This window comes from Halomonas beimenensis (genome assembly GCF_002549795.1).
GTDB lineage: Bacteria > Pseudomonadota > Gammaproteobacteria > Pseudomonadales > Halomonadaceae > Halomonas > Halomonas beimenensis.
In genome coordinates this window covers 2,352,505-2,465,358 of record NZ_CP021435.1, presented here as the reverse complement: position 1 = coordinate 2,465,358, position 112,854 = coordinate 2,352,505, and the positions used below count along the sequence as shown (strand labels likewise).

105 protein-coding genes, 1 tRNA gene and 1 other RNA gene (2 of these 107 cut by a window edge) are annotated in these 112,854 nt (G+C 68.6%); 47 read left to right on the top strand and 60 right to left on the bottom strand.

What is annotated here, in order from left to right; genetic code table 11:
* The 8 genes from BEI_RS11575 to BEI_RS11545 all read right to left on the bottom strand — a co-directional run.
* A protein-coding gene (locus BEI_RS11575; RefSeq protein WP_097789676.1) for a hypothetical protein crosses the window boundary here: on the bottom strand, positions 1-455 show its 5' portion. The gene continues 226 nt to the left of window position 1, outside the view; the window shows 455 of its 681 coding nt (coding positions 1-455); the start codon lies at positions 453-455; its stop codon lies beyond the left edge, outside the window.
* A gap of 801 nt (positions 456-1,256) precedes the next feature.
* Positions 1,257-1,484 carry a DUF2933 domain-containing protein gene (locus BEI_RS11570; protein ID WP_097789675.1) on the bottom strand — a complete coding sequence of 76 codons (228 nt, stop codon included), beginning with the start codon at positions 1,482-1,484 and terminating at the stop codon, positions 1,257-1,259.
* A gap of 91 nt (positions 1,485-1,575) precedes the next feature.
* Positions 1,576-1,914, bottom strand: a complete 339-nt coding sequence (locus BEI_RS11565) for a hypothetical protein (RefSeq protein WP_097789674.1) — start codon at positions 1,912-1,914, stop codon at positions 1,576-1,578.
* Positions 1,915-2,403: 489 nt separating this feature from the next.
* Complete coding sequence (locus BEI_RS11560) at positions 2,404-3,150, bottom strand: TVP38/TMEM64 family protein (RefSeq protein ID WP_227644700.1); 747 nt, start codon at positions 3,148-3,150, stop codon at positions 2,404-2,406.
* Positions 3,151-3,242: 92 nt separating this feature from the next.
* Positions 3,243-3,797 (bottom strand): heme ABC transporter permease, encoded by a 555-nt coding sequence (locus tag BEI_RS11555; RefSeq protein WP_097789673.1) that lies wholly within the window; start codon positions 3,795-3,797, stop codon positions 3,243-3,245.
* Positions 3,794-4,690 (bottom strand): ethylbenzene dehydrogenase-related protein, encoded by an 897-nt coding sequence (locus BEI_RS19505; protein ID WP_464388552.1) that lies wholly within the window; start codon positions 4,688-4,690, stop codon positions 3,794-3,796. Before BEI_RS19505 ends, BEI_RS11555 begins: the two co-directional genes overlap by 4 nt.
* A 24-nt stretch (positions 4,691-4,714) precedes the next feature.
* Positions 4,715-5,221, bottom strand: coding sequence for an ethylbenzene dehydrogenase-related protein (locus BEI_RS19500; protein ID WP_464388548.1), 507 nt, complete (start codon positions 5,219-5,221; stop codon positions 4,715-4,717).
* Positions 5,222-5,398: 177 nt separating this feature from the next.
* Positions 5,399-6,646: a cation:proton antiporter gene (locus tag BEI_RS11545; RefSeq protein ID WP_097789672.1), complete on the bottom strand. Its 1,248-nt coding sequence runs from the start codon at positions 6,644-6,646 to the stop codon at positions 5,399-5,401.
* 426 nt (positions 6,647-7,072) lie between these two features.
* Here BEI_RS11545 and BEI_RS19000 point away from each other — a divergent pair, with 426 nt between their 5' ends.
* Both BEI_RS19000 and BEI_RS11540 read left to right on the top strand, forming a co-directional pair.
* The gene (locus BEI_RS19000; protein ID WP_153045787.1) at positions 7,073-7,381 is read left to right on the top strand and encodes a hypothetical protein; all 309 of its coding nucleotides are present in this window, start codon (positions 7,073-7,075) and stop codon (positions 7,379-7,381) included.
* A gap of 220 nt (positions 7,382-7,601) precedes the next feature.
* The gene (locus tag BEI_RS11540) at positions 7,602-8,957 is read left to right on the top strand and encodes an MBL fold metallo-hydrolase (protein WP_097789671.1); all 1,356 of its coding nucleotides are present in this window, start codon (positions 7,602-7,604) and stop codon (positions 8,955-8,957) included.
* A 168-nt stretch (positions 8,958-9,125) separates the two neighbouring features.
* Here BEI_RS11540 and BEI_RS11535 read toward each other — a convergent pair whose 3' ends face one another.
* The 14 genes from BEI_RS11535 to BEI_RS11475 form a co-directional block, all read right to left on the bottom strand.
* Positions 9,126-9,542, bottom strand: a complete 417-nt coding sequence (locus BEI_RS11535) for a T9SS type A sorting domain-containing protein (protein WP_097789670.1) — start codon at positions 9,540-9,542, stop codon at positions 9,126-9,128.
* Positions 9,543-9,660: 118 nt separating this feature from the next.
* The gene (locus BEI_RS11530) at positions 9,661-10,431 is read right to left on the bottom strand and encodes a copper resistance protein B (RefSeq protein WP_097789669.1); all 771 of its coding nucleotides are present in this window, start codon (positions 10,429-10,431) and stop codon (positions 9,661-9,663) included.
* A 9-nt stretch (positions 10,432-10,440) separates the two neighbouring features.
* Positions 10,441-12,267, bottom strand: a complete 1,827-nt coding sequence (locus tag BEI_RS11525) for a copper resistance system multicopper oxidase (RefSeq protein WP_097789668.1) — start codon at positions 12,265-12,267, stop codon at positions 10,441-10,443.
* A 47-nt stretch (positions 12,268-12,314) separates the two neighbouring features.
* On the bottom strand, positions 12,315-13,658 hold the full coding sequence (locus BEI_RS11520; protein ID WP_227644456.1) for an ATP-binding protein: 1,344 nt from the start codon (positions 13,656-13,658) through the stop codon (positions 12,315-12,317).
* A complete protein-coding gene (locus tag BEI_RS11515) occupies positions 13,645-14,310 on the bottom strand; it encodes a response regulator (RefSeq protein ID WP_097789667.1) in 666 nt (221 codons plus the stop codon). Before BEI_RS11515 ends, BEI_RS11520 begins: the two co-directional genes overlap by 14 nt.
* Before the next feature lie 3 nt (positions 14,311-14,313).
* Positions 14,314-14,805: a cupredoxin domain-containing protein gene (locus tag BEI_RS11510; RefSeq protein ID WP_097789666.1), complete on the bottom strand. Its 492-nt coding sequence runs from the start codon at positions 14,803-14,805 to the stop codon at positions 14,314-14,316.
* Positions 14,806-15,047: 242 nt separating this feature from the next.
* On the bottom strand, positions 15,048-15,488 hold the full coding sequence (locus BEI_RS11505) for a DUF411 domain-containing protein (protein ID WP_097789665.1): 441 nt from the start codon (positions 15,486-15,488) through the stop codon (positions 15,048-15,050).
* Entirely contained in the window at positions 15,485-15,628 is a 144-nt protein-coding gene (locus tag BEI_RS19155; protein WP_193765103.1) for a hypothetical protein, read from the bottom strand. Before BEI_RS19155 ends, BEI_RS11505 begins: the two co-directional genes overlap by 4 nt.
* A 79-nt stretch (positions 15,629-15,707) precedes the next feature.
* Positions 15,708-16,013: a hypothetical protein gene (locus tag BEI_RS11500; RefSeq protein ID WP_097789664.1), complete on the bottom strand. Its 306-nt coding sequence runs from the start codon at positions 16,011-16,013 to the stop codon at positions 15,708-15,710.
* Positions 16,014-16,110: 97 nt separating this feature from the next.
* Positions 16,111-16,908, bottom strand: a complete 798-nt coding sequence (locus BEI_RS11495; protein WP_227644455.1) for a c-type cytochrome — start codon at positions 16,906-16,908, stop codon at positions 16,111-16,113.
* A 266-nt stretch (positions 16,909-17,174) separates the two neighbouring features.
* Complete coding sequence (locus BEI_RS11490; protein WP_193765102.1) at positions 17,175-18,470, bottom strand: aspartate kinase; 1,296 nt, start codon at positions 18,468-18,470, stop codon at positions 17,175-17,177.
* 181 nt (positions 18,471-18,651) lie between these two features.
* Entirely contained in the window at positions 18,652-18,876 is a 225-nt protein-coding gene (locus tag BEI_RS11485; protein ID WP_097789662.1) for a hypothetical protein, read from the bottom strand.
* Positions 18,877-19,222: 346 nt separating this feature from the next.
* Positions 19,223-19,447: a hypothetical protein gene (locus tag BEI_RS11480; RefSeq protein ID WP_097789661.1), complete on the bottom strand. Its 225-nt coding sequence runs from the start codon at positions 19,445-19,447 to the stop codon at positions 19,223-19,225.
* Between the two features lie 426 nt (positions 19,448-19,873).
* Positions 19,874-20,302: a SpoIIAA family protein gene (locus BEI_RS11475; protein ID WP_227644454.1), complete on the bottom strand. Its 429-nt coding sequence runs from the start codon at positions 20,300-20,302 to the stop codon at positions 19,874-19,876.
* 69 nt (positions 20,303-20,371) lie between these two features.
* Here BEI_RS11475 and BEI_RS11470 point away from each other — a divergent pair, with 69 nt between their 5' ends.
* The gene (locus tag BEI_RS11470; RefSeq protein WP_097789660.1) at positions 20,372-20,782 is read left to right on the top strand and encodes a VOC family protein; all 411 of its coding nucleotides are present in this window, start codon (positions 20,372-20,374) and stop codon (positions 20,780-20,782) included.
* A gap of 6 nt (positions 20,783-20,788) precedes the next feature.
* On the opposite strand, the gene BEI_RS11465 is transcribed toward BEI_RS11470, so the two are convergent.
* Positions 20,789-23,902 carry an efflux RND transporter permease subunit gene (locus BEI_RS11465; protein WP_097789659.1) on the bottom strand — a complete coding sequence of 1,038 codons (3,114 nt, stop codon included), beginning with the start codon at positions 23,900-23,902 and terminating at the stop codon, positions 20,789-20,791.
* Positions 23,902-24,999, bottom strand: coding sequence for an efflux RND transporter periplasmic adaptor subunit (locus BEI_RS11460; protein WP_097789658.1), 1,098 nt, complete (start codon positions 24,997-24,999; stop codon positions 23,902-23,904). Before BEI_RS11460 ends, BEI_RS11465 begins: the two co-directional genes overlap by 1 nt.
* A gap of 208 nt (positions 25,000-25,207) precedes the next feature.
* Between BEI_RS11460 and BEI_RS11455 the strand changes: the two genes are divergently transcribed.
* A complete protein-coding gene (locus tag BEI_RS11455; protein ID WP_097789657.1) occupies positions 25,208-26,383 on the top strand; it encodes a BaiN/RdsA family NAD(P)/FAD-dependent oxidoreductase in 1,176 nt (391 codons plus the stop codon).
* Between the two features lie 204 nt (positions 26,384-26,587).
* Positions 26,588-27,556 carry a CHAD domain-containing protein gene (locus tag BEI_RS11450; RefSeq protein ID WP_097789656.1) on the top strand — a complete coding sequence of 323 codons (969 nt, stop codon included), beginning with the start codon at positions 26,588-26,590 and terminating at the stop codon, positions 27,554-27,556.
* A gap of 1 nt (position 27,557) precedes the next feature.
* Here BEI_RS11450 and BEI_RS11445 read toward each other — a convergent pair whose 3' ends face one another.
* The 5 genes from BEI_RS11445 to BEI_RS11425 all read right to left on the bottom strand — a co-directional run bounded on the left by BEI_RS11445 (position 27,558) and on the right by BEI_RS11425 (position 30,518).
* Positions 27,558-28,292: a ParA family protein gene (locus BEI_RS11445; RefSeq protein ID WP_097789655.1), complete on the bottom strand. Its 735-nt coding sequence runs from the start codon at positions 28,290-28,292 to the stop codon at positions 27,558-27,560.
* 96 nt (positions 28,293-28,388) lie between these two features.
* Positions 28,389-28,682, bottom strand: coding sequence for a YqjK family protein (locus tag BEI_RS11440; protein WP_097789654.1), 294 nt, complete (start codon positions 28,680-28,682; stop codon positions 28,389-28,391).
* Positions 28,669-29,067 (bottom strand): phage holin family protein, encoded by a 399-nt coding sequence (locus BEI_RS11435; protein ID WP_097789653.1) that lies wholly within the window; start codon positions 29,065-29,067, stop codon positions 28,669-28,671. The genes BEI_RS11440 and BEI_RS11435 overlap by 14 nt, the downstream gene beginning before the upstream one ends.
* Positions 29,067-29,399: an ElaB/YgaM/YqjD family protein gene (locus BEI_RS11430; RefSeq protein WP_097789652.1), complete on the bottom strand. Its 333-nt coding sequence runs from the start codon at positions 29,397-29,399 to the stop codon at positions 29,067-29,069. The genes BEI_RS11435 and BEI_RS11430 overlap by 1 nt, the downstream gene beginning before the upstream one ends.
* An 87-nt stretch (positions 29,400-29,486) precedes the next feature.
* The gene (locus BEI_RS11425) at positions 29,487-30,518 is read right to left on the bottom strand and encodes a phospholipase A (RefSeq protein ID WP_097789651.1); all 1,032 of its coding nucleotides are present in this window, start codon (positions 30,516-30,518) and stop codon (positions 29,487-29,489) included.
* A gap of 155 nt (positions 30,519-30,673) precedes the next feature.
* Here BEI_RS11425 and mscK point away from each other — a divergent pair, with 155 nt between their 5' ends.
* On the top strand, positions 30,674-34,072 hold the full coding sequence (gene mscK / locus BEI_RS11420; RefSeq protein ID WP_097789650.1) for a mechanosensitive channel MscK: 3,399 nt from the start codon (positions 30,674-30,676) through the stop codon (positions 34,070-34,072).
* Positions 34,073-34,074: 2 nt separating this feature from the next.
* Here mscK and BEI_RS11415 read toward each other — a convergent pair whose 3' ends face one another.
* A complete protein-coding gene (locus BEI_RS11415) occupies positions 34,075-34,830 on the bottom strand; it encodes a TlyA family RNA methyltransferase (RefSeq protein WP_097789649.1) in 756 nt (251 codons plus the stop codon).
* Between the two features lie 76 nt (positions 34,831-34,906).
* Here BEI_RS11415 and BEI_RS11410 point away from each other — a divergent pair, with 76 nt between their 5' ends.
* Complete coding sequence (locus tag BEI_RS11410; RefSeq protein WP_097789648.1) at positions 34,907-35,974, top strand: AbrB family transcriptional regulator; 1,068 nt, start codon at positions 34,907-34,909, stop codon at positions 35,972-35,974.
* On the opposite strand, the gene BEI_RS11405 is transcribed toward BEI_RS11410, so the two are convergent.
* Together BEI_RS11405 and BEI_RS11400 are read right to left on the bottom strand one after the other, a co-directional pair.
* The gene (locus tag BEI_RS11405) at positions 35,951-37,981 is read right to left on the bottom strand and encodes a hypothetical protein (protein WP_097789647.1); all 2,031 of its coding nucleotides are present in this window, start codon (positions 37,979-37,981) and stop codon (positions 35,951-35,953) included. The genes BEI_RS11410 and BEI_RS11405 overlap by 24 nt on opposite strands.
* Before the next feature lie 46 nt (positions 37,982-38,027).
* Positions 38,028-39,251 (bottom strand): ATP-grasp domain-containing protein, encoded by a 1,224-nt coding sequence (locus BEI_RS11400; RefSeq protein ID WP_097789646.1) that lies wholly within the window; start codon positions 39,249-39,251, stop codon positions 38,028-38,030.
* Between the two features lie 241 nt (positions 39,252-39,492).
* Here BEI_RS11400 and ffs point away from each other — a divergent pair.
* Positions 39,493-39,589: signal recognition particle sRNA small type (gene ffs, locus BEI_RS11395), an RNA gene on the top strand.
* Positions 39,590-40,021: 432 nt separating this feature from the next.
* On the opposite strand, the gene nhaC is transcribed toward ffs, so the two are convergent.
* The 6 genes from nhaC to BEI_RS11365 form a co-directional block, all read right to left on the bottom strand.
* The gene (nhaC, locus tag BEI_RS11390) at positions 40,022-41,470 is read right to left on the bottom strand and encodes a Na+/H+ antiporter NhaC (protein WP_097789645.1); all 1,449 of its coding nucleotides are present in this window, start codon (positions 41,468-41,470) and stop codon (positions 40,022-40,024) included.
* Between the two features lie 258 nt (positions 41,471-41,728).
* Complete coding sequence (locus BEI_RS11385; RefSeq protein WP_097789644.1) at positions 41,729-42,907, bottom strand: acetyl-CoA C-acyltransferase; 1,179 nt, start codon at positions 42,905-42,907, stop codon at positions 41,729-41,731.
* Complete coding sequence (locus BEI_RS11380) at positions 42,904-44,187, bottom strand: ArgE/DapE family deacylase (RefSeq protein ID WP_097789643.1); 1,284 nt, start codon at positions 44,185-44,187, stop codon at positions 42,904-42,906. Before BEI_RS11380 ends, BEI_RS11385 begins: the two co-directional genes overlap by 4 nt.
* On the bottom strand, positions 44,187-44,840 hold the full coding sequence (locus BEI_RS11375; protein ID WP_097789642.1) for a 3-oxoacid CoA-transferase subunit B: 654 nt from the start codon (positions 44,838-44,840) through the stop codon (positions 44,187-44,189). The genes BEI_RS11380 and BEI_RS11375 overlap by 1 nt, the downstream gene beginning before the upstream one ends.
* Positions 44,830-45,531: a CoA transferase subunit A gene (locus tag BEI_RS11370; protein ID WP_097789641.1), complete on the bottom strand. Its 702-nt coding sequence runs from the start codon at positions 45,529-45,531 to the stop codon at positions 44,830-44,832. Before BEI_RS11370 ends, BEI_RS11375 begins: the two co-directional genes overlap by 11 nt.
* 6 nt (positions 45,532-45,537) lie before the next feature.
* Complete coding sequence (locus BEI_RS11365; protein WP_097789640.1) at positions 45,538-46,911, bottom strand: aminotransferase family protein; 1,374 nt, start codon at positions 46,909-46,911, stop codon at positions 45,538-45,540.
* Positions 46,912-47,017: 106 nt separating this feature from the next.
* Between BEI_RS11365 and BEI_RS11360 the strand changes: the two genes are divergently transcribed.
* The 10 genes from BEI_RS11360 to BEI_RS11315 all read left to right on the top strand — a co-directional run bounded on the left by BEI_RS11360 (position 47,018) and on the right by BEI_RS11315 (position 56,973).
* Entirely contained in the window at positions 47,018-47,929 is a 912-nt protein-coding gene (locus tag BEI_RS11360) for a LysR family transcriptional regulator (RefSeq protein ID WP_097789639.1), read from the top strand.
* 283 nt (positions 47,930-48,212) lie between these two features.
* On the top strand, positions 48,213-49,244 hold the full coding sequence (locus tag BEI_RS11355) for a histone deacetylase family protein (protein WP_097789638.1): 1,032 nt from the start codon (positions 48,213-48,215) through the stop codon (positions 49,242-49,244).
* Positions 49,245-49,275: 31 nt separating this feature from the next.
* The gene (gene cysK, locus BEI_RS11350) at positions 49,276-50,247 is read left to right on the top strand and encodes a cysteine synthase A (RefSeq protein ID WP_097789637.1); all 972 of its coding nucleotides are present in this window, start codon (positions 49,276-49,278) and stop codon (positions 50,245-50,247) included.
* Positions 50,248-50,419: 172 nt separating this feature from the next.
* Positions 50,420-51,472: an endonuclease/exonuclease/phosphatase family protein gene (locus tag BEI_RS11345; protein ID WP_227644453.1), complete on the top strand. Its 1,053-nt coding sequence runs from the start codon at positions 50,420-50,422 to the stop codon at positions 51,470-51,472.
* Between the two features lie 337 nt (positions 51,473-51,809).
* Positions 51,810-53,717 (top strand): DNA polymerase III subunit gamma/tau, encoded by a 1,908-nt coding sequence (gene dnaX / locus BEI_RS11340; RefSeq protein WP_097789635.1) that lies wholly within the window; start codon positions 51,810-51,812, stop codon positions 53,715-53,717.
* Positions 53,718-53,769: 52 nt separating this feature from the next.
* A complete protein-coding gene (locus tag BEI_RS11335; protein ID WP_097789634.1) occupies positions 53,770-54,096 on the top strand; it encodes a YbaB/EbfC family nucleoid-associated protein in 327 nt (108 codons plus the stop codon).
* Between the two features lie 152 nt (positions 54,097-54,248).
* Entirely contained in the window at positions 54,249-54,854 is a 606-nt protein-coding gene (recR, locus tag BEI_RS11330; RefSeq protein ID WP_097789633.1) for a recombination mediator RecR, read from the top strand.
* 33 nt (positions 54,855-54,887) lie between these two features.
* A complete protein-coding gene (gene rnd / locus BEI_RS11325; protein WP_097789632.1) occupies positions 54,888-56,021 on the top strand; it encodes a ribonuclease D in 1,134 nt (377 codons plus the stop codon).
* Positions 56,018-56,320: a YcgL domain-containing protein gene (locus BEI_RS11320; RefSeq protein ID WP_097789631.1), complete on the top strand. Its 303-nt coding sequence runs from the start codon at positions 56,018-56,020 to the stop codon at positions 56,318-56,320. Before rnd ends, BEI_RS11320 begins: the two co-directional genes overlap by 4 nt.
* A 206-nt stretch (positions 56,321-56,526) precedes the next feature.
* Entirely contained in the window at positions 56,527-56,973 is a 447-nt protein-coding gene (locus BEI_RS11315; protein ID WP_097789630.1) for a YcgN family cysteine cluster protein, read from the top strand.
* Between the two features lie 6 nt (positions 56,974-56,979).
* Here the strand turns inward: BEI_RS11315 and BEI_RS11310 are convergent, their stop codons facing one another.
* The 5 genes from BEI_RS11310 to BEI_RS11290 all read right to left on the bottom strand — a co-directional run bounded on the left by BEI_RS11310 (position 56,980) and on the right by BEI_RS11290 (position 63,433).
* Positions 56,980-57,546: a LuxR C-terminal-related transcriptional regulator gene (locus tag BEI_RS11310; RefSeq protein ID WP_097789629.1), complete on the bottom strand. Its 567-nt coding sequence runs from the start codon at positions 57,544-57,546 to the stop codon at positions 56,980-56,982.
* Between the two features lie 50 nt (positions 57,547-57,596).
* Positions 57,597-58,394: a 3-hydroxybutyrate dehydrogenase gene (locus BEI_RS11305; protein ID WP_097789628.1), complete on the bottom strand. Its 798-nt coding sequence runs from the start codon at positions 58,392-58,394 to the stop codon at positions 57,597-57,599.
* Between the two features lie 54 nt (positions 58,395-58,448).
* Positions 58,449-59,612, bottom strand: a complete 1,164-nt coding sequence (locus tag BEI_RS11300) for an acetyl-CoA acetyltransferase (RefSeq protein WP_097789627.1) — start codon at positions 59,610-59,612, stop codon at positions 58,449-58,451.
* Positions 59,609-61,135, bottom strand: a complete 1,527-nt coding sequence (locus BEI_RS11295) for an AMP-binding protein (RefSeq protein ID WP_097789626.1) — start codon at positions 61,133-61,135, stop codon at positions 59,609-59,611. Before BEI_RS11295 ends, BEI_RS11300 begins: the two co-directional genes overlap by 4 nt.
* Before the next feature lie 189 nt (positions 61,136-61,324).
* Complete coding sequence (locus BEI_RS11290) at positions 61,325-63,433, bottom strand: S9 family peptidase (RefSeq protein ID WP_097789625.1); 2,109 nt, start codon at positions 63,431-63,433, stop codon at positions 61,325-61,327.
* 72 nt (positions 63,434-63,505) lie between these two features.
* On the opposite strand from BEI_RS11290, the gene BEI_RS11285 reads away from it, so the two are divergent.
* The 8 genes from BEI_RS11285 to BEI_RS11250 all read left to right on the top strand — a co-directional run bounded on the left by BEI_RS11285 (position 63,506) and on the right by BEI_RS11250 (position 75,546).
* Positions 63,506-63,940: a hypothetical protein gene (locus BEI_RS11285; protein ID WP_097789624.1), complete on the top strand. Its 435-nt coding sequence runs from the start codon at positions 63,506-63,508 to the stop codon at positions 63,938-63,940.
* Between the two features lie 9 nt (positions 63,941-63,949).
* Positions 63,950-65,788, top strand: coding sequence for a VWA domain-containing protein (locus BEI_RS11280; RefSeq protein WP_097789623.1), 1,839 nt, complete (start codon positions 63,950-63,952; stop codon positions 65,786-65,788).
* On the top strand, positions 65,781-66,560 hold the full coding sequence (locus tag BEI_RS11275) for a class II glutamine amidotransferase (RefSeq protein ID WP_097789622.1): 780 nt from the start codon (positions 65,781-65,783) through the stop codon (positions 66,558-66,560). Before BEI_RS11280 ends, BEI_RS11275 begins: the two co-directional genes overlap by 8 nt.
* Before the next feature lie 237 nt (positions 66,561-66,797).
* On the top strand, positions 66,798-68,474 hold the full coding sequence (locus BEI_RS11270; RefSeq protein WP_097789621.1) for an AMP-binding protein: 1,677 nt from the start codon (positions 66,798-66,800) through the stop codon (positions 68,472-68,474).
* A 454-nt stretch (positions 68,475-68,928) separates the two neighbouring features.
* A complete protein-coding gene (gene hrpA, locus BEI_RS11265) occupies positions 68,929-72,945 on the top strand; it encodes an ATP-dependent RNA helicase HrpA (protein ID WP_097789620.1) in 4,017 nt (1,338 codons plus the stop codon).
* A gap of 122 nt (positions 72,946-73,067) precedes the next feature.
* Positions 73,068-73,841 (top strand): MlaA family lipoprotein, encoded by a 774-nt coding sequence (locus BEI_RS11260; protein ID WP_193765101.1) that lies wholly within the window; start codon positions 73,068-73,070, stop codon positions 73,839-73,841.
* A 12-nt stretch (positions 73,842-73,853) separates the two neighbouring features.
* On the top strand, positions 73,854-75,050 hold the full coding sequence (locus BEI_RS11255; protein WP_097789618.1) for a PP2C family protein-serine/threonine phosphatase: 1,197 nt from the start codon (positions 73,854-73,856) through the stop codon (positions 75,048-75,050).
* Entirely contained in the window at positions 75,037-75,546 is a 510-nt protein-coding gene (locus BEI_RS11250; protein ID WP_097789617.1) for an STAS domain-containing protein, read from the top strand. The genes BEI_RS11255 and BEI_RS11250 overlap by 14 nt, the downstream gene beginning before the upstream one ends.
* Before the next feature lie 33 nt (positions 75,547-75,579).
* On the opposite strand, the gene tal is transcribed toward BEI_RS11250, so the two are convergent.
* Positions 75,580-76,518 carry a transaldolase gene (gene tal / locus BEI_RS11245; protein WP_097789616.1) on the bottom strand — a complete coding sequence of 313 codons (939 nt, stop codon included), beginning with the start codon at positions 76,516-76,518 and terminating at the stop codon, positions 75,580-75,582.
* Positions 76,519-76,653: 135 nt separating this feature from the next.
* Here tal and BEI_RS11240 point away from each other — a divergent pair, with 135 nt between their 5' ends.
* The 8 genes from BEI_RS11240 to BEI_RS11205 all read left to right on the top strand — a co-directional run bounded on the left by BEI_RS11240 (position 76,654) and on the right by BEI_RS11205 (position 85,213).
* The gene (locus BEI_RS11240) at positions 76,654-77,856 is read left to right on the top strand and encodes a multidrug effflux MFS transporter (RefSeq protein WP_097789615.1); all 1,203 of its coding nucleotides are present in this window, start codon (positions 76,654-76,656) and stop codon (positions 77,854-77,856) included.
* 107 nt (positions 77,857-77,963) lie between these two features.
* Positions 77,964-78,977, top strand: a complete 1,014-nt coding sequence (locus tag BEI_RS11235) for a PstS family phosphate ABC transporter substrate-binding protein (protein ID WP_097789614.1) — start codon at positions 77,964-77,966, stop codon at positions 78,975-78,977.
* A gap of 117 nt (positions 78,978-79,094) precedes the next feature.
* Positions 79,095-80,351 carry a phosphate ABC transporter permease subunit PstC gene (gene pstC / locus BEI_RS11230; protein WP_097789613.1) on the top strand — a complete coding sequence of 419 codons (1,257 nt, stop codon included), beginning with the start codon at positions 79,095-79,097 and terminating at the stop codon, positions 80,349-80,351.
* Positions 80,352-80,369: 18 nt separating this feature from the next.
* Complete coding sequence (gene pstA, locus BEI_RS11225) at positions 80,370-81,536, top strand: phosphate ABC transporter permease PstA (protein WP_097789612.1); 1,167 nt, start codon at positions 80,370-80,372, stop codon at positions 81,534-81,536.
* A gap of 66 nt (positions 81,537-81,602) precedes the next feature.
* Positions 81,603-82,412, top strand: a complete 810-nt coding sequence (gene pstB, locus BEI_RS11220; RefSeq protein ID WP_379802350.1) for a phosphate ABC transporter ATP-binding protein PstB — start codon at positions 81,603-81,605, stop codon at positions 82,410-82,412.
* 164 nt (positions 82,413-82,576) lie between these two features.
* The gene (locus tag BEI_RS11215; protein WP_097789611.1) at positions 82,577-83,584 is read left to right on the top strand and encodes an ArsJ-associated glyceraldehyde-3-phosphate dehydrogenase; all 1,008 of its coding nucleotides are present in this window, start codon (positions 82,577-82,579) and stop codon (positions 83,582-83,584) included.
* Entirely contained in the window at positions 83,577-84,803 is a 1,227-nt protein-coding gene (arsJ, locus tag BEI_RS11210) for an organoarsenical effux MFS transporter ArsJ (RefSeq protein WP_097789610.1), read from the top strand. Before BEI_RS11215 ends, arsJ begins: the two co-directional genes overlap by 8 nt.
* Before the next feature lie 113 nt (positions 84,804-84,916).
* On the top strand, positions 84,917-85,213 hold the full coding sequence (locus BEI_RS11205) for a metalloregulator ArsR/SmtB family transcription factor (protein WP_379802349.1): 297 nt from the start codon (positions 84,917-84,919) through the stop codon (positions 85,211-85,213).
* A 16-nt stretch (positions 85,214-85,229) separates the two neighbouring features.
* Here BEI_RS11205 and BEI_RS11200 read toward each other — a convergent pair whose 3' ends face one another.
* Genes BEI_RS11200 through BEI_RS11190 form a run of 3 tightly spaced genes read right to left on the bottom strand, consistent with a single transcriptional unit; the run spans position 85,230 to position 87,692 of the window.
* Entirely contained in the window at positions 85,230-86,417 is a 1,188-nt protein-coding gene (locus BEI_RS11200; RefSeq protein WP_097789608.1) for an MFS transporter, read from the bottom strand.
* A complete protein-coding gene (gene arsB, locus BEI_RS11195; RefSeq protein WP_097789607.1) occupies positions 86,417-87,487 on the bottom strand; it encodes an ACR3 family arsenite efflux transporter in 1,071 nt (356 codons plus the stop codon). The genes BEI_RS11200 and arsB overlap by 1 nt, the downstream gene beginning before the upstream one ends.
* Before the next feature lie 13 nt (positions 87,488-87,500).
* Positions 87,501-87,692, bottom strand: coding sequence for a hypothetical protein (locus BEI_RS11190; RefSeq protein WP_097789606.1), 192 nt, complete (start codon positions 87,690-87,692; stop codon positions 87,501-87,503).
* 158 nt (positions 87,693-87,850) lie between these two features.
* Here BEI_RS11190 and BEI_RS11185 point away from each other — a divergent pair, with 158 nt between their 5' ends.
* Positions 87,851-88,471, top strand: coding sequence for an ABC transporter ATP-binding protein (locus BEI_RS11185; RefSeq protein WP_227644452.1), 621 nt, complete (start codon positions 87,851-87,853; stop codon positions 88,469-88,471).
* A complete protein-coding gene (locus BEI_RS11180; protein ID WP_097789605.1) occupies positions 88,462-89,265 on the top strand; it encodes an ABC transporter permease in 804 nt (267 codons plus the stop codon). The genes BEI_RS11185 and BEI_RS11180 overlap by 10 nt, the downstream gene beginning before the upstream one ends.
* Positions 89,266-89,268: 3 nt before the next feature.
* On the opposite strand, the gene BEI_RS11175 is transcribed toward BEI_RS11180, so the two are convergent.
* Positions 89,269-90,078 carry an alpha/beta fold hydrolase gene (locus BEI_RS11175; RefSeq protein ID WP_227644451.1) on the bottom strand — a complete coding sequence of 270 codons (810 nt, stop codon included), beginning with the start codon at positions 90,076-90,078 and terminating at the stop codon, positions 89,269-89,271.
* On the bottom strand, positions 90,075-91,262 hold the full coding sequence (locus tag BEI_RS11170; RefSeq protein ID WP_097789604.1) for an acetyl-CoA C-acyltransferase: 1,188 nt from the start codon (positions 91,260-91,262) through the stop codon (positions 90,075-90,077). Before BEI_RS11170 ends, BEI_RS11175 begins: the two co-directional genes overlap by 4 nt.
* Before the next feature lie 130 nt (positions 91,263-91,392).
* Between BEI_RS11170 and BEI_RS11165 the strand changes: the two genes are divergently transcribed.
* The 3 genes from BEI_RS11165 to BEI_RS11155 all read left to right on the top strand — a co-directional run bounded on the left by BEI_RS11165 (position 91,393) and on the right by BEI_RS11155 (position 94,657).
* Positions 91,393-91,959 (top strand): TetR/AcrR family transcriptional regulator, encoded by a 567-nt coding sequence (locus tag BEI_RS11165; RefSeq protein ID WP_097789603.1) that lies wholly within the window; start codon positions 91,393-91,395, stop codon positions 91,957-91,959.
* A 240-nt stretch (positions 91,960-92,199) separates the two neighbouring features.
* Positions 92,200-93,873 (top strand): AMP-binding protein, encoded by a 1,674-nt coding sequence (locus BEI_RS11160; RefSeq protein WP_097789602.1) that lies wholly within the window; start codon positions 92,200-92,202, stop codon positions 93,871-93,873.
* Positions 93,874-93,889: 16 nt separating this feature from the next.
* Positions 93,890-94,657 (top strand): SDR family NAD(P)-dependent oxidoreductase, encoded by a 768-nt coding sequence (locus BEI_RS11155; RefSeq protein WP_097789601.1) that lies wholly within the window; start codon positions 93,890-93,892, stop codon positions 94,655-94,657.
* A gap of 113 nt (positions 94,658-94,770) precedes the next feature.
* Here the strand turns inward: BEI_RS11155 and BEI_RS19280 are convergent, their stop codons facing one another.
* On the bottom strand, positions 94,771-95,106 hold the full coding sequence (locus BEI_RS19280; protein WP_227644450.1) for a hypothetical protein: 336 nt from the start codon (positions 95,104-95,106) through the stop codon (positions 94,771-94,773).
* A 30-nt stretch (positions 95,107-95,136) separates the two neighbouring features.
* Between BEI_RS19280 and BEI_RS11145 the strand changes: the two genes are divergently transcribed.
* On the top strand, positions 95,137-96,948 hold the full coding sequence (locus BEI_RS11145) for an acyl-CoA dehydrogenase C-terminal domain-containing protein (RefSeq protein ID WP_097789600.1): 1,812 nt from the start codon (positions 95,137-95,139) through the stop codon (positions 96,946-96,948).
* Positions 96,949-97,130: 182 nt separating this feature from the next.
* Positions 97,131-97,655: an OsmC family protein gene (locus BEI_RS11140; protein WP_097789599.1), complete on the top strand. Its 525-nt coding sequence runs from the start codon at positions 97,131-97,133 to the stop codon at positions 97,653-97,655.
* A gap of 67 nt (positions 97,656-97,722) precedes the next feature.
* Here BEI_RS11140 and BEI_RS11135 read toward each other — a convergent pair whose 3' ends face one another.
* Positions 97,723-98,271, bottom strand: coding sequence for a thioredoxin family protein (locus BEI_RS11135; protein ID WP_097789598.1), 549 nt, complete (start codon positions 98,269-98,271; stop codon positions 97,723-97,725).
* Positions 98,272-98,335: 64 nt separating this feature from the next.
* Positions 98,336-98,629 (bottom strand): winged helix-turn-helix domain-containing protein, encoded by a 294-nt coding sequence (locus BEI_RS11130; protein ID WP_097789597.1) that lies wholly within the window; start codon positions 98,627-98,629, stop codon positions 98,336-98,338.
* A 219-nt stretch (positions 98,630-98,848) separates the two neighbouring features.
* Here BEI_RS11130 and BEI_RS11125 point away from each other — a divergent pair, with 219 nt between their 5' ends.
* Positions 98,849-100,153, top strand: a complete 1,305-nt coding sequence (locus tag BEI_RS11125) for an ATP-grasp domain-containing protein (RefSeq protein WP_097789596.1) — start codon at positions 98,849-98,851, stop codon at positions 100,151-100,153.
* A gap of 43 nt (positions 100,154-100,196) precedes the next feature.
* Entirely contained in the window at positions 100,197-102,218 is a 2,022-nt protein-coding gene (locus tag BEI_RS11120; RefSeq protein WP_097789595.1) for a CocE/NonD family hydrolase, read from the top strand.
* Positions 102,219-102,223: 5 nt separating this feature from the next.
* Here the strand turns inward: BEI_RS11120 and bioA are convergent, their stop codons facing one another.
* Positions 102,224-103,495 (bottom strand): adenosylmethionine--8-amino-7-oxononanoate transaminase, encoded by a 1,272-nt coding sequence (gene bioA, locus BEI_RS11115; RefSeq protein ID WP_097789594.1) that lies wholly within the window; start codon positions 103,493-103,495, stop codon positions 102,224-102,226.
* Between the two features lie 205 nt (positions 103,496-103,700).
* Between bioA and BEI_RS11110 the strand changes: the two genes are divergently transcribed.
* Positions 103,701-104,360, top strand: a complete 660-nt coding sequence (locus BEI_RS11110; RefSeq protein WP_097789593.1) for an SOS response-associated peptidase — start codon at positions 103,701-103,703, stop codon at positions 104,358-104,360.
* 16 nt (positions 104,361-104,376) lie between these two features.
* Here the strand turns inward: BEI_RS11110 and BEI_RS11105 are convergent, their stop codons facing one another.
* A complete protein-coding gene (locus BEI_RS11105; RefSeq protein WP_097789592.1) occupies positions 104,377-105,654 on the bottom strand; it encodes a Y-family DNA polymerase in 1,278 nt (425 codons plus the stop codon).
* Positions 105,651-106,091: a LexA family protein gene (locus tag BEI_RS11100; RefSeq protein WP_097789591.1), complete on the bottom strand. Its 441-nt coding sequence runs from the start codon at positions 106,089-106,091 to the stop codon at positions 105,651-105,653. Before BEI_RS11100 ends, BEI_RS11105 begins: the two co-directional genes overlap by 4 nt.
* Positions 106,092-106,297: 206 nt before the next feature.
* Between BEI_RS11100 and BEI_RS11095 the strand changes: the two genes are divergently transcribed.
* Positions 106,298-106,382 (top strand) — tRNA-Leu (locus BEI_RS11095).
* Between the two features lie 222 nt (positions 106,383-106,604).
* Here the strand turns inward: BEI_RS11095 and bioD are convergent.
* Genes bioD through bioB form a run of 5 tightly spaced genes read right to left on the bottom strand, consistent with a single transcriptional unit; the run spans position 106,605 to position 111,149 of the window.
* The gene (gene bioD / locus BEI_RS11090; RefSeq protein ID WP_097789590.1) at positions 106,605-107,363 is read right to left on the bottom strand and encodes a dethiobiotin synthase; all 759 of its coding nucleotides are present in this window, start codon (positions 107,361-107,363) and stop codon (positions 106,605-106,607) included.
* 1 nt (position 107,364) lies between these two features.
* Positions 107,365-108,168 carry a methyltransferase domain-containing protein gene (locus tag BEI_RS11085; protein WP_097789589.1) on the bottom strand — a complete coding sequence of 268 codons (804 nt, stop codon included), beginning with the start codon at positions 108,166-108,168 and terminating at the stop codon, positions 107,365-107,367.
* The gene (locus tag BEI_RS11080; protein ID WP_097789588.1) at positions 108,165-108,899 is read right to left on the bottom strand and encodes an alpha/beta fold hydrolase; all 735 of its coding nucleotides are present in this window, start codon (positions 108,897-108,899) and stop codon (positions 108,165-108,167) included. The genes BEI_RS11085 and BEI_RS11080 overlap by 4 nt, the downstream gene beginning before the upstream one ends.
* Positions 108,896-110,047 carry an 8-amino-7-oxononanoate synthase gene (bioF, locus tag BEI_RS11075; RefSeq protein WP_097789587.1) on the bottom strand — a complete coding sequence of 384 codons (1,152 nt, stop codon included), beginning with the start codon at positions 110,045-110,047 and terminating at the stop codon, positions 108,896-108,898. The genes BEI_RS11080 and bioF overlap by 4 nt, the downstream gene beginning before the upstream one ends.
* Before the next feature lie 4 nt (positions 110,048-110,051).
* Entirely contained in the window at positions 110,052-111,149 is a 1,098-nt protein-coding gene (gene bioB, locus BEI_RS11070) for a biotin synthase BioB (RefSeq protein ID WP_193765099.1), read from the bottom strand.
* A gap of 70 nt (positions 111,150-111,219) precedes the next feature.
* Between bioB and BEI_RS11065 the strand changes: the two genes are divergently transcribed.
* Positions 111,220-111,930, top strand: a complete 711-nt coding sequence (locus tag BEI_RS11065) for a ComF family protein (protein ID WP_193765098.1) — start codon at positions 111,220-111,222, stop codon at positions 111,928-111,930.
* Between the two features lie 32 nt (positions 111,931-111,962).
* A protein-coding gene (locus tag BEI_RS11060) for a serine/threonine protein kinase (protein WP_097789586.1) crosses the window boundary here: on the top strand, positions 111,963-112,854 show its 5' portion. The gene runs 95 nt beyond the window's last position; the window shows 892 of its 987 coding nt (coding positions 1-892); it begins with the start codon at positions 111,963-111,965; the stop codon falls past the right edge of the window.

Below are 112,854 nucleotides of genomic sequence, written 5' to 3'. Positions count from 1 at the left end.
TGGGCGAACGCCTCCCGGTCACGATGTTCGATGAGTTCCGCGAGGTTGTTCAGCGGCCCTGACATGTAGTCGTCGAGCAGAGCACCGTTCTCGGGATCGAAGCGCCGCATCCGGGCGATGATCTGCTGCATCGTCAATAACTCGTGATTGGCCACGGCCCAGTCGCCGGCATCTCCGGCTCGGTGCATGACATGAAAGCGTTCGGCGAAATTCGGCATGATCATGGTCATGTCGGGCTGCAGAGCCTCCAGGCTCGCCTCGACCCTGGCCAGTTCCTCCTCGAGGGAGCCGACTCGGTGCTCCAGGGACTGTGGCTCTAAAGGCGCCGTCGAGGCTGTCTCACCCTCCGCCTGGGGGACGGAATCGTGATCGTCGTTCGCCACGGCAGTCGGTGGGACGACCAGCATCACCAGGAGCGTGGTCACCCCGAGCGGATGGCCCCGATCATTCGTCATCGTGCTGTCCTCTCCGGTTGCGTTGTCCGGGCACCGGCCCATCGGAGGGTCGGGCTTCAAGCGTCTGCAGGGAGCCCTGGCGTGCGGCCGTCAGGCCTACCATCTTTCGCTTCGCCGGTAGGGCTCGTTGAGCCGGAGACTCAGGGACGCAGGCGCTGTGTCAGCAGGAAGAGAGGAAGGGGGGTGGAACGGGCTGGAGGAGAGGGCTTGCCAATTACCGCCGTGAGCAGGTGGGGACAAGGGGTGGCCATGCCGATGGCGGGACCACCATCACCTTGGGGCTCCTGGCGCTTGCCATGGGCCAGTCCCCAGGCTGACGAGTCAGGGCCTTCATCGTGCTGGCAGTGATGGTCGTTTCGCTGCAGGACATCGGCCAGGGTCGTAGTGGAGACGCTGTTCCGGCTGGTGCTGGCTTGCCCCGTCTGCTCCATGGCAGCCAGGGAATGTCCGCTCAGCAACAGGGCAACCACCACTACCAGTCCCACCAGCGCGGACCTGACCCAAGCCAGGGGCAGGAGAGGTGGAACACAGAGCGATGACGGTCGCTGAAACATGTCGAGGCGGTTCCTGGAGAGGTAGCGAGGTTCCATCCCCAACCTTAGTCCATCGGCGAGGGCCCCCGCTTGATGCGAGTCAATTCAGAGGATTCGGCCCATCGCGTCGTTCCGGCGATGTTTGGTCGGGGTACGGCCTCCGGCGCCGATGTGAAGGAAGTGAGCATAGGCCCCTTCAGAAGGCACCCAACGGAAGATCGCCGCAGTGGGCAGGGTCACGGCCCATCGACCATTGGCGGGGGCCTCCTCAGTTATCCGCGCCGTCTCCATGCTTGCCATGCCCCCTGTGCCCTCCGTGCATGAACAGGTGCATAAGCGGGCAGGCGAGCACGATCAGCCAGGGGAGGGCACCGAGCAAATGCCCCTTGTGCTCTTCCCAGAGCATGAACCCCACCACTGCCAGGGCCAGCCCCACCAATAGCCAGAAGGTGCCCTTGCCGGGGCGTCGGTCCAGCCAGCCTGTTTCGTCATTCATGGTCAGATCCTCGTTTGGCTCCAGCGCAGGGAATGGCGTATCACCGATACCGAGCCGAACGACATGGCCGCGGCAGCGATGAAGAGAGGAGTCAATGGCAGCTCCATGGCTCCTTGCTGGCATTGTCCTTGATGTTCTGGTCAACGAACCGGTAGTGGTCTTCCTTGAAGCGCGTCCACCAGCCATGGCTGATCTCGATGGCGTGCCAGGCGAGGATCGCCTCGATATGGTCGATGCACAGCCGCGACGCATCATAGGCCATGCTGAGTTTGTGCTTGTCGGTGTCATAGGTGACTCGCTCGAGCCCGTACAGCTCATCGATCTCTCCCATGGCGACGCGTAACTCATCCTTATCGCAGGGCTCGAGCTTCAATTTGCGAGTCACCAGGTTGACCTCGGAGACGCCGAGACGGTGTTGATTCTTTGACATACGAAACACTCCCTCAGTCGTTTTCGTCATGCACAGTCAGATCCACGTCTGGTGTAAGTTCAGAGCATTGCCCACCACCGACACCGAACTGATCGCCATGGCGATACCGTCTTACCCCTCAGCCCAGGGCATCGTTGATGCCGTTGCAGGCCCTCGGCCTGTATCGCTTCCGCCTTTCCGGCTTCTGCTTCCGGCAGCACCTCAGCGATGCCTAGGTGCTTGGGATCCGTCGATTTGCTCAAAGCCTAAAACCCTTGGGTAACGCAAGGGTCAAGCGAGAGCGGGGCACCATGGAGGCGGATAGCTCCGAACCTTGATCGACGTCATGTTAATCGCGCCATTCGGGGCCCAGGGCCGACGCAGCCGAGCCCCAGGCTGCATGGGCAGAGCCTGGTTGTGGTTCAGGGACAGGTAAAAAGGGACATGATCGACTCGGGGTCGTCATGCTCCAAGGACAGGCCCGGCTGGCGACTGCCGTACGCTGACCGGTCACCCGAAGTGCAGCCAGCGCCTGAGGGCCGATCGCACGCGTGCTGGCGTGGCCTTCCAGGCCAGGGGGAGCAGGGTGATGGTGCCGAGCGCGAGCACGGTGAAGGCCGCGCGGCGCAGATCGTCGGAGGCGAGTTCGTCGCCGAAATGCGCCAGCAGGAAACTCGCCGGCAACACCCCCAACAGCGTCGCGATGGCAAAGCGCCAGGCCCTGAGAGGCGAGAGTCCCGCCGCGTAGCTGATGACGTCGAACGAGACGAACGGCATGAGCCGAGTGGCGAAAACGGCGGCCATCAGGGTGTTCTGGGAGCCGAGGAAACGGTTCAGCAGGTTCGGAGTCGCGCGCACGCCCAACCAGGCCCTCAGGGCGTCATACCCCAGCAGGCGGGCAATGGAGAAGGCGATCAGTGCGCCGGTTCCGGAACCGATGGCGACATAGAGCGTCCCCCAGGCATGGCCATAGGCCGCGCCGGCGGCAAGCGCGATCGGGGCGCTGGGGATCGGACTCATGACGATGGCCAAGGTCATCAGGCCAATGACCAGGACCGGACCCAGTGGGCCAAGCCGTATCACCGCCTGCTCGAGGGTGTCGCCGTCCAGCAGGGTATCCAGCATTCCGGTGCGCCACAGCACCAGAGCGGAGGCAAGGAAGGCGGCAAGCAGCGCAACGCCCAGAAGGATGCGCCGCCTCGAGGCTCGGGACAAGCGGGAAGGGGCGCCGTCCTCCCGGTTCTGCTGCCTGGCCATGTTGCCCACTCTCGATCTCCCATGCCTGTCGTTGCACCCACTCGGGCTCCTCGACGATGAAGGACCGCCGGTCGGGGGGCCATCGACGTGTCCTAACGGTGTGCCCGCTTCAATCGACGAAACCCCAGGACGGCGGCGGCGATCGCCAGTAGCACCATCACGCCGAGCACCCACGTCGGCGCATAGAAGGTGGTATAGAGCTCCCACCCCAGCAGTCGGGGCAGGGCAGAGAAGAAGGTCGGGGCCCCGGCCAGGTGACCGCCCAGGGTGCCGGTCAGCGCGAACAGCCAGGTGCCCAGCAGTCCCAGCACCACCAGTGCCAGGCCGCGCGGGCCGCTGAAGGCGTCTCGCCCCCCGACCCACACCAGCACGAGCAGTATCAGGTAAACCGCCAGGGACCAGAAGGCCATCAGCAGGTGGTTGCGCGTCAGCGGGCTGTGCAACAGGGCCTCGAGGGACCAGATCCCGTAGCCGCTGAGCAGGGTGGCGAGGGCCCCCAGGACACCGAGGATCAGCACCGGCAGGAGGGCGGCCTGGCAGAGGTCGGCGAGCCATCCCTTGGCCAGCACGCCGACCAGGATCATCAGGCTGGCCAGCGCCCAGAAGGCGACGGGGAAGTGGGCGAGCATATGGTGCATGCCGGTCATGGTGTGCCTCCCGAGTGATGGCGTCTGAAGGCGGGCAGCAGGCCGATGAACAGGCCGGCCAGCAATAGCAGGCCGGCGACCAGGGTCAGGGCCCACTGGCGCTGGATGGCGTCCTGGAACTCCATCTCCACCCCATAGTGGGCCAGCTGGCGCTCGTCGTGGTGGGCTCGCACCGGAAGGCCCGCCGCGATCTTCTCGGCGCCGGCATGGGCCTCGCCGATCAGCAGCGGCCAGTCGACCTGTCCGGGGTAGTAGAGCGTCAGGTCGAACCACGGCTGGGACCAGTCCGGCGTGCCCTCCGTCACGGAGGAGGCGAGGATGTCGGCCTCGCGTCCCAGGCCGAGGGAGTAGGGGAGGGACACGTAGTGCCAGCGGCTGCCGGTGGCGTTGCGGTGCACGGCGAAGGCCAGATCATAGCGGCCCTGGGAGGCGAAGGCCTTGTCGTCCGGCTGGCCGGTGTCGAGGTCGCGGACCAGGGTCACGTCCCAGTAACCGTCCGACCAGCGGGCGTCGCCGGCGACCCGGATGTCGCCCCGGGAGCCCTCGCCCTCACGAAGTAGCCGGCGGGGGATGACGTCCCCTTCCTGCCAGTCGTGGTCGGGATCGAAGGGCACGGCGAAGGACTCGGCGAGGTAGTAGAGACCGTCGAAGTCGACGCGCTCGGCGGTGACATCCTCCCAACGCAGGGCATGACGGCCGGTGGCCTCGGGGTCGAACATCCACTGGGGCCGGGTGTTCTCGGCGTCCCAGTTGGTGGTGTAGGGCCCCCGGCCGGCGTCGCTGTGGCGATGCTCCCCGACCCACTGGTCGTCCGACATGCCCACCGCATTGGAGCGGCCCGCCCGCCAGTGCCAGAGATCGAGGAAGTAGCCGCTCGTCTGCTGGTCCGCCAGCTGTGGCTCGTCGACGATGCTGTCTCACTCGGCGACGTCGCGACGCGTCTCGGGCAGGTGCTTGCGCACCTCGGTCTGACCGAGGGTCTCGCCCAGGTAGGGGTGGGTGGCCACGGCCTCGGCGGGAGCCTCGTCGCTGAAGAACCGCATGCGGTCGCCCACGGTGACGTAGCCGCCGTAGCGCCCGAAGTCGGGCACGCCGCCGTCGTCGACCAGCATGGTCACCCGGTCCTCGTAGGTGCCTTCCGGCTGGGGGCCGACGGTAGAGGCGCCATGGCGGACCCACCCGCCGTCCGTGTAGCGCAGCATGTCGTGATAGATGTGCGGTCGCTCGGTCGGCCAACGATAGCGGAACCAGATGCGTTCCTCGTCATGGGCCACCTTGACCTGCAGCGGCATGGTCAGCGGATCGGGGATGTAGAGGTTGCGGGCCTGATCGTCGTGGATCACCCCGCTTCCCTGGGTGACCCAAGCCAGGCCCAGGCCCACCAGGCCGCCGGCTAACAGCAGGGGAATCGCCTTGTCGCTCATGCCGGGCTCCCAAGGTAGCAAGGATGCATTCAGCATAGGCACCCTTGACGGCAGGCCACTTGATTGTGGTCAAGCCTTCTTCGGTCGTCACGGCAGAGGCGTCCCAGGGAGACGCCAGCGCGTCTCAGCGTTTCGGCGATGGGGGGCAACGCCGCCGGGCTCGACTACTTCGAGCCGTCATGTCGGGCCATTTCCTCCGGCGCGAGGGGCCTGTAACAGTGCCAGGCGCAGGCCGATCGGCGCCGCGATGGTGGTGACGATGGCGACCAGCACCACCACCGAGAACAGATTGGCGACGATGGCGGAGTCCGCGGCCCCCGCGTCGAACAACCCGGCGCGCAGCGCGATACCGGCAATAATCAGCTCGACGGCCCCGCGAGCGCTCATGGCGGTGCCGATCGCCCAGGCTTCCGGCGCCGGGATACCGAATAACCGAGCCGGTAGTGCAGCACCGAGGAGCTTGCCGAGGAAGGCGACGATAATGAGTATGAGCAGGAACAGAGGGACTTCCCGGATGGCCGACAGCTCAAGTTCGAGTCCGATCGAGGCGAAGAAAATGGGGGCCAGAAACCCGTTGGTGATGGCCGCAACCTTGTGACGCAGGTCGTCGTACAGCTGGCTGTTGACCGTCTCACGACCGAAGAACAGACCGGCGGCGAAAGCGCCGAGGATGAAATGCAATCCCAGCAGCTCCGCCAGCAAGGAGAACAGGGCGCCTATCACCAGGATAAAGCTGAATCCCATCTCCTCGACCCCCAAGCCGACCACGAAGCGGGCCAGTGGCGGCATCAGGAAGGTGCCAAGCGCGTACACCAGGACTACGAATGCCAGCACGCGCAGGGGGATCAGCGCGAGGGGCAGACCCTCCAGGAACTGGCCGTTCCCGAGGGTCGCGGTCAAGATGCTGAGCAAGACCAGGCTCAGCAGGTCGTCGAACACGGCGGCCGACACGATCAGCCGGCCGATGCGGGTATTGAGCCGGTTCATGTCCATCAGCACCCGTATCGTTACCGGTACTGCGGTGATGGACAGTGCGGTACCGACGAACAGTGCTTGGGCGAAGCGCAAATCGGACGAAGGCAGCCAGAGCCAGGCGACGAAAAAGCCTGCCGAAAGCGGCAGCACCATGGCGCAGGTTGCCACGACCATTGAGCGGACACCGGATTCGACCAGTTCACGGGGGCGCATCTCGAGGCCCCCGAGCAGCATCAGAAAGAAAATGCCGAGATCGGTGAGTGCCATGACGTGGTGTTCTTGGCCAAGTTCGATCAAGGCAGGGTCGAGGGTGAAGCCGGCCAGTATCAGGCCCAAGGCGACCCCGGCGATGAGTTCGCCGACCAGCATCGGTTGCCCAAGCCTTGTCGCGATCAAGCCGCCAAGTCGGGTTGCCACCAGCAGTACCAGAACGATTAACAGTGTTTCCATGGTGAACAGTCTGGTCAGAACTCCCCTTCAGCATAGCCTTTCGACAGCTGGGGAACTGGCGGTGGCCAATAATCGCGACCAACAGGCAGCATTGGCACTTTCACGAATTGGCAGTCAGAATTAAAGACCATCGACCATTGATGCCGTGGAGGATGGGCGCCCAAGCCCTTTAGCCATAACATTGGTCGAATAGTTGTTCTGAACGAGGATGAAACAGGAGTGTGTTCACAGTGTCGAAAGATAGGTGAGCCGGATGTGACGAATGGAAAGAGTCTCACCAGAGACCCTGGAAAATTATTACGCAGCGGCGGGGGCGGTAATGTCGATTGCAGGTTGGGATGTATCAACCAGATAGCATTCATAACCGACTCCGCGCAATCCGCACCGGCATCGAGACCTATCAGGAGTCGGTGGTCTATATGCGCGATGATATATCATATCTATCGCTCAGAAGGCTTTGGAGTTCAAACCCGGATTGAAGTTCAGACAGGCTCGAAGAGTATCATCGCCAGACTCAACGTCATCGAGTCCGATGCCGGGTTATTACCTTCAGGATTTATCGGATTATCGAAAATCGCCTGGGAAAGATTGAAACTGAGTCAGGGGCAACAGGTGGCGACCAGCCACCCGGCCTGGGTCAATTCCCAGACTCAGGTGCGCCGTAAGATCTTCGCCCCCAGCGAGAGCCAGTTCCAGGCGATTATCCGGGATATTCTGAATGAAGAGCATCCTTAGGCTGATATTTGCTCATTACAGCCGGAAACAGGGTATCTTGTCTCGGTGAAGGCCGTGAGCATCAGCCTCACGGCTTCTTCGCCGCACCTGGTGGCACGAATGGAGTAAGTGGCTGAGCCTGATGCAAAGCAGGGTGGATAGTCATCCCTGCGCCACTCTTCGGATACCAGCCTTGGCGCGCCATGGGGACGGTCCGGCGCGAGCGAAAGAGGGGGAGTCCATGAGAATTACCTTCCTTGGTGGAACGGAAACCGTGACCGGTTCCAAGTACCTGATCGAGACCGCCAATACCCGGCTACTGGTCGATTGTGGTCTCTTTCAGGGGTTCAAGTGGCTGCGCGAGCGTAACTGGAAATCGTTGCCGCTGAACCTTGCATCGCTGGACGCGGTACTGCTGACCCATGCTCATCTGGATCACTCCGGCTATCTGCCTGTCCTGTATCGCCAGGGGTTCCGCGGACCCGTCTACACCCATCATGCGACCCGGGAATTGTGCCGCATCCTGCTGGCCGACAGCGGTCACCTGCAGGAGGAGGATGCCAGGTTCTATGCCAAACATCGGATCGGTCGGCACCGATCGCCGCTGCCCCTCTATGACCGCCGCACCGCCGAAGACTGCATTGAGTTGTTTCAAACGGTCGGGTTCGATGAAGAGGCGTCGATAGGCGATGTTCGTTTCCATCTACAACCAGCCGGTCATATTCTCGGGGCCGCCAGCATCATTCTGGAAGCAGAGGGAAAAAAGATCGGATTCTCCGGTGACGTCGGACGGCCGAACGATATCTTCATGCAACCCCCGCGGTCGTTACCCGGTCTCGACCTGTTACTGCTGGAGTCGACCTACGGTAATCGTCGGCATCCAGACGCGGACCCTTGGGCACAACTCGCGGAGGCGGTCAACCTCACGGCCCACAGGGGTGGCGTGGTGCTGATCCCCTCCTTCGCCGTCGGTCGGGCGCAATTGCTGCAGCATATGCTGACGACGCTGATGGCGAACGACGCCATTCCCCGGCTACCCGTCTATCTCGATAGCCCCATGGCGATCAACGTGTCCGACATCTATTGCCAGTATCGCGATCAGCATCGACTCTCACCAGAACAGTGCCGCGCGATGTGTGATGTGCCGGAATATCTTCGCTCGGTGGCTCAGTCGAAAGCGTTGTCCGGACAAGCCTATCCCCATGTCATCATCGCCGGCAGTGGCATGGCCTCAGGCGGCCGCATTCTGCACCATTTCCGCCGCTTGCTTGGTAATCCCAGAACGACGGTTCTCTTTACCGGCTATCAGGCCGGTGGGACCCGCGGCGCGAAAATGACCTCCGGTGCCGATGCGGTCAAGATCCATGGCAAGTGGGTACCGATCCGTGCCACCGTCAAGGTATTGGAGGGGTTGTCCGGTCATGGCGACTATCTGGAAATCGCGGAGTGGCTGGGGAAGAGCGCACTGCCACCGGATACTCCGATTCAGCTCGTTCATGGCGAGCCGGAAGCACTCGACGGCATGCGCGATTATCTGGGTCGCCATACGGCCTTCCGGGCCGAGGTGGCCAGGCATGAAATGGCCCTGGAGTTATAAGGAGACGCTGCATACAATCCGCTGCTGCTGCCGAGTGCGTGATAGCTGGATGCCGTGATGTATGCAGCGTTGCCCTAAAGCAATGACCGGAATGGGTAGCAGGCAAGAAAAAGGCCAGCTTTGGCTGGCCTTGAGTACGACAGGCAGGTCGTCAACCCTCGAGCAGCATCATTCGACGTTGAGGTGAAGAGTATAGCGGTTGGAAACCTCGTCGGCGCTTCCCATAGCGGTGCCACTCACCTCGAGAATATAAGTGCCGGGTTGAAGCCGCTCCGAGATAAGCAAGTGACCGCGAGTGTCGGAATCCCTGGAGATGAGCTTACCTGATGCGTCGTAGAGTTCGCCTTCGATCATCGTGACAGCACTGGACTCACCCGCGAAGTGCTCGCTACTGATCTCGATCGTTTGATCACGATCTATTTGCACTTCATAGCGCTTGGGATCAGCGGAACTCAGGATCTGGGTATCGGTCACTCCCGGTTCAAGCTTTATCGGTCCGCTTGGTTGATTGCCCGTGACGGCGAAAGAAGCTGACGAGAACAGGCTCAACATCGCTGCACTCAGGAATACGACTTGACGCTTCATGGGATACCTCCTTGGCTGGTTGACGATTCCAGTATGGAGGTGGAAGCTGAAATGACACTGAAATGAATGAAAAGCGCCACATGGAGCATGTGGCGCGAAGAAAGTGACGAGGCAGGACTCAATACCAGAGTCGTAACCCGGCCACGATGCCGGTGTCTTCCACGTCCTCCCCTTCAGCACGGGCGAGATCGGCCGTTTCGCCGTAGGCTTTCTCCCAGTAGGCACCGAGGTAGGGCGCAAACTTTCGCGTCATCTCATAGCGCAGCCGTAGCCCCGTGCGTATAGCGTTTATCCCTTCGCCAATGCCGAATTCTGGGACATCATCGCCCGCTACCGCGATCTCCACTCGAGGTTGGAGATACGTTCGCTGTGTGAGCCGGAGGTCGTATTCACCTTCCAGGCCGGCCGAGACTTCCCCCTCATCGCTGACCCTGAGATCGAGGTCGGTCTCGAAGCGATAGGGAGCGAACCCCTGCAGGGTGATGACCCCGAAGTAGCGTTCAGGGTGATCGTCGGTGGCAATGCCTCCCTGATAGCCGATACCTCCCTGAAGCTCCCAGAAAGGGGCGATCAACCGACTATACAACAGGTCGAGGTTCTCGAATTCTGCGGCTTCGTCATCCCCCTGGACGTTCTCGCCCTCCCCCTTCAGGTAGACCCGGTTGACGTCGCCGCCATACCAGGCACGAAAGTCCCATACCAGGGCATCTTCCCCCTTGTCGGGTGTGGCGTACTCGAGGCGGTCGACGAGTAGAGAGCCACGCGAGTGCTCGACGATCGGCGAGGGCCAGTCCTGTGGCGCATCGTAACCGTCCTCGGCCTGTAGGCTGGTGGCGGCCAGCATGACAAGGCTGGTGCCGATCGCCATGGCAATGATCTTGGGATTCATGAGCACTCCTTACGCGACTTTGACGACCCGGAACATGCCGGCATCCATGTGATAGAGCAGATGGCAATGGAAGGCCCAGCTACCTTCCGCATCGGCGGTAACCAGCGCGGAGATTCGTTCTCCGGGCTTGACGTTCAGTGTGTGCTTGCGGGGAATCAGCTCACCGGCGCCGTTCTCCAGTTCCATCCACATGCCATGCAGATGAATGGGGTGCTCCATCATGGTGTCGTTGACCAGGATCAGTCGCAGGCGCTCATCCTTCTCGAAGTGGATCGGCCCGGTGACCTCGCTGAATTTCTTGCCGTCGAAGGACCACATATAGCGTTCCATGTTGCCGGTCAGGTGAAGCTCGAGCTCGCGGCCCGGCGGGCGGCGATCCGGCCAGGGACGTATCGCCTTCAGGTCGCGATAGACCAACACGCGACGCTCGCGCGGGTCGATGCCGATGCCTGGCTGGTCGAGACGGGAGCCGGGTTGCGCCACGCCCACGGGCAGCATTCCATCGGCCTCCCGGGGGGGCATCTTATCCTTGCCGGCCATGTTGCCATGCTCCATGCCTTGCATGCCGGCGTGATTCATGCCGGTCATCTCGGAGTGGTCCATGTTTTGCCCACCGGCCAGATCCGAGCCTCGCATCCTGGCATGATCCATGCTTTGCTTATCGACCATGCCCGACATGTCCATACCCCCATGAGTGCCCATGGCTTCCATGCCGCGATCGGCGATCCGGCGCCGCACCGGGATGGCGGCGGCCATGCCGAGCCGCGGCGCGAGGGTGCCGCGCGCGAAGCCGCTGCGATCCATGGACTCGGCGAATAGCGTATAGGCCGTATCGGCCTCAGGGGTCACCAGGACGTCATAGGTCTCGGCGATACCGATGCGAAACTCTTCGACGGGGACGGGTTGGACCGGCTGACCATCCGCTGCCACGACCGTCATCGTGAGTCCCGGTATTCGCACATCGAAGTAGGTCATGGCCGAACCGTTGATGATACGGAGTCGCTGTGTTTCGCCGGGCTTGAAGAGGGCCGTCCAGTTCTGTTGCGGCGATTGTCCGTTCATCAAGTACGTGTAGGTACTGCCGGTAACATCGGCGATGTCACGGGAACTCATGCGCATCTGGGCCCACATGGCTCGCTGAGCGGCGGTATCGGCGAAGCCGTTTCGTTCCACGTCGGCGAAGAAGTCAGCGACCGTTCTTTCCTGGAAGTTGTAGTAGCCTTCACCGGTCTTCAGGTTATGGAAGATGGTGGCGGGATCCTCGAAGCTCCAGTCGGTCAACAGCAGCACATGCTCCCGGTCGTAGCGGAAGGGCTCACGCTCGGCAGCGTCGATGATCAGGGGCCCGGCATGGCCGAGCTGTTCCTGAAGCCCAGAGTGACTGTGATACCAGTAGGTGCCACTCTGGCGCACGGGGAAGCGATAGGTGAAGGTCTCCCCCGGGGCGATGCCGGCAAAGCTGACACCGGGCACACCATCCATCTCCGGTGGCAGGATCAAGCCGTGCCAATGGATGGAAGTGGGCTCCTCCAGCAGGTTCGTGACCCGCAGCACGGCATCCTCGCCTTCCCTGAGGCGAATGAGGGGACCGGGACTGGTGCCATTGATGCTGATGGGACGGGCGGCCTTTCCCGCGACCGGTGAGGTCTCACGGCGAATGGCCAGCGAGACGTCGGGGCCGTGCTCGGTGCCTTGCGGGTATACCGCGGACTGGCCCCAGGGATTGGCCCAGGCCGGGGTGAGCCCCAATGCCATTGCGCCGAGTCCCATGGCGCTGCCGCCCTTGAGGACCTGGCGGCGGGTCAATGGGAATACAGGATGCTTGGCCGTTGTCATGCATGACTCCTTTCCAGGATGATAAGACGGAGTCGATGATGCCGTGGCTAGCTGAACCCTGACTGAATGGGGGAGCCGGGTTGAGGAATATGGATCGTGACCCGCAGGCCCGAGTCGGGAGGTGACTGGAAGTCGACGGATCCGGCATAGTGATCGAGCAGCTGGATTAGGATCGACAGTCCCAGACCGTGGCCCGGGCGGCCCTCGTCGAGGCGTTGCCCGCGTTGACCCAACCGGGTGAGCTGTTCTTCCGGAACCCCGGAGCCATCGTCTTCTACCACCAGACGCAAGCCGTCGGTGAGCGTAGCGTGAATGCGGATGGTGTGGCTCGCCCACTTGCCGGCGTTATCCAGCACGATGCCCACCATCTCCATGAAGTCCTGTCGCTCCATGGCGAGGCTCGCCGATTCGTCGAGTGTCCCGCTCCAGCGGAATTCCTTGTCGGGATAGAGGGACTGGAACATGTCCAACATCCCTTGGATCTCCCGCCGAATGACGGTGTGCTGGCCGGCATCGGGGCCGGCGATCCTCGAGCGCCGCAACTCGGCATTCAGTTGAGCCTGCATGTCTGCCAGGCGAGCCAGTATCTTGGCCCGTCGCTGCGGATCGATGGGACGACTGCCCCGCATGACCTGCATGATCGCGGCCAAGGGGGTCTTCAGCGCATGCGAGAGATCGGCGACGGCATGCCGCGAACGCTTCAGGCGGCTGTCCTGCGCATCCATGAACCGGTTCAGTTGGGTGACCAGCGTCTCGAGTTCCGTCGGCACCGTCAGGTCCAGGCGTGCCCGCTGTCCCAGGCGGAGCTCGTCGAGTTGCCGCTGCAGTTGCGCGATGGGGCGCAGTGCGGCCCTCACCGCCAACAAGTTCAATATGATGAGCAGTAGCAGGACCAGGCCGGCGATGATCCCGATCCACCAAGTCAGCCTGATCAGTCCCGTCTCGACACGATCGAAATTTTCGCCGACCAGCAGGACGCCCTCGTGACCGGCGACCGAGAAGGGGCGGCGATAGACGAGCAGGTGGCTGCCTTGGCGATGCACGTCGAGCAGCGCGTCATCCTGAACCTCCAGCAGCGGATAGAGCGTGTCCAGCCAGGCAGGATGCGAGGTCGTGACCTCGCCGTCCAGGCTCAGTACGTAGAGGTGGTGGAAGACTTGCGCGGCCAGGCTCGACGGGGCCGTTAGCGGGGGGCGCGTCGTCGGTTCTTGGCGCAACTTGTCAAGGGTGTACTCGGCTTCTTCGCGTAGGCGGTCGCCGAGGAAGTCACGGGCCAGGTCACGCAGCAGTATGCCGTGCAGCAGCCAGGTCACCCCCACCACGATGAGCGCCGCGCCGCCCAACCAGACGAGTAGCCTGATTCTCAGGCTGCGACGATCAAGAGGACGCAAGGATGTACCCCTGGCCGCGACGCGTCTTGATGACGTCCTTACCCAGTCGGCGGCGCAGGCGCCCGATATAGACCTCGACGAGATTGGGGGCCGGAGCATCCTGTTCCAGGGTGTAGAGCTGGTCGAGAAGCCGCAGCTTGGAGTGGACGCGATCCGGGTGGTGCATCAGGAAGCGCAGCAGCCGAAATTCGGTGCCCGTCAGGGACTGCCAGGTATTGCCGTCGGTGCTCACCCGTTGCTGGTGCTCATCGAGATGAATGCCATTGACGGTCAAGACGTTGCCGGTATTGCCGTGCTGACGCCTGAGCAGGGCATGCAGCCTGGCCAGCAACTCTTCCTCGTGGAAGGGTTTGGTCAGATAGTCATCGGCCCCACGGCGCAAGCCAAGGACCTTGTCTTCCCAGGTATCGCGAGCCGTGAGGGCCAGGATGGGTTGCCGATAGCCTCGTCCGCGCCAGCGCTCGAGCAATTCGAGACCGGAGCCGTCGGGCAGTCCGATATCCAGGATGACGAGGCCATACTCCTCTGTCTGCATCAGGGAGTCGGCCACACGCAAGCGTGTGGCCGTATCAACGCGGTACCCTTCGTCGCTCAGGGTTTCCGCCAGGCTCTCGCCGAGCAGGTCATCGTCTTCGAGAAGCAGTAGCTTCATGGCTTATCCTTCGATCCGGATGTCACCGTTCATGCCTGCCTCATAGTGTCCTGGAATATTACAGGCGAATTCCACTTCCTTGACGTCATGAGGCGCGGTCCAGACCAGGGTAGCGGTTTCGCCGGGGGGGATGGTGACCGATGGCATGTTGGCGGCGTCATCCTGTCCTCCGCCATGATGGCCACCCCCCATGTCGTGTCCACCGCCGGAGGCCATCTCGCGCATCATCTCGCGATGCTGTGCCTGCGCCTCGCTGTCACCGATCACGAATTCATGCTCGAGATTGCCGGCGTTGGTGATCTCGAACTTCACCGTCTCACCGGGAGTGATCTCCAGCTTGCCGGGCGTGAACCACATGTCACCCGCTTCGAAGGCGAAGGTTCGATCGATCGACGGTTCAGTGTCGGCTTGGGAATTACCGCTGCCGTGCCCGGCACCGGCCAGGGCGGTGGTGGACGCCAGGCCAAAAACGGCTACGAGAAGTGTCTTACGCATCTTGATACCTCTGTCGAGTCAGTGGGCCGTCCATTTCTAAGCCATCAAGCTGAATCGGGGCTGAATGCCGAACGGGGCATAGCCATGGACAGTGATTACCCGATCTCATGTTCCAAACGGTGAGGTATCTTCTGGGCATATGATCGAGCCAGGCCGGAGGGACACCCTCCGGCCTGGCTCGCAGAGCTGGTGGCCCGCCGACATCCGAGGACCGGGAGCCGGCGGGCATCCGAGAGGTGTGGTCAGAGCGTCATGAAAGGGGTCTCCTGGTGGTCCCGGAACTGGTAGACCTCATAGGGTTCCCGCTGCGGTCCCGGCATGCCGGGTGTGCCGCTCGGCATGCCGGCGAGCCCGATGCCGTCGGTGTCGGGCTGCCGCTCGAAGAGGGCCTCCACCGCCGCCAGGGGCACATGTCCCTCGATCACGTAGTCGCCCATCATGACGGTATGGCATGCGCCCAGCCCGTAGGGCACGCCCGCCGACTGCTTGATCTCGCCGAGGTCCCGGTCATCGACGATGGTGACCTCGACCCCCAGCCGTTCCAGGTGGCGGGCATAGCCATCGCAGCAGCCGCACTGAGGATTCTTGTAGAGGGTGGCCTCGTCCGGCAGGGCGGCATGGGCGGTGGTGGCACCCAGCAGCAGGCCGGTGGCCATCAGCAGGTGAGGCAGAGTGAGTTTCATGAGCGATCTCCCTTGCTGGAACTGAACAGATACTTGATGAGGGCGGCGATGCCGAGACCGAGGAGCAGCAGGACGGCCAGCGGCATCAGCCAGCCCAGCCAGCCCATGTGGCCCATGGTGGCGAAACAATCGGTGAACATGGCGCGACTCCCGAAGCGCAGCGGTCGTGAACGGGTAACGGTCGGGGTATGGCAGGCGGTCAGGAGCCTGCCTGGAGGCTCAGGCTCTCGGGGGCCTGTGCGGGGGCTGGGGCACGTAGTCGCTCACGGCGATGGTCTCCGTGAGCGGCAAGCCGTTGGGAGCGAAGATCGCAGGCTGAGCCGTAGCGGCGGGAGCCGCGCAGATCGCATCGCAAGGCTCCTCCGTATCGAGCATCTCGACCTGCAGCAAAGCGCAGTCGACCTGGCAGGCATCCGCCGAGGCATGGCCGGGAAGGGTCGAGAAGGCAAAGAACATCACCAGCAGCAGCGCCAGCAGGCGTCGCCAAGCCGTGTGTTGCGGTGATGTCCTGGTCCACGATGCCATGACGGGATCCTCGGTATCTCGGCTCCTATTGAACCCTGATTCCCACCGAGGATGCAATCGTCAAGGGGCGGTCCGGAGTAACGCAGACCTCCGAGATTCAGTGAGTGTGACCATCCGCATAGTGATCGTCGCTGGTTGAGGATGACGACGAGGGGCCATCCGGCTCATGGTTACCCGGTGAGTCAGCCTGGCGCGAGTCGGCCAGCTGAAGCTCGGTGGTGGCCGGATCCGCCTCTGCCGCGGCCGGGTCGCGGGCCGACGCCTGCTCGCTCATGGCCCCCATGTCGCCATGCTCGTGGTCATGGCCGTCGTCTGCCCGCTTGGGAGCATGGGTCCCCGACTGGGCCATGGCGCTGGTGTCGCCATGGTCGTGGTCGTGACCGTCATCCCCCGCCGTCGGCTCGACCATGGCCAGGTAATCGGCTTGCGAGAGTTCGGGCAGTCGCTGCAGGAAGGCCACGATCTCCCACAGCTCCTGGTCGTCATGAGTCACGCCCCAGGCGGGCATGCCGGTCATCTTGATGCCGTTCTTGATTACCCAGAACTGCTCGGCAGGATCCTGGTGAGAGGCACCCGAGAAGGTCGGCGGCGTGGGGTTGAGACCGGCGCGCAGCACCGTGCTCTCGCGACCGGGCTTGAGGTGACAGGCGGCGCAGAGGTCGTCGTAGGCGGCGGCTCCGGCACGAATCATGCGGTCACCGCCAAGGTCCGGAACCTCGATCTCTTCGGCACCGGCCTCGACCGAGGCGTGCATGGTGGAATGCAGGACCGACTCGACGATCGGCAGGTGCTGGTCCGTGGCGGCGACATTGTACATGCCGCTATGAACGAAGGCCGCGCCTCCGGCGACAAGCAGCAACAGGGTCAGGACCCCTCCGAGGGCAAGCTTCAGCATCTCTGATCCTTATCGTATTCGGAACATGTCGGTGTCTTGAGGTCCGGAGCGGTTCACGCCTCGGTGAAACACGATGCCGATTCGCGCGGCCCGGCGCAAGTCGACGATGACGCAGACAGGGCTTGAACCGCCGACTGCTGTTCACGCCCCCGCCGAACGTGGGCAGGGTCCGGAAGCGGTTGTACAGGCTCGACAGCGAATCCCGGTAGGCGTCGCCCGGGGGCTGCATCGGTATCCCGCGGGCGGCCGGAGCCTCGGGAGGAGGCTCAGTTCGGAATACGCCATCTGCCTCGGCATCGGGTGCCCGGGAAGACCCGCTGGGCGGTATCGGCATTGCCTCGCTCGGCCAGGCATTCGCGCCCCTCGCTCAGGGCCTCGAGCAGGGCAGCGTCGCCGTGGCGCACGGTGAGCAGGGCCAGGTCGTCCCGGCGCGTCACCCGGTAATCGGCCCGGAACGCCGCGACGAGCGGTTCGAGATAGTCCGGATGGCCATCGAGGCAGAGCGAGAGGCGCATGGCGCCGGCGTCGATCATGCCGGCATGCAGCCCGGCCTCGACCAGGCCCCCGAGGATGTGATGCTGGCGCGCCTCGTCCATGAAGGCGAAGTCCCGAGGGCGGAGTTCCAGCAACGTCTGGCCTTCGCGAAGAATCAGTACCGGGATCTCGCCGTCATGGCGAGTGTCGGCATCGATGGCGGTGCCCGGTGCCCGGGGCTGCGTGAAGGAGCGTAGCGTCAGCGGGATGGCCTTGCGTTGCAGGGGAGCCAGGGCCTTGGGATGGATCACCTTGGCGCCATGCCAGGCCAGCTCGATGGCCTCGGCGTAGGAAAGGTGGTCAAGTTGAACGGCGTTGTCGAATCGCCGCGGGTCGGCATTGAACAGGCCCGGCACGTCCTTGCAGAGCGTGAGCCGCTCGGCGTCCAGGCAGTGGGCGAGGATCGCCGCGCTGTAGTCGGAGCCCTCGCGTCCCAGGGTGGTCGTGACCCCGTCGGGGGTGCTGGCGATGAAGCCCTGGGTGACCAGTAGCCGGCCGTCATCCCGCCTCAGCCGCTGCAGTCGCTCGGTGGTGGCCGCCCAGTCGACGTTGGCCGCCTGGTGGCAGGCATCGGTGACGACCAGCTCCCGGGCGTCCTGCCAGCGGGTGGCGATGCCGCTCGCCTCGAGCCAGGCGCTCACGATGGTAGTGGAGAGCAGCTCGCCGAAGCAGACGGTCTGATCGTAGTGAAGGGGCCGCTCGCCGTTCGCATGCGTCCGGTGGAGCGCGTCGAGTTCGTCGAACAAGGCCTCGACCCGCCGTGACACGGGGGCGGCCTCCGAACCGAACAGCGCGTCCACGACGTCCAGATGATCCCGGCGCAGGGTCGCGAGGCGGTTCCGGTAGTCGGACGCCTCACCGGCCCGACCACCGCCGAGCAGGGCCTCCAGGGCATCGGTGGTCTGCCCCATGGCGGAGATCACCACGGCGAGCGGGCGTTCGGGAAAGTCGGCCAGCAGGCGGCCAAGATGCCGGATGGCGTCGGCGCCCCGGATCGAGGCCCCGCCGAACTTGAAGACCTGGGTCACGTCGCACCTGCCGGATCGCGATGGGTGTCTGCCCACCTTGCGAAAAATTCGTGCCGAGGGAAAGGGGCAGGGGCCGCTCGCCAATACCCGAGTCCCTCACCTTCCGTGAGGCCTGCTGACCTCGCCTGCCTTCGATGTCAGGCTCGGGTGCCCCTTGGCATGGGGAAGCGTCCTTCGCGGTTCATCGGGAAACGGCGTCATGCTCCCCGATGGCGTCGACGTGGTGACACGTCTCGGTGGAATTGCCGCACTGGTCACAGGTGATCCGGTAACGGCTGTCGGCGAGAGGGCGCAGGTCGAAGGCCGTCCAGACGAGACCCGGCGACGAGCGCAGCTCGGTCGAGCCGCAGGGACAGAGCATCATCCAGTGCCCCAGGGGACATGCCAGCAGTTCGATATCGGTCATCCAGGTCTCTCCATGTACCAGTCACGCCATCATACCTCAGGATTCTTCGGGCATATGTAAGCGTTGTCTCAAGTCCATCGTGTCATGGCCCGAACCGGGTGTCCGGGCGCTCTGCCGAGTGGCCTATCGCGCCTGTGTGCCGACCCCGATGTGGACTGAGGGCGAGGGTCGCCTGCCTCGGCACCCTGGGCTCGCGCTCCAGGGTGCTCACGCAAGGGCAACGTCGCGTCCCGAAGCTGACGGCCTGATTGCGGTGAAGGGACCGCTTCCCGACTCGGAAAGCCTGGGCGAGGGAATCGCTGCGGAGAGGTCGCGTGATCGCCGTGTGGCGGAAACGCGCAGGGGCTCAGTCGAGGGGCGCGCTGCCCTCCAGGGCCGCCTGGCGATGGTGGCTCTGTTCGGTGACATGGCCGCACTCGCAGCAGGTGATCCGGTAACGGTGATCGGCGAGGGTGCGCAGCTCGAAGGTCGCCCAGGCGGGGCCTCGAGGGGAGCGCAGCTCGGCCGCGCCGCAAGGGCACATCATCATCCAGTGCCCCAGGGGCGATGGCAGCAACTCGATGTCGTTCATGGGGGCCTCCATCCGGCGTCACCCCCAGCATCGTCCAGCGGACGCCGTCTGGCTGTAAGCCTTCTCGCACTTCCCGCGTGATCTTGTTCGCAATCATCGTCAGTCGGGGGGACGGAGGCCAGGCGTACGGCCTGCCGCAAGGACGGGGAATGGCGCACAGGGGTGCGCCTCGGCTTCGTGGCGCTGTCATCGATGTCCTACGCGGGGCATGGACGATGCCGTGCAGTCTTCCTCTCCGGGAGGCGCCATGATGGAGCCATAGGAACGACGCAGCGCCCCGAGGCCGCGTCGCCTATCCCCCCCTTGCGGGGCATTCAGGGGTCGCGGGTTGTCATCCGGCATTGCCCCGAGGTCCCGACGGTTCCCTGCTTGGCCCCCCTCGTGGGGGCATTTTTTGCTCTGTGGTCGGGGCGCCGCCGGTGCCCATCACGCCGAGGCCGCGCTCGGGACCTCGGGCAACTGGCGAACCCACTCCAGGGCCAGGGGCTTGTCACGGATGGGGAAGGTGCGGATCTCCATGGTCTTGAACAGCCGATTCTCCAGGCGGGTGAGATGCTGCACCCAGTGCCGGTCGCTGAGTACCGCCGCCCGGTAATAGCGGTCCAGGTCGCCGACCTGGGTGAGGGCATAGCCCAGATCCCGCAGGAAGGCCGTGAAGGTCATCCAGCGCATCTCGTCGATCTCGGTATAGAGGCTGACCCTGGGGTGTGCCTTCTTGACGGTCTCGATGGCGTCGATGGCCGTCTGCAGGTCGTCGGCGGTGACGCGACCGCTGACCCGCATGGCCACCACATGGTCGGCGCCCGGCGGCAGGAGTTCGAGCATCCTGACGTCCCCCTCGGTGTCGATGGTCATGCCTAACAGCATAGCCCCTCGGCGCCCCTCGGGGCCTACACTGAGCGTCACACACCGGGAGGCATCACCATGCAACCGCGCATCAGCATGATCACCCTGGGCGTCGCCGATCTCGAGCGGGCCGTGCGTTTCTATGCCGAAGGCCTCGGCTGGGAGCGCATGGACTCGCCGCCGGAGGTCGCCTTCTTCCCCCTGAACGGCACCTGGCTGGGACTCTATGGCCGTGAGGCGCTGGCCGCGGATGCCGGGGTATCGGCCGAGGGGCACGGCTTCACCGGCGTCGCCCTGGCCCACAACGTGGGCAGCGAGGGCGAGGTGGACGCGGTCCTGGCCCAGGCCGAGGCGGCCGGTGCCCGGCTGGTCAAGCCGGGCCAGCGCGTGTTCTGGGGGGGCTATTCCGGCTACTTCGCCGATCCCGACGGCCACCTCTGGGAAGTCGCCTACAACCCCTACGTGTGGATCGGGCCCGGCGCGGAGTAGCGCCGGTCAGTGCGCCGCCGGGTACTCGCCCATCTCGCGCTCGAGGCGGCGGGCCACCTCGCCGGGGGAGCCGGTGCGCCGGGCCAGCAGGTCGTAGGCGACGGGCACCACGAAGAGGGTGAACAGCGTCGCCGTGGCCAGCCCGCAGAGGATCACGGTGCCGATCACCAGGCGCGTCTCGGCGCCGGCGCCATTGGAGAGGATCAGCGGCACCGAGCCTGCCATGGTGGTCACGGCGGTCATCACCACCGGCCGCAGGCGGGTGACGGCGGCCTCCACCAGCGCCTCGTGGAAGGCATGGCCGGCGTCGCGGAGCTGGTTGGCGAATTCCACGATCAGGATGCCGTTCTTGGCCGCCAGGCCCACCAGCATCACCAGCCCCACCTGGCTGTAGATGTTCAGCGTCTGGCCGGTCAGGTACAGGCTGAGCAGGGCGCCGACCATGGCCAGCGGCACGGTGCACATGATCACCAGGGGGTGGATGAAGCTCTCGAACTGGCCGGCCAGCACCAGGAAGACCACCAGCACGCCGAGCACCAGCAGGAAGGTGGCGGCCCCGCTGGCCTCCAGGTAGTCGCGGGCGGCACCCTTGACGTCGGTCTGGGCCTCGGCGGGCAGCACCTCGTCCGCCGCCGCCTCCAGGTAGGCGAGGGCCTCGCCCAGGGAGTAGCCATCCGCCAGGTTGGCCTGGACGGTGATGGCACGCAGGCGATTGTAGCGGTTGAGGGTGCTGGGGCCGGCATGGTCGGTGAGGGTGACCATGCTGGAGAGCGGGACGAGTTCGCCGGAGCGCTGGGAGCGGACCATGACGCTGTCCAGGGCCCGGGGGCTGGGCAGGGTGCCGCGCTCGGCTTCCAGGATGACCCCGTATTCCTGTCCGTCCTCCACGTAGCGGGTCACGCTGCGTCCGCCGAGCAGGCTCTCCAGGGTGCGGCCGATCTCGGTGACGGTCACCCCGAGATCCGCCGCGCGGGCGTAGTCGATCGCCACGCGCAGCTGGGGCTGGTTCTCCTCGTAGTCGCTCTCGAGTCCCGTCAGGCGAGGGTTGTCCTCCCGGACGTGGGCGATCAGGGTATCGCGCCACTCGGCCAGATGGTCGTAACGCCCGCCGCCGAGCACGAACTGCATCGACTGCTCGATGCCGCCGCCGAACCCCTGGGGCATGATCGGGAAGGCGCGCACGCCGGGCAGGTCGGCCAGCCGGGCTCGGACCTCGGCCATGATCGGCCAGGCGGGGCGTCGCTCGTCCCAGTCGGCGAGGCCGACGATGACGAAGCCGCCGTTGAAGTTCTCGATGTTGCCCCAGCCGCGCGGGGCGCGCACCAGCACCCGGTCGATCTCGCCGGACTCCCGCAGGGGCAGCAGCCGGGCCTCGATCTCGTCCATGTAGTCGAGCATGTAGTCGTAGGTGGCGCCGGGCGGGCCGTTGACCAGCAGGAAGAAGGTGCCGCGATCCTCCTGCGGCGTGTACTCCCGGGGCAGCTGGGCGTTGAGCCACAGCATGCCGCCGATCAGGGCCGCGAAGGCCGCCACCACCGCCCAGCGGCCGCGCAGGGCCCGCTCGAGCAGGCGGCGGTAGCCGGCCCGGGTGGCGAGCAGGGCCGCGTGCACGCCATGGGCCAGGCGGCCCTCGTGCATGTCGGTCTTGAGGATCTTGGAGGCCATCATCGGCGTCAGGGTCAGCGCCAGCAGCGTCGAGATGGCCACGGCGGCGGCGAGCGTCAGGGCGAACTCGGAGAACAGCCGGCCGATGTCGCCGCGCAGGAAGCTCAGGGGCACGAAGACGGCGATCAGCACCAGGGTGGTGGCGATCACCGCGAAGGCGATCTGGCGGCTACCCCGGAAGGCGGCGACCAGGGCGGTCTCGCCGTGCTCCTGCATGCGGCGGTGGATGTTCTCCAGCATGACGATGGCATCGTCGACGATCAGGCCGATGGCCAGCACCAGGGCGAGCAGCGTCAACAGGTTGATCGTGAAGCCCATGGCGGCCAGGGCCGCGAAGGTGCCGATCAGGGCGATGGGCACGGTCACCGCCGGCACCAGGGTGGTGCGCAGGTTGCCGAGGAAGGCGAAGATGGCCACCAGCACCAGGCCCATGGCGATGAACAGGGTCTGCACCACCTGGCCGATGGCGCCGGCGACGAAGGTGGAGGCATCGTAGTTCACCTCGAGCGTCATGCCCTCCGGCAGGCCGGGCTGGATGCGCGCCAGCTCGTCGCGGACTCCCTCGGAGAGCGCCAGGACGTTGGCGGTGGACTGCTTCATGATGCCCAGCCCCACCATGGGCACCCCGTTGCCGCGGAAGAGGGTGCGTTCCTCCACCGCGCCGACCGCCACCCGGGCCACGTCGTCCAGCCGCACCAGGTAGCCGTCGGCGTCGCGGTCGAGCACCAGGGCCCGGAAGTCGGCGGGGTCGGCGAAGCCGCGGGGCAGGCGGACCATGAACTGCCGGTCCCGGGACTCCACGGCGCCGCCGGGCAGCTCCACGTTTTCCTCGCGCAGCGTGTCCTCCACGTCGCCCACGGTCAGTCCCCGGGCCGCCAGGGCGTCCGGATCCAGCCAGATCCGCATGGCCGTCTCGTGACCGCCGCCGACGATCACCCGGGAGACCCCGTCCTGCACGGCGAAACGGTCGCTCAGGTAGCGGTCGGCATAGTCGGTGAGCTCGGCGATGTCGTAGCCTTCCCCGGACAGGGCGAGCCAGAGCACCACGTCGGAGCTGGAATCCGCCTTCTGCACCTCGGGGGCCTCGGCCTCCTCGGGCAGGTTGTCCAGCGAGCCGGAGATGCGGTCGCGGATGTCGTTGGCGGCCGCGTCGATGTCCTTGTCCAGGGCGAACTCCACGTTGATGCGGGAGCGGCCGTCCTCGCTGGAGGAAGCGATCACCTCGATGCCGGAGACCCCGGAGAGCCGGTCCTCCAGCACCTGGGTGATGCGTGTCTCCACCACGCCGGCCGAGGCCCCGGGATAGCGGGTATCGACGCTCACCACCGGCGGGTCGATGGCCGGATACTCCTGGAGCGGCAGCCGGGTCAGGGCGAGCAGCCCGAAGGCCACGATCAGCGCGGCCAGCACGGTGGCCAGCACCGGGCGACGGACCGAGACATCGGACAGGCGCATCAGGCGCCTCCCCGGCCGCGGCCGGCCTCGAGGATCTCGCGAATCGAGGTGGTCTCGTCGGCGACGCCCAGCAACCTCACCCGGGCGCCGTCGCGGGTGCGCTCGACGCCGTGGCTGACCACCAGGTCACCCGGCGCGAGCCCCTCCAGGACCTCCGCCTCGCCGGGGCGCCGCTCGCCGAGCCGGACGCGACGACGCTCGATGCGACCGTCGTCGCCTTCGTGGATCACCAGCACGAAGTGCCGCTCCCCCTCGGGAATCAAGGCCGACTCCGGGATCACCAGGGCCTGGCGGGGGCGCCGTTGCAGGGTGACCTCCATCAGCATGCCGGGGCGCAAGCGCTGCTCGGGGTTGGGCAGCAGGGCGCGGACCGGCACGCTGCGGCTGACCGGATCGACCCGGGAGCCGATGGCCGCCACCTCGCCGCGGAAGCGGCTGCCGGGGAAGGCGGCGCTCTCGGCGGACAGACGCATCCCGGGGGCCAGGCTGCCGAGTTCGACCTCGGGGACCCGGAAGTCGAGCTTCATGCGATCCAGCTTGTCCAGGGTGGCCAGTTCCATGCCGGGGGTGACCAGGGTGCCGACGCTGACCCGGCGAAAGCCCACCACCCCGGCGAAGGGCGCGCGGATCCGGTAGTCGGTGAGCCGGGCCTCGAGGGCCTCGACCTCGGCCTGTGCCTGGCGAAGCTGGGCGCGGCTGTCCTCGGCCTCGGCACGGGGCGCCAGGTTGCGCTCCTGAAGCTGGGCCAGGCGAGTCACCGCCGACCGGCGTTCGTCCCGCCTCGCCTCGGCGGCCCGGAGGTCGGCGCGTTCCTCGCGGTCGTCGAGTCGAACCAGCACCTGGCCGGCCTCGACTCGCTCGCCGCCCTCGAAGGCGAGCTCGGCGATCGTCTCGGTGACCGTCGCCGAGAGGGTGACGCTTTCCTCGGCCGCGAGGGTGCCCAAGGCCTCCAGGGGGTCGGACCAGTCGGTGAGCGTGGCACGGGCGCCGATCACGGCCGTCCGCTCCTGGGCCGATACCGGCAGGGCCAGCAGCAGGCCGAGCAGCAGGGCCGGCCAGCGACGCCGGAGGAAGGAATGAAGAGGGGAGAGGATCATCGGTGGCTCGTCGAATCCGGTGGCGGTTGATGGCCGGGCCTCCTGCCCGGTCGGGACACTCTAGCCTCCTCCGGCCCTGCCCGGGGGGCAAGACGGTGCAAGCGAAGGTCAAGGCGATGTACAAGAATCGTACATCATGGAGTGCGGATCCGGGGCTCGGGTTCCCTGTGCTACCATGCGCCGCTTCATCCATCCCCGGAGAACAGGCATGACTTACGACGCGGTCGTCATCGGCGCGGGCGCCGCCGGCTTGATGTGCGCATTGACGGCGGGCTATGCCGGCCGGCGCGTGCTGGTGATCGATCACGCCAACAAGGCCGGCAAGAAGATCCTGATGTCCGGGGGCGGGCGATGCAACTTCACCAACCTGGGAACCACGCCCGCCAACTTCTTCTCGGACAACCCTCACTTCTGCATCTCGGCGCTCAAGCGCTATCGCCCGGAGCACTTCGTGGAACTGGTCGAACGTCACGGCCTGGAGCACGTGGAGAAGGCGCCGGGCCAGCTGTTCTGCGCCGGGTCGGCCAAGGACCTGCTCGCCATCCTGCTCACCGAGTGCGACTGGGCCGGGGTCGAGATGAGCCTGAAGACCTCGGTGACCCACCTGGAGCGTCGGGGGGAGGGCATGCGCCTGGAAACGAGCCGCGGGCGGATCGAGGCCGGGGCCGTGGTGGTGGCCACGGGGGGCTTGTCGATTCCCACCCTGGGCGCCAGCGGCTTCGGCTACGACATCGCCCGGCAGTTCGGGCTGGCGGTCACCGAGACTCGCCCGGCCCTGGTGCCCTTCACCCTGACCTCGCAGTGGAAGGCCCGTGCCGCGGATCTCTCGGGCCTGAGCCACGAGGTGGCGGTGCGTTGCCGGGACGGCGCCTACCGGGAGCCCCTGCTCTTCACCCATCGCGGCCTGTCGGGGCCGGCCATGCTGCAGATCTCCAGCCACTGGCGGCCCGGCGACAGCCTCGCCGTCGACCTGCTGCCCGGCGAGGATGCCTATGGGGCCCTGGTGGCGGCGCGGCGGGATACCCCCAAGCGGCGCCTGGCCACCTGGCTCGGCGAGCGGTTGCCGCGTCGCCTGGCCCAGGCGCTGGTCGAGTGGCATGGCGGCGACGGCCCGCTGGCCGAGCGCTCCAATGCCGAGCTCGAGGCCTGGGCCGGCCACCTCAACGACTGGCGCCTCAAGCCCGCCGGTACCGAAGGCTGGCGTACCGCCGAGGTCACGATGGGCGGGGTCGACACCCGCCACCTCTCCTCCAAGACCTTCGAGGTCTCGGGGCTGCCCCAGCTGCGTTTCATCGGCGAGGTGCTAGACGTCACCGGCGAGCTGGGCGGCTACAACTTCCAGTGGGCCTGGGCGAGTGGGGTGGCCTGCGGCCAATCCCTTTAGGGAAACACTGATTTATTGCTGCGCTCGATATCCTGGCCGCCGGCGGTACTGGTGCGCCAGCCCGGTCAACATCCTCATTTACTGTCTTGTAAACTCCGGTGGTTCCGTTCCGGCGGCGACCAGCCTCTCGTCGCTCGCGACATAATTCGGTGCTTCCCTAGGGCCGCCTATACTGGGGACGTCCATCTCGAGGAGGAGGCGTCCATGCCCAAGCCATTGAAGGACAGGCGACTGAGCCGGGCGGTGGGCGACGGCGGCCTGGAGATGCTGGCGGAAGCCCGCCAGGCCCGGCCGCGCGTCGACGACCCGGAGGATCTCGAGGGGCTGCACGACTTCCGGGTGGCCCTTCGCCGGCTGCGTTCCTGGCTCCAGGCCTATCGGGACTATCCGGGCATCAAGGTGCCCAAGCCGCAGCGCCGTCGCCTGCGCGACCTGGCCAAGGCGACCAATGCCGCTCGCGATGGCGAGGTGATGCTGGCCTGGCTCGAGGCCGAGCTGCCGGGCCTGCCCGCGGCGGAACGCGGAGCCGCCCACTGGTGGCGGCAACGGCTGACCCAAGGGGTCGATCTCGCCTATGCCGAGGCCCGTCGCCATCTTGAGGAGGGCTTCCCGCAACTGGAGGAGAATCTGGGGCGTTCCCTCTCGACCCTGGCGCAGGCCAGGTCCAAGGGGCCCCGCTTCGGTGAGGCGACGGCACGGGAGCTCGAGGCGCTGCGGGCCACGCTGGTTCGGGAGGTGGCGGCGATCGCCTCGGTGGAGGACCGGGAGGCCCTGCACCGGCCGCGCATCACCGGCAAGCGCATCCGTTACCTGCTGCGGCCCTGGAAGGACGAGGACGCGGTGTTCAAGGAGGCGGAGAAGGCCATGAAGGCCTTCCAGGATGCCTTCGGCGTGCTGCATGACGACCTGGTCCGCGAGACGGCGCTGCAGGCGGCGGCCGCCGAGCATGCCGGCGACGAGGTCGAGGCGCGGCTGATCCAGGCGACCCGGGGCGAGACGGCCAGCGCCGCCGCGCCGCGACACCTGAGAGGCTTCCTCGGCCTGGCCCGAGGCAATCGCCGGCGGTTGCTCGGTCACTACGAGGCGGCGGTGGGCAATCCCGGCGGCGTGGACATGGCGGCGCTGACGGCGCGCCTCGACGCGGTGGTGGCGGCCATGCGCGGGAAGGGATGAGTCACCCCAGCCGCTGGGCCAGCTCCCGCCACAGGGCGGCGTAGGCGCGGGCCGCCACGCTGCGGGGGGCGAACAGCTGCAGGGGAGCTCGCTCCAGCCCCATGCGCTCGACCACGCTGGCGGAGGGAATGGCGTGGGACAGCATCAGCGGCCAGCGTTCCTGCATGCCGGCCATGACCTCGCGGTGCAGGGTACGCCGACGGTCGGCCAGGGTGATGAAGGGCCATAGCGGGCAGGGAATATCGTGGTCGTCCAGGAAGGTCTCGAGCTGTTCCAGGGTGCGCAGGGAGAGCACCGTGGGGACCACCGGCACCAGCAGGGCGTCGACGCTGGAGAAGATGTTCTCCGAGAGGTGGGACAGGCTCGGCGGGCAGTCGAGGATCACCAGGTCGTAATCGTCGCGAACCGGCTTGAGGACCTGGCGCAGGTGGCTGTTGCCGCGCTTGGCGAGGAGTTCGTCCATCTCCCGGGAGGCCAGGGCCGCCGGCAGCAGGTCGAGGTTCTCCAGCTGGGTGGCCCGGATGACCTTGTCGAAGGAGGCCTTGCCCTTGACCAGCTTGCCGACGCCCCCACGGATGCGCGGCTTGACGCGCAGGTAGAAGCTGGTGGCGGCCTGGGGGTCGAGGTCCCAGAGCAGCACGCGATGGCCTGCCCGGGCGGCTTCCGCCGCCAGGTTCACCGCCGAGGCCGTCTTGCCGACGCCGCCCTTGATGCTGTAGAGCGCCAGCATGCGCATGGGGTCCGCTCCCTGTGGATGATCCGTCATGATCTCGACACAGGATCATAACAGGGCTGTAACTTCAGAGTGTTACGAAGCGGTTATGGCGTCCTGTCAGGGGCTGCGGGGCAGCCACCGTCGCAGCCGTCGTGCGGCCAGGGCGGTCAGCAGGGCCCGGCGGCCCAGCCGCCTGGCCGCCCCCGGGCGGCGGGCCACGGCCCACAGCAGCAGGGCGCCCGCGGCCAGGGCGGGGCTACGGTAGCGCCGCAACGCCTGCCAGCCGGCATCCAGCCGGTGCGCCGACGACCGCCACTGCTCGGCGGCGACCAGCAGGTCGACCCGCTGTTGTTCGATGGTGGCCTCCAAGGCCGCCTTGCGCGCCTGGCGGTGGGCCTTAGCCTTGTGCATCACGGTCTCGCTCGGCCAGTTCGCGATCCAGGGCCAGGTGCTTGAGGGTATCGACCAGCAGGGTGCGTCGCCGGGCCAGGTGCATGACCCAGCCCGCCAGGCCCAGGCCGCCGAGCAGCAGCACGGCGGCGCTGGCCCCGATCGCGGTGAGTCGGTGACTCTCCCAGAAGGCGACGATGACCAGGGCGGTCAGCACGCCGAGCCCCAGCAGCAACAGGATCAGGCTGATGCCGGCCAGCATCAGCAGGGCGATCAGCCTGGCGCGTTCCTCCTCCAGCTCGAGCACGGCGAGACGCAGGCGCGTCTCGCCGGTGGCCAGCAGGCTGGAGAGCAGTCGCTTGCCGGCACCGAACAGCCGCTGAGCCGGTCCTTGGCTCGCTGCCATCAGCGCCGCCCGATCAACATGCCGACCACGACCCCGACGGCGGCGCCGATGCCGATGCTGGTCCAGGGGTGGTCGTGGACGTAGCGGTCGCAGGCGTCGGCCTGGTGGGTCACGGTGTCCCGCGCCTCCTGATAGGCGCGCTCACCGCGCGCCTCGAGGCGCGCGCGGGTCTCGTTGAGCCGCCGCTCGGCCCGCTCCCGCAGCTCCTTGATGTTGTGGCGGGAGTCGTCGGCGGTCGCATTGACCAGCTCCTCGACGGTCTGCGAGAGATGCTGCAGGTCTTCCTTCAGTTGCCGGGTGGTGTCGCGAGTATGGGGGGCATGATCGGCCATCGGGTCGTCCTCTGACGGTGAATGACAGCTCCAGCATAGCAGTCGACTCGCGCTTCCGTAATGTGTCGGGCCCGGGGATCGCCCCCTTCAGCGTGCGAAACTGCCTGTGGAAAACAGGGGGTTGAGGCTGAAGCCCAGGCCGAGCCGGCTCACGCTGCGGTCGTAGTCGATCAGGTTGCCGCCGTAGCCTTGGTAGAACTGGACGTGGCCTCGTACCTTGCCGAACAGCGGCCAGGAATAGTCCAGCTGGGCTCCCATGTGCCCGCTGCCGGGGTTGCCCCGCCACAGCAGGCTGGCCTCGTGCCCCCCGTCCAGGCGGCGGGCCACGGTCACGTCGCCATACCCCATGAAGCGATGGATGTCGGGGTTGTCGTCCTCGTCCTCGGGCTCGGGGATGCGCCAGAAGGGGGCCAGCGAGACCGCCCAGTCGTCGTTGACGAAGGTGCTGGTCAGGATCACCCGGTTCCAGCTGCGCGAGAGTGCGTTGGAGCGACCATTGGACTGGTGGTTGAGGGCGATGCGATTGCCGATGTTGGTCCAGCCGCCGACACGCCAGTCGTTGTCGAACTCGAGGAAGGCCTCGGGCTCGTAGTTGGTCTCGCGGAAGGGGGAGGAGGCATCCGCGTTGTAGGCCTGCCACCAGCTGCGCTGGGTGTAGGCGAAGTAGAGGTCGCCGTGGCCGAGCAGCAGCTCCCGTGCCAGGTTGAACTTGACGCTGAACTGGTACTTGACCTCCAGCCGGTCCGGGTCGGCGGTGTCATCGATCTCCCGGAAGGCAACCTCGTTGGGGGTCGTGGTGTAGCTCAGGGGCAGCAGGTAGTTGCGATGGTGGGCGGTGATCGCATAGGGGTTGCCGGCGGACTCCTCCTCGAGCAGGCGGCGCTCGGCCATGGATTCCTGCAGCAACGGCTCCGAGCGAGGCGCGTCGCTCTCCGCCGGCGGTGCCGTCTTGAGGCGAGTGCGGAGCTCCCCGATCTCGTCCTGCAGGGACTGGATACGGTCGCGGATGGCCTGGCGCTCGGCCTCGCCGAGGGGATCATCGGCCTGGGCATGGGCCAGGCTCGCAAGCCCCGCCGACAGCAGGGCCGAGAGCAATCCGGTGAGGAAGCGGGACGCCATGATGGTTCGGCTACCTTGTCGAGTAGGAGTCGTCGTTCTATCACGCCCGTCGGGCAAGTCAACGGGGAGCGGCGTGCGGCGACGCCATTGCCTTGCCGGCCCGGACCCCCGAGAATCCCTGAGGTGCCCATGGTGACGCCCCCGACGAGGTTCCCTTGACCGCCTTGCCTCTGCTCCTGCGCCTCGCGTTGTTCCACATTCTTTGCCTCTTGCTGGTCGGGCTCGCCGGACCATCCTGGGGACAGGCCTCCCTGCCGGAGCGGGCCGAGCTCGAGGCCCGCCTCGAGGCGCTCCATCAGGTCGAAGGGGGCGAGGCCAGCGAGGCCGCCCGGCGGGATATCGAGGCCCTGCAGGGGGCACTGGACGGCCTCGAGTCCCTGGCCGAGGTCGACGACCAGCTGGCCGAGCTCGAGCGTCGCGCGGACAGCGCCCCCGAGGAGCTCCGGCAGGTGGAGCAGGAACTGTCGGCCGCCCGGGAGACGCCGCCGACCGAGGGGCTGGAGGACGTCGAGGGGCTCGCCCTAGATGCCCTGGAGAGGCGCCTGGCCTCGGTCACCGCGGAGCTGGGCGACGCCCAGGATCGCCTGGCCGAGGTGGAGACGCGCCTGCTGGGGACCCAGACCCTGCCCGAGCGTGCCCAGCAGGCCATCGCCGAGGCCACCCTGGCCATGGAGGAGAGTCGTCGGGCGCTGGAGGAGCTGGCGTCGCAGGGCGTCGCGGAGGACGCTCCGCGGCGGCTCCGCCATCGCATCGAGCGAGCCCTGGCCGAGCGTCGCCTGACCCTCCATCAGCGGGAACTGGCCACCAACCCGCGTTTCCGGGAGCTGGCCCAGCAGCGTCGTGACCTGTTGCAACGTCGGGTGGCGCGACTCGAGGCCCAGGCGCTGACCCTGCGCCGGGCCGTCGAGCAACGTCGTCGGGAAGTGTCCGAGCAGGCCATCGCCGAGGCGGTGAGCGACGAGCCGGAAGGCGTCACCCAGCATCCGCTGATCCAGGAGGCCCAGCGGGTCAACCGGGAGATGAGCCTGGAGCTGCTGCGTGCCACCAGCCGGGCCAACGACCTGGAACGTCGGGTCCAGGAGGTCCGGCGCCGCTTGGACCGGGTGCGTCAGTTGCAGCGCGGCCTCGCCGAGCATATCGAGGCCATCCGCGGCAGTCCCCTGCTGTCACGCATCCTGCGCGAGCAGCGCCAGGCCCTGCCCCGTGTGGAGACCCTGGACAGCCTGCAGGAGGAGATCGCCGACCTGCGGCTCAAGCAGTTCGAGCTCGACCGCCAGCGGGAGCGGCTCCAGGACGTCGAGCGTCAGGCCCGTCAGCGATTGACCGATGCGGGGGTGGAGGCGCGCGGGCCCTTGGTCGAGCCCCTGGCCCAGCTGCTGCGTGCGCGGCGCGAGCTGGTCGCACAGCTCGAGCCGACCTATGGCGAGATGCTGACCGCCGCCATCGAGCTGCAGCTTCACCAGCAGCAACTGCTGGACACCAGCCGCAGCCTGCGAAACACCCTCGACGAGCAGCTGTTCTGGGTCGCCAACGCCAGGCCCCTGGACGTCGCCTGGCTGATGCGGCTGCCCGACCACCTGAACGACGAATGGCAGGAAGGGGAATGGCGCCGGGCCTTGCCGCGCCATTGGGCATGGCCCGATGCCGGCGTGCTGGGCGCCTCGCCGTTGCTGCTGCTCACGGGGGGGCTGCTGCTGTTACGTCGCGCCATGCAGCGTCGGCTGAAACGCCTGCATGGCGAGATCGGCCGCCTGCATCACGACAGCCAGGGCCATACCCCGCAGGCGGTGGCTCTCGAGGCATTGCTGGCCCTGCCCGGGCCGCTCGGCCTGGCGACGCTGGGCCTCGGCTTGATGCTGGGTGGGCAGGGCATGGCCCCCGGGATCGGCTGGTCCCTGCTGCATCTCGCCCTGGCCTGGGCGGTGCTCGCCTGGGGGCGCCGCCTGCTGGTGGCCGATGGCGTCGCGGTCCACCACTTCCACTGGCCTGCCGGCTATGTGGCCCGACTGCGCCACTGGCTGGGCTGGCTCGGCCTGGCCCTGGTCCCGGTGCTGTTCATCGGCACCCTGGCCCGGGACGCGGCCATCGACCTCACCCATCGCCCCGTGGCGCTGGGGCTGTTGCTGGTCGGCCTGCTGGGCATGAGCCTGGCCCTGGCCAAGCTGATCCTGGCCCATGTGCCCTTCTTCGGAGGCAAGCTGTTCCGTCTGTCGGTGGGCCTGGCCATGGCGCTGGTGCCCCTGATCCTCGCGGGCCTGGTGACCTACGGCTACGCCTACACCGCGCTGAGCCTGGTGGGCCGCTTCGTGATCACTCTCTACCTGCTGGCCGTCTGGATCCTGGTGGAGGCCGCCGTGGTGCGGGGCCTGGCCGTGGCGGCCCGGCGGCTGGCCTACCGCCGGGCCCTGCAGCGCCGGCGAGCCCAGGCCCAGGAGGCGGAGAGCGCCGAACATGGCCTGGAGGTCGTCGAGGAGCCGCCCCTGGACATGCAACAGGTCAACGCCCAGTCGCTGCGGCTGTCGAAGCTGTTCCTGATGCTGGGCCTGCTGCTGGTGCTCTACCTGGTCTGGGCCGACCTGCTGACGGTGTTCGGCTACCTGGAGCAGGTCATGATCCTGGGCGCCGACGGGCAGGAGGGCAGCGAACTGGTAGGGGGCACGGTCTCGGTGGCCGACGTGGGCATCGCCCTGCTGGTAGTGGCCCTGACGCTGATGATGGCGCGCAACCTCCCGGGCCTGCTCGAGGTGATGGTGCTGTCGCGGCTCGAGCTCAAGCAGGGCAGCGCCTACGCGATCAGCTCGTTGCTGTCCTACACCATCGTGGGTACCGGGGTGGTGATGGCGCTGGGGACCCTGGGCGTCTCCTGGAGCAAGCTGCAGTGGCTGGTGGCCGCCCTCGGCGTGGGTCTCGGTTTCGGCCTGCAGGAGATCTTCGCCAACTTCATCTCGGGGCTGATCATCCTCTTCGAGCGGCCGGTCCGCATCGGCGACACCATCACGCTCGGCAACCTGACCGGCACGGTCAACCGGATCCGCATCCGCGCCACCACCGTCACCGACTTCGACCGCAAGGAGATCATCATACCCAACAAGACCTTCGTCACCGACCAGCTGATCAACTGGTCGCTGTCGGACACCATCACCCGGGTGATCCTGACCTATGGCCTCGCCTACGGTTCGGATCACCGTCTGGTGCATCGCCTGCTGCTCCAGGCCGCCCACGAGAATGCCCGGGTGCTGGACGACCCCGAGCCCCAGGCTTTCTTCATCGCCTATGGCGAGAGCAGCCTGACCTTCGAGCTGCGCATCTTCGTCAACAGCCTGATGGACCGTCTGCACGCCACCGACGAGGTCAACGGCCGGGTCGGCGAGCTGTTCGCCGAGCACGGCCTGGAGATCGCCTTCAATCAGCTGGATGTCCGGTTGCGCCGGGAGGACGGCACGGAGGTCCGACTGGAGCGGACCGGGAACAGCCAGGCGGCCTCGCCCTCCAGCGTGGGCGCCGCCGGGAATCCCGCCGGTCCGGAGGACGGCGATGGCGAGATCGGTCGCTGACCTCAGCGTCGACTGGCGTAGAGCAGGAACTCGCGGTTGCCGTCGCCGCCGCGGATCGGGCTCTCCTGCCAGTGGCGGACCTCGAAGCCGCCGGTCGTGGCGACCTCGCGGATCCGGTGCTCCACCTCCGCATAGCGACGCGGCTCGGTGACCAGGCCCCGGGCGTTGACGCCCTCCGGCCCGACCTCGAACTGCGGCTTGACCAGCGACAGCAGCTCGCCGCCGGCGGGTAGCAGGGTGACCAGCTCCGGCAGGATCAGCGTCTGGGAGATGAAGGAGACGTCCATCACGGCCAGGTCCGCCGGGTGCGCGGCCAGCGCCGCGGCGAGGCGCGGGTCGTCGCGCATGGCCCGGGCGTTGAGCCCCTCCAGGCAGGTCACGCGAGGGTCGTCGCGCAGCTCGGCGGCCAGTTGGTCATGGCCGACCTCCACGCCGATGACGTGTGCCGCGCCATGGCGCAGGGCGCAGTCGCTGAACCCCCCGGTGGACTGCCCCACGTCCAGCACGGTTCGGCCCGCCAGCGGCAGTGCCAGGGTCGCCAGCAGCGCCTCGAGCTTGAGGCCGGCCCGCGACACGTAGCGCTCCTCCGGGTCCTCCTCCACCTGCAGCCTCGCGTCGTCGGGCAGCTTCTCGCCGGGCTTGGTCAATACCCGGCCGTCCCCGGCCAGGCGGACCCGGCCGTGGCGGATCAGGCGTTGGGCTCTGGTGCGCGAGCGTGCCAGTCCCTGGAGGAGCATCAGCTGGTCGAGGCGCGGCATGGGCAGGATCCGGCGACGGGGAATGGCGCCATTATGGCATACTGGATTGATTAGTTGGGTAACGAAGGAGCCGGGCATGAATGGAGCGGGCGGGCGAGCCTTGGTACGGGCCCTGGGCGTCGGCGCCCTGGGCGGCGTCGTGGCGCAGGGCCTCGGCCTGCCGCTGGCCTGGATGCTGGGCCCGTTGCTGGCCAACCTGGCGGCCTCGTCCCGGGGCCTGGACGTGCGTGTGCCCGAGGGACTGCGCGAGGCGTTGTTGGGCGTCATGGGCCTGGTGCTCGGCAGCCGGGTGACCCCGCAGCTGGCCGAGCGGGTCCTGGACTGGCCGCTGTCCGTGGCCCTGCTCCTCGCCGGGGTGCTGGCCTCCACCGCCGTGGCCTCGGCCTGGTACCGGCGGCGGGGCTTCGATCCGGTCAGCGCCTGGTTCGCCGCCGCCCCGGGGGCCATGACGGCGATGATCCTGACCGGCGAGAAGTGCGGGGGCGACCCGGCACGCATCGCGGTCTCCCAGTCGTTGCGGGTGGTCCTGGTGGTGGTGGTGCTCCCGCCGTTGTTCTGGGCCCTGGAGGCGCCGGAAGCGGAAGTGGTGACCGCCCCGGCGCGCCAGCCCGAGGCGCTGTGGTTGTTGCTGCTGTTGCCGGTGGTGATCCCGCTGGGGCGCCGGTTGCGACTGCCGACCCCGGCCCTGCTGGGGCCGCTGGTCGTGGCGGGGCTGCTCTCGGGCCTGGGCGTGGCCAGCCTGACCCTGCCCGGCTGGGGCATGAACCTGATGCTCTGGGTGCTCGGCAGCGCCATGGGCGCCCGCTTCCGGGGCTTGCAGGGGGCGAGTCTGGGGCGTTACCTGGTCGACGCCGGCGTGGCCACCGCGCTGGCCCTGGCCGTGCTGGCGCTGTTCGCCGAGGCGATCCACCAGGGCCTGGGGGTGCCGAGGGACGTGGCCCTGCTCGCGCTCGCCCCGGGGGGCATCGGCGAGATGGCGATCCTGGCCGTGGCCCTGGACCTGGATCCCATCTACGTGGCCTTCCACCATCTGGTGCGGGTGGTGGTGTTGATGGTCATGGCGCCGTTCTGGGCGAGCTGGTTGCGGCGCCGCCGACGGAGCGCTCCGGTGCCCAGGGATTCAGGGCCCGGAGGAGGCCTGTAGACCGGTCGGCGACAGGCGATCGGCCCCCCAGCTGCGCTGCAGGTAGCCGATCACCTGATCCAGCTCCTCCTGGCTGACCTGGGCCAGCTCGCCGCGTTCCAGGGGGTCGTGGTGGAAGATGTAGAGACGCGACGCGAACTGCTCGAAGGGCAGCGAGGACTCGCCGAAGCGCTCGCCGTTGCCCGCGGTGCTGACCCGGATGCCGTCGCCCCAGTCCTGGCCGCTGTCGTTGTTGGGGTTGTAGAAGTAGACCCGCATCACATCCGAGGGATCGAGGCTCGCCCGCAGCAGGGTGATGGCGTGCCAGCCGATGAAGCGGGCGGCGCTGTCGGTGACGGCGATGCCCGCCGGCTGGGGATGGATCAGCGGCTGGTTGCCGTTGTAGTAGGGGTGGTAGCTCGCATAGAAGTGGCGCAGGAAGGCGTCCAGGTCGATGATCTGCCCGGTGGCCACGTCCACGTTGATGCGGAAGCCGCGTCCCGACCACCAGCCGTGGAACTCCGGGTTCACCCAGCGGTGGGGATCGCCCTCGCGGCCCGCGCAGCGCCGGCCCATCTCCGCGTAGATGCGGTCCAGGTGCGGGACCACGATCAGCGAGACCGGGTCCAGGTCCATGGGCAGTTCCTTGGCCACCCCCGAGAGGCTGGCCATGGAGGACAGCGGCATGCCTTCGAAATGCATGATGATCTCGTCGTCCCGGGCCGCCCAGGCCACCATCTGCAGCAAGTAGTCCGGGTCGTTGTAGGCCCACATGGACAGCGCCCGGGCCGACTGGCAGGTGGGGTTGTTGCCCTGGCCCACCCCCAGGGGCAGGCCCAGCATGCAGAGCACCCCTTCCAGGAGCCGTGCCCGCGGCGAGACTGCCTCGCCGAACGCCAGGTTGAGGCGCAGCTGGGACCATTCCGAGAGGGGCAGTCCCAGCTGGCGCCACATGGCCGGGGCGACGGGGGGTTGATAGAGGATGCCGCGCTCGAGCATCAGTGCCAGGCCATAGACGGCCTGGGGGGTGGCGGGATGGACGCCACTGCGGATCAGTGCATGCACCAGGTCTCGATAGCACAGCAGGCAGTCGCGACCGGTGGAGGACAGGCCCAGCGCCTCGCTGATCAGCTGGTCGCCGTGCTCGGTCAGGTGGCGCAGCAGCACGGTGTGGTAGGGCGAGACCAGGCCGGTATCGTGCATCGCCCGGGCAAAGCCGGTGGCCTCGGCCTGCAGCGCCGATGGGTCCATGCCGCCGAGGCGTTCGCGGTACACCTCGATGCCGGGGTCCTCCCGGGTGGCATGGGTGGGGCCGAACAGCGAGCTGACCAGGCGGTCGGCGCCCTGGCCGCTGGTCCCCAGGTCGATGTTCGGGTCGGCCTGGCAGATGGCGATCTGGGTGATCATCTGCTTGACCGGCTCGACCTGGATGGGGCGCTGCTGGAGGATCCGCCAGATCTCCGCGATCAGCCTGTCGATGATGTGCTCGTAGCCGATCCGCGCCACGAGATGCTGGAAGAGGTAACGCGGCAGCTGGGCCAGGCGTCCCTGGGTCTCGCGCTCGGCCTCGGTGGGCGGGCCGAACAACAGCCCGAGGTTCAGGGCGATCGCCTGAGTCAGATAGTGGTGGGCCTGCTCCGCCGAGATCAGCGGGTGCAGCCGCTCGCCCTTGGCCACCGCCAGCAGCCGCAATTCGCTGATCGCCTCGACCACCAGGGTGTTGGCATCGGGGCTCTTCAATGCCTGGGTGGTCAGGGAGGGCACGAGGAACTGGGGCGTGGCCCAGTCGGAGCCCTCGAAGATCCCGGCCGCCTCGAGGGTTTCGGCCCGGGACTCGACGGCCGCACATCCTCCTTCCTGCAGCATCACCCGGCGGGCGGTATCGAGGACGCGGGGCAGCTTGGCCGGCTTGGCGAAATCGGGTGCCTGGGCCAGCAGCGCGGTGGCCTCGTCCAGCTTGGCCAGGAGGCCGCCGAGCTTGTCCTCGGCGGCCCCGTTGGTACCGGGTTGGTCGGATTGTGTCGTCACGCCGACTCCTCGTCGTCAGGTTGTCATGAGGGTCATGACGCCCCCTTCAGACATAGAAATCAAGCTCTTCCATATGCTTGAGGAGGTCTCGCATGCGATGGGCGTCGTCGCCCTTGAAGTACACCAGGCCCCAGTGGGTGCCGAAGGCGGTACGCTTGGTGACGGTCTCCTGCATGGGTGGCGTCAGTTCGTGGGACTCGAAGTAGGGGTGATCCTCCACCTCTTCGGGGATCTCCAGGCGGCTGACCACGCGCAGGCGTGGGTAGACGCCGAAACATCCGGCAAAGCCGTCGGCATCGACCACCTCCTTCGGGAAGAAGGCCGCTACCTCCTCGGGCGTGGTCTTGGGATCGAAGACCAGCATGCTGGCCTGATAGGCATTGAAGCCGTAGACCCGTTCGAGCAGCTCGAACACCTTGAAGCCCGGCGGGCGATAGGCGACCTCGCCGAAGTACATCTCGCCGTCGCTGGTGACGAAGTATTCCGGATGGATCAAGCCGAACTCGATATCGAAGGCCTTGATCAGCTTCTCGATCTGGGCGGTGATCTGTGGCCGGTACTTCTCGAGTTCCGGCGAGGCGGGCACGAAGACCGAATAGCCCAGGGTCACGTACTCGGAGATGTTGAGGAAGGCGATCTTGCCGTCGTGGATCCAGGCCTCGACGGCGAACTCCCAGCCGTCCAGGTGCGACTCCATCAGCACCGGGAATTCCTCCTCGGGGATGGTATCGACCTCGTCGGGCGTGCGGATCACCCGGTGACCCAGGCAGCCGGCCTTGTCGAAGGCCTTGAGGTGGATGGGGTCGTTGGGATCCCCGTCGAGCTTGAGCAGGGTCTGGTTGACCCGCTTGAGGAAGCGGATGACGTCATCCTTGTCGTGGGCTTCCTCGAAGATGCCCACGCGGATGCCGCCGAGCTGGGCGCGGCGCTTCATCAGCGCCTTGTCGCGCAGCAGCAGCGACTGGCCATAGAGGCGCGGGCTGTCCAGCAGCAGCGAGTTGATGGCCCCGGCCCATTCCACGGTCTCCTCGAACAACGGGATGGCCACGTTCACCCCCATCTCCTTGAGGGTCTCGGCGATCTCCATGGAGCGGTCGTTGAGGCGCTCGAAGTTCCAGGAGATGTAGGGAATGTCGTGCTTCTGGCAATATTCTTCCGCCCAGTCGGGGGCGACGACCACGTAGCGTCGATCGAAGTTCTCGGCGGCCTCGATGGCATTCAGGCTCCAGCCCAGCAATGCGATATAACCCTTGTTCGGATCCTTCTTCATGGGATGCCTCCTGCTTGGCAAATGGACACCAGCCCGGCCACCGGCAGGGTGGCGGGCGTAGCGACACTGTCTATCACCATAGAGCAGGAAGGCCTCCCCGACATCCCGTGGGGTCAACGCGACGCGCTCCGGAGCAATCGTTCCTTGCCGTGGCGGCGGGGCATTGGTATAGTGCCCGGCGTTCGGCAAGTGCTTGATCGCACTCCGAGTCAGGCGCCCAGAGCGCCCGCTGTGGTGGCCCCGTCGGTCCTCCCGCAACGCTAAGCCGCAAACCCCGCCAGGCCCGGAAGGGAGCAACGGTAGTGGTGGACGCGTGTGCCGGGATGTGGCTCTCGGGGCCGCCTCCATTTCGGGACCCCGAAAAGGGCCCCAGCGTTACCTCGGTCGCCCTTCTCCGACCCGACATCTCCTCTCGTCCCCCTCGATACCCCCTTGTCGCGCCATCCCGCCGCCAGGCGTGGGTGAGACTCCCCCCGGCTTGTAGCTCGCCGGTGGCCGCGTAGTCGTGCCGGTGCAGCGTGGGTCATGCCCCGTCTGCGCGACATGTCGCCGCCCGTCATGCCTGGGTGGCGCGCCAGCTGTCGGCCCCCTGGAAGCAGGCGCTCGAGCGCCAGGCCTTGTCGGGGCCCAGGCCGTCGCCGCTCCGGAGAGCGGTGTATCGGGTGGAATCGGAATCGGGAGCAGGAACTCGAAAAGAGGCGCCGTGTCGAGCACGGCGCCTCCTCGGCATGTCGGCCTGGTCGACCGGGCTCCGGTCAGCCGGGCTGCGCTCAGCCTGGCTGCACTTCCTGCTGGCGATAGGTGTTGACGTCGTTGCGCTCGCCCTCCCGCCAGATGAAGAGGTTGAACATGGCGTAGAGCACCGCGATGACCGGGGTGATGAGGGCCAGGAAGGTCCACCCCATGTAGTCCCAGGCCGACACATCCAGCACGCCCATGTAGTAGGCCCCGCCCAGGCCCCAGGGCACGAGGGGAGAGGTCACGGTGGCGGAGTCCTCGCAGGTACGCGAGCAGACGGACGGCAGGATGTTGAGCCGGCGATAGGCCGGTACCAGCATGCGCCCGGGGATGATGATGGCGATGTATTGGCTCGCCGAGAACAGGTTGGTGGCCAGCGACGCCAGCACGTGAGTGGTGATCAGGCCACGCGAGTGGCTGACCAGCTCGCCCATCCGCTCGAGCAGCACCTCGAGCATGCGGGTCTTCTCCAGCAGTCCGCCGAGACTCAGTCCGATGAAGCCCAGCGAGATGGTCCACATCATTTCCTGCAGGCCGCCCCGGCTGAGCAGGCTGTCCACCGATTCGACACCGGTTTCCGACACGTAGCCGTAGTTCATGAAGTTCATCATGTCACCGATGCCCACGCCCTGGGTGGCGACCGCCATGGCCGCCCCCACCAGGCTGCCGATGACCATGACGGCGAGTGCATTCACCCGGCGATAGGCCAGCACCAGCACGATGAGCGGCGGCAGGAAGGCCACCAGGCCCACCGAGTAGTTCTCCCGGATGCCTGCAAGCAGCCGGTCGGTCTGGCTGGTGTCGACGTTCCCGCTGTCGTAGCCCATGCCGATGAGGAAGAACAGGGCGGCCGAAATGAGCAGGGCGGGACCGGTGGTATAGAACATGGACCGGATATGGTCGAAGAGGTTGGCCTCGGCGATACCCGCTGCCAGGTTGGTGGAATCGGAGACGGGCGATATCTTGTCGCCGAAAATGGCGCCGGAGATGACGGCGCCGGCGGTCATGGCGGGGGGAATGTCGAGACCGCTGCCGATGCCCATGAAGGCGACGCCAAAGGTCGCGGCGGTGGTCCAGGAGCTGCCCGTGACCAGCGAGGCGATGGAGCACACGATCACCGCCGTGAACAGGAAGTAGGCAGGATTGATGAGCTGCAGGCCGTAGTACACCAGCGACGGGATGGTGCCCGAGGCGATCCAGCTGGCGACCAGGACCCCGACCATCATCAGGATCAGCATGGGCAGCATCGCGATTTCGCAGCCGTAGAGGATGCCCTTCTGGATATCGTGCCAGCCGAATCCCGACGCCAGGGCGATGATCGCGCAGACCACGATGGCGAAGATCAGCGAGATATGGGTGACCCAGTCTTCTCCCAGGAGGAAGATCTGGGCGAACATCATGAAACAGAGAAAGCCGATGCAGCTGGCGGCCCCCAGGAACGAGGGGCGTATGGAGGTATCGTTGGTTGTTGTAGTTGGCATGTGGGGCTCCTTTCGGGAGTGAAGCGTCCCTGGCCGACATCGGGATCGGCCTGACGCGGGTTCTCGTGTGGTGACCGTCGTCGCCCTGACGGGCCGGCTTCGGGCTTGATGACCAAGCCCGTCAGGCCGCCCGTGTGGCGCTCATGGCGGTGGCATTCGGCGCCGTTCGCCGGAGGTTGGCGGTCCTGGTGCTGAGGAGATGGCAGTCGATGGCGTCATGGCGGGGCCTCGTCGGTGTACTCGGTACCCTGGTGATGCTCAGCAGCGCTCCAGGAGCATGGCGATGCCCTGGCCGCCGCCGATGCAGGCGGCGGCGCAGCCATAACGCCCCTGGCGATGCTGCAGGGTGCGGGCGAGGGTGCCGGCCAGTCGGATGCCGGTGGCGCCCAGGGGGTGCCCCAGCGCCAGGGCGCCGCCGAAGGCATTCACGCGTTCCGGATCGAGGCCCAGGACCTCCATGGCATAGAGCGGCACGGCGCTGAAGGCCTCGTTGATCTCCCAGGCCTCGATGTCGTCGATGCCGAGGCCGCTGACCGCGAGCAACCGCTCGATGGCGGCCGCCGCCCCGGCGCCCATGCGCTCGGGAGTCACGCCGCGGTCGACCACCTCGACCACCCGCGCCAGCGGGGAGAGGCCGTGCCGGGCCAGGGCGGCCTCGGACATCACCAGCGCCGCGCCGGCGCCCGAGCTCAGGGGCGAGCTGTTGCCGGCGGTGACCCGGCCGTCCTCCATGAAGGCCGGGGCGAGGTCGGCCAGGCGTTCCAGGGTGGTGTCGGGGCGGATATTGGCGTCGCACGCCACCACCTCGCCGGCCGGGTTGGGCAGGGCCAGGCGCTCGCCCTCGAACCAGCCCTCCCGCTCGGCTCGGGCGGCCCGTTGATGGGAGCGCAGGGCGAAGGCGTCCATGGCCTCCCGGGAGATGCCGCCTTCCCGGGCCAGGCGCTCGGCGGTCAGGCCCATGTTCATGGCCACGGTCGGGTCGAGCCCGTCCGTGCTCTGGAGGGCCTCGGGGACCGTCAGCGCGCCTTCCTGGAAGAGGCTCGGCCCCATCGGCACCCGCGACATGTTCTCGAAGCCGCCGGCCACCCCGGCCTGGATGGCGCCGGCCTGGACCTCGCGCGCCGTGGCGCGCAGGGCCGCCAGGCCGGAGCCGCACTGCTGGTCGAGCTGCCGCGAGGCGCAACCCGGTCCGAGACGGGAGAGCCACAGGGGATAACGCCCCCCGAAGCTCCACTGCTCCTTGACCGGCAGGGCGCAGCCGACGCTGAGGTCCTGGATGGTCGCGCCCTCGACGCGGTTGCGCTCCAGCAGGACGTCGATCACCTGCCCCAGCAGGACGTCGCCGCGCTGGCACGACCAGGCGTCGACCTCGGGCTTGCGGGGATGGGCGCGGGTGAAGGCCGAGCGGGCGAAGTCGACGAGATAGGCGTCGTTCATGAGTCGCTCCTTGCGGTGTCGCCGGCGGCGGCCCAGCGGTGGATGAACAGGGCGTAGGTGGTCAGCACCCGGCGGATGGAGTCGATCTCGACACACTCGTCGACGCCGTGGATGCGCTGTGCCACGGGGCCGTAGCAGGTGCCGTTGATGCCGCCCGATACGTGGAAGGCCCGCAGGTCGGTGGTGCAGGTCGAGAGGTAGTGGGCCGGTGGCGCCCCGACCAGGTCCTCGTGGCAGCCCGACAGCAGGCGGATCCCCGGGGTCTCGAGATCGACCAGGTGGCCCTCGGAGCGAAAGCCATGGAACTCGACCCGCGGCGCCGGCGTGCCGCCATCCAGCGAGCGGTGATGCTCGGCGACGACCCGGCGCACCCGGGCCATCACCTCGTCGGGACTCATGCCGGGGGGGAAGCCGACCCGCCCCTCGAGGATGGCGTGGGCCGGCACGCTGGAGGCCCAGTTGCCGCCCTCGATCCTGCCGATGCTCAGGTTGAAGGGGTGCTCGAGGGCATCGTAGGGCGCTGGGCGGGGCAGGCCGTTGATTTTCGCCTCCAGTGCCTTGAAGGCCGGCAGGTAGCCCTGCAGGGTCTCGATGGCGTTGCTGCCGGCTCGGGTGTCCAGCACATGGGCCGGCACCCCGTCGATGCGCATGCGGAACCACAGCACGCCCACCTGGCCGCTGTAGATCTGTGCGCCGAAGGGTTCGGGGATCAGCACGAAGTCGCCGCTGTAGCCCTGGTGGAGGCAGGCCAGGGCGCCGTTGCCCGTGCACTCTTCCTCGATCACCGTCTGCAGGGTCAGCGGGAAGTCGAGGGTGCCGCCGGCCTCGCGCACCGCCTGCACGGCCATCACCATGGCGGCGATGCCGGCCTTCATGTCGCCGGCGCCGCGGCCATACAGCCAGCCGTCCTGCTCCCAGGGCTCCCAGGGCGGGCGCGTCCACATGTCGGTGGGCTCGGCGGGCACCACGTCCAGGTGGCCGTTGAGCACCAGGTGAGGCTTCGCGGAAGTCGGGTTGAGCCGGCTGACCAGGTTGTAGCGGCCTTCGCTGGACCATGCGGTCGGGGCCCGGTGGGGATGATCGGCGAAGCCCGGGGCATCGAGGCCGACGCGCTGCGCCGGCAGGTCGAGGCGTTCGAGCCAGCGTTCCATGGTATCGAGCGCCCCCTGCTCCTGGCCCAGCACGCTGTAGCCGCGGACCAGGTCCCGGGTGAGGTCGAGGGTCGTGTCCATCAGCGCCTCGCAGCGCTCGAGGATGCGTTTCTCGGTGGCATCGAGCATCAGAACCTCCCCAGACGGCGTTCGTCGACGATCAGCTCGGCCTCGGTGGCCGCGCGCAGCGTGGCCACGTCCAGGCCCTCGGCGATGTCCACCACCTCGAGTCCGGCGTCGGTCACCTGCATGACCGCCTTCTCGGTGATGATCCGCGACACGCAACGCGGGGCGGTCAGCGGCAGCCGGCATCGACGGAGGATCTTGGGGTTGCCGTGCTTGTCGTTGTGCGAGCAGAGCACCACCAGGGTCTCGACCTTCTGGGCCAGCTCCATGGCCCCGCCGATGCCGGGGGAGAACTTGCCCGGAATCTTCCAGTTGGCCAGGTTGCCCTGCTGGTCGACCTCGAAGGCGCCCATGAAGGTGAGATCCACCCGGCGGCGGCGGATCATGGCGAAGGACAGGGCGCTGTCGAAGACGCTGGCGCCGGCGCGGGTGTCGATGTAGGCGCCGCCGGAGTCGATCATCTCGAGGTCCGGCGAAGCGCCGTGATCGAGGGGCTGGCAGCCCAGCACGCCGTTCTCGGAGTGCACGAGCACCTCCAGCCGTGGCGGCAGGTAATGAAACAGGCGGGTCGGCAGGCCGATGCCGAGGTTGACGACCTGCCCGGACACGACCTCCCGGGCGGCGCGAGCGAGAATCCGTTCCTGATCAGACGGCATGGGCGCGTCTCCCCTGTTCGCGGGTGGCGGGATCGACCTGCACGACCTGGCTGACGAAGGCACAGGGCGTATGGATGGACGCCGGCGCCAGCTGGCCGGGGGGCTCGACCCGGAAGGCCTGGGCGATGACGTGATCGGCGGCCATGGCCATCAGCGGGTTGAGGTTGATGGCGGTGCCGCGATAGATGAGGTTGCCGTAGGCGTCGGCGAGGTCGGCATGGACCAGGGCGACGTCGGCGTGGATGGCCGGCTCGATCGCCCAGGTCCGGCCTTCGCATTCGATCTCGCGGCGTCCCTCGGCGATCTCGGTGTCCAGGCCGATATCGGTCAGGAAGCCATAGTGGCCGGCGCCCGCGCAGCGGATCTTCTCGGCCAGCAGTCCCTGGGGGTGGATCTCCACGGCCAGGCGTCCCTGGTTCATCTCCTCGATGGCGACCCGGTTGAGACCGATATGCGAGGTGATCAGCCGGTCGACCCGGCCGGCGCGGATCAGGCGGCCGATGCCGATATCCGGTTCGTTGGCGTCGTTCTTGATCAGCGTCAGGTGCCGCTGGCCCTGGGCCAGCAGCTCGTCGAGCAGGGCGAAGGGGGTGCCGGGCGAGCCGAAGCCGCCGACCATGATCGAGGCCCCATCGGGAATGCCGGCGATGGCGGCCTCGAGGCTGGTCTGTTTCTGGTTGAGCAATGTCATGAGGTCTCAGCCTGTGATGCCATTGGCGGTGGAAGCGTCGAGCTCGCCGAGCAGCGGTGTCACCACCTCCCGGTCGAGCCGTTCCAGGGCGCGGGCGAGCCGTTCGAGGAGCAGGTCGGTCTCGCGGTCGCTGATGGTGAAGGGCGGGCTGACCAGGAAGTGGTCGCCGGCCAGGCCGTCCAGGGTGCGGCGTGGGTAGACGAGCAGCCCTTCCTCCTTGGCCAGTGCCGTCACCCGGGCGAAGAGGTTGGCCTCGGCGGGGAAGGGCGTCTTCTCGACGGGGTCCATGACCAGTTCCACGCCCCACAGCAGGCCGAGGCCGCGCACGTCGCCGATCCAGGGATAGCGGGATCGGAGTGCCTCGAGGCCACGCCGGAGCTGGTCGCCGCGAGCCTTGACGTTGTCCAGCAGGCCCTCGCGGCGGATCGCCTCGACGGCGGCCAGGCCGGTGGCGCAGGCCAGGGGGTTGCCGGCATAGGTGTGGCCGTGCTGGAAGCCGCCGCTGGCCATGACCGTCTCGACGATCGCCTCGCGGCACAGCAGGGCCCCGACCGGGTAGTAGCCGGCCCCGAGGCCCTTGGCGGTGGTCAGCAGGTCCGGCGCCACGCCCCACTGCTGGTAGGCGAACCAGCGGCCGGTGCGGCCCACGCCGCAGAGCACCTCGTCGAAGATCAGCAGGCAGCCGAACTCGTCGCACAACGTGCGCAGCCCTTCCAGGTAGGCTCGATCGACCAGGCGTGCCCCGGTGCTGGCGCCGCCGACGGGTTCGACCACGACGGCGATGATGGTGTCGCCGCCGACGGCCTCGATCCGTGCGCGGGTGTCGTCGAGCACGCGGCGGACATGGGCGTCGCGCCCCCCGTCCCGATGACGATAGAAGTCGGGACCGGGGACCTTGATCGAACCGGAGGTGATGTCCGCGAAGGGCGCCTCCAGGGGCTGGTAGCCGGTGACGCCCAGCGCCCCCAGGGTGCTGCCGTGGTAGGAGGGGCGCAGCGACACGAAGTGGCGACGCCCGGGCTCGTCCCGAGCCACGAAGTATTGCCGGGCCAGCTTGAGGGCGGACTCCACCGCCTCGGAACCACTGGAGACGAAGAACACCTTCTCCAGGTCGCCTTCCGTCATCTCGACCAGCGCCTCGGCCAGTGCCACGGCCGGGGCGTTCTCGAACTGGGTGCGATAGGTGAAGGCGACGCGATCGAGCTGGGCCAGCATGGCGTCACGAATGTCCCCGCGGCCGTGGCCGAGGTTGCAGGAGATGGCCCCGGCGCAGCCGTCGAGATATTCCTTGCCTTGGGTGTCCCACAGGAAAACGCCGCGGCCGTGGCTGATTTCCGGCATGGCGGGGCCTGCCTGGTAGAACAAGGGGGAGGTCGTCATCTTGTCGGATCCGTTGTGGTTGTGCTGTCGGATGTCGCCAGTCTAGGTAGACTCGTTATTCTATTTCAATATATGATGTTTTTACCGAATTCTATGATTCCAAGTCATGCCTGACGTCAACATTCATTCCCTCAAGGCGCTCGCCATCTTCAAGACGCTGTTCGAAGTGGGCACCGCCTCACAGGCCGCCCGCACGCTGGGCATCACCCAGTCCGGGGTCAGTCGCTCGCTCTCCCAGCTGGAGCAGAATCTGGGGCTCACGCTGTTCCTGCGGGAGAAGAATCGCCTGGTGGCAACCCCCGAGGCCCGGGAGCTCTACGAGGAAATCCTGCGCTTGATGGGCAACATCGAGGAGCTGAGACACAGCGTGCTGGCCCTCAAGGAGTTCGGCACCTCGCGGCTGCGCATCGCGGCGATCCCGGGGTTGGCCTTCGGGTTCGTGCCGCGCCTGATCGCCGCGCTGCTGGAGGACAACCGCGGCTTCAGCATCAGCTTCGACATGATGTCGAGCCACGATGTGCTGCGGGAGGTGGAGTCCGGTCATGCCGATATCGGCTTCGTGACCCTGCCGGTCAGCTCCCGGGTGCTGAGGGTCGAGGAGTGGCTGACGACCCAGGCGCGCTGCCTGGTGCCCAGGGGGCATGGGCTCAGCCGGCAGCCGCGGGTGACCATCGGCGACCTCAAGGACGAGTTCCTGGTGATCAGCAATCAGCCGAACGTCGGGGCCGATCCGCTGCTGACCCTGGCGGCCCGTCACGGGGTCCATATTGCCGGCAAGACCGAGGCCAACATCGGGGCGATCACCGCGCTGGTGGCGAATGGCGTCGGGATCAGCGTGATGAACCCGATCACCGCCAACGATCAGCTCGCCGGCCGCGACGAGGTCGTGATGCTGCCCTTCAGCCCCGAGATCGATTTCAGCTTCGGCCTGGTCTATCGCGACGACTGGAAGCAGGCCCGGGCACTGGAGTTCATCCGGTCCAGTGGTCGTGAGCTGTTGCGGGCCTATGCGGATTGACGCAGGGCGCAGCCGTTCCGAGGAGGGTGTCCCCCGGGGAGGGCCGGTGGCATGCTAGGAGGCTGTCGGATTTGACTGATCGTCGCGAGAGATTCGGATTTCGAGACAAGTTTATCGATCCGATGCGGCGAATAGCCCGCTATTTAACGAATCAGATCGAATGAAACTGGCCAAAAGACCGGATCTTGTAGCAGTTCAGCGTTAAGTCCGGCAGCCTCCCAGGGGAACCCTCGAGCGCCCCGGCGGGCTTGGCGCTTCTCCATCCAACGGAAAAGATCGGAACATGTTGACGTTTTACAGTGACGGGACACGGCGTCGCCGTGCCCGCAGCGAACTGGACGGCGGCGTCCTGGTGTCTCCCTACGAGTGCCCCGAGCGGGTCGAGCTGGTGCTCGAGCGAGTCCGGGACGTGGGACTCGGCGAGGTGCGCGAGCCGGAGGCCTTCGGCCTCGAGCCGGTGCTGGCCGTGCACGACCGGGGCTACGTGGACTTCCTCGCCCGCTGCTGGGACGACTGGCTGGCGGAAGGGCGAACCGGCGAGGCGATCGCCTGGATCTGGCCGACTCGCACGATGCGCGACGACGTCATCCCCGAGCACATCGACGGTCGCCTGGGGCACTACGCGTTGTCCGCCGACACCTCGATCTGCGAGGGCACCTTCGAGGCCGCCATGGCCAGCAAGGACATCGCCCTCTCCGCGGTGCGGCACACCCTGGCCAGCGGCGCGCCGAGCTTCGGCCTGTGCCGGCCGCCGGGGCATCATGCGGCGAGAGACCAGTTCGGCGGCTACTGCTTCTTCAACAATGCCGCCATCGCCGCCCAGCAGGCCCTGGACCGGGGTGTGGCGCGGGTGGCGATCCTGGACGTCGACTTCCATCATGGCAACGGCACCCAGGAGATCTTCTTCGAGCGCGACGACGTGCTCTTCCTGTCCCTGCACGGCGATCCCAGGACCTGCTTCCCGTACTTCCTCGGACACGCCGACGAGACCGGCCGGGGCCGGGGCGAGGGCTTCAACGTCAACTACCCGCTGCCGCCGGGCACCGCCTTCGACGCCTGGTCGCGAGCGCTCGACGATGCCCTGGCACGCATCCGCGCCGCCGGCTGCGAGCTGCTGGTGGTCTCGCTGGGGGTGGACGCCTTCGAGCACGACCCCATCAGCGCCTTCAAGCTGACCAGCGACGACTTCACCGAGCTCGGCCGACGGCTCGCCGCCCTGCGGCTGCCCACCACCTTCCTGCTCGAGGGCGGCTATGCGGTGGAGGAGATCGGCATCAACGCCGTCAATGTGCTGACGGGCTTCGAGGCCGCCTGACGGCCCGACATACCAGGACGAGGAGCGATTCATGGCGCGCATCTACGACGACAACTCCCGGGCGATCGGCAATACCCCGCTGGTCAGGCTCAACCGGGTCAACGAGGGGGCGACGATCTGGGCCAAGATCGAGGGACGCAACCCGGCCTATTCGGTGAAGTGCCGCATCGGCGCCGCCATGATCTGGGACGCCGAGGAACGCGGGGCCCTCCAGCCGGGGATGACCATCATCGAGCCCACCAGCGGCAACACCGGCATCGCCCTGGCCTTCGTCGCCGCGGCCCGCGGCTACCCCCTGACGCTGACCATGCCCTCTTCCATGAGCCTGGAGCGGCGCAAGGTCCTCAAGGCCCTGGGCGCCGAGCTGGTGCTCACCGAGCCGGCCAAGGGCATGGCCGGGGCCATCGCCAAGGCCGAGGAGCTGGCCGAAGCCGAGCCGGGCAAGTACTTCCTGCCCCAGCAGTTCGAGAACCCGGCCAACCCGCGGATCCACGAGACCACCACCGGCCCGGAGATCTGGAACGATACCGACGGCGAGATCGATATCCTGGTGGCCGGGGTGGGCACCGGCGGGACCCTGACCGGCGTGTCCCGCTACATCAAGCAGACCCGGGGCAAGGCCATCACCAGCGTGGCCGTCGAGCCGACCGACTCGCCGGTGATCACCCAGGCCCGGGAGGGGCAGGAGCTCAAGCCCGCCCCCCACAAGATCCAGGGCATCGGCGCCGGCTTCGTGCCCGTGAACCTGGACATGACGCTGGTCGACCAGATCGAGACCGTCTCCAACGACGAGGCCATGACCATGGCGCATCGGCTGATGCAGGAGGAGGGCATCCTCTGCGGCATCTCCTGCGGCGCGGCCGTGGCCGCCGCCCTGCGGGTCGCTCGCCAGCCCGACCACCAGGGCAAGAACATCGTGGTGGTGCTGCCGGACAGCGCGGAGCGCTACCTGTCCTCGCCGCTCTTCGAGGGTCGCTTCGGCGAGCAGGAAACCGTGCAGTAAGATCGTGGCCCGGCGACTTCCCCGGTCGCCGGGTCCCTTCCCCTCACACGCTCTTCCCCGGGGCACGCCGCTGGCCCGACAGGGGCTCGGTTCGGGCTGATAATCGACACCTGCTGATATTGCACTTTCTCATGCTGCGGCGCATGATAGCGCCTTTGCCTCGGGAAAGTGCATGCAACGCCTTGTCATGTCAGCCTTTTTCGCCGTCCTGCCGGTCCTGGCCGAGGCCGATGCGGTGGTCGGCAGCTGGAACGTCGAGCATCTCGGCTGGAACAACGGCAAGCGCCTCGACCTCGTCGCCCATGTGGCCAACCATTTCGACCTCCTGGCGGTGCAGGAACTCATGGCGCCCGCGGCTCTGGCACGCCTCGAGGCGGCCCTGGAGACGGCCTCGGGCGAGGCCTGGTCCTCCCTGGCCAGCCACGCCCTCGGGCGAACCTCCTACCAGGAACACTACGGCTTCCTGTGGCGGGAGGCGGAGATCGACTACCTGGACGGGGCGGTGGTATTCCTCGACCACGGCGACGTCTTCGCCCGGGAGCCCTTCTCCGCGCGCTTCCGTGGCCGCCGGGTGGGCGAGGCCTTCGTCGCCGCCTCGGTGCACGTGACCTATGGCGACGGCGTCGACGACCGCCTGCCCGAGATCGCCGCCCTGGCCGACTACTGGCGGTGGCTCGACGAGGCCCATCCCGGTACGCCGCGGCTGCTCATGGGCGACTTCAACCTGCCGCCGGACCATGCGGCCTGGGCGCCGCTGCGCGCGCTCGGGGCGGTGCCCGCCATCACGGATCAGGCCACTACCCTGTCGACCGCCGACGGCGCCTATGCCAGCCGCTACGACAACATCTGGTACCGCCCGGATCGGCTGAGCCCGGCATCGCTCGGGGTGGTGCGCTACCCCGCTCTGGTGGGCCTGGACCATGGCCAGGCCCGGGACCGGGTCTCCGATCATGCGCCCGTCTACCTGGCGCTGCACGGCGGCGAGCTGGCGCGGCTCACCCGGGACGGGGAAGGGCTGGCCACGGCACTGGCCGCCGGCTGCGTCGATCTCAACGGTGGCTCGGTCGCCGACCTCGAGACCCTGCCGCACATCGGTCCGGCCCGGGCCGCCGCCATCGTGGCCGGCCGCCCCTGGGGCGACAGCGGGGAGCTCACGCGCCTCGACGGCATCGCCGCCGGGCGCCTCGCCGAGATCCGGGCCAGCGGTCGACTGTGCGGTGGCTGAGCCGTCCCGAGCCTCACCAGGGCAATCGCAGTTGGAAATGGTGAGGGGCGCCGGGGACAGGTCGAAGAGGGGGGCCTACGCCATGGATGGCGTCGGTAGCGCCCAGGGAGGGGTTCACAGCGCCCCCTCGTCGGTCCGGCGCTCCGGGACCTGTCGACGGATCAGTCCCGAGCGATAACGCGAACTGCGATACCCTGCGAGCCTCACGCTTTGCGCCCACGCCGCCACCCGGTAGAATGTCCGGCATGTCTTCGAGCCTGTCGGCGGGCACGTCCCGAGCCGGCGGCCTAATCGTGTTCGGCTGCCCGCCAGCCCAGCCGCAAGGATTCCGAGCCGCATGAGCTATCAGGTACTGGCCCGCAAGTGGCGGCCGCGCACCTTCCACGAACTGGTCGGCCAGGAGCACGTCCAGCGTGCCCTGGTCAATGCCCTGGATCAGGGGCGGCTGCACCATGCCTACCTGTTCACCGGCACGCGCGGGGTGGGCAAGACGACGCTGGCGCGGATCCTGGCCAAGTGCCTGAACTGCACGACGGCGGGGCAGGGCGACGAGGGCGTGACCTCCACCCCCTGCGGGACATGCCCCAGCTGCCAGGCCATCGATCAGGGGCGCTTCGTCGACCTGATCGAGGTGGACGCCGCCTCGCGCACCAAGGTGGAGGACACCCGCGAGCTGCTCGACAACGTCCAGTACGCGCCGACCCAGGGGCGCTACAAGGTGTACCTCATCGACGAGGTGCACATGCTCTCCACCAGCAGCTTCAACGCGCTGCTCAAGACCCTGGAAGAGCCGCCGCCCCACGTGAAGTTCCTGCTGGCGACCACCGATCCGCAGAAGCTGCCGCCCACGGTGCTGTCGCGCTGCCTCCAGTTCACCCTCAAGCACATGCCGCCGGAGCGCATCGTCGGCCACCTGTCCCAGGTGCTCGAGGCCGAGTCGGTGCCCTTCGAGGAGAGCGCCCTCTGGCTGCTCGGCAAGGCCGCCGAGGGGTCCATGCGCGATGCCATGAGCCTCACCGACCAGGCCATCGCCTTCGGCCAGGGCGAGGTGCGCCACGGCGACGTGGCGGCCATGCTGGGGACCCTCGATCACCGCCACGTGCTGGCGCTGCTCGAGGCCCTGGCCGAGGTGGATGCGGCCCGGGTGCTCGCCGAGGTCGAGGCCCTGGCGGAGCAGGGGCCGGACTTCGCCGGCGTGCTCGACGACCTCACCGGGGTGCTGCATCGCCTGGCCATCGCCCAGATGGTCCCCGATGCCCTGGACAACGGCCACGGCGACCGCGACTCGCTGCTGGCCCTGGCCTCCCGCTTCACCGCCGAGGACATCCAGCTCTATTACCAGATCGGCACCCAGGGGCGCGGCGACATGGCCCATGCCCCGGACCTGCGCACCGCCCTGGAGATGACCCTGCTGCGCATGCTGGCCTTCCGTCCCCAGGGGGTGCCCAGGCCGGCGAAGACCCCGCTGCCGATGCGTGGCGACGCCGGCACGCCGCCGGGCGACGGGAGCCAGGGCCAAGGAACTCGGTCGGCGCCTGCCGCCGGGGGCGTCCCGGCAACCCCGCCGCCGGCGCCCGAGACGCCGGTGGCTCAGGCCGAGCCCCCGGCCGCAGAAGCCGTGACCCCGCCGGAGGCGGCCCCCGCGGCGCCGGCTCGCGAGCCCGGTCCGAGCCAGCCGGTTCCCGATGCCGCGCCGCCGCCCCCCCGGGCCGAGCCGTCGCCGCCCCCCGAGCCCGCTCCTCGGGTGCAGGCACCCGCGGCGCCTCGGCCTCCGGCGGAGGCGGCCCCCGAGTCGACGCCGGCCGCCGACGCCCCGGTGGCCGAGGCGCCCGGGGAGGCGATCCTGGACCATGACGCCTGGCTGGCCCGCTTCGACGACCTGGGGCTCTCGGGGCTGACGCGCAACCTGGCCGCCCATTGCGTGGTCGAAGCCGACGACGGCCGCGACCTGACACTGCGCCTCGACCCCTCCCAGGCGGCCATGCAGGCCGAGGTCCACGTCGAGCGGATCCGCGAGGCCCTGGCCGCCGCCGGCTTCGATCGGCGCCTGACGCTCGCCGACGGCCCCCTGCCCGAGGGCATCGAGACCCCGCGCCAGCGGGCCGACCGCCTCGCCGCCGAGCGCCATGCCCGGGCGGTGGAAGCCCTGCGGGCCGACCCCCAGGTGCAGAAGCTTCAGCAGGCCTTCGGGGCGCGGCTGGTCGAATCCACGGTGAAGCCCGCCGACGCCCCGGCGCGCCATTGATTACCGGTCGCTTCGGCGGCCACGACGAACCGACCATCGAGAGGACACCGCCATGATGAAGGGTGGAATGGGCAACCTGATGAAGCAGGCCCAGGAAATGCAGGAGAAGATGCAGAAGGCCCAGGAGGAGGTCGCCCGCGCCGAAGTGCTGGGCGAGGCCGGGGCCGGCATGATCAAGGTGACCATGAACGGCCGCCATGACGTCATCAAGGTCGACATCGACCCGAGCGTCATGGAAGAGGACAAGGAGCTTCTCGAGGACCTGCTGGCCGCCGCGGTCAACGATGCGGTGCGCAAGGTCGAGGCCAATTCCAAGAAGCTGATGGAAGAGGCCACCGCCGGGCTGAACCTGCCGCCGGGCTTCAAGATGCCCTTCTGACTCGGCGGAAACCGGCTGCGCTCGATCATGCGGCGTTAAAAAGCCTCTCAAAATACTCATTTACTCTATGTAAACTCCGTTTTTTCGAGGATTTTTGCCTTGCCTGATCATCGCTCGCCCGAGTTTCCGCCAGAGCCAGTAGGACGCCGCCAATGAGCTTTTCTCCCCTGGTCGAGCGGCTGATTGAGGCCTTCCGGGTGCTGCCCGGCGTGGGCCCCAAGACCGCCCAGCGCATGACCATGCACCTGCTCGAGCGCGACCGCGACGGCGGCCGACGCCTGGTGGAGGCGCTCGGCCTGGCGATCGAGGAGGTCGGCTACTGCCGACGCTGTCGCACCCTCACCGAGGAGGCGGTCTGCGCCCTCTGCGACAGCGCCCGGCGCGACGACGCCGTGCTGTGCGTGGTGGAGTCCCCCGCCGACCAGCTGGCCATCGAGGAGGCCGGCGGCTACCGGGGACGATACTTCGTGCTGCACGGCCACCTCTCGCCGCTGGATGGCGTCGGGCCCGAGGACATCGGCCTCGACCAGTTGGAGGCCCGGGTGGCGGAAGGGGGCGTCGAGGAGGTGATCCTCGCCACCAACCCCACGGTGGAGGGCGAGGCCACCGCCCACTACATCGCCGCCCAGCTTGCCCCCCAGGGCGTGACGCTTTCGCGCCTGGCCTATGGCGTGCCCATGGGCGGCGAGCTCGAATACGTCGACGGCGGCACCCTGAGCCGGGCCTTCAACGGCCGCCTGCCCTTCCAGGGCGAGTGACCGTCGCCTTCCCATACCCTTGCCGGATATCCCATGACCCCGATGCCCGAGATACGCTGGATCGACACCCCCGAGGCCCTCGACGCCGCCTGTGCGGAGGTCGCCGGGGCCGAGGTCATCGCCCTGGACACCGAGTTCTTCCGCGAGCGCACCTTCCATCCCGTCCCGGCGCTGATTCAGTTCTGTGCCGGCGGCCCGGCCTTTCTCGTCGATCCCCTCGAAGTGGCCTGCACGGAGACCTTCCGCCGGCTGCTCGCCGAGGGGCCGCTGAAGCTGCTGCACGCCTCCAGCGAGGATCTGGAGGTCTTCGCCCACTGGGCCGGCGTGCCGGTCGCGCCCCTGGTGGACACCCAGATCGCCCAGGCCCTGCTCGGCGAGGTGCCGGCGATGGGCTACCAGAAGCTGGTCGAACACTGGGTGGGCGAGACCCTGCCCAAGGACGAGACCCGGTCGAACTGGCTGGAGCGCCCCCTCACCGAGGCCCAGAAGGCCTACGCCGCGCTGGACGTCGTCTACCTGCTGGACGTCTGGGCCGGCCAGCGCGAGGCCGAGGAGCGTCGGGGGCGTCTGGCCTGGCTGGAGGAGGACTGCGCCGAGCTGGTGGCCCAGGCGGCACGCAGCGACGCGGCCGACGGCCAGTGGTACCTGCGCCAGCGCAACCTCTGGCGGCTCGGGCCGCGCCAGATCGAGGCCTATCGACGCCTGACCACCTGGCGCGAGGGCGAGGTGCGCCGCCGCGACCTGCCGCGCGGCTGGCTGGCCAGCGACAAGCTGCTCTACGCCATCGCCGAGCGCCTGCCCGAGAACCGCTACGAGCTGGCGTCGGTGGAGGGCGTCAAGCCGCCGCTGGTCAAGCGCGAGGGCGACGCCCTGCTGGCTCTGGTCAAGGAGGCCCGCCATGCCGACGCGGCCGAGCTGGCCCCGGCGCCGCTCTCGCCGCTGTCGCCGGATTTCAAGCGCTGTCTCAAGGCCATGAAGAAGGTGGTCAATGCCGAGGCCGAGGCCCTGGGCGTGGCGCCGGAGGTGCTGATGCGCCGTCGCGACCTGGAGACCCTGGCCAGTGCCAAGCTGAGGGGCGGCGCGCTGCCGCTGCCGACCGGCTGGCGGGGCGAGCGCCTCGCCGCCGCCCTGGAACGCACCCTGAACGAGGTGGGGGAAGTCGCATGACCAGCCTGAACGGCAAGTTGCTGTGCGAGATCTACAAGAGCGCGCGCAAGGACGAGATGTACCTCTACGTGGACAAGCGCCGCGGCCTGGAGGACGTGCCAGAGGCGCTGCTGGAGCGTTTCGGCCAGCCGGTGTCGGCCATGACGCTGATCCTGACCCCGGACAAGCCCCTGGCCCGGGCCAAGGCCGCCGAGGTGATGGCCGCCATCGAGGAGAAGGGCTTCTACCTGCAGATGCCGCCGGCCAAGGAGGAGTACCTGCTGGATCTGTACAAGACGCCCACCGAGGCGCGCTACTGAGCTACGAGCTACGAGCTACGAGCTACGAGCTACGAGTAACGTAGGTCGGGTAAGCGAGCCTGCGAGCGCACCCGACAGAGCAGGCCGACAGCGTCACCGCCATGTCGGAGGCGCGTTCGGCTTATTCGACCTAGGGGGTTGTCGAGCCAGCCCCGGGCGGCAACATGCTGGTAGCCCCGAGCACGCTCAAGACGAGACGAGTGACGATGCGCGAACGGTTCTGGGAACGCTTCCCCCTGGAGGAGCTCACCGACGAGGAGTGGGAGGCGCTCTGCGACGGATGCGGCCAGTGCTGCCTGCTCAAGTTCCAGGACGATGAGGGCGACCTGGCGGTGCTGGGCGTGGCCTGCGAGTTGCTGGATATCGACAGCTGCCGCTGCGGCGACTACGCGAACCGTTTCGCCCGGGTGCCGGACTGCCAGCAGCTGACCCTGGCGCGGGTCGAGGCGTTCCGCTGGCTGCCCAAGTCCTGTGCCTATCGGCGCCTTGCCGAGGGGCGCAAGCTGGCCGGCTGGCACCCGCTGATCTCGGGCGATCCGGAACGGGTCCATCGCAAGGGGATCAGCGTCAGGAGCTTCGCGGTCTCCCAGGCCGAGGTCCCGGAGGACGAGCTCGAGGACCACATCATCGCTATCCTGCCCATCGACGGCTGAGCCGCCTCACACCCGATGGATGATCCTCGACACCATCTCGGCGGTGTTGCGACAGCCCAGTTTCTTCATGATCCGTGCCCGGTGCACTTCCACGGTGCGATGCGAGATGCCCAACTGCCGGGCGATCTCCTTGCAGGTCTGGCCGTTGGCGATGTAGCTGGAGATCTCCCGTTCCCGTTGCGAGAGCGTGGCGCCGCCGGCGGGACGCACGTCGATCTTCTCCACGGTCCAGACCACCAGGTCGAAGGGCGACTCGGGGGTCAGGGAGCGGCCCGCGGCACGCGCCCAGAACACCTCGCCGTCCCGGGCCTGCATGAAACGCTCGTCGGAGTAGTTCTCCGGGTTGCGCAGCATCGCCTTGTAGCCCCGGTCGCCGATCGACTTGAAGTCGGCGAAGGAGGGGTAGAGCTTGAGCATGAAGAGCCCGATCAATTCCCCCTTGGCGTAGCCGAACAGCTCGCAGAAGGCGTCGTTGCAGGTCAGGATGCGTCGCTTCTGGGTGACGACGATGGCGCAGGGGGCATGGTCGAAGGCCGTCTCGATCAGTTCGTGGCCGAAGGGCAGCGATGTCATGGGCGGTCTCGGCAGTCGTAGGGAGGGGCCGTCCCGGGCCCCGTCGCGGTTTACACGCAGGTCCAGCCGCCGTCGATGGGCAGCGAGACGCCGGTCATGTGCTCGGCGGCGTCCGAGCCCAGGAAGGCGGCCAGCTCGCCGATGTGGGCCGGGTCGATCAGCTTGCCGTTGGGCTGCTTCTCGCTGACCAGGGCCTCGACGGCGGCCTCGCGGGTGTTGGCGCCGATCGCCCGGCCCTTGGCCTCGATCTGCGGCGCGATGATCGCCGTGTCGGTCCAGCCCGGGCAGATGGCATTGGCGGTGATGCCGTCCCGGGCGGCCTCCAGGGCGATGACCTTGGTCAGGCCCACCACGCCGTGTTTGGCCGCCACGTAGGCCGTCTTGTTCACCGAACCCACCAGGCCATGGACGGAGGCGAGGTTGATGATACGCCCCCAGCCCTTGCGGCGCATGTCCGGCAGGCTCTGCTTGATGCAGTGATGGACCGCCACCAGGTTCACGGCGACGATCTTCTCCCAGGTGTCGTCGTCGAAATCCTCCACCGGGGAGGTCTTCTGGATGCCGGCGTTGTTGACCAGGATATCGATGGCGTGGCCATCGCTCCTGAGGGACGTGAACATGGCGTGAATCTCGTCCCGGGAGGCCAGGTCGGCGCGTACGTAGCGGAAGGCGCCGGCGCCGGCGGCGATCAGCGAGCGCTCGAGCTCGGCCACCTTGTCGTCGCTCTCGGCGACGAGGTCGTGGGCGAGGAGGGTGGCGCCGCGGCGGGCGAAGGCGTGGCAGATGGCGGCGCCGAAGCCCACCAGGGCGCCGGTGACGAGCACGCTCTTGTCGTGGAACTGGGTCATGATGAGGCTCCTGCAGGGCCCGAGGGGCCGGTGAAAGACGGGAGGGAGAGGCGGTCAGTCCACCGCCTCGAGGATGCTGGCGTAGTTGGCCACGGCCATGCCGCCCATGTTGAAGACGGCGCCGCGGCGGGCCCCGGGGAGCTGGAAGTCCCCGGCCTCGCCGAGCAGCTGCTTGGCCGCCATCACGTGCATGGATACCCCGGTGGCCCCCACCGGATGGCCCTTGGCCTTGAGCCCGCCGGAAGGGTTGATCGGCAGCCGGCCATCCTTCATGACCCAGCCCTCCTCGATGGCGCGCCGCCCCTGGCCCGGGGGCGTCAGGCCGAGGCTCTCGTAGATCATCAGCTCGGCGATGGTGAAGCAGTCGTGGACCTCGGCGAAGGCCAGGTCGTCGAGGCCGACGCCGGCCTGCTGCAGGGCCTTTCCCCAGGCGTGGCCGGCGCCGTCCAGGCGGGTCACGTCGCGCCGGGACAGCGGCAGGTAGTCGGTCGCCTGGGTCCGGGCGGCGATGGCCACTCGGCGCCGGGCAGGCACGTCCGGGGCGGCGAGCACCAGGGCCGCGGCACCGTCGGAGACCGGCGAGCAGTCAGTGCGCTTGAGCGGGCCGGCCACCACCGGGTTCCTGTCGGACACCTCGCGGCAGAAGGCCACGCCCAGCTCCTTGCGTAGCTGGGCGAAGGGGTTGTGCACGCCGTTGGCATGGTTCTTGGCGGCGATGGCGGCCAGGGCGTCGCTCTGGTCGCCGTAGCGGGCGAAGTACTGGCGGGCCACCTCGGCGAAGATGCCGGCGAAGCCGGCCGGCACGTCCGCCGATTCAGGGCGGTAGCTGGCGCCCAGCAGCCCGCGGGCGATGCGCTCGGGGCCCGCCTCGGTCATCTTCTCGGCGCCGATCACCAGCACCCGGCGGGCGCGCCCGGCCTCGATGCGGTCGAGGCCCTGGTGCAGCGCGGCCGAGCCGCTGGCGCAGGCGTTCTCGACCCGGGTAGTCGGGGTGAAGCGCAGGTCCGGGTGCGCCTGCAGGGCCAGGGGGGCGGGGAACTCCTGGTCGTACATCCCGCTGTTGAAGTTGCCGACGTAGACGGCGTCGATCTGGGCCGGCTCCACGCCGGCGTCCGTCATGGCCTCCCGGGCCACCTGGGTGATCAGGTCCTCGAGGCTGGCGTCGAGCTTGCCGAACCGGGTATGGGCCAGGCCGATGATATGGGGGCGTGCACTCATGGGGTCTCCGCGGTGTCGTCGTCGAGCCGCTTGCGCAGCTCGGTCTTGAGGATCTTGCCGTAGGCGCTCTTGGGCAGGTCGTCGAGGAAGTGGTAGGCCCTGGGCCGCTTGAAGCGCGCCATGCGCTCGCGGCAGAAGCGGTCGAGCTCGGCGGCCGCGACGGCCTTGCCGGTGGCGACGAAGGCCACGACCGACTCGCCCCACTCCGGGTGGGGGCGCCCCACCACCGAGACCTCCCTTACGTCGGGATGCCGCAGCAGGACCTCCTCCACCTCGCGCGGGTAGATGTTGGTGCCGCCGCTGATGATGACGTCCTTGACCCGGTCGGTGAGGTAGAGCCAACCGTCCGCGTCGAAGCGACCGACGTCGCCGGTGTGCAGCCAGCCGTCCCGCAGGGTCTCGGCGGTGGCCTCGGGGCGCTGCCAGTAGCCCGGCATCACCACCTCGCCCCGCACGCAGATCTCGCCTTCGGCGCCGACGGGCACGGCTCGGCCCTCGGCGTCCAGGAGCCGGACCTCGACCTGGGGGTGGGGGCGGCCCACCGGCACCAGGCCGGCATCCTCCAGGGCAGGGCCCGCGAGCAGCTCCTGGTGGGCGGCGGCATCCAGGACGGTGATGGTCATGGGGCTCTCGCCCTGGCCATAGATCTGGGCGAGCCGCGGCCCGAAGGTCTCCAGCGCCTCGCGCAGGTCCCGGGCGTACATGGGGCCGCCGCCGTAGACCAGGGTGCCGAGGCGCGTGACGTCCAGCGGCGTGCCCCCGGCCTGCAGGTGGTCGAGGAGGCGCCTGACCATGGTCGGCGCCAGGAACATCGAGACCCTGTCGTGGCGGTTGACCAGGGCCACCAGCTCGGCCGGGTCGAAGCGCTCCGCGCTCGGCACCAGGCTGGCCGCGCCGATCATCAGGTAGGGCACCAGGTAGATGCCGGAGCCGTGGGAGAGCGGGGCGAAGTGGGCCAGGACGTGATCGGCGCCGGCCCGCTCGACGTTGATCAGGTAGCCGGTGGCCATGGCGGCCAGGTTGCGATGGGTGAGGGTGGCGCCCTTGGGGCGGCCGGTCGTGCCGCTGGTATAGAAGATCCAGGCCGGGTCGTCTCCGGCGCGCTCGGCATGCTCGGCCAGGGGACGGGAGGCGTCGGTGAAGGCGGCGTCATCGGGCCCCAGCCACGGGCAGCCCAGGGGCGGCGCGTCGGGGGGCGGCCGGTCGGCGATCAGCACCCGGGCGCCGCTGTCCTCGAGGATGTAGGCCACCTCGTGCCAGGACAGCTTGGCGTTGATCGGCACCACCACCAGGCCGGCGTGCCAGGCGGCGCACAGGGCCTCGAGGTAGGCCGGCGAGTTCCTGAGGAAGATCGCGAGCCGGTCGCCGGGGACCAGGTCATGGGTAGCGACGAGGCTGCCGGCGAGCTCCTGGGCACGGCGCAGGAATCCGGCATAGGTAAGGGCGAGATCGTTGCCGGCATAGACCGCCGGCCGGTCGGGGGCGTGACGCGCATGATGCGCGAGGTAATGGGCGATGTTCACCGGGTCGGCTCCATGGTCTTGTCGTTGTCGGTCGCCTCGAGACTTCATCGAGCCTAGTCCTCGGCTCGTCGCCTCGAAATACGTACTACTACGTACCTGGCTACGTAATAGGTCGGGAAGGGGATGCCCACGCAAGACGCCCCGAGCAAGGTCGGGGCGTCGGTCGGGGCAGCGGGAGCGGGAAGGCGATCAGGCCTCGCGATTCTCCACGCCGAGCGCCCAGAGGATGAAGGCATCCTGGCGGGCATTGTCGTGCCAGGCCTTGAAGCGACCCGAGGCGCCGCCGTGGCCGGCCTCCAGGTCGGTGCGCAGCAGGATGGGGCCGGGCGAGGCGTCGCCGCGTGCCCGGGCCAGTTCCGTCAGCCGGGCATACAGCTTGGCGGGTTCCCAGTAGGGCACCCGCATGTCGTGCCAGCTGCCCTGCAGGAAGACCGGCGGCCAGGGGCGGTCGGGCAGGTTGTCCAGCGGCGAGTAGTCGCGGATGCGCCGGCGCACGGCGGGATCCTGGGGATTGCCCCATTCGCTGTACTCCGCGGTGGTCAGCGGCAGGTCGGGGTTCTCCATGGTGCGCAGCACGTCGACGAAGGGCACATCGAGGACGGCGGCGCAGAAGCGATCCGGTGCCAGGTTGAGGCTGGCGCGGACCAGCAGCCCGCCGGCGCTGGCGCCGTAGGCGACGATGCGCTCGCCGTCGCTGAAGCCCTTCTCGACCAGGGCGTCCCGGGCGGCCAGGAAGTCGCGGAAGCTGTTGGTCTTGTGCTCGAGCTTGCCGGCCAGGTACCAGGGCTCGCCGCGATCGCCGCCGCCTCGCACATGGGCGACGGCGAAGGCCACGCCCCGGGCCAGCAGCTCGAGGCGGGCGACCGAGAACCAGGGATCGAGGACCTCGCCGTAGGCGCCGTAGCCGTAGAGCAGGGTCGGCAGCGGATGCCCGGCCAGGTCGGCGCGGATGACCACCGAGACGGGGATGTGCTCGCCGTCGTGGCCGGTCGCCCAGAGGCGTTCGCAGGCGAGCTGGTCGGGCCTGAGGTCGCCATGCACGGGTTGCTGCTTGAGCCGGCGGCGCCGGCCGCTGTCCAGGTCCAGCTCGGTCCAGGTCACCGGCAGGGTGAAGGACTCCTCGTGCAGCCGCAGTCGGCGGTCATCGAAATGGGGCGCCTCGCCCAGGGCCAGGCTGCAGGGCGTCTCCGACAGTGGAAGCCGCTCGTCGCGTCCGGTCGCGTGCCGGTCGTCCAGCTCGAGTACCCGCAGGTGCTCCTGGGCCTGGTGATGGTCCCGTTCGGTGATCACCAGGCCCCAGGCGAAGGCATCGATGCCCTCCAGGGTGGTATCCTCGCGATGGGCGATCAGCCGCTCGGGCTCGGCCTCCGGGGTGGCCTCGTCGACCCGGTCCAGGCAGAAGTGCGGTGCCTCGCGGTTGTGCAGGAGGTAGAAGTGGCCGGGGCGATGGTCCAGGGCGTACTCCACGCCCCGCTCCCGGGCGCGAAACCGCCGCGGCGGCGTGTCCGGGGCGCCGGCCGGAACCAGGTGCACCTCGCTGGTGTCCTTGGAGGCGGATTCCAGCAGCAGCCAGTCCCGGGAACGGGTCTTGCCCAGCCCCAGGAAGAACTCCGGGTCCTCCTCACGCAGCATCAGCGCCGGTGTCCCGGCGGTGGGGGCGTCGCCCAGGGCCAGCGGCAGGCGCCAGATGCTGTCGGGGCGCAGGGTGGCGTCGTAGCGGGTGAAGAGCAGGGTGATGCCGTCCTCGGCCCAGCACAGCTCGGGACCGATGGCCTCGAGCAGGGAAACGGGGGCGCCGTCGGGCAGGCGCTTGAGCCACAGGCCGAAGGTCTCGTCGCCCTGGGTGTCCTCGGTCCAGGCCAGCCAGGCCTCGTCCGGCGACAGCGCCATGTCGCCCACCTCGAAGAAGGCATGCCCGGCGGCTCGAGCCTCCAGGTCGAGGAAGGCTTCCCGCGCCTTCGGTTCGCCGTTGGGGTGGCGCCACCATACCGGGTGGTCGGCCTCCGCGGCCGTTTCGCTCCACACCGTGTAGTGGTCCAGCGCCGTGGGCAGGCCATGGACGGCCAGCTCGCGACGGGCGAGGTGACCGTGGTAGAGGCGCTCGGTGAGGTCCTCGAGCGGCGCGAACCAGGCCTTAGCCTCGGCATTGGTGGCTTCCAGGAAGGCCGTCACCCGAGGATCGTCGCGCCGTTCCAGCCAATGCCAGTCGGGGTCGTCGTCGCGCCGGAAGCGGTCGACGGGCGAGGTCGGGGAGTGGGTCGGACGGGAATCCCCTGCACGGGGCGGCTGTGCTTTCATGGTGCGGGATGTACCATACTCGGAGTGAATTCAATAAGGTGCGTCTTTCGACGCCGCGATGACGAGGTACCGATGCTGATTTCGGATTCGATGTCCCTACTATGGCTGAGCTACGCGCTGCTGTCGCTGGTGGTGCTTGCCACCGGTTATCTTGGCCTGGCCTTCCTGCCGCGGTTGCCGCGGCTGCTCATCACCTGGGCGGTGGCCGGGGTGATGTGGGCGCCGGCCAGCTTCCGGCTGCCGTTGATGGAGGAGGGGGAATTCTACAGCGGATTCGCGCCGGCGGTGGTGGTCGCCGGCCTGGCCTTCCTCGAGGGCGACACCGATGCCATGGCGCCGGCCTTGCTGCTGGTCGCCGCGGGCACCGTGCTGGGCGTCCTGCTCGGCCTCCTGCTCTGGCGCCGGGGGGCGCACCGGGGCGTGGACCACGCCGCCACGCCATCGCAGAGCCCGGGCGAGCGTCGCCAGGCCGGGACCAGTGAACGACGGGAGCCGGTGATCGGCTAAGGACGCTCGATGCACAGAGGGGGAAGGCGCAACGTCCGGTGGCGGATCCTGGCCTGCCTGGTCGGCCTGTGTCTGGCCGGCGTGACGGGGATGGCGTCCGCGCAGCCTGCCGCCGAGCAGCCGGACGTGCGGGTGGTCGTCGACGTCTCCGGCAGCATGAAGACCAACGACCCCGATCGACTGGCGGTGAGTGCCCTGGACCTGCTGGTCTCGCTGTTGCCCGACGGGGCCAGCGCCGGGGTCTGGACCTTCGGCGAGCGTGTCGATACCCCCTTGCCGCCGGGGCGGGTCGGCGACGGCTGGCGCGAGCGCGCCCTGGCCCTGCCCCCGGCGTTGCAGGCCTACCAGGAATACACCGACATCGAGGGGGCGCTGCGCCAGGCCGCCGAGGCGGAGGCCAACGGCTGGCGACACCTGATCCTGATGACCGACGGGGTCATCGACCTGCCGCCGTCCCGGGGAGCCAAGCCCGAGATCGACCGCCGTTCCCGCCGGCGCCTGGTCGAGACGCTCGCCCCCGCGCTGGCCGATCAGGGCGTGGTGGTGCATGCCATCGCCTTCTCCGAGCAGGCCGATCTGGCCCTGGTCGAGCGCCTGGCCCAGCGCACCGGCGGCCTGGCCTCCCTGGTGGAATCGCCGGAGGGCCTGCTGGGCGCCTTCCTGGACATCTTCGAGCGGATCTTCCCGGCCGATCGCCTGCCGCTGGAGGAAGGGCGCTTCGTCGTCGATGCCGGGGTGGACAGCCTCGCGGCGCTGATCTTCCATGAGCCGGGTGCCGAGCCGCTGACCCTGGTCGCCCCGGATGGCAGCCGCTACCGGGCCGATGCCCCGCCGGAGGGGGGGCGCTGGCGGGTGGAGCCGCGTTTCGATCTCATTCGGGTGCCCGAGCCCCTGGCCGGCGAGTGGCGGCTCGAGGGCCCCGTGGGGGAGCGGAGCCGCATCAGCGTCACCGCGGCCTGGCATCTGCGGACCTCGCCGTTGCCGGCCACCCTCTACCGCGGCTTCCCGCTGCCGATCGAGGCCTGGCTCCAGCGCAACGCCGCCGATGCCACCCTGCCGGAGAACCTGACCCTGAGCGTCTCCCTGGAGGACGCCGACGGCGAAGTGCAGTCCTCGGTGACCCTCGAGGCCGACGCCGACGGCCGCTTCCAGGGCCGGCTGCCCGCCCCGGCGCTGACCGGCAACGCCCGGCTCGCGATCCGCGCCTCGGGGGAGGGGTTCGCCCGTCAGCGTCGCCAGGCGGTCAATATCCTGCCGGCCATCGGCGCCGTCCACGACCCTGCGGCCGGCCGGGTGGTGCTGGCCGCGGAGCATCCGCGGCTGAACCGGGACAATACCCGCCTCCATGGCGAACTGCTGGGCGAGACCCTCGACGCCGAGGCGGTCGGCGAGGCGCGCTGGCACCTGCCGCTCCCCGACCTGGACGCCGAGCTGCGCCAGCCGCTGCTGCTCACCGCCACCGTCACCCTGGACGGCGAGACCCGGGAACTGCGCCTGCCGCGACTGATGCTCAACCCCGAGGGACGCATCGGCATCGACCAGGCCGACCTCGCGGGACCGACCCTGGCCGCCGAGCGCTTCGCGTCTTCCGGCGACGATGCCGCGCCGGCCGAGTCGGCCAGCCTCGCCGATCGCTTCGTCGAGGGCGTCAATGCCGTTCCCGGCATGCTGCGCGACGCCTGGCAAGCCGGCTGGCCGGGGCTCGTCGACCGCGCCCGGCGCTGGGGCGGGGATCCCCGCCTGTGGGGGGGCATCGCCCTGGGGGTGGTCCTGCTGCTGGTGCTCGCCCGACGGCGGCGGCTGCGTCGCCCTCGATCCAGGTCCCACCGGGAGGAACCGCATGTGTGAATTGCTGGGCATGAGCGCCAACGTGCCGACCGATATCTGCTTCAGCTTCACCGGCTTCCTGCATCGCGGCGGGGGCACCGGACCCCATCGCGACGGCTGGGGCATCGCCTTCTACGAGGCCGGGGGCTACCGGGACTTCCGCGACCCGCACCCCTCGGTGCACTCGCCCATCGCGCGGCTGATCTGCGACTACCCCATCAAGTCGCACATCGTGATCAGCCACATCCGTCAGGCCAACGTGGGGCAGGTGAGGCTGGCCAATACGCATCCCTTCACCCGGGAGATGTGGGGCCAGCCCTGGTGCTACGCCCATAACGGTCAGCTGACGGGGTGGGAGGCGCTGCCGTTGTCCTTCTACCGGCCGGTGGGAGGAACCGACAGCGAGCATGCCTTCTGCTGGCTGATGGGGGAGCTGCGCCGGGCCTATCCCGACCCCCCCGACGACCGGCGTGAACTCTGGGCGCACCTGCATCGTCTCTGCGAGCGGCTGCGGGGCCTCGGCGTCTTCAACCTGCTGCTGGCCGACGGCGAGTACCTCTATACCTACTGCTCCACCAAGCTCGCCCATATCACCCGCCGGGCCCCCTTCGGCAAGGCGAGTCTCTCGGATGCCGAGCTGGCCGTGAACTTCGCCGAGCACACCACGCCCGACGACGTGGTCTCGGTGATCGCCACCGAGCCGCTCACCGACAACGAGGATTGGGTGCGCATGATCCCGGGGGAGCTGCTGGTGTGGCGGGACGGCGAGATCCTGGGACGCTATCAAACATGAGTTTCAATCAGTCGTTTTACAGCCTGGAGGCCGCTGGTATAGGGTAGGGAAAGAACAACAAGGAACGACGCCGTGAGCCCCCGATGGCGGGGCGGCCGTCGGGGCACGCAAGGGGCGCGCCGGGTCGCCGGATCCGATGAGACGGATCGCGAGACGTGGCTCGAGCGCCCGGGTGTCGCGAAGGGATCGCCTGAGGCCGGATCGGTCCTCGGCGTCGTCCACAGCCTGGAGAATGCCATGAGCGAGCAAGCCACCCCCACCGTCCTCTGCGGTCCCGAACTGGAAGGGACCGACGCCTACTCGTCGGTGATGGACATCTTCCATGCGTCCGTCCGGCGATTCGCCGACAAGCCCGCCTTCACCTGCATGGGGAAAACCCTGAGCTACGGCGAACTCGACCGCCTGTCCCGGGACTTCGCCGCCTGGCTGCAGCAGGAGACCGATCTTCGCCCCGGCGATCGCATCGCCATCCAGCTGCCCAACGTGCTGCAGTTTCCGGTGGCGGTGTTCGGTGCCCTGCGCGCCGGCCTGGTGCTGGTGAACACCAACCCCCTCTACACCGAGCGGGAGATGGCGCACCAGTTCAAGGACTCCGGCGCGCGGGCCATCGTCATCCTGGCCAACATGGCCGACAAGCTCGAGCACGTGCTGGAGCGCACCGACATCGAGCACGTGCTGGTCACCCAGCTCGCCGACCTGCACGACTTCCCCAAGCGCCCGCTCATCAACGGCGTGGTGAAGTACGTCAAGAAGATGGTCCCTGCCTATCGCCTGCCCCGGGCCCATGGCTTCCGCCAGGTCCTGAAGCGGGGCGCACGACTCGATCACCGGGAGGTCGGCCGCGAGGCCGGGGACATCGCCGCCCTGCAGTACACGGGGGGCACCACCGGCCTCGCCAAGGGCACCATGCTCACCCATCGCAACCTGGTGGCCAACATGCTCCAGGCCCGCCAGGCGATCGGCCAGGGACTCCGGGACGGCGAGGAGACCATCATCGCCCCGCTGCCCGTCTACCATATCTACACCTTCACGGTGAATTGCCTGTTCATGATGGAGACGGGCAACCATACGGTGCTGATCACCAACCCCCGCGACCTGGATGGTTTCGTCAAGGAGCTGAAGTCGCTGTCGTTTACCGGCTTCGTGGGGCTCAATACCCTGTTCAATGCCCTGTGCAATCGCGAGGACTTCCGCCGGCTGGATTTCTCCCGGCTGCACCTGACCATTTCCGGCGGCATGGCGTTGACCCAGGCCGTGGCCAAACGCTGGGAGGAGATCACCGGCTGCCCGATCGCCGAGGGCTACGGGCTGACCGAGACCTCGCCCATCGTCAGCTTCAACCCCATCGACGCCATCCAGCTCGGCACCATCGGCAAGCCGGTGGCCGGCACCTCGGTGAAGGTGGTGGACCTGGACGGTGGCGACCTGCCCGCCGGCGAGGCCGGCGAGCTCTGCGTCAAGGGCCCCCAGGTGATGAAGGGCTACTGGAACCGCGACGAGGAGACCGCCAGGTCCCTCGACGCCGAGGGCTGGTTCCACACCGGGGACGTCGCAGTGCTCCAGGAGGACGGCTACATCCGCATCGTCGACCGCAAGAAGGACATGATCCTGGTCTCGGGCTTCAACGTGTATCCCAACGAGATCGAGGACGTGGTGGCTCACCACCCGGGCGTGGTGGAATCGGCCGCCGTGGGCGTGCCCGACGAGGCCTCGGGCGAGGCCATCAAGCTCTTCGTGGTGGCCAGGGACCCGGACCTGGACGCCGGGACCCTGCGCGACTGGTGCAAGCGGGAGCTCACCGCCTACAAGGTGCCCAAGTACGTGGAGTTCCGCGACGAGTTGCCCAAGACCAATGTGGGCAAGGTGCTGCGCCGCCAGCTCCGCGACGAGGAACCGCAGAAGGCCCAGGCCTGACCGGGCAGATCGGTTGCCCAAGACGCCATCGTGTTCAGCAAGGTGCTGCGCCGCCAGCTCCGCGACGAGGGCGAGGAGAAGGCCCAGGCATGACCGGGCAGATCGGTTGCCCAAGACGCCATCGTGTTCAGCAAGGTGCTGCGCCGCCAGCTCCGCGACGAGGAACCCCAGAAGGCCCAGGCCTGAGGGGCAGCTCGGGCGCGTAGGGCGGGTAAGCGAGCCTGCGAGCGCACCCGCGGTGGCGCGGTGCCGCTCCCGGTAGATGCGCTGGCGCTTATCTCCCCTACGAACTACGAGTTGAAGCCCGAAGCCCGAAGCCCGAAGCCCGAAGCCCGCAGCCCCTAGGCGATTAGCCGCCGCCTGGCTCCCGGCGTTACAATGGACGACCCGCGCCCGACGGCGCGGGTTCTTTCGTTGCCTTGCCTGATCGACCATCGGAGCCTTCGAGTCCGCCGTGAGTACCCAGACCCCGACCCCCGACGCGCCCTCCACGGACGCCGCCGCCCTGGATGCCCTGAGCGGCGAGCTGGAGGGCGTGCTGCTGCGCGATGTCCCGCGCCTGCGCAAGCGCCTCGACGGCCTGGCGCGGCGCTGCCGCCAGGGCAAGCCGGTGGATCGGGGGCTCGCCGAGGTACATCGCGAGATCGCGCGCTCCCGGGAGCGCGTGGAGGCCCGGGCGGCGCGTCCGGTGCGCCTGGCCTATCCGGAGGAGCTGCCGGTCGCCGAGCGTCGCGCCGACATCCTCGACGCGCTGCGTGACCACCAGGTGGTGGTGGTGGCCGGCGAGACCGGCTCGGGCAAGACCACCCAGCTGCCCAAGCTGTGCCTGGAGCTGGGCCTGGGCCGGCGTGGCCTGATCGGTCACACCCAGCCGCGGCGCCTGGCGGCTCGCTCGGTGGCCACGCGCCTCGCCGAGGAGATGGACGTGCCCCTGGGCGAGCAGGTGGGTTACCAGGTGCGCTTCACCGACCACACCGACGAGGGCACCCTGGTCAAGCTGATGACCGATGGCATCCTGCTGGCCGAGACCCGCCACGATCCCGACCTGCGCCGCTACGAGGCGATCATCATCGACGAGGCTCACGAGCGCAGCCTCAACATCGACTTCCTGCTCGGCTACCTCAAGCGGTTGCTGGCGCGTCGTCCCGACCTCAAGGTGATCATCACCTCGGCGACCATCGACGTGGAGCGCTTCGCCGAGCACTTCGCCCTGCCGGGGGAGGACGGCACGCCGAGGCCGGCCCCGGTGGTCGAGGTCTCGGGGCGCACCTACCCGGTGGAGGTACGCTACCGGCCCCTGATCCGCGAGGCCGAGGACGAGGCCGATCGTACCCTCCAGGAGGGCATCCTGCATGCGGTGGAGGAGATCGAGGCCGTCGAGCGCGAGAAGCGCTGGTTCCACGGTCCGCGAGACATCCTGGTCTTCCTGCCCGGCGAGCGGGAGATCCGCGAGGCCGCCGACACCCTGCGCCGCGCCGACCTGCGTGGCACCGAGATCCTGCCGCTCTATGCCCGGCTGTCCAATGCCGAGCAGAACCGGGTCTTCGCGCCCCATGCCGGACGGCGCATCGTGCTGGCCACCAACGTCGCCGAGACCTCGCTGACCGTGCCGGGGATCCGCTACGTGATCGACCCGGGACTGGTGCGCATCAGCCGCTACAGCTACCGGGCCAAGATCCAGCGCCTGCCGGTGGAGCCGGTCAGCCAGGCCAGCGCCGACCAGCGCAAGGGGCGTTGCGGGCGAGTCGCCGAGGGGGTGTGCATCCGCCTCTACGACGAGGAGGACTACCTTGGCCGCCCCGAATTCACCGACCCCGAGATCCGCCGCACCAACCTGGCCTCGGTGATCCTGTCGATGCTGTCGCTGAAGCTCGGCGACATCGAGGCCTTCCCCTTCGTCGACCCGCCGGACTCGCGTTTCGTCACCGATGGCTTCCGGCTGCTCTTCGAGCTCGGCGCGGTGGACGAGCGCCAGCGGCTCACGCCCATCGGCCGCAAGCTCGCGCGGCTGCCCATCGACCCCCGACTGGCCCGCATGGTGCTGGCCGGGGCCGAGCAGGGCGGCCTGCGCGAGGTGCTGGTCGTGGTCTCGGCGCTCGCCATCCAGGACCCGCGCGATCGCCCCGCAGAGAAGCGCGAGGCCGCCGACCAGGCCCATCGCCGCTGGCAGGACCCCGACTCCGACTTCGTCGCCCTGCTCAACCTCTGGCACGGCTTCGAGGCCGCCCGGGAGGAGCTCTCCGGCAACCGCCTGCGTCGCTGGTGCAAGGAGCGCTATCTCAACTACCTGCGGCTGCGGGAATGGCACGATACCTTCCGCCAGCTGCGCCAGCTGCTGCGCGACATGGACATCGAGGTGCCCCCCCCGGCCCCGCGCCCCGCCGTCGACGAGGACGAGCAAAAAGCCAGGCAGGCCCGCCGCGAGAGTGCCGCCCGGCTCCACCAGGCCTTGCTGCCGGGGCTGCTCTCCCACCTGGGCCACTTCCTCGAGAACCGCGAGTACCAGGGGGCGCGCAACCGCAAGTTCATGATCCACCCGGGGTCGGGGCTGGCCAGGAAGACCCCCAAGTGGGTGATGGCCTTCGAGCTGGTGGAGACCTCGCGACTGTTCGCCCGTACCGTGGCCAAGGTCGACCCCCAGTGGATCGAGCCGCTGGCGGGGCATCTGGTCAAGCGCAGCTACAGCGAGCCCCACTGGGAGATGAAGCGCGCCCAGGTGGTGGCCTTCGAGCAGGTGACCCTGTTCGGCCTGCCGATCGTCAATCGGCGCAAGGTGCACTATGGCCCGATCGCGCCCCGGGAGGCCCGGGAACTGTTCATCCGCCGGGCCCTGGTGGAAGGGGAGTTCCGGACCCGCGGCGAGTTCTTCGCCCATAACCGGGCCCTGGTGGAGGAGGTCGAAGATCTCGAGGATCGGGCGCGCAAGCGCGACATCCTGGTCGACGAGGAGGCCCTGTTCGACTTCTACGACGCCCGGATCCCCGAGGACGTGGTGAACGGCAAGGGCTTCGAGGCCTGGCGCCGGAAGGCCGAGCGCGACGATCCCGCCATCCTCAAGTTCGATCGCCAGGCGCTGCTGGCCCGGGAGGCCGAGGAGGTCACCGAGTCCGACTACCCGGACGAACTGGTGCTGAACGGGGTGCGCTATCCGCTGAGCTACCACTTCGCTCCCGGCGCCGCCGACGACGGCGTGACCCTGACGGTGCCGGCGGCCATGCTGCCGCAGCTCCCCGCGGGGCGGCTGGAGTGGCTGGTGCCCGGGTTGCTGCGCGAGAAGTGCATCAGCCTGCTCAAGTCCCTGCCCAAGTCGATCCGCCGCCAGGTGGTCCCCATCCCCGACTGGGTGGACGCCGCCCTGCAGGCCATGAGTCCGGACGACGTGCCCCTCACCGAGGCCCTGGGGGAGTTCCTGCGGGTCAAGACCGGCGTCAGGCTCCATCCCGACGACTGGCGCCAGGACCAGCTCGAGCCGCACCTGGTGATGAACCTGCGGGTGGTGGATCACGAGGGCCGGGAGCTGGGCCAGGGCCGCGATCCCCGGGAGCTCGAGCGTCGCTTCGAGGCCGCCGCCGGGGAGGGGGCCCGGGCGCTCGCCGCCGAGGCCAGCCAGGGGGACGCACTCGAGTCCCTGCCCGAGACGCCACTGCCCGAATCCCGGGTCACCACCCAGGCCGGCATCCGGGTGGAGGCCTTTCCCGCCGTGGTGCCGGAAGGCGAGACGCTCAGGGTCGAGCTCTTCGACCACCCCGACAAGGCCCGGGAGGCCCATCGCCGCGGCGTGGTCCGGGCCGCCATGGCTCGCCTGCCGGACCAGGTGCGTGCCATCGAGCGACTGCCCGGCCTTCAGCCCTGTGCCCTGCTGTTCGCCAAGGTGGGCAGCAAGCGGCAGCTCGCCGAGGACCTGGTGACCGCGGTCTTCCGGCAGGTGGTGGCGGTGGATCCGCTGCCGCGCAGCCGCGACGACCTCGAGGCGCGCCTCGAGGAGACCCGCGGCGAACTGGTGCCGCGAGCCGAGCAGCTGCTCGCCACCCTCAAGCAGGCGCTGGAGGGGCATCTGGCGGTGACCAAGGCGTTGAAGGGCAACCTGAACCTCTCCTTGGCCCTGGTATACAGTGACCTCAAGGCCCAGATGCAGCGCCTGGTCCACCCGGGGTTCGTCACCGAGGCCGGCGAGTGGCTGGCCGAGTATCCCCGCTACATGGAGGCCGCGCGGATCCGGCTGGAGAAGGCCCCGCGAGAGCGCATGCGCGACCAGATGCACATGCAGGCGATCCAGGACTTCGAGGCGCGGCTGGCCGCCCGGCGCGAGAGCGAGCGTCGCGGCGGCGTGGAGGATCCGGCCCTGATCGAGTTCGGCTGGTGGATCGAGGAGCTGCGTGTCTCGCTGTTCGCCCAGCAGCTGGGCACCCGGATGCCGGTCTCCGAGAAGCGCCTGGAGAAGCGCTGGAAGGAGCTCGTTGCCGCCCGCTGACCCGCGCCGCGGTGGGCTGGTGTCCGGGCGCGTGGCGGGCTACAGTGCCGGCAGCCACCTGGTGAGGCGTCGCCGACAGACATGGACAACACCGAATGATGCGTAGGGAGACCACCCAAGCAATGACTCCGAATACCCCGATCCGGCGGGCCGGTCGTGGCCTGGCGGCGCTGTGTGCCCTGGCGCTGCTCTCCGGCTGTGCCTCTCAGGCCACCGTCGAGCGCGCCCATCCGGACGATCCCTGGGAGGGGTTCAACCGCAAGGTCTTCGCCTTCAACGAGACGCTGGATCGGTATGCCCTCAAGCCCGTCGCCCAGGGGTATCGGTTCGTGACGCCGGATCCGGTGGAGACGGGCATCGGCAATTTCTTCTCGAACCTCGGCGAGATCCGCACCACCCTCAACAGCCTGCTGCAGGGCAAGGGGACCAACGCCAGCGTCGCCACCGGTCGTTTCCTGATCAATTCCACCCTGGGAGTGGCCGGGTTCTTCGACGTGGCCACCCGACTGGAGGTGACGGGCCGCGAGGAGGACTTCGGCCAGACCCTCGCCGTCTGGGGCGTGGGCGAGGGGCCCTACGTGGTCCTGCCGTTGCTGGGGCCGAGCACGGTACGCGATACCGCCGGGCTGCCGGTGGACTCCTACACCGATCCGCTCACCCATGTGGAGGAGGATAAGGTACGCTATTCCCTGCGCGCCCTGGACATCATCGATACCCGGGCGGGCCTGCTGGACCAGGAGCGGCTGATCCGTGGCGACCGCTACAGCTTCATCCGCGACAGCTGGTTGCAGCGCCGGCGGTTCGAGGTCAATGACGGCGAGATGGGGGAGGACCCCTTCGCCGAGGATGATTTCGGGTTCGACGGTGAGGATTTCGATGATGCCTTCGCCGAATGAGGCCCTGTGAGGATGCCTGGTGCCAATGAGCTGGTTGGACTGATCGATTATCCGGGGCCCGAGCGCGATGCCCTGGCCCAGATCATCGCCAAGGACGGCCTGGCGGTACTCGCCGTGAAACGGGTCGAGGAGCTCCCGCCGCACGTCGCCATGGCGGTGGCCCATGCCCGGGCGGTACCCAGCGACGAGTGGGTCGCCCTGGGTCGACGCCTGCCGACCCTGGTGGTCAGCGACGACCGCCAGGACGCGGACCTGCTGCGGGCGGTGGACGCCGGGCTGGTCGATTACGTGGTCGCCCCCGAGCGGCACGGCCATCTGCTGCGGCGCATGATCCGGCGCGTCATCGACCTCGACCGTCTGGCGCGGGAACGCGAGCATGATCGTGCCCGCCTGGCCGAGCTCAACGAGCGACTCGAGACCCACCTGGCCATGCTGCGCCTCGACCAGCAGGCCGGCGGACAGATCCAGCGCAAGCTGCTGCCGCCCCGTCCCCAGAGCGTGGGGGGGGTGAGCTGCGACTACTGGCTGGCACCGTCGCTCTACCTGTCGGGGGACTTCCTGGACTTCCAGCGCTTCGACGACCGCTTCACGCTCTTCTATTTCGCCGATGTCTCCGGCCATGGGGCCTCCTCGGCCTTCGTCACGGTGCTGCTCAAGTACCTGTCCAACCGCTGGCAGCACGAGTGGGACGGCCAGCACCCCGAGTGCCTCGCGCCGCGCTGGCTGGCCGGCCTCAACCGCGAACTGCTGGATACCGGCATCGGCAAGCATGCCACCCTGTTCGTCGGGGTCATTGACCGGGAGCGCCGCTATCTGCACTATTCCCTCGGCGCGCAACTGCCCATGCCGTTGCTGGTCGCCGAGGGCGAGGCACGTTACCTGGAAGGGGAGGGGATGCCGGTGGGGCTCTTCCCGAACGTCGAGTATCCCCAACTGGGCTGTACGCTGCCGGCGGACTTTCGTCTCTGGCTGTGTTCCGACGGCATCCTCGAGTGCCTGCCGGGGGAGACCCTCGATGCGCGACTCAAGGAACTCGAGCGGCGCGCCCTGGCCAGCTCCACCCTGGAAGCGTTGAGGAACAGCCTTGCCCTCGGTGACGACATCGCCGACGATGATAGCGAGATCGCCGAACACGCCCCTGGCCACGACGAGCTGCCCGACGACTTGACGATCATGATGTTGAGCGGATTTGGCAATGATGATGCATGAGGGCCGCCTCAAGGCGGCGTTCGACTCCGGGGTGTTCGTGCTGAAGCTGTGCGGTGATGTCAGGCTGACGCTCTGCGCCACCCTCGACACCCAGGCTCAGCGGCTGGCCGAGACCCCAGGACTTGAAGCGGTGATGGTGGACCTCCGGGAGGCCACCAACGTCGACTCCACCGCGCTGGGTTTCCTGGCCAAGGTGGCCATGGCCCTCCAGGGGCGACTCAAGCAGCCGCCCACCATCGTCGTCGACAATCCCGATGTCAGGCGCATGCTCGACGTCATGGGCTTCGCCCATTACTTCACCCTGGTGGATTCCCCCATCACCGAGCCCCATGAGCTCCGGGACCTGCCCGAGGTCCCCGCCGACGAGGAAGGCCTGCGCCATCGCATCCTCGAGGCGCATCGCATCCTGATGCACATGAACGAGCACAATCGCGAGCAGTTTCAGCCGCTCGTCGAGATGCTCGAGGCCCAGGAGGCCGAGACCCACCGGCACTGAGCCGCCCGTCGGACGGGCGGCTGGCGGATCGGGTCAGCCCTGGCGAAGCTCGGCCAACAGGCCCTCGAGCTTGCGCTGGTCGGCCATGAACTTGCGAATCCCTTCGGCGAGCTTCTCGGTGGCCATGGCGTCCTCGTTGAGGGCCCAGCGGAATTCCGGCTCGTCCTGGGGTTCGGGGGGACGGGTCTCGGCGCCGAGCGGCGACAGTCGGCGCTCCAGGGTTCCCTGGGTCTCGGCCAGTTCACCGAGCAGGGCCGGGGAGATGGTCAGGCGGTCGCAGCCGGCGAGGGCCTTGATCTCGCCGCTGTTGCGGAAGCTCGCCCCCATGACGATGGTCTCGTAGCCATGGCCCTTGAAGTGCTCATAGATCCGCTTGACCGACTGCACCCCGGGATCCCGGTCACCGCCGAAGTCGGCCTCGGGATCCTGCGCCTTGTGCCAGTCGAGGATGCGACCGACGAAGGGTGATACCAGGGTCACGCCGGCATCGGCGCAGGCACGTGCCTGGTCGAAGTTGAACATCAGCGTGAGGTTGGTATGGATGCCCTCGCGCTCGAGCACCTTCGCCGCCTGGATGCCCTCCCAGGTGGCCGCGAGCTTGATCAGGATCCGCTCCGGACCGACGCCGTGCCGGTCGTAGCGGGCGATCAACGAGCGGGCCCGGGCCAGGGAGGCCTCGGTGTCGAAGGACAGCCGGGCGCTGACCTCGGTGGACACGAAGCCGGGCACCAGGGCACTGATCTCGCTGCCGATCTCCACCGCGACGGCATCCAGAGCATCGTCGATGTCGGTGGCGTGGCGGGCGATCTCCGCGAGCCGCCGGCGACGCGCCTCCTGCTGGGCGGCCTGCAGGATCAGCGAGGGGTTGGTGGTGGCATCGGTGGGCTGGAAGCGGCGGATCGCTTCGATGTCGCCGGTATCCGCCACCACCGTGGTCATGCGCTTGAGTTGTGTCAGCAGATCGTCTGCCATGGGTCTGGGGTCCTCCGTCTGGTCTGGCTCCCACTCTAGCAAGCGCCGATGGACGAATATAGACGGTCGGGACCGGCATTGGTCTGGCAGATGGGTTATTATTAGCACCCTATTTAAAATCTCCTCGGAGGCAGCTTGACCCTCAATGCCCGACGGGTGGCCTACCTGGTCGCCGCCAATACCGCGCTTGCCCCCTTCGCCATCGACGCCTACCTGCCGGCCATGCCGGCGCTGGCCGAGGCCGGGGTGCAGAGCGTCCACCACACCGAACTGTCCATCAGCGGTTTCCTGCTGGGCTTCGCCCTGGGCCAGCTCACCGGCGGCCCGCTGTCCGACCGGATCGGCCGCAGGCCGGTACTGCTCGGCGGCCTGGTGGTCTTCCTGCTGGCCAGCCTGATGATCACCAGGGTGGATGCGTTGCCCGAACTGCTGGCCTGGCGCTTCGTCCAGGCCCTGGGCGGGGGGGGCTGCGTGGTCAACTCGGCGGCCATCGTCCGCGACTGCTTCAGCGGCCGGGAGGCGGCCAAGGTGATGTCGACCATGGCCATGATCATGATGCTGGCACCGCTGGCGGCGCCGGCGGTGGGCAGCGGCCTGCTGTACCTGGCCGACTGGTGGCTGATCTTCGTCTTCCTGGCCGCCTACGCGGCCTTCCTGTTGTGGCTGATGGGCACCCGGCTCCCGGAGACCCGGGCCCCGGACGCCCCCGTCGCCTCGCCGCGGCAGGTGCTGCGCAACTATGCCAGCGTGCTGCGCCACCGCGAGGGCATGGGCTACGTCTTCTCGGTGGCGGCGACCTTCTCGGGGATGTTCGCCTTCATCACCGCCTCGCCCTTCCTGTACATCACCCATTACGGCGTCACGCCGGCGATCTATCCGCTGGTGTTCGGGGCCAACGTGGTGGTCATGGCGCTCTCCAACCGGCTCAACATCCGGCTGCTGCGTCGGCGCACGCCCCAGCAGAACATGCGCCTCGGGCTCGGCGTCCAGTTCACGGTCTCCCTGTGCCTGGTGGCCCTGGTGGCCTCCGGGCTCGACTCGCTGGCCACCGTGGTGCCGCTGATCATGCTGTTCATGGGCATGGTCGGCCTGATCACACCGAATGCCATCGCGTCCCTGCTGGAACACTTCAGCCACATGAGCGCCACCGCCACGGCGCTGCTGGGCAGCATCCAGTTCAGCTGCGGGGCGCTGGCCGGGGTGGTGGTCAGCGCCTTCGAGATCGACAGCGCCTGGCCCATGGTGCTGACCATGCTGGGCGTGTCGCTGGCCGGCAACCTGGCCCTGCGCGGGCTGGTGGGGCGAGCGGGCCATCCGGCCCTGGGGGAACAGGGCTGAATGCGGAAAAGGTGAACGATGTCGGACCTGTCATGAAGCTGTCATTTTCGTGGGGCATCTTGTGACTCGCGAAGGATGATCACTTCCCTGAACAGGAGCTTTCTCCCATGAACCGCATCCTCAAGACCACCGTCATCGCTGCCGCCGTCATGGGCGTGGCCGGTGTCGCCCAGGCCCGCGACCAGGTTCGCATCGTGGGTTCCAGCACCGTCTATCCGTTCGCCAGCTACGTGGCCGAGGAATTCGGCGCCACCACCGACTATCCCACCCCGGTCATCGAGTCCACCGGTTCCGGTGGCGGTCTGCGCCTGTTCTGCAACGGTGTCGGTGAGGGCACCCCGGACATCACCAACGCCTCGCGTCGCATGAAGCCCTCCGAGTTCGAGCGCTGCGCAGAGAATGGCGTCACCGACATCACCGAGGCCTTCATCGGCTACGACGGCATCGCCTTCGCTCAGTCCAATGCCAACGAGGCCATGGACGTGTCCCGCGAGCAGATCTTCCTGGCCCTGGCCGCCCAGGTGCCGGTGGACGGCGAGCTGGTCGACAACCCCTACACCAACTGGAGCGACATCGACGCTTCCCTGCCGGATCGCGAGATCGCCGTCTATGGTCCGCCCACCACCTCCGGCACCCGGGATGCCTTCGAGGAGCTGGTGATGGAGGCCGCCTCCGAGGACATGGAGGCCTACGGCGGTGAGGGCTACACCGACATCCGCGCCGACGGCGCCTTCATCGATGCCGGCGAGAACGACAACCTGATCGTCCAGCGCCTGGCCGAGAACACCGACGCCTTCGGCATCTTCGGCTACTCCTTCCTGGAGGAGAACGCCGATACCCTGATCGGCTCCAGCATCGACGGCGTCGCGCCGACCCCGGACGCCATCGGCAGCGGCGAGTACCCGGTGTCCCGGTCCATGTTCTTCTACGTGAAGAACCAGCACGCCGACGAGGTCCCGGCCATGTACGAGTACGCCAACCTGTTCATGAGCGAGCAGATGATCGGCGACCTGGGCTACCTCAAGGGCATCGGCCTGATCCCGGCTCCTGCCGAGATGCGGGAACAGGCTCGGGAGGAAGTGGCCAACCATGAGCCGCTCGAGCTGGCCGAGCTGAAGTAAGCGGGACTGGGTTCCAGCCCCGAACCGGCCGGCAACCTGGGTTGCCGGCCGGCGCGCGTTCCGGCAGGGAAGGCCTGCCAGGCGGTTCCCGCGGATCCATTCCTTCGAGAGACACCTATGCAGACCAACCAAATCCTCGCCCTGTTCTGCGGCACCCTGCTGGTGCTGGGTCTGATAGCCTTCTTCCTGGGCCGGGCCAAGGCCGCCAAGGTGCGCGCCTCGGGCACGGCCATGTATGCCCAGCCCGACCAGTACGCCTGGTTCAGCGTACTGTCCACCGCCGGCCCGGCGATCGCGGTGGGCGCGGTGGGCGCCTTCGTGATGCTGCTGCTGGGCGCCGAGATCCCCACCCTCTACCTGCTCGCCGCCAGCCTGGTGGTGGGCTGTGCCGGCCTGGTCATGGGCATCAACCTGGTGCGCCCGGACTTCCATGCCCGCAAGGCCATCGAGCGGGTCATCCGCTTCTTCCTGGCCGGTGCCGCCCTGATCTCGATCTTCACCACCTTCGGCATCCTGCTGTCGATCGTCGGCGAGGCGCTGCGCTTCTTCCAGATGCAGAACTTCTGGGACTTCATCACCGGCACCACCTGGAACCCGGGGGCCAGCTTCCTCGAGGCGGCGGGCCGCGCCGAGGAAGGGGCCAGCGCGGCCCAGTTCGGCTCGGTGCCGCTGTTCGCCGGCACCTTCATGATCACCCTGATCGCCATGCTGGTGGCGATCCCGGTGGGCCTGCTGTCGGCCATCTACATGGCCGAGTACGCGCCCCGGCGGGTGCGGACCCTGGCCAAGCCGGTGCTCGAGGTCCTGGCCGGCATCCCCACCGTGGTCTATGGCTTCTTCGCCGCCATCACCGTGGCCCCGATCATCGTCGACGTGTCCGGCGTGTTCGGCCTGGACGCCTCCTTCAACAACGCCCTGGCCCCCGGCATCGTCATGGGGATCATGATCATCCCCTTCATCTCCTCGCTGTCCGACGACGTCATCAACTCGGTACCCGACAGCATGCGCCAGGGCTCGCTGGCGCTCGGCATGACCCAGGGCGAGACCATCCGCGACGTGGTGGTGCCGGCGGCCCTGCCGGGCATCATCTCCGCCTCCCTGCTGGCGGTGTCCCGGGCCCTCGGCGAGACCATGATCGTGGTCATGGCGGCCGGCATGCGGCCGAACCTCACGGCCAACCCCCTGGAGGACATGACCACCGTGACGGTGCGCATCGTCGCCGCCCTGGCGGGCGACCAGGAGTTCGCCAGTGCCGAAACCCTCTCGGCCTTCGCCTTGGGCCTGGTGCTCTTCATCGTGACGCTGTCGCTGAACCTGGTCTCGGTGATCATGATTCGGCGGTTCCGCGAGAAGTACCGGATCAACAACCTCTAACGCCTTGGAGCCTTACCGATGAGCCAATCCTTCGACGAGATCAGCGCCCAGCTCCGGCGTCGTCACCGCAAGTCCGCCCGCCTGAAATGGGTTTCCATGGGGGCCCTGGGCCTGGCCGCGCTCTTCCTGGTCCTGTTCTTCGCCGACATGCTGGTCAAGGGCGTGCCGGCCTTCCAGCAGGCCCAGATCCAGGTCGAGGTCGACTACAGCGAGCAGGCCAGCCAGCTGCCCCTGGCGGCGGTGAAGGAAGACGTGCGCCCCCTGGTCAGCCGCGGCTACCTGCGCCTGATTCCCGGTCGCATGGAGGACAATCCCGACCTGCTGGGCACCACCCGCATGGAGTGGGTGCTGGCCGACGGCCAGGTCGACCAGTACCTCAAGGGCCACCACACCAAGCTGAGCGGCAGCGAGCAGGCCGTGGTCGATACCCTGGTGGATCAGGGGCGGGCCGAGTTGCGCTTCAACACGACCTTCTTCACCAGCGGCGATTCCAAGATGCCGGAGCTCGCGGGCATCGCCGCCGCCGCCATGGGCACGGTGATGACCCTGCTGGTGACGCTCGCGGTGTCCTTCCCGATCGGCGTGATGACGGCGGTGTACCTGGAGGAGTTCGCCCCCGACAACCGCGTCACCCAGCTGATCGAGATCAACATCAACAACCTGGCGGCCATCCCCTCGATCCTCTTCGGTCTGCTGGGCCTGGCGATCTTCATCAACTTCTTCGGCGTACCGCGTTCCTCGCCGGTGGTCGGCGGCCTGACGCTGGCGCTGATGACCCTGCCGGTGATCATCATCGCCACCCGGACGGCGCTGCGCAGCGTGCCCGATTCGATCCGCCATGCCGCCTTCGGGGTGGGGTGCTCACGCTGGCAGGTGGTGCGCGACCATGTGCTGCCGCTGGCCCTGCCCGGCATCATGACCGGCTCGATCATCGGCCTGGCCCAGGCCATGGGCGAGACTGCGCCGCTGATCATCGTCGGCATGGTGGCCTTCATTCCCGACGTCGGCGCGTCCTTCACCGAGGCCGCCACCGTGCTGCCGGCCCAGATCTTCACCTGGGCGGGGGAGCCCGACCGGGCCTTCATCGAGAAGACCTCCGGCGGCATCCTGGTGCTGCTGGCCGTGCTGATCACCCTCAATGCCACCGCCGTGGTGTTGCGCAAGAAATTCGAACGTCGCTGGTAAGCCCCGCGGCACGACACAGGATATGCCAAGATGAATATTCAAGTTGCCGAGCGGAGTATCGCCCCGATGACCGGTCACAGTGCGGGTGAACCCGTGACCCGTAACGAGGAGGCGCACCACGAGCTGAGCATCCGCGTGCGCGATCTCAACCTCTGGTACGGGGACACCCAGGCCCTCAAGGGCATCGACATCGATCTGTACAAGAAGAACATCACGGCGCTGATCGGCCCCTCGGGCTGCGGCAAGTCGACCTTCCTGCGCTGCCTGAACCGCATGAACGACCTGATTCCGGGCGTGCGGATCCAGGGCCTGGTGGAGATGGACGGCCGCGACGTCAACGAGGTCAAGATGGACGAGGTGGCCCTGCGTCGCCGCGTCGGCATGGTGTTCCAGAAGCCCAACCCCTTCCCCAAGTCGATCTACGACAACATCGCCTATGCGCCGCGCATGCACGACCTGGTGAGCCGCAAGGCGGACGTCGACGAGCTGGTGGAGCGCGCCCTGCGCGATGCCGGGCTCTGGGAAGAGGTCAAGGACAAGCTGCACCAGCCCGGCACCTCCCTGTCCGGCGGCCAGCAGCAGCGCCTGTGCATCGCCCGCGCCATCGCCGTGCAGCCCGACGTCATCCTGATGGACGAGCCGACCTCGGCCCTGGACCCGATCTCCACGGCGACCATCGAGGACCTGATGGACAAGCTCAAGCAGCAGTTCACCATCGTCACCGTGACCCACAACATGCAGCAGGCCGCGCGGGTGGCGGACTACACGGCCTTCTTCCACCTGGGCGAGCTGATCGAGTACAACGACACCCAGACCATGTTCTCCAACCCCCACACCAAGAAGGCGGAGGACTACATCACCGGCCGCTATGGCTAAGCACCTTCGGTGGTCCGGTGGTCCGGTGGAACGGGGAGGCGGGCGATCGCCTCCCCGTTGTCGTTTTCCGACCCTGTCATGGCGTTGTCATCCGTCTCGCGTACATATGGAATTCCATATATACTGACGGCCCACCCGGCCGGAGAGGACACGAGGCGAGATCCATGACCCTGAAGATCGGAATCAATGGCTTCGGCCGCATCGGACGACTGGCGATGCGCTGCCTGCACGGCCGGGACGGCGTCGCCGTGACCCATATCAACGACCCCGGCGGCGACGCGGCCACCTTCGCCCACCTGCTGGAATTCGATTCGGTGCACGGACGCTGGTCCCCGGGGCAGGGGATCCGGGCGGAAGGCGAGGCCATCGTCGTCGACGGCGTGCGCAGCGCCTTCAGTGGCCACGACCGCATCGCCGCCACCGACTGGTCGGACTGCGACCTGGTGATCGAGGCCTCCGGGGTGAACAGGCGCCGCGAGGTTCTGGAAGGCTATCTCGACCAGGGCGTGCGCCGGGTAGTGGTCTCGGCGCCGGTCAAGGAGACGGGCGTGCTGAACGTGGTGATGGGCGTCAACGAGGATCAGTACGACCCCGCGACGCACCGCATCGTCACCGCCGCGAGCTGCACCACCAACTGCCTGGCCCCGGCGGTCAAGGTGATCCACGAGACCTTCGGCATCCGCCACGGCTCCATGACCACGGTGCACGACATCACCAACACCCAGAGCATCCTCGACGCCCCGCACCGGGACCTGCGGCGGGCCCGGGCCTGCGGCATGAGCCTGATCCCCACCACCACCGGCTCGGCCAAGGCGATCACCGCCATCTTCCCGGAACTCGAGGGCAAGCTGAACGGCCATGCCGTGCGCGTGCCCCTGGCCAACGCCTCGCTCACCGACATGGTCTTCGAGCTCGAGCGCGAGGTGACGGTGGAGGTGGTCAATGCCGCCCTGAAGGCCGCCGCCGAGGGGCCGCTTGCCGGCATCCTGGGCTTCGAAGAACGCCCGCTGGTGTCCATCGACTACCGCACCGATCCGCGCAGCGCGATCATCGATGCGCCCTCGACCATGGTGGTCAACGGCACCCAGCTGAAGCTCTACGCCTGGTACGACAACGAGTGGGGCTACGCCAATCGTACCGCCGAGCTGGCGCTGAAGGTGGGAGATGCCTGACGCAGGCGGGCTCGTCAGACGACTCAAGACGCTCCCCTTCGAGGTGCGCCAGTATCTGCTGATCACCGGCAACTACTGGGCCTTCACCCTCACCGACGGCGCCCTGCGCATGCTGGTGGTGCTCTACTTCCACCAGCTGGGCTACACGCCGCTGGAAGTCGCGCTGCTGTTCCTCTTCTACGAGGCCTTCGGCGTGGTCACCAACCTGGTGGGGGGCTGGCTGGGGGCGCGCCTGGGCCTCAACCGCACCATGAACATCGGGCTGGGGCTCCAGGTCGTGGCGCTGGCCATGCTGATGGTGCCCGCCTCGGCGCTGACCGTGCCCTGGGTGATGGCCGCCCAGGCGCTGTCGGGGATCGCCAAGGACCTCAACAAGATGAGCGCCAAGAGCGCGGTCAAGGTGCTGGTGCCCCAGGACAGCCCCAGTGCCGGTAGCGCCCTCTATCGTTGGGTGGCGATCCTCACCGGCTCCAAGAATGCGCTCAAGGGCGCCGGCTTCTTCCTGGGTGGCCTGCTGCTGACGCTGATCGGCTTCCGGGGAGCCGTCATCGCCATGGCGGTGATGCTCGTCGCGGTGCTCGGGCTGTCGCTGGTGCGGCTCAAGGCCGACCTGGGCCGCGGCAAGCGCAAGCCGAAGTTCACCGAGGTGTTTTCCAAGTCGCGAGCCATCAATGTGCTCGCGGCGGCGCGGCTGTGTCTCTTCGCCTCCCGGGACGTCTGGTTCGTGGTGGCCCTGCCGGTGTTCCTGTATGACCAGCACGGCTGGAGCCACTGGACGGTGGGGGGGCTGCTGGCCGTGTGGGTGATCGGCTACGGCGGCGTCCAGACCCAGGCGCCGCGCCTCACCGGCCTGGTCAAGGGTGGTGCGCGAGGCGTCACGGCGTTCTGGGCCTTCATGCTGGCTGGCCTGCCGGCCCTGCTCGCGCTGCTGCCGCTAGCCGAGGTGGCATGGCTTGTCACCGGACTGCTGGCCTTCGGCGTGCTCTTCGCGATCAACTCCAGCTGGCACAGCTACCTGATCGTGCACTTCGCCCGCGCCGACGGCGTCTCCATGGACGTGGGTTTCTACTACATGGCCAACGCCATGGGCCGGCTCGCGGGCACGCTGCTCTCCGGCTGGGTCTACCAGCTATACGGGCTCGCCGCCTGCCTGTGGGTCTCGGCGGCCCTGCTGGGCGGCAGCGCGCTGCTGGCCCTGGCGCTGCCCCGGCAGGCATGATGCCCGAGAGCGGGGCGGCGGAGTACAATGAGGTCCCGAGAAGAGGAGACAGGAGCGTGACGTCACCGGCCCCCGTCCAGGTCTTCAAGTGCCTGGCAGACGAGACCCGCCTGATGCTGATGCTGTTGATCCGGCAGCAGGGCGAGCTCTGCGTCTGCGAGCTGACCGGCGCCCTCGAGCTCTCCCAGCCGAAGGTGTCCCGGCACCTGGCGCAGCTGCGTCGCTGCGGCCTGCTCGGCGACCGGCGGGCGGGGCAATGGGTGCATTACAGCCTGTCCGATGACCTTCCCGACTGGGTCCTGGCGACGCTGGCGGCGGCCGCCGACGGTGAGCGAACCCGGCTGGAGGGGCTGGAGCGGCGGCTGGCGGGGATGGGGACCCGTCCGGAGCGCCGCACCGCGCTCTGCTGAGCCGCGTCGTCCCGCCTCACCCTCTGCCGTCGTGTCGCAGCGGTCGCCGATGCAGGGCCCAGAGCCCCAGGACAGGCCCCGGCAGCAGCGCCCAGACCACCCAGGGGCCGAGGGCCGACCACAGCGAGGCGGTGAGCCAGATGCCGGGGATCGTCAGGGCGAAGCCGATGGCATTCATCACCGCCAGGGTCGAGCCGACATGGGCACGAGGCGCGTTGGCGGCGGCCAATGCGGAGAACTGCGGGGAGTCGGCGATGACGGTCACCCCCCAGAGCGCCATCAGCGTGAGCAGCAGCCAGGGGGAGGCGTCGGCCAGCAGCGGATATGCCAGGCAGATCGCGCCCGAGCCACTCAGGGCGCCCCGGGCGACCGGCAGGCTGCCCAGGCGACGACTGACCAGGCCGCCCAGGACGCAACCCACCAGGCCCAGGGCGATGACGCCGAAGGCCAGCCAGGGCATCAGGGCCACCGGGGCCGAGAGCCTGGCGAGCTCGCGTCCGACCAGGAACGGCACCAGGGTCCAGACGGCATAGAGTTCCCAGCAATGGCCGAAATACCCCCCGGCCACCGCGCGAAAGCGGCCCTCCCGCAGGGCGGCCAGCCCCTCCCCCAGCCGGGCGCGCCCGCCCGGCGGCGGCAGATGGGGGCCGTCCCCCAGGGCCAGGATCAGCCCGCCGCCCAGCAGCGCCAGCCCCGATGCCCCCAGCAGCGGCCACGACCAATCCAGGCCCAGGGTGGCGCCCCGCAACAGGTGCGGCAAGGCGGTGCCGAGCGTCAGCATGCCGACCAGCCAGGCCAGCGCCGCCCCGGTATGGCGCGGCGTCCAGCCGATCACCAGCTTCATGCCCAGCGGGTAGATGCCGGCCAGGCAGACCCCGGTGGCGAAGCGCAGCGTCAGGCCGGCGATGGGGAGCTCGGCGGCCAGCACGAAGCCGGCGTTGACCAGGGCCCCCGCCAGGCAGGCGGTGGCGAAGACGCGGCTGGCCCGAAAGCGGTCGGTGAGACCGCTGGTCGCCAGCGCGAGGGCGCCGGCGATGAAGCCGGCCTGGACGGCCAGCGTCAGTCGGCCCAGGTCGGCCTCGGTCAGCCCGAGGTCGGCGGAGAGCGAGAGCCCCACGCCGTTGACGCTGAACCACAACGAGGTGCCGAACAGCTGGGCGAGGACGATGATCGCCAGCGGGTGGTGCGCCAGCCGGCGTCCCATCAGGCGGCGGGGAAGCGGTCGCGGGTGGCGTTGGCGATGCGCACCAGGGCGAGCATGACCGGCACCTCCACCAGCACGCCGACCACCGTGGTCAGTGCCGCGCCGGACTGCAGGCCGAACAGCGCGATGGCGGCGGCCACGGCGAGCTCGAAGAAGTTGCTGGCGCCGATCATGGCGCCCGGTGCGGCCACGCTGTGGGGGACCCGCCACGCCTTGGCCCAGCCGTAGGCGAGGAAGAAGATCAGGAAGGTCTGGACGATCAATGGCACCGCGATCAGGGCGATATGCAGCGGCGCCTCGAGGATCACCTCGCCCTGGAAGGCGAACAGCAGTACCAGGGTGACGATCAGGCCGATGGGCGTGACGGGGCCGATCCGCTTCATGAAGACGTCGTCGTACCAGGCGACGCCGCGGCGGGCGATCAAGGCGCGACGGGTCACGACGCCGGCAGTCAGGGGAATGACGATATAGAGCACCACCGACAGGGCCACGGTGTCCCAGGGGACCTGGATGTTCGAGACACCCAGCAGGAAGACCACGATGGGGGCGAAGGCGAACAGCATGATCAGGTCGTTGAGCGAGACCTGCACGAGGGTGTAGGCGGCGTCGCCGCGCGTCAGGGTGCTCCAGACGAAGACCATGGCGGTGCAGGGCGCCGCGCCCAGCAGGATGGCGCCGGCCAGGTACTGCTGGGCGAGGGCCTCGGGAATCCAGGGCCGGAACACTACCGTCAGGAAGCACCAGGCGATGGCGAACATGGTGAAGGGCTTGATCAGCCAGTTCACCGTGGTCGTGACGATCAATCCCTTCGGCTGGCGGCGCACGCCGAGCACGGCGGAGAAGTCGATCTGCGCCATCATCGGAAAGATCATCGCCCAGATCAGGATCGCCACCGGGATCGACACCTGGGCGAGTTCGAAGCGTGACAGGGTCTCGGGGATGGCCGGGGCGACCAGGGTCAGCAGCACGCCGGCGACGATGGCCAGCGCCACCCACAGCGACAGGAACCGCTCGAATCGACCCATGTCGTCGGACTTGCCGAGTGCCTGGGCTTCCGGGTGACTGGTCATGTCGTGACTCCTGTCAGATCGCATGCGGGGTGACCCGGGCCCACGGGGGCGCTGCCGATGCCTCCCGCTCGGGTCGGCGCTCGGTGGGATCGTTTCCCGGCCGCTTGGGCGTCACCTGACCGCCGACGAGGCGACCCTGGCCGGCGGAGGGCTTCAAGCCTTCCCGGTCCTCGCCTCCCATGAAGGCCCGGGCGACGAAGGACATGGCCCTCCTGCCGGGGCGTCTTCCTGCGAAGGGAGGAATGGCATGCGGGGAATGTATATGGGTTTCCATATGTGTGCAACGGGGACGCCTCGCCGCGCATCCGCTCGGATGACACTGCTATGATCGGCGCCATGTCGTTCCCTGCGAAGGAGGCCGTGTTGCCTGCCACGGATGCCCTGCGCCTCGAGGCCCTCGCCATCGGCGAGCTCAGGGGGCTCGACCTGACCATCGCTCCCGGCGAGATCCTCTGTCTCTCCGGCGCCAGCGGAGCCGGGAAGACCCGGCTGCTGCGGGCCGTCGCCGACCTGGAGCCCCATGAAGGGGAAGTGTGGCTCGGGGAGAGGGCGCAATCCTCCCTGCCGGGGCATGAATGGCGTCGTCGGGTCATGCTGGTCCCGGCCGAGAGCCAGTGGTGGGCCGAGCGGGTGGGCGACCACTTTCCCCGGGACGAGATCCCGGGGCTGGCGGCGCTGGGCTTCGACCGCGAGGTCCTCGACTGGCCGGTGAGCCGGCTGTCCTCCGGGGAGAAGCAGCGCCTGGCGCTGTTGCGGGCCCTGGTGCGGGCCCCATCGGTGCTGCTGCTGGACGAGCCCACGGCCAACCTGGACGACGCCAGCACCCGCCGGGTCGAGGGCTGGCTCCTGTCCCGTATCCACGAGGAGGGGTGGCCGGTGATCTGGGTCGCCCATGAGCCGGCGCAGATCGCCCGGGTCGCCACCCGGCATGTCCGTCTCGAAGGCAAGCGGCTGGTCGAGGAGGTCTCGGCGCCATGCAAGTGATCGCACTCGCCTGGTGGCAGCTGGCCCTCGCCGCCCTGCTGGTGGTCGCGCTTGCCGGCTGCACGGTGGCGGGGCGGCTGGGCATGGGGCGCAGCCTGCTGATCGCCGCGGCGCGCACGGTGATCCAGCTGGCCCTGGTGGGGGTGGTGCTCGAGGCCCTGTTCGCCGTGGCGCGCTTCCACTGGGTGGCGTTGATGGCGCTGGCCATGCTGCTGATGCCCGGCGGCGAGGTGGTGGCCCGTCAGAAGCGCCGCCTGCTGGGAGGCTGGGCCTTCGGGGTCGGCACCCTGGCGATGTTCCTGTCGTCCTTCACCGTGGCGGTACTGACCCTGACGGTGATCATCGGGCCCGAGCCCTGGTATCGGCCCCAGTACGCCATTCCGCTGCTGGGCATGATGCTCGGCAACACCATGACCGGCGTGGCCCTGGCGCTGGATCGCCTGACCGATGGCGCCTGGCAGCAGCGGTCGCTGATCGAGAATCGCCTGATGCTCGGACAATCCTGGCGGGAAGCCATCGGCGACCTTCGCCGCGAGGCGATGCGCAGCGGCCTGACGCCGGTGATCAACGCCATGGCCGCCGCCGGCGTGGTCAGCCTGCCGGGCATGATGACCGGCCAGATCCTGGCCGGCACCGCCCCGGCCCTGGCGGTGAAGTATCAGATCCTGATCATGTTCACCATCACCCTGGGGACGGGCTTCGGCACCCTGGCCGCAGTGGCGCTGGCCAGCCGGCGGCTCTTCGACGGGCGCGAACGGTTAAGGCTGGAGCGGCTGGCGGCGCCCAAGGGGTGAGCGTCAGCCCGAGGCGGGGGGCGCCAGGAAGGCGCGGATGACCTCGATCAGCCGTTCCGGGCACTCTCGATGGGGGACATGGCCGCAGTCGGACAGGAGCGTCGGCTCGCCGCCGGGCGTCAGGGAGGCGATCCGCCGTGGCTGGCCGAGCGAGCCGTATTCGTCGCACTCGCCGTGGATCACCAGGGTGGGGCAGCGCACCTCGGCGAGGGCCTCGTCCAGGCACCAGTGCCGGAACGCCTCGGCATGCCAGGTGTCGACCCAGGAGCGCAGTACCCAGTCGGCCTTGGCGCCATGGTGTCGCGCCAGGCGCGCCATCCGACCGGGTTCGTGGAAGGCCCGTTCGGCCTCGCGGATGCCGGCCAGGGTGCGTTCCTCCACATAGGCCTGGGCCGAGACGGTGATCAGTCCCTCGCAGGCCTCCGCATGGCGGCCGGCAGCCACGGTGGCCATGGCGCCGCCTACGCTATGGCCGAGGAGCACGAAGCGTTCGAGTCCCAACCGGTGGCGCAGCGCGGCGAAGCCGTGCCGCGCCTCATCGTCGATGAAGCGGTGGGGCAGGGACCCCGGATAGGGGTCGGAACGGCCGTATCCCAGGCGATCGTAGGCCACGACCGCGCGACCCGTCGCTCGGGCCAGTCGCTCCGGGAAGTCCCGCCACAGCCCCACGCAGCCCAGGGAGTCGTGCAGCAGCACGACGGGACTGCGTGGGGCCGACCCCGGGGGCGACCAGCACATGGCATGCAGGCCGCCGTGCTCCGTCTCGATCCAGTGGGACGTCATCGAGCCGTCGTCCCGATCGTCGAGGCTCAATCGATCAGTTCCACGGCCACCGCCGTGGCCTCGCCGCCGCCGATGCACAGGCTGGCGATGCCGCGCTTGCCGCCCTTGGTGCGCAGGGCATGGATCAGGGTGGCGATGATCCGCGAGCCGGTGGAGCCGATCGGGTGGCCCTGGGCGCAGGCGCCGCCGAAGACGTTGACCTTGTCGTGAGGCAGGCCCAGGTCGTCCATGGCCATCAGAGTGACCACCGCGAAGGCCTCGTTGATCTCGAAGAGGTCGACGTCGTTCACGCCCCAGCCGAGCTTGGTCATCAGCTTCTCGATGGCGCCCACCGGGGCGATGGTGAACTCGCTGGGGTGACGCGAGTGGGTGCTGTGCCCCAGCATGCGGGCGATGGGCGTGGCGCCCACGCGGTCCGCGGCGGCCTGGCTGGCCAGGATCAGCGCCGAGGCGCCGTCGGAGATGGAGCTGGAGTTGGCGGCGGTAATGGTCCCGTCCTTGGCGAAGGCCGGGCGCAGCGAGCGAATCTTGTCCAGCTTGGCCTGGAAGGGCTGCTCGTCGTGCTCGACGACGGTGTCGCCATGGCGACCCGACACCGTGACCGGCGCCATCTCGGCATCCAGGTGACCGGCGTTGGTGGCCTCCATGGCGCGCTCCAGCGAGGCGATGGCGAAATCGTCCAGCCGCTCGCGGGAATACTCGCGCCGGGTCGCGATCTCCTGAGCGAAGCCGCCCATCAGCTTGCCGGTCTCGGCATCCTCCAGACCGTCCAGGAACATGTGGTCCTTCAGCTCCCCATGGCCGAGCCGGTACCCTGAGCGTGCCTTGGTCAGCACATGGGGCGCGTTGGACATGGACTCCATGCCCCCGGCCAGCAGGATCTCGCCGGAACCGGCGCGGATCAGGTCGTGGGCCAGCATGGTGGCCTTCATGCCGGAGCCGCACAGCTTGTTGACGGTGGTGGCCCCGATGGCGTCGGGGATGCCGGCCTGGCGCATGGCCTGACGGGCCGGGCCCTGCTTGACGCCGGCGGGCAGCACGCACCCCAGGATGCCCTCGTCGATGGCGTCGGCCTGGATGCCGGCCCGTTCGATGGCCGCACGGATCGCGGTGGCGGCGAGTTCCGGGGCGGTGACGCTGGACAGGCTGCCCAGCAGACCGCCCATGGGCGTACGGGTCGCGGAAAGGAAGACGATGTCTTGGGACTGGCTCATGATGATTCTCCCGAACGTCGATGGTTGTGATTGTGCTGGAAGGGCCGTGGCGGCGCGTTGACCTGCCGGCAGGGCTGTGGTTTTCTCAGGGTCAACCAAGCAAGCGCTAGTGTAAACGTCGATGAATGTAATGAATGACTCGCCGCGTCGCAAGGAGCTCACTCGCCTGGCCGCCCAGCTCTTCGTCCAGGAAGGCTTCGATCGCACCACGGTGCGCATGCTGGCCCAGGAGATGGGGATCAAGTCGGGCAGCCTCTTCCATCACTTCCGCGACAAGCAGGAGATCCTGGCCGCGGTGATCGAGGAGGGGACCGAGAACGCCCTCGGCCTCGCACGCGCCGCCCTCGACCAATGCGACCGCAACCCCGAGGCGAGGTTGCATGCCATGGCGCGGGCGCATCTCGAGACCCTGCTCACCGATCGCAATGCCCATGTGGTGGCGCTCTACGAGTGGCGACGCCTGGATCCCGAGGCCCGCTCGCATCTCAGCCACCTGCGGGACGCCTACGAGGCGCTCTGGGAGGAGGTGATCGACGAGGCCCTCGCCGTCGGCCTGATCCAGGGGGATCGCTTCCTGGTCTCGCGCTTCGTGATGGGCGCCCTGAACTGGACCGTGCGCTGGTACGATCCCCTCGGCGAGCGTTCCCCGGAGGATCTCGCCCGCGAGCTCATCGCCATGATCACCCGTCCCGCCTGAGACCCCGATCGGCGGGCTCGACCATCGTCTAGTGCCTTGCCGGCGTGTTGCGCCTTGCCCCGGCCGGGCGAAGCCTCTAGGTTGTACCTAGCGCTTGTTAGGTTGACGCTTACGTCAACTGCGGCTAACCAGAGGAAGGTTGGCCATCAGCGCCGCACGCTGGCTGACAGCCGATCGCCGACAACAAGCACAACAGGCCCGGGCGGCCACGCCCATGGCCGATTAGCAGAGAGGCAGTTTATGAGCACACCCGCGACCCTTCCCGATTACCGCACCTATCTGGACAGCTTCTCCATCGACGACGTCATCGCCCGGCTCGATGATCATCGGGATGGCCGACTCAATGCCTTCGAGGCCTGCTGTGGCCGCCACCTTCGCGAAGGACGCGGGGAGGTGCCGGCGCTGGTGCACGAGGACACCGAAGGCCGGGTCACGACCCTGAGCTACGCCGAACTGGCCGCCGAGAGCGAGAAGCTGGCCGGCTGGCTCGCCAGTCGCGGCCTGGGGGAAGGGGATCGCATCGCCTGCATGCTGCCCCGTTCCCCTCAGCTGCTCATCGCGGTGCTGGCCACCTGGCGGATCGGCGCGGTCTATCAGCCGCTGTTCACCGCCTTCGGCCCCGATTCGGTGGAATATCGCCTGGGCCGCGCCGACACCAAGCTGGTGATCACCGATCACGCCAATCGCTTCAAGTTCGATGGGCTGGCCAGCTGTCCGCCGGTGCTCACCGTGGAAGGCCCCGATGCCGAGCACGCCGACGATCTGGACTGGCAGCAGGCCCTGGCCCATGCCCCGATCACCACCGCGCCGCCTCGCCAGTCGCCCGAGGCGCCCTTCCTGCAGATGTTCACCTCCGGCACCGTGGGCAAGCCGAAAGGCGTGGCGGTGCCCCTGTCGGCGATGCCGGCCTTCGCCCTGTACATGGAGCTGGCCATCGGCCTGGAGCCCAGCGACCGCTTCTGGAACATGGCCGATCCGGGCTGGGCCTACGGCCTCTACTACGCCATCGCCGGGCCGCTGCTGCTGGGGGTGACCACCCACTTCTGCGAGGCCGGCTTCAGCGCCGAGGGCGCGCTGGCCTTCATGAAGCGCCACCGCATCACCAACTTCGCCGCCGCGCCCACCGCCTACCGGCTGATGAAGGCCTCGGGGCTGTTCGACGATGCCCACGAGACCCTGGCGCTGCGCCGTGCCAGCTCCGCCGGCGAGCCGCTCAACACCGAGGTGGTCACCTGGGTGGAAAGCGCCCTGGGTTGCCCGGTGATGGATCACTACGGCCAGACCGAGACCGGCATGACCTGCTGCAACCATCACGCCCTGGAGCATCCCAAGCACGTGGGGGGCATGGGCGTGCCGATGCCCGGCTACCGGCTGGCGATCCTCGATGCCGAGTACAAGGAGCTGCCTCCCGGCGAGCCCGGCGTGCTGGCGGTGGACATCGCCAACTCCCCCGCGCATTTCTTCGCCGGCTACACTTGGCAGGAAAAGCACCCCTTCGCCGAGGGCTACTACCTCACCGGCGACGTGGTGATGCGCAACGAGGACGGCACCTTCCAGTTCGCCGGCCGTGACGACGACATCATCACCACCGCCGGCTACCGGGTGGGCCCCACCGACGTGGAGAACTCCGTGCTCACCCATCCGGCCGTGGCCGAGTCCGCCGCCGTCGGCCAGCCCGACGAGATCCGCGGCGAGATCATCAAGTCCTATGTGGTGCTGCGCGAGGGCTTCGAGCCGAGCGACGAGCTGGCCGACGAGATTCGCCAGCAGGTTCGCGAGCGCCTCTCGACCCATGCCTTCCCGCGGGTGATCGAATTCGTCGACACCCTGCCCAAGACACCCAGCGGCAAGATCCAGCGCTTCAAGTTGCGCGCGGATGCCGCCGACAAGGCGGAGACCCCTGCCGCCCAATGATCGTGGAGATCCATCGATGCAAGTGAAGGACAACACCTTTCTGATCACCGGCGCCGCCTCCGGGCTGGGGGCGGCCACCGCCGAGCGCCTGGTGGCCGGGGGCGGGCGCGTGGTGCTGTGCGACCTCAGCGACGCCGTCGAGGCCCATGCCGAGCGCCTCGGCGAGGCGGCCCAGGCCGTGCGCGGCGACGTCACCTCGGCCGACGACATCCAGGCCGCGGTGGACGCCGCCGTGGCCCTCGGCGGCGACCGGGGACTGGCCGGGGTGGTGCACTGCGCCGGCGTGGTCAGCGTGGCCAAGGTCCTCGACCGCGAGGGCCATCCTGCCGACCTGGAAGCCTATGCCCGCACCGTCCAGATCAACCTGGTGGGCACCTTCAACGTCATGCGTCTGGCCGCCGCGGCCATGGCCAGGAATGCCCCGGGGGTGGACGGAGAGCGCGGCGTGCTGATCAACACCGCCTCCGTGGCCGCCTTCGACGGCCAGGTGGGGCAGTGCGCCTACAGCGCCTCCAAGGCCGGGGTGGTGGGCATGAGCCTGCCGGCGGCCCGGGAACTGTCGCGTCACGGCATCCGGGTGATGGCCATCGCCCCGGGGGTCTTCGAGACGCCGATGATGAGCGACATCCCCGAGGAGGCCGTGGAGGCCCTCTCCGCCTCGGTGCCTTTCCCCAAGCGACTGGGCAAGCCCGACGAGTTCGCCCGGCTGGCCGAGCAGATCGTCACCAATCCCATGCTCAACGGCGAGGTGATCCGCCTGGACGGCGGCATCCGCATGCAGTAGCCGGGCTTCGCCCGGAGCTGGAAGATCGCCCCCTTCGCGGCCGTAAGCTGGAAGCTTGAAGGAAACCCCGACCGGGCTTCGCCCGGAGCTGGAAGAGCGCCCGCTTCGCGGGCTTAAGCTGGAAGCTCGAAGAAAAACCTTGACCCCATGATGTCGGGGTTCATGCTGCCTTCCAGCTTCCAGCTTCCAGCTTCCAGCTTCCAGCTTCCAGCTTCCAGCTTCCAGCTTCCAGCTTCCAGCTTCCAGCTTCCAGCTTCCAGCTTCCAGCTTCCAGCTTCCAGCTTCCAGCTTCCAGCTTCCAGCTTCCAGCTTCCAGCTTCCAGCTTCCAGCTTCCAGCTTCCAGCTTCCAGCTTCCAGCTTCCAGCTTCTTCGCTCTCGTTTTAAAACGAACGCTTGACTTGATCCGTCGTTCGGCGCTAGTTTCAAACACATGTTTGATCGCGGCCATCGCCGCCCTGCGACTCCGAGGAGAGACGAGATGCCCGACTACCAGGCCCCGCTGCGCGACATGCGTTTCGTGATGGAAGAGCTCCTGGACTACCCGGCCCACTATGCGCGCCTGCCCGGCGGCGAGGACGCCACCCCGGACGTGGTCTCGGCGATCCTGGAGGAGGGCGCCCGCTTCGCCCGCGAGGTTCTGATGCCGCTCAACCAGAGCGGCGACCAGGAGGGGTGCCGGCTGGAAGGGGGCGAGGTCAAGGCGCCCAAGGGCTTCAAGGAAGCCTATCGGCAATACGTGGAGGGCGGCTGGCCGAGCCTGGCCGCGGACCCGGACCAGGGTGGCCAGGGCCTCCCGCATTCGCTGTCCCAGATCCTCTCGGAGATGCTGGCCTCGTCCAACCTGGCCTGGGGCATGTACCCGGGGCTGTCCCACGGCGCCTCCGCCGCCCTCCACCACCACGGCACCGAGGACCAGAAGGCCACCTACCTGACCAAGCTGGTCGAGGGCACCTGGACCGGCACCATGTGCCTGACCGAGCCCCACTGCGGCACCGACCTGGGGCTGCTCAAGACCCGGGCGGTGCCGACCGACGGCGATGCCTACGAGATTTCCGGCACCAAGATCTTTATCTCCGCCGGCGAACACGACCTGGCCGAGAACATCGTCCACCTGGTGCTGGCCAAGCTGCCCGACGCCCCGGAGGGCTCCAAGGGCATCTCGCTGTTCGTGGTCCCCAAGTACCTGCCGGATGCCGAGGGCCATCCCGGCGAGCGCAACGGCGTGACCTGCGGTTCCCTGGAGCACAAGATGGGCATCCACGGCAATGCCACCTGCGTGATGAACTTCGACGGCGCCAGGGGCTTCCTCGTGGGCGCTCCCCACAAGGGCCTGGCCTGCATGTTCACCATGATGAACGCCGCCCGCATCGGCACCGGCATCCAGGGCCTGGGGCTCGCCGAGACCAGCTTCCAGAACGCGCTGGCCTATGCCCGGGATCGCCTGCAGATGCGCTCGCTGTCCGGTCCCAAGGCCGCGGACAAGCCCGCCGATCCCATCATCGTCCACCCCGACGTGCGTCGCATGCTGCTGACCCAGAAGGCCTTCGCGGAGGGCGGGCGCATGCTGGTCTATTACGCCGCCCAGATGATCGACGTGGTGGAACATGGCCAGGACGTCGCCGAACGCGACCGTGCCGAGGCCCTGCTCGGCCTGCTGACGCCGATCGTCAAGGCCTTCCTCACCGAGGTGGGGTTCGAGGCCACCAACGAGGGCGTTCAGGTCTTCGGGGGGCATGGCTTCATCCGGGAATGGGGCATGGAGCAACTGGTGCGTGATGCCCGCATCACCCGCCTCTACGAGGGCACCACCGGCATCCAGGCCCTGGACCTGCTGGGGCGCAAGGTGCTGATGAACCAGGGCGAGACCCTGAAGATGTTCACCAAGGAGATCCACAAGTTCTGCCAGGCCGAGGAGGCCACCCCGGGCATGGCCGAGTTCGTGCGCCCGCTGGCCAAGCTCAACGCCGAGTGGGGCGAGTTGACCACCGGCGTGGGCATGAAGGCCATGACCGATCGCGAGGAGGTGGGCGCCGCCAGCGTCGACTACCTGATGTACGCCGGCTACGTGACCCTGGCCTACCTCTTCGCCCGGGCCGTCAAGCAGGCTCGCTCGGCGCTGGAGGCCGGCACCGAGGAGGCGCCCTTCTATCGTGCCAAGATCGATACCGCCCGGTTCTACTTCGACCGGCTCCTGCCGCGCACCCGGGCCCATGCCCAGATGATCCAGGCGGGAGCCGAATCGCTGATGGCGATCTCCGCCGACGACTTCGGCCTGGGCTTCGAGATCTGATTCCCGACTCTCTCCGACCGGCTTCATCGATCGGGACTGTTGCGGCGGACGACTGTCCGCCGCGTTTTTTCGTTGGCCGACGTCGCGCTGGAGTCCCTGCCGGGAAACGACCATGCTCTGATCAGGCCCGGGTCGTCGATCGCCTCCCGAGCCTTGCGTTCATCGTGCGGGAGATCACGGCCATGAAAGCCGACGAACTGAAATCACGCCAGGCGCCCCTGAAGCGACGCTATGCGCAGGAGCCCGAGGCCGCCCTGGTGACCCTCGAGGCCCGGGGGCGACTCGGCGAGGGCGTCACCTGTCGCCTCGAGACGGGCAGGGCGCTGGTCGAGGCGGGGCTTCATCCGGCGACCGGCGGCAGCGGGCACGCCGCCTGTTCCGGTGACATGCTGCTGGAGGCCCTGGCGGCCTGTGCCGGGGTTACCCTGGGCGCGGTGGCCACGGCCCTGGGGATCGACCTGCGGGACGGGGAGGTCTTCGTCGAGGGCGACCTGGACTTTCGCGGTACGCTCGGTGTCGCCAAGGACGCACCGGTGGGGTTCCGGGCCGTCCGCCTGCACGTCGCCCTGGTCACGGATGCCGACGAGGCCGAGGTCGACACCCTGCTGCGCCTGACGGAGCGCTATTGCGTGGTCTACCAGACCCTGAGCCGGGGCGTGCCCATCGACATTTCCCGGCGGGTTCGCCCGCCCGAGGCCCTGCCCTGAGCCAGCCCCCGGCAGCCGGGCGCCGGGGGTGCGGGCGGTGAGGCCGGCCGCCAGGGGGCCTCGCGGGTCATTTCCACTTGATATTGCAGCCCATCGACGGCTTCTGGTCCGGGTCGGGTGCGCGCCCGGCCAGCACGGCGTCCGCGGCGGCGCGCAGATCCGCCCCGGTCACCGGCGTATCCTTGCTGGGTCGACTGCCGTCGAACTGGCCGCGATAGGCGAGCCGATGATCCCGGTCGAACAGGAAGAAGTCCGGCGTGCAGGCGGCCTGGAAGGCGCGGGCCACGTCCTGGCTCTCGTCGACCAGATAGGGGAAGGTATAGCCCCGGGCCTCGGCCTCCTCGATCATTCTCTCGGGACGGTCATCCGGGTGCGCCCGTGGGTCGTTGCTGTTGATGCCCACCACCGCCAGTCCCCTGGCCTGGTACTCCCGGGTGAAGTCCGCCAGGGCATCCGCCACGTGCTTGACGAAGGGGCAGTGGTTGCACATGAAGATTACCAGCAGGGGCTGGTCGGGGTAGTCGTCGCTGCCCACCGTGTGGCCTTCGGCATCGGGCAGGCGGAAGGGCGGCAGGGGGCTGCCCAGCTCGATCATGTTGGAGGGAGTGAGGGTCATGGGGCCTCCGGCGTCGAGGGTGTCGACTTTCATCCTAACAGAGACGCGCCCGATGCCGACGGGCTCAGGGATAGCCCAGGGCCAGGCGCAATCGGTCGGCATGACTCGCGACCCAGTCGGGGTCGATGGGCCCCCAGTCGCGAATCACGTAACGGCCGATGTTATGGCGCTGGCCGGGCTCGGGCTCGAACTCGCAGCGGATGTCCAGCTCGGCCAGGGCGGTCAGGGTGTCCTGGGCGGTGCGGCGAGGCATGCCGGTGGCCTCCATGATCGCCGGCACGCTCGCGGTGCCGGCGGGGCCCAGGTGGGCGACGTAGAGACGACGATAGAAGCTCGATTGGGTCTTGCTGAGTGCCATGGGGGAGAGTCCCGGAGTATGAACCCCTCAGGCTGACACGGGCCGGGTGGCATTGCCAGTCTCGGCCGGCGCCCCTGGCCCGAGCGGCACCGCCCCGATCGGGGGAGACTTGATCGGGATCAACACATCGGGACCGGAAAGGGCCATGCTTACCCGAGAAAGCTGCGACTGCCGTTCCCCGTCCTGCGTCCATTGAACGACGCCCGGGAGGAACCCCCCATGGCCTGGAATGTCTTCGTCGTCGGCCATGACGACCTGAGTCGACGCCTGCTGCCGACGCTGCGCCATGCCGAGGACTATGCGTTTCATGGATTGCTGCCCCTGGACGAGGCGGTCCATGCCCAGGAGTATCATTTCGACCGCCTGGTGGCGGATGCGCTGGACGAACTGGAGCGCTTCCCCGGCTCGGTGGATGCCATCGTCGGGGTCTGGGACTTCCCGACCACGGCGCTGCTGCCGGTGCTGCGCGACGCCCTCGGTCACCGGGGACCCTCGCTCGAGGCGGTGCTGAAGTGCGAGCACAAGTACTGGAGTCGCCTGGAGCAGTCGAAGGCGGTACCGGAATGCGTGCCCGCCTTCCAGGCCCTGGATCCCTTCGACGAGCATGCCATCGACACCCTCGAGGTGGACTATCCCTTCTGGATCAAGCCGGTGAAGGCCCATTCCTCCCAGCTGGGATTTCATATCGCCGACGAGCGGCAGCTTCGCGAGGCTCTGCCGCTCATTCGCAAGGGGATCGGCCGGTTCGGCGAACCCCTCTCCGAGGTCTGTCGCCATCTCGACCTGCCCGACGAGGTGGCCGGGATCGACGGCCACCATTGCGTGGTCGAGCAGATCATCTCGGCGGGCCGGCAATGCACCCTGGAAGGCTATGTCCAGGACGGGAGGGTGGAGGTGACCGGCATCGTGGACAGCGTGCGCGACCGTCAGCACCGTTCCGTGCTGATGCGCTACGAGTACCCCAGTGCGCTCCCCGACCCCGTCCAGGCGCGTATCATCGAGCTCAGCCGCCGGGTGATGACGCATATCGGCTACGACGATGCACCCTTCAACATCGAGTTCTACCATGAAGAAGAGAGTGATCGCCTCTGGCTGCTGGAGATCAACGCGCGCCTGTCGCGCTCGCATGCCGCGATATTCCAGCTGGTGGATGGTGCACCGCACTTCCAGGTGATGGTGGACGTGGCCTTGGGCATTCCGCCTCGCATGCCGTTTCGCGAGGGCCGCTACGCCGTCGCCGCCAAGCAGATGCTGCGGGTCTTCGAGAACGGCATCGTGCGGCGGATCCCCACGGCGGAGGAGATCGAGCGAGTCGAGACGGCGCACCCCGGCACCCTCGTCGAGTTGAACGTCCGGGAGGGGATGCGTCTGACCGAGCTGCTGCACCAGGATTCCTTCTCCTGGGAGCTGGGGGTCCTGTTCACCGGGGCCGAGGATCGGGATGCCCTGCGACGGCGGATTCGCGACTGCCAGGACGCGTTGCCCTTCGAGATCGCGTCCCTGTCATCGGACGGCGAGGAATGATTCTTTCCGGCACCCGGTATGGCGGCGTGTGCAGGAGGCGGCGATGCGAGAGATCAGCGACTTTCCCCACGAGGTCGAGTGCCGGGATCCGGTATGGATCCCCATGCGGGACGGCACCCGGCTGTGCGCCCGGATCTGGCTGCCGGCGGGCGCCGAGACGGGCCCCGTGCCCGCCATCCTCGAATACATCCCCTACCGGCTGCGGGACGGTTCCGCCCGCCGCGACGCCATCCATCACCGTTACTTCGCCGGCCACGGCTATGCCGGGGTGCGGGTCGACCTGCGGGGCAGCGGGGACAGCGAGGGTGTGCTGGAGGACGAGTATCTGGAGCAGGAGCTGGCCGACGGCGAGGACATCCTGCGCTGGCTGGCCGCCCAGCCCTGGTGCGATGGCGGCGTGGGCATGATCGGCATCTCCTGGGGTGGCTTCAACGGCCTGCAGCTGGCCGCCCGGCAGCCCCCCGAACTCAAGGCCGTGATCACCGTCTGCTCCACCGATGATCGCTATGCGGACGACGTCCACTACATGGGCGGCTGCCTGCTGGGCGACAACCTCTCCTGGGCGTCCACCATGTTCGCCTACAACTCCCTGCCGCCGGATCCGAGCGTGGTCGGCGAGCGCTGGCGGGACATGTGGCACCAGCGCCTCGAGGGCAGCGGCCTGTGGCTCGCCACCTGGCTCGAGCACCCCCATCGGGACGCCTACTGGCGGCATGGCTCCATCTGCGAGGACTTCTCGAAGGTACGGATCCCGGTGCTGGCCGCCAGCGGCTGGGCCGACGGCTACTCCAATGCCGTGATGCGCCTGCTCGAGCACCTGCCGGGCCCGACCCGCGGCCTGGTGGGGCCGTGGAGCCACAAGTATCCCCACCTGGGCGAGCCCGGGCCGGCCATCGGCTTCCTGCAGGAATGCCTGCGCTGGTGGGATCAGTGGCTCAAGGACGAGGAGCGGGGCGTGCTCGAGGACCCCGCCCTGCGGGCCTGGATGCAGGACAGCATGCCGCCCACCACCCGCTATGGGCACCGGCACGGGCGCTGGGTGGGCGAGCCCGACTGGCCCTCGCCGCGCATCGAGGCCTGGCGGCTGCCGTTGGCGCCGGGGCGGCTGTCGCTGGACGGCCAGCGACGCCGCGAGAGCTGGCCGCTGACGGTTCAGTCGCCACTGACCTGCGGGCTCTTCGCCGGCAAGTGGTGTTCCTACGCCGCCGGCCCCGACCTGGCCCACGACCAGCGAGAGGAGGACGGTGGTGCCCTGACCTTCGACAGTCCCCCCCTGGGGGAGACCCTGGAGATCCTCGGGGCCCCGGTCCTGGAGCTCGACGTGGCCGCCGATCGTCCCGTGGCCATGGTGGCGGTGCGCCTCTCCGACGTGGCGCCCGACGACAAGGCGACCCGTGTGACCTATGGCCTGCTCAATCTCTGCCACCGCGATGGCCATGCCAGCCCCGAAGCCCTGACGCCGGGGAAGCGCTACCGGGTCCGGGTCCAGTTCAACGACATCGCCCAGGTGTTCCCCAAGGGGCATCGGCTGCGCCTGGCGATCTCGACCTCCTACTGGCCGCTGGCCTGGCCGCCTCCCGAGCACGTGCGGCTGACCATCCACGACCAGGGCATCGCCCTGGTGCTGCCCCGGCGTCCCCGGCGCACGGAGGACGCGGCCATCGCCTTCCCCGAGCCGGAGGGCGCGCCGACCATCCCCGTGACCCCGCTGGAACCGGAGCACCATAACTGGTACGTGCACCGCGACCTGGCCGAGGATCTCTCCACCCTGGAGGTGATCAACGATCGCGGGCGAGGGCGGCTGGAGGATTCCGGGCTGGAGGTGCAGATCCGCTCGGTGGAGACCTACCGCTCTCGGGACGACGACTTCGACTCCGTCCAGGGCACGACCCTCTGGGAACGCTCGTTGAAGCGGGACGACTGGGAGGTCGCCACGGTCACCCGCACCGTGCTCACCTCGGATCCGGCGTATTTCTACCTGCATGCGACCCTGGACGCCTACGAGGGCGAGCGGCGAGTCTTCTGCCATAGCTGGGATCGGCAGATCCCCCGCCGGCTGGTGTAGTCCCCTCAGTCCCGTCGGAACCAGCCCTTCATGGCACCGGTGATGCGGCGCATGTCGTCCTCGGGGGTGATGTAGGCCGGCATGGTGTAGAGCCAGCGGCCGAAGGGGCGCAACCACACCCCCTGCTGCCGGGCGAAGGCGGCCACGCCCTGGAGCGCGGCGGCGTCGTGGACCTCGATCACCGCGGTGGCGCCGAGCACGCGCACGTCGGCCACGTCCGGATGGGCGCGCAGCGCCGCGTCCTCCAGCAGCTCCTCGCGCAGCACGGCGTTGAGCGCCCGGATGCGGCCCAGGTAGTCGTCCTCCTCGAACACCGCCAGGCTTTCCAGTGCCACCCGGCAGGCCAGCGGATTGCCCATGAAGGTGGGGCCGTGCATAAAGGCGTGTTCTGAACTGTCACCGATGAATGCCGAATGCACCCGATCGGTGGCCAGGGTGGCGGCATGGCCCAGGTAGCCGCCGGTCAGGCCCTTGGAGAGCACCATGATGTCCGGGGTCACGTCGGCGTGGTCGGCGGCGAACATCCGCCCGGTACGCCCGAAGCCGGTGGCCACCTCGTCGAACACCAGCAGGACATCGAATTCCTCGCAAAGCGCGCGGGCGCCGCGCAGGTAGTGCGGCGAGGTCATGTTGAGCCCGCCGGCGGCCTGCAGCAGCGGCTCCATCAGCAGGGCGGCGATCTCGTGCTGATGCGCCTCCAGCACCGCGCGCAGGGCATCGAGGTCCGGCCGGACGTCCGCCTCGTCGGCGTCGAAGGGGGCTCGGGGCGCCGGGGCGAAGTGATGCTGCGGCAGGAACCCCGAGAACAGCGAATGCATGCCTTCCTCGGGGTCGCAGACCGCCATGCAGCCGGCGGTGTCGCCATGATAGGCCTTCATCAGCGAGAGCATGCGGGTCTTGCCGGGCCTTTCGCGAAGCCGGTGGTACTGCACGGCCATCTTCATGGCCACTTCCATGCCCACCGAGCCGCTGTCCGAGAAGAAGACGTGGTCGAGCCCTTCGGGCGTGATGCGCACCAGTTCCCGGGCCAGGCGATCGGCGGGCTCATGGGTCAGGCCGCCGAGCATCACGTGGCACAGCTCGTCGGCCTGGTGCTGGATGGCCTCGACCAGCCGGGGATGCCGGTAGCCGTGGATCATGCACCACCAGGAACAGGTGGCGTCGAGCAGCGACTCGCCGCTCTCCAGGGTGAAGCGCGGTCCCTCGCCGCCGACGACCTTGGGGGCGGGAGCCTGTGTCTTGAGATGGGCATAGGGGTGCCAGACGGGGGACGTCATCGGGCCTCCTGCAGTGAACTCGAACGTCGCCACCGGATCGCCCGGCGTTCCGATGGCCTGTGACCGCCCTCACCATACATGTAAACCATGGCGTTATGAAGGCGTTTACTAAGAGGTGTCCCGTTCTCGATGGCGCATGGTGTCGATCCGGCCCATGGCATAGGCTTTCCGCAAGGGAAGCATCATGTTGCCGGGGAAGGATGTCATGTGTGGTCGTTTCGCGCTCTTCAGCCCCTATCCCGCCCTCTCCCGCGCCCTGCGCCTGCCGCTGGCGCCGGGGAAGGTCATCCCGCGCTACAACGTGGCGCCGGGGACCTGGATCACCGGGGTGCGTCATCCCGACGAGCCGGCGCCCCTGGTGATGGACGACCTCTGGTGGGGCTATCGGCCGCACTGGGCCAGGGAGACGTCCCCGGAGCCCATCAACGCCACCGTCGAGAAGGTGGCCACCTCTCCCTACTTCCGTGGCGCCTTCGCCCATCATCGCTGCCTGATACCGGCGGACGGCTGGTACGAATGGCGGCCGGCGGAGGGCGGGAAGCAGCCGTACTTCCTGTGCCGTCGGGACCGTGAGCCGGTCTGGCTGGCGGGCATCTGGAGCGAGCGGCCGGACGGCAAGCCGGGGTGCGCCATCCTCACCGAGCCGGCACGTGGCGTGGCCAGGGAGATCCATGGCCGCATGCCGGTGGTCCTGGACGCCGAGAGCCTGGCGCCCTGGCTCGATCCTCGCGTGACGGAGCGCGAGACGCTCCGCGGTGCGGTGCATCATCTCGCCGCGGAGGCGCTCACCCACTGGCCGGTGAGTCACCGGGTCAACCGGCCCGTCAATGATGAGCCTTCCCTGATAGCGCCTGCTGCCGGGTAGGGGACGAGCGCCGGTTTCAGGTCCGAACCCTGGGTAGCTCGCCCCAGCGGGTGGTCCATCGCGGCGTGCGGTGGGCGCAGCGCAGGTGCCAGGCGGCGTTCTCGCGCGGCACGCCGAGGCGTACCGTCCCGCGGCCCATTCGCCGGTTGAGCGCATCCAGGGTGGCCATCAGCCGGTGGTCACGATCGCGCCGGGCGGCGCCTTCGGGAGTATCGAGCAGCGGGAGCTGCCGGCGGTTGGCGTCCACCAGGTCGAGCAGCATCACCCCGGCCTTCATGAACCGGTAACCGCGGCGGTAGATGGCGTCGAGGCCCTGCCGGGCGGCGGCCAGGATCGGGCGACTGTCGTCGGTGGGTTCGGCCAGTTCGATGATGCGGCTGGGCGAGTACTGGGGCAGGTCGGCGCGGTGGGGGTGGGTCTGGAGGAAGACCAGCACGGCGCGGGCCAGGCTGTCCTGACGACGCAGTTTCTCGGCGCCGCGCTGGGCGTGCTGGCGGATCGCGTCCTGCAATTCGGCCGGCTCGCCGGTGAGGCGGCCGAAGGAGCGCGAGGTCATGATGCGCCGGCGGGGCTCGTCGGCGTCGTTGAGCTCGATGCAGGGCAGCCCCTGGAGCTCGCGCACGGTGCGCTCGAGGGTGACGGAGAAGCGCCGGCGGAGGGGCCCGGGGTCGGCCTGGCGCAGGTCCCAGGCGGTCTCGATGCCCTGCAGGCCGAGTCGCTCGACCAGGCGCCGGCCCACGCCCCAGACGTCGCCCAGGGCGGTGCGCTCGAGCAGGCGGCGCGTCTCGTCACCCTCGGCGGCGAGCACGCAGACACCGTCGTAGCCCGGTTGCCGCTTGGCGGCGCGATTGGCCAGTTTGGCGAGGGTGCGGGTGGGGGCGACGCCCACGCCGACGGGGATGCCGGTGAAGCGGCGCACGTTGCGATAGAGCGTGCGGGCCAGGGCCCGGGTGGTGGCGGCATCGAAGCCGTCGAAGCGGACGAACATCTCGTCGATGGAGTAGGGCTCCACGCCGGCGGAGAACTCCTCGAGGGCCTCGCGCACCCGCGTGGACATGTCGCCGTAGAGCTCGTAGTTGGACGAGAGGAGGCGGATGCGGTCCCGGTCGACCAGGGGCCGCAGCTCGAAGGCGGGGGTGCCCATCGCCACCCCCAGGGCCTTGAGCTCCTCGGAGCGGGCGATCACGCAGCCGTCGTTGTTGGACATCACGCCCACCGGCACGCCCTCCAGGCGTGGCTGGAAGGCCCGCTCGCAGCTCACGTAGAAGTTGTTGCAATCCACCAGGCCGATCATAGGGGGTACTCGTGGATGACCGAGCGCACCACGCCCCAGACCTGGCAGTCCAGGTCCGTGACGGGAATCGGGGCATAGCGGTCGTTGCCGGAGCAGAGGTAGGGCCGACGGCCGAGGATCTCGTAGCGCTTGACGATCACCTCGCCGTCGACCAGCGCCACGAGGACATGGCCGGGGCGGGCGTCCACGGAGCGGTCCACCACCAGGATGTCACCGTCCTGGATGCCGAAGCCCTCCATGCTGTCGCCGCTGACGGTCATGAAGAAGGTGGCCGCGGGCCGCTTCACCAGCCGCTCGTTGAGGTCCAGGGTGCGGCCGACATAGTCCTCCGCCGGGGAGGGAAAGCCGGAGATCCCCGCGCGGATGGTGGTATGCGGATGGGGCAGGGCGCGCTGGGGCGGTGCCGGGGCGGGGGAGAAGGTCTCGGGATCATGCATGGCTGGCCCTCCATCGAAAGCTGTCTATTCATACAGTATTCGGCAGGAGGCCCCCATTAGGCAAACGCTAATATGCTGTCGTGCGAACCCGGGCGAGGCCCGAGGCGAGTGGCGGGACGAGACGCCGAGGCCTTCGGCCGGGGGAGGCCTTGCGGCGGCAGGAGGCCGCTGGCATGATATGCCACCTGTTCGGGCGCCTGCCCGATGCGTCGGTGGTGGAATTGGTAGACACGCGAGGTTTAGGTCCTCGTGCCTTCGGGTGTGTGGGTTCGAGTCCCACCCGACGCACCATCCCTCTTGATATCGGTCCCTTCCCTTCCGCCGGGAAGCGGCCCTGGTAGGCTGGAGAAGCGCTCGCGGATCCACCACGAGCGGACTCCGCGCTGCGCATCCTGCCCGGATGCACTCGCCAGCTCGTTCATCCCCCCCTGGTCCCGGTTGACGTGGCCGTCGTGTGGCCTGGCCGGCCGTCGCCGAGCGTCCCTCGATCGGCGGGACTCGTCATGATCGCGGTCACGCGCCGCCCGGAGGATTCTCCAGGACGAGACATGTCCCTCGGGATGCTCGGCTCATGGGGTCGCCGGGCAGCGCCAGGTGTGCGGCGGCGGCCCGGGCCCGGGCCTCGGGCGTCTCCGCGTCGAGCCGCGGGATGACGCCCAGGCAGGGCGCGTCCAGGGTGCGTACCAGGGTGTCCAGGTTGTCCCGGTAGAGGGCCTCGTCGGCGGCGAAGTCGGGATCGACGAGATTGCCCACCCAGCCGGCCAGGCGAAGGCCATCGGCCCGCACCGCCTCGGCGGTGAGCCGGGCATGACTCAAGCAACCCAACTTCAGTCCCACCACCAGGATCACCGGCAGCTCGAGGCGCCGCGCCAGCCCGGCGAGATCCTCGGCGTCGTTGAGCGGCACCCGCCAGCCGCCGGCGCCCTCGATCAGCGTCAGATCGCGCCCCTCGTCCAGGGGGGCGGCGGCGTGGTCGACCAGTGCCGCCAGGGTCGGGCGCTCGCCGGCGCGCCGGGCGGCCAGGTGGGGCGCGATCGCCGGGGCGTAGGCGAAGGGATTGATGGTCGCGTAGGGCACGGCCGGCACGCTCTGGGCCTGGAGGGTGAGGGCGTCGATGTTGCGCAGCCCCTCGGGGGTGGGGTCGCAGCCCGAGGCCACGGGCTTCAGCCCCAGGGTGGTCAACCCCCGCTGCCGGGCCAGGGCCAGCAGGCCGCTGGCCACCAGGGTCTTGCCGGCATCGGTGTCGGTACCGGTCACGAAGTAGACGGCCATCTCAATGCTCCAGGGTCAGGGTCAGCAGGCGATAGGACACGGGCAGTCCCGCCTCCGTGCGAAGTGCCTCGTAGCGGCGGGTGGCTCGGGCCAGGTCGGCTCGGGAGAGCCGGGCACCGGGGCGGGCGACCTGGGCGCCCACGCCCTTGATCGAGGCCATCACCGCCGCGAGGTCGGGGTAGTGGAAGCGCTCGGTGCGCGATGCCACCGACACCTCGCGGAAGCCGGCCCGATGGGCGGCCAGCCGGTGGCAGGCCGCATCGCGGAACGCCAGCAGCGCGGCAGGGCGTCCCGGCCGCTCCCAGGCGCGGCCGACCTCGGCGAGGGTCCCCGGGCCCAGGGTGTTGATCAGGGCCCGGCCGCCGGGGCGCAACACCCGATGGATCTCGGCCAGCACGGCCTCCAGGTCGGGACACCACTGCAGGGCCAGGTTGGAGACCACCAGGTCGAGCTCGCCCTCGGCCAGCGGCAGCTCGGCGGCATCGGCGCATAGCCAGCGGATCCCGTGCCCGTGTCGACGGCGGGCCTCCTCGAGCATGCCCGGCGCCAGGTCCAGGCCATGGACCCGGCCGCCGGGGCCGAAACGTCGCGCCAGCTCGGCGGTCATCTCCCCCGGCCCGCAGCCCAGGTCCAGCACGGCGGAGGCCTGCGTCGGAAGCCGGTCGAGCAGCCGTTGCCCCATGGCCTGCTGGGCCCGGGCGCGCTCAGGGTAGTGGGGCGCGGCTCGGGAGAAGGCATGGGCGACGCGGGCTCGCCAGTCGCGATCGGCGACGGGGCGGTCGTCATGGCTCGGTAGGGCGGTCATGGCGAGTCCTCCGGGGCGGTGAGTCGTCGCTGGGGAGCCGCGGCGATGGCGGAGAGCGCCGCGGCCAGGCGTTCCGGCTGGCTGAGCATCGGACAGTGGCCGGCCCGGGGGATCCGGCGGTCGGCGGCCTGACGCACCGCCGGGGCCAGCAGGGGATCGGCCTCGCCCGCCAGCCGGTGGACCGGGCAGGGCGGCTGGGCGAGGCGCCGCCCGTTGTCCAGGCGAGCGAGCTGGGCGAGTCCTGCCGCCAGGGTGGTCCGGGGGGCGGGGGTGGCCTCGCCGAGGAGCGCGAGCAGCCGGCGGTGGGCCGATCGGGGAGCCGGCTCGCCGCGCAGCTGCCAGCGCAGGAAGTGGGCTCGGGTGGCCTCGGGATCGCGGCGGAAGGCGCCGCGAAAGGCCGCCAGGGCGGCCTCGTCGACGCCCTCGGGATGACAGAAGCGTTCGCCCATGCCGAGCAGCACCAGGGCGCGTGGCGCCGGCAGGTGGTCGAGCAGGGCGGTGGCCAGCAGGCCCCCCAGGGACCAGCCCACCCAGATGGCATCCGCCGGGAGGGCGTCCCGCATGGCGTGGGCCAGCGCCTCGAGGGAGTCGGGATGGGGCAAGGCGGGACGCGTGCCGTGGCCGGGCCAGTCGGGGGTATCGACGGCGAGGTCCGCCGGCCAATGCTCGTCCAGCGGTCGCCAGATGCGGGCATCGCAGCCCCAGCCGGACAGCAGCGCCAGCCGACTCACGGCGTGACCTCCCGGCGACAGGCGTCGAGCCCCTCGAGCAGGGCGTCCAGCGCCTCGTCGTCGTGGGCGGCGGAGAGGGTGATGCGCAGCCGCGCCTCGCCCCTGGGCACGGTGGGCGCGCGGATGGCGCCGACCCGGAGGCCGGCCTCGTGCAATCGGCCGGCCCAGCGCATCACCGTGGCGTTGTCGCCGAGCAGGATCGGCTGGATGGGCGTCGTGGATTCGGCGAGCGGCAGGCCGAGCGTCGCGGCCTCGCGACGGAAGCGGGCGATGCGATCGAAGAGCCGGGCGCGGCGCTCCGGCTCGGCGGCGAGGATGTCCAGGGCCGCCAGGGTGGCCGCCGCCACGCCCGGGGGCTGGGCGGTGGTGTAGACGTAGGGGCGGGCGAACTGGATCAGGTGCTCGATCAGCGTCTCGCTGCCGGCCACGAAGGCGCCGGCGCTGCCCAGTGCCTTGCCCAGGGTGCCTACCAGGATCGGGACGTCGCCGGGGCCGTGGGCCCGGCCCACGCAGCCGTCGCCGCGTTCGCCGAGCACGCCCAGGCCATGGGCGTCGTCGATCATCAGCCAGGCGCCGTGGTGCCGGCAGGTCCCGGCGAGGCCTTCGATGTCGGCCGTATCACCATCCATGCTGAAGACGCCGTCGCTGGCCACCAGGCGAGGGGCATCGCCCGGCGCGCGGGCCAGCAGGCGTGCCAGGTCATCGAGGTCGCGATGGTGGAAGCGCCGCGAGGGGGCGCCGGCGAGCCGGGCGCCGTCCAGCAGGGAGGCATGATTCAGGCGATCCTGGAAGACCGGGGTGTGGCGGTCGCACAGCGCCTGGAGGGTCCCCAGGTTGGCCATGTAGCCGGTGGAGAACAGCAGGGCCCGGGGGCGGCCGGTGAGCTCGGCGAGGCGATGCTCCAGGGTCTCGTGGATCGCCAGGTGGCCACAGACCAGGTGCGAGGCCCGGGCCCCGGCGCCGAAGCGTCGCGCGCCCTCGGCCTGGGCCTCGGCCAGCCGCGGGTCGGCGGCCAGGCCCAGGTAGTCGTTGCCGGCGAAGTCGCGCAGCGACGCGTCGGGCGCGAGGGTGGGGCGGTTCCGCCATAGCCCCTCGGCCCGGCGCGCCTCGGCCCGCGCGGCCAGGCGGCGTGACCAGCGCTCGTCCATGGCGTCAGGCCCCGGCGGCGTCGTAGAAGAGATCGCCGTCCCGACGGTCGCGGATGGCGGCTTCCAGGGCGGCCTCGGCCTGGCCGTCGTCGGCGCAGGTCTCGCGCTGTTCGGGATGCAGGCCGAGCTTGGCGAACAGCGCCCGGTCCCGCTCCACCTGGGGGTTGCCGGTGGTCAGCAGGGTATCGCCGTAGAAGATGGAGTTGGCGCCGGCCAGGAAGGCCATGGCCTGGGTGGACTCGGACATCTGCTCTCGGCCGGCGGACAGGCGCACATGGCTCCTGGGCATGAGGATGCGAGCCACGGCGATGGCACGGATGAACGTCAGCGGGTCCAGGTCCTCGACGTCCTCCAGCGGGGTACCGGGCACCTTGACCAGCATGTTGATGGGCACCGACTCGGGGTGCGGCTCGAGCCGGGTCAACTGCTGGAGCAGGGCGGCACGATCGCGGGGGGCCTCGCCCATGCCCAGGATGCCGCCGGAGCAGACCTTCATGCCGGCCTCGCGGACATTGGCCAGGGTCTCCAGGCGGTCGGCGTAGCTGCGGGTGGTGATGATCTCGCCGTAGTAGTCCGGGGAAGTGTCCAGGTTGTGGTTGTAGTAGTCGAGGCCGGCCTCGGAGAGGCGCCGGGCCTGGTCGGGATCGACCATGCCGAGCGTCATGCAGGTCTCGAGCCCCAACGCCTTGACCCGGCTGACCATCTCCATCACCACCTGGAGGTCCTTCTCCCGCGGGCTGCGCCAGGCGGCGCCCATGCAGAAGCGGCTGGCGCCGGCCTCCTTCGCGGCGCGGGCCTGTTCGACCACCTTCTCGATCTCGAGCAGCTTCTCCTTGTCGAGGCCGGTGTTGTAGTGCCCGGACTGGGGACAGTACTTGCAGTCCTCGGGACAGGCGCCGGTCTTGATCGACAGCAGGGTCGAGACCTGGACGGCGTTGGGATCGAAGTGGGCGCGGTGGACCTGCTGGGCGCGGAACAGCAGGTCGTTGAAGGGCAGCGCGAACAGCGCCTCGATCTCCTCCAGGGTCCAGTCGTGGCGAATCGTGCCGGGGGCGGCTAGGGTCAGGTCATCCAGGGGCGTATCGAGGGCGTGGGCAGGCATGGCGGGCTCGCTTATGGTCAACTTGTCGAGAATATGGCGGTTGACCGATAGGGTACGGGGCGCTGGCATCATGTCAACCTCGGCGAGAGGCGAGGTTGACGACTGGCTGCGTCACGCCCTGCCGGGACGCTGTGTCTTCTGTCTGGGCGACTGTCCGCCCGCTTCCGCCTGGTGCGAGGCCTGCCTCGATGACCTGCCCTGGAACCGGCCGGCCTGTCCGCACTGCGCCGAGCCTCAATCGGGCCGGGGGCGCGGACGGGTGTGCGGCCACTGCCTGCGGGTCCCTCCGGCCTTCGACGCCGCCCGGGCGCCGCTGCGCTACGAGGCCGAGGTGGCGAGGCTGATGCGGCGCTTCAAGTTCCATGCCTCGCCCCGGGCCGGGACGGTGCTGCTGGCGTTGCTCGAACGGGCGCTGGTCCAGGCCCCGCGTCCCGAGGCCCTGGTCGCGGTGCCCCTGCATCCGCGGCGGGCCCGGGAACGTGGCTTCGACCAGGGGCGCTGGCTGGCCGAGCGCCTGGCGGCCCGCCTGGACGTACCGGTGGTGGTGGCCCGGCGGCGTCGCGATACTCCCAGCCAGCGTGGCCTCGATCGTGCCGGGCGGCGGGGCAACCTGCGCGGGGCCTTCGAGGTGCCGACTCGCCTGCCGGCCCGGGTGGCCCTGCTCGACGACGTGATGACCACCGGCGCCACCCTGGATGCCCTGGCGCAGGGCTGTCGGCGCGCCGGTGCCGAGCGGATCGAGGCCTGGGCCATCGCCCGCACGCCCGCCGAGCTCTGGTAGCATGCGGGCTCGACCAACCGAGAGGAGCGCCCATGCACGACGCGATCCATCCCTTCGCCCGCCTCGAGCCCGCTCGGGTGGTGGCGGCGGTGGAGTCGCTGGGCTTCTGGCTGCCCGGCGAGCCCTTCGCGCTCAACAGCTACGAGAACCGCGTCTACCTGGTGCATGACGACGAGCGTCGGCGCTGGGTGATCAAGTTCTACCGTCCGGGTCGCTGGACCGATGCCCAGATCCAGGAGGAACACGATTTCCTGGCCGAGCTCGAGGCCGAGGGGGTGGCGGTGGCGGCGCCCTGGCGGGACGCGTCGGGGACCAGCCTGCATCGCCATGAGGGCTTCCGCTTCGCGATCTTTCCGCAGCTCCCCGGCCAGGCTCCGGAGCTGGAGAATCCCGCCCACCTCTTTGCACTCGGGGAGGTCCTCGGGGCCCTGCACGCGGTGGGAGAGCGCCGGTCCTTCGCCCATCGGCGGACCATGGACCTGGAAGGCATGGTCGAGGAAGCCGTCGTCGGGGTGCTGGGGAGCGGCTGGCTGGAACGCCGCCAACGCCAGGCCTACGAGCGCGTCACCGAGGCGCTCAAGCCACTGCTCGCCGCTCACGCCTGGCCGGCAGGGCGCGCCCTGCGCGTCCATGGGGATTGCCATCTGGGCAACCTGCTGGGGCGTGACGAGCACTTCGCCCTGGTGGACTTCGACGACTGCCTGATGGCGCCGGCGGTCCAGGACCTGTGGATGCTGCTCACCGCTCAGGACGAGGGCGAGCGGCAGATGCAGCTGTCCGAGGTGATCGAGGGCTACGAGCAGCACCGTGACTTCGATCGCGGCGAGCTGGCCCTGGTGGAACCCTTGCGGACCCTGAGGCTGCTGCGCCATAGCGCCTGGCTGGTGGCGCGCTGGGAGGACCCGGCCTTTCCGGTGGCGTTTC

Coding starts and splice junctions, on each gene's coding strand:
- BEI_RS11145 (WP_097789600.1), top strand. CDS start 95,137: ATGCCCGACTACCAGGCCCCGCTGCGCGACATGCGTTTCGTGATGGAA.
- BEI_RS11385 (WP_097789644.1), bottom strand. CDS start 42,907: ATGAACGACGCCTATCTCGTCGACTTCGCCCGCTCGGCCTTCACCCGC.
- BEI_RS11105 (WP_097789592.1), bottom strand. CDS start 105,654: ATGATCGGCCTGGTGGATTGCAACAACTTCTACGTGAGCTGCGAGCGG.
- BEI_RS11320 (WP_097789631.1), top strand. CDS start 56,018: ATGACCAGCCTGAACGGCAAGTTGCTGTGCGAGATCTACAAGAGCGCG.
- BEI_RS11110 (WP_097789593.1), top strand. CDS start 103,701: ATGTGTGGTCGTTTCGCGCTCTTCAGCCCCTATCCCGCCCTCTCCCGC.
- BEI_RS11270 (WP_097789621.1), top strand. CDS start 66,798: ATGAGCGAGCAAGCCACCCCCACCGTCCTCTGCGGTCCCGAACTGGAA.
- dnaX (WP_097789635.1), top strand. CDS start 51,810: ATGAGCTATCAGGTACTGGCCCGCAAGTGGCGGCCGCGCACCTTCCAC.
- BEI_RS11535 (WP_097789670.1), bottom strand. CDS start 9,542: ATGAAGCGTCAAGTCGTATTCCTGAGTGCAGCGATGTTGAGCCTGTTC.
- BEI_RS11530 (WP_097789669.1), bottom strand. CDS start 10,431: ATGAATCCCAAGATCATTGCCATGGCGATCGGCACCAGCCTTGTCATG.
- BEI_RS11260 (WP_193765101.1), top strand. CDS start 73,068: ATGACTCCGAATACCCCGATCCGGCGGGCCGGTCGTGGCCTGGCGGCG.
- BEI_RS11375 (WP_097789642.1), bottom strand. CDS start 44,840: ATGCCGTCTGATCAGGAACGGATTCTCGCTCGCGCCGCCCGGGAGGTC.
- bioA (WP_097789594.1), bottom strand. CDS start 103,495: ATGACGTCCCCCGTCTGGCACCCCTATGCCCATCTCAAGACACAGGCT.
- BEI_RS19280 (WP_227644450.1), bottom strand. CDS start 95,106: ATGGCCGCGATCAAACATGTGTTTGAAACTAGCGCCGAACGACGGATC.
- BEI_RS11065 (WP_193765098.1), top strand. CDS start 111,220: ATGTCAACCTCGGCGAGAGGCGAGGTTGACGACTGGCTGCGTCACGCC.
- BEI_RS11125 (WP_097789596.1), top strand. CDS start 98,849: ATGGCCTGGAATGTCTTCGTCGTCGGCCATGACGACCTGAGTCGACGC.
- BEI_RS11290 (WP_097789625.1), bottom strand. CDS start 63,433: ATGAAAGCACAGCCGCCCCGTGCAGGGGATTCCCGTCCGACCCACTCC.
- BEI_RS11300 (WP_097789627.1), bottom strand. CDS start 59,612: ATGAGTGCACGCCCCCATATCATCGGCCTGGCCCATACCCGGTTCGGC.
- BEI_RS11475 (WP_227644454.1), bottom strand. CDS start 20,302: ATGACCATCGACACCGAGGGGGACGTCAGGATGCTCGAACTCCTGCCG.
- BEI_RS11470 (WP_097789660.1), top strand. CDS start 20,372: ATGCAACCGCGCATCAGCATGATCACCCTGGGCGTCGCCGATCTCGAG.
- bioD (WP_097789590.1), bottom strand. CDS start 107,363: ATGGCCGTCTACTTCGTGACCGGTACCGACACCGATGCCGGCAAGACC.
- BEI_RS11555 (WP_097789673.1), bottom strand. CDS start 3,797: ATGACCGGCATGCACCATATGCTCGCCCACTTCCCCGTCGCCTTCTGG.
- BEI_RS11545 (WP_097789672.1), bottom strand. CDS start 6,646: ATGGAAACACTGTTAATCGTTCTGGTACTGCTGGTGGCAACCCGACTT.
- BEI_RS11400 (WP_097789646.1), bottom strand. CDS start 39,251: ATGAAGAAGGATCCGAACAAGGGTTATATCGCATTGCTGGGCTGGAGC.
- BEI_RS11570 (WP_097789675.1), bottom strand. CDS start 1,484: ATGAATGACGAAACAGGCTGGCTGGACCGACGCCCCGGCAAGGGCACC.
- recR (WP_097789633.1), top strand. CDS start 54,249: ATGAGCTTTTCTCCCCTGGTCGAGCGGCTGATTGAGGCCTTCCGGGTG.
- bioB (WP_193765099.1), bottom strand. CDS start 111,149: ATGCCTGCCCACGCCCTCGATACGCCCCTGGATGACCTGACCCTAGCC.
- BEI_RS11455 (WP_097789657.1), top strand. CDS start 25,208: ATGACTTACGACGCGGTCGTCATCGGCGCGGGCGCCGCCGGCTTGATG.
- BEI_RS11205 (WP_379802349.1), top strand. CDS start 84,917: ATGCTGATGCTGTTGATCCGGCAGCAGGGCGAGCTCTGCGTCTGCGAG.
- arsJ (WP_097789610.1), top strand. CDS start 83,577: ATGCCTGACGCAGGCGGGCTCGTCAGACGACTCAAGACGCTCCCCTTC.
- BEI_RS11560 (WP_227644700.1), bottom strand. CDS start 3,150: ATGGCCAGGCAGCAGAACCGGGAGGACGGCGCCCCTTCCCGCTTGTCC.
- BEI_RS11130 (WP_097789597.1), bottom strand. CDS start 98,629: ATGGCACTCAGCAAGACCCAATCGAGCTTCTATCGTCGTCTCTACGTC.
- BEI_RS11285 (WP_097789624.1), top strand. CDS start 63,506: ATGCTGATTTCGGATTCGATGTCCCTACTATGGCTGAGCTACGCGCTG.
- pstC (WP_097789613.1), top strand. CDS start 79,095: ATGCAGACCAACCAAATCCTCGCCCTGTTCTGCGGCACCCTGCTGGTG.
- pstA (WP_097789612.1), top strand. CDS start 80,370: ATGAGCCAATCCTTCGACGAGATCAGCGCCCAGCTCCGGCGTCGTCAC.
- BEI_RS11165 (WP_097789603.1), top strand. CDS start 91,393: ATGAATGACTCGCCGCGTCGCAAGGAGCTCACTCGCCTGGCCGCCCAG.
- BEI_RS11120 (WP_097789595.1), top strand. CDS start 100,197: ATGCGAGAGATCAGCGACTTTCCCCACGAGGTCGAGTGCCGGGATCCG.
- BEI_RS11540 (WP_097789671.1), top strand. CDS start 7,602: ATGAGAATTACCTTCCTTGGTGGAACGGAAACCGTGACCGGTTCCAAG.
- BEI_RS11445 (WP_097789655.1), bottom strand. CDS start 28,292: ATGCGCATGCTGGCGCTCTACAGCATCAAGGGCGGCGTCGGCAAGACG.
- BEI_RS11380 (WP_097789643.1), bottom strand. CDS start 44,187: ATGCTCGATGCCACCGAGAAACGCATCCTCGAGCGCTGCGAGGCGCTG.
- BEI_RS11280 (WP_097789623.1), top strand. CDS start 63,950: ATGCACAGAGGGGGAAGGCGCAACGTCCGGTGGCGGATCCTGGCCTGC.
- BEI_RS11215 (WP_097789611.1), top strand. CDS start 82,577: ATGACCCTGAAGATCGGAATCAATGGCTTCGGCCGCATCGGACGACTG.
- BEI_RS11360 (WP_097789639.1), top strand. CDS start 47,018: ATGCCTGACGTCAACATTCATTCCCTCAAGGCGCTCGCCATCTTCAAG.
- BEI_RS11440 (WP_097789654.1), bottom strand. CDS start 28,682: ATGCACAAGGCTAAGGCCCACCGCCAGGCGCGCAAGGCGGCCTTGGAG.
- BEI_RS11335 (WP_097789634.1), top strand. CDS start 53,770: ATGATGAAGGGTGGAATGGGCAACCTGATGAAGCAGGCCCAGGAAATG.
- BEI_RS11345 (WP_227644453.1), top strand. CDS start 50,420: ATGCAACGCCTTGTCATGTCAGCCTTTTTCGCCGTCCTGCCGGTCCTG.
- pstB (WP_379802350.1), top strand. CDS start 81,603: ATGACCGGTCACAGTGCGGGTGAACCCGTGACCCGTAACGAGGAGGCG.
- BEI_RS11155 (WP_097789601.1), top strand. CDS start 93,890: ATGCAAGTGAAGGACAACACCTTTCTGATCACCGGCGCCGCCTCCGGG.
- rnd (WP_097789632.1), top strand. CDS start 54,888: ATGACCCCGATGCCCGAGATACGCTGGATCGACACCCCCGAGGCCCTC.
- BEI_RS11255 (WP_097789618.1), top strand. CDS start 73,854: ATGCCTGGTGCCAATGAGCTGGTTGGACTGATCGATTATCCGGGGCCC.
- BEI_RS11485 (WP_097789662.1), bottom strand. CDS start 18,876: ATGACCGATATCGAACTGCTGGCATGTCCCCTGGGGCACTGGATGATG.
- nhaC (WP_097789645.1), bottom strand. CDS start 41,470: ATGCCAACTACAACAACCAACGATACCTCCATACGCCCCTCGTTCCTG.
- BEI_RS11435 (WP_097789653.1), bottom strand. CDS start 29,067: ATGGCAGCGAGCCAAGGACCGGCTCAGCGGCTGTTCGGTGCCGGCAAG.
- BEI_RS11460 (WP_097789658.1), bottom strand. CDS start 24,999: ATGATCCTCTCCCCTCTTCATTCCTTCCTCCGGCGTCGCTGGCCGGCC.
- BEI_RS11495 (WP_227644455.1), bottom strand. CDS start 16,908: ATGCTGAAGCTTGCCCTCGGAGGGGTCCTGACCCTGTTGCTGCTTGTC.
- BEI_RS11135 (WP_097789598.1), bottom strand. CDS start 98,271: ATGACCCTCACTCCCTCCAACATGATCGAGCTGGGCAGCCCCCTGCCG.
- BEI_RS11100 (WP_097789591.1), bottom strand. CDS start 106,091: ATGCATGATCCCGAGACCTTCTCCCCCGCCCCGGCACCGCCCCAGCGC.
- BEI_RS11235 (WP_097789614.1), top strand. CDS start 77,964: ATGAACCGCATCCTCAAGACCACCGTCATCGCTGCCGCCGTCATGGGC.
- arsB (WP_097789607.1), bottom strand. CDS start 87,487: ATGACCAGTCACCCGGAAGCCCAGGCACTCGGCAAGTCCGACGACATG.
- tal (WP_097789616.1), bottom strand. CDS start 76,518: ATGGCAGACGATCTGCTGACACAACTCAAGCGCATGACCACGGTGGTG.
- BEI_RS11180 (WP_097789605.1), top strand. CDS start 88,462: ATGCAAGTGATCGCACTCGCCTGGTGGCAGCTGGCCCTCGCCGCCCTG.
- BEI_RS11510 (WP_097789666.1), bottom strand. CDS start 14,805: ATGCGTAAGACACTTCTCGTAGCCGTTTTTGGCCTGGCGTCCACCACC.
- BEI_RS11465 (WP_097789659.1), bottom strand. CDS start 23,902: ATGCGCCTGTCCGATGTCTCGGTCCGTCGCCCGGTGCTGGCCACCGTG.
- BEI_RS11160 (WP_097789602.1), top strand. CDS start 92,200: ATGAGCACACCCGCGACCCTTCCCGATTACCGCACCTATCTGGACAGC.
- BEI_RS11365 (WP_097789640.1), bottom strand. CDS start 46,911: ATGACGACCTCCCCCTTGTTCTACCAGGCAGGCCCCGCCATGCCGGAA.
- BEI_RS11525 (WP_097789668.1), bottom strand. CDS start 12,267: ATGACAACGGCCAAGCATCCTGTATTCCCATTGACCCGCCGCCAGGTC.
- BEI_RS11500 (WP_097789664.1), bottom strand. CDS start 16,013: ATGGCATCGTGGACCAGGACATCACCGCAACACACGGCTTGGCGACGC.
- BEI_RS11200 (WP_097789608.1), bottom strand. CDS start 86,417: ATGGGACGCCGGCTGGCGCACCACCCGCTGGCGATCATCGTCCTCGCC.
- BEI_RS11505 (WP_097789665.1), bottom strand. CDS start 15,488: ATGAAACTCACTCTGCCTCACCTGCTGATGGCCACCGGCCTGCTGCTG.
- BEI_RS11140 (WP_097789599.1), top strand. CDS start 97,131: ATGAAAGCCGACGAACTGAAATCACGCCAGGCGCCCCTGAAGCGACGC.
- BEI_RS11410 (WP_097789648.1), top strand. CDS start 34,907: ATGAATGGAGCGGGCGGGCGAGCCTTGGTACGGGCCCTGGGCGTCGGC.
- BEI_RS11190 (WP_097789606.1), bottom strand. CDS start 87,692: ATGTCCTTCGTCGCCCGGGCCTTCATGGGAGGCGAGGACCGGGAAGGC.
- BEI_RS19500 (WP_464388548.1), bottom strand. CDS start 5,221: ATGAGCGACAAGGCGATTCCCCTGCTGTTAGCCGGCGGCCTGGTGGGC.
- BEI_RS11315 (WP_097789630.1), top strand. CDS start 56,527: ATGCGCGAACGGTTCTGGGAACGCTTCCCCCTGGAGGAGCTCACCGAC.
- BEI_RS11370 (WP_097789641.1), bottom strand. CDS start 45,531: ATGACATTGCTCAACCAGAAACAGACCAGCCTCGAGGCCGCCATCGCC.
- BEI_RS11275 (WP_097789622.1), top strand. CDS start 65,781: ATGTGTGAATTGCTGGGCATGAGCGCCAACGTGCCGACCGATATCTGC.
- bioF (WP_097789587.1), bottom strand. CDS start 110,047: ATGGACGAGCGCTGGTCACGCCGCCTGGCCGCGCGGGCCGAGGCGCGC.
- BEI_RS11425 (WP_097789651.1), bottom strand. CDS start 30,518: ATGGCGTCCCGCTTCCTCACCGGATTGCTCTCGGCCCTGCTGTCGGCG.
- BEI_RS11415 (WP_097789649.1), bottom strand. CDS start 34,830: ATGCCGCGCCTCGACCAGCTGATGCTCCTCCAGGGACTGGCACGCTCG.
- BEI_RS11480 (WP_097789661.1), bottom strand. CDS start 19,447: ATGAACGACATCGAGTTGCTGCCATCGCCCCTGGGGCACTGGATGATG.
- BEI_RS11310 (WP_097789629.1), bottom strand. CDS start 57,546: ATGACATCGCTGCCCTTCGGCCACGAACTGATCGAGACGGCCTTCGAC.
- BEI_RS19000 (WP_153045787.1), top strand. CDS start 7,073: ATGATATATCATATCTATCGCTCAGAAGGCTTTGGAGTTCAAACCCGG.
- BEI_RS11430 (WP_097789652.1), bottom strand. CDS start 29,399: ATGGCCGATCATGCCCCCCATACTCGCGACACCACCCGGCAACTGAAG.
- BEI_RS11565 (WP_097789674.1), bottom strand. CDS start 1,914: ATGTCAAAGAATCAACACCGTCTCGGCGTCTCCGAGGTCAACCTGGTG.
- BEI_RS11515 (WP_097789667.1), bottom strand. CDS start 14,310: ATGAAGCTACTGCTTCTCGAAGACGATGACCTGCTCGGCGAGAGCCTG.
- BEI_RS11450 (WP_097789656.1), top strand. CDS start 26,588: ATGCCCAAGCCATTGAAGGACAGGCGACTGAGCCGGGCGGTGGGCGAC.
- BEI_RS11355 (WP_097789638.1), top strand. CDS start 48,213: ATGTTGACGTTTTACAGTGACGGGACACGGCGTCGCCGTGCCCGCAGC.
- BEI_RS11250 (WP_097789617.1), top strand. CDS start 75,037: ATGATGATGCATGAGGGCCGCCTCAAGGCGGCGTTCGACTCCGGGGTG.
- BEI_RS11085 (WP_097789589.1), bottom strand. CDS start 108,168: ATGACCGCCCTACCGAGCCATGACGACCGCCCCGTCGCCGATCGCGAC.
- BEI_RS11170 (WP_097789604.1), bottom strand. CDS start 91,262: ATGAGCCAGTCCCAAGACATCGTCTTCCTTTCCGCGACCCGTACGCCC.
- cysK (WP_097789637.1), top strand. CDS start 49,276: ATGGCGCGCATCTACGACGACAACTCCCGGGCGATCGGCAATACCCCG.
- BEI_RS19155 (WP_193765103.1), bottom strand. CDS start 15,628: ATGTTCACCGATTGTTTCGCCACCATGGGCCACATGGGCTGGCTGGGC.
- BEI_RS11305 (WP_097789628.1), bottom strand. CDS start 58,394: ATGACCCAGTTCCACGACAAGAGCGTGCTCGTCACCGGCGCCCTGGTG.